The sequence below is a fragment of the Ignavibacteriales bacterium genome (assembly GCA_016709155.1).
Classification (GTDB): Bacteria; Bacteroidota; Ignavibacteria; order Ignavibacteriales; family Ignavibacteriaceae; genus JADJEI01.
Window position 1 is genome coordinate 1,845,484 of record JADJEI010000001.1, and the last position, 115,343, is coordinate 1,960,826.

Sequence of the window (115,343 nt, forward strand, 5' to 3'; positions counted from 1 at the left end):
ATCGAAAGCATTCTTCTTTTCATTCCATTTTTCAAAAATCCACAACAGGCATAACACCCCCGCAAATAACTGCAGCAGTGCAAGCGATAATAAAAAACTTACCACAACTGCAATGATAAGAAAATAAGATATATTGGAATTAAACCTGCTTGTAACTTTCATTTACTTTATTGAAATGTTAAACAAAATTAACAATCTTTACCTCACCCTCAAAAATAGTTTCTGCAAAATATAATTATGATACTACTGTCCGATACTATGTCTACAGCAATAAAAAACTACTACATCACCGCACGAGGCATCCCGGCGGCAAATGTGGTGGGGCTGGATTTTATAATGAACAATTAAAAATGAATAATGAAAAATTGAACTCAGCAATTCAATCACATAGTGACAGGCAATTTAGCAATTTAGTAATTTAACAATTCATCAATTCAACAATCATAAAAAATCATAACAGATCATAAAGATCAGCATACCATTGCGCTTGTTTTTTATTCGTGCAACAGATGAAAATTCTTTTTAATTTACTCAAAGTAAAAACCAGAACTTACTACGAGGTACAAAATGATACTAAAAATATTTCTCCCAATTCTGCTTTCATTGTTAATTTTAATTCTTCATTGTTAATTGCCACCCAAGCTGCCGCCCCCACCTCAGACTATACACAGCAAACCGACACAAATAAAACTAAACCAGTACAAATCCGCCGGGGCATAGAGTTGAAGGAAGGCTATCAGAGCTACGAACAGTTTTACGCGGGCAAAGATATGGCGGAGGAAAAGCGAAGTCACTTTCCACTTTCAGGCACAGGCATGTGGACCGAGCTAAACCCAAAAGTACCAAGAGTAGATTATCTCGGTATTCACTTCGTTAATGCTGATACAGGTTGGGCAGTTGGTGATTTAGGAACTTTGATAAAAACAACCGATGGAGGCAGTAGTTGGACAGTAAGCCAAACAAACACAGCAACACCAATACTGAAAGTACGAAGCTATAATGGACAGATTGTAGTAGCCAGCGGATTTGATGGACTAATACTTCGCTCTACATATGGAGGAGAGACTTTTGAACAGGTAACGAGTAATGTAACAGGAGACTTGTGGGGCCTACAAATGTTGAACGATACACTTGGCTGGGCTTGCGGTAATGCAAACTCACTTGTTAAAACAACCGATGGAGGAATAAGTTGGCAGAGAATATTTACCCCGGGCTACACTTCTGATTACTGGTGGATAGATTTCTTAAATGAGAGTTATGGTTTTATAGCCGCAAACGGAAAAGTACTAAGAACGACTGACGGCGGAGAAAATTGGGAAATAATACAGGCGGGAGATAGCCAGCCATTATTTACGATTGATATAATAGATAGTCTGCATATTGCAGCAGGAGGCTATGGAGGTACCGGCTATCCCGCTAAAAACATATACAGCAGTGATGGCGGATATACGTGGATAAACGGCGGGCAAACAACCACTCACGAAATAAACTGCATAAAATATATAGATACTGATACCGGTTACATTGTGATGAGTGAAATAGGGATATACAAGACAACAAACAAAGGACAAAACTGGCAGTTTATTCCTGGGATAGAAGGAGTAGGTGAATACGAACTCGCACTACTGCCTGAAATGATTGGTTACTCTGCAGGAACAAACTTAAAGATATTTAAAACTGAAAACGGGTATGATTACTGGAAGCGGTTAATAATAAACGATAATTTCTCGGATGTATTTTTTCTGAATGAACAGAAGGGATTTGCAATAAGCAGTTATGGTTTGTCTAATTCAAGCGGCTTATACAAAACGGAAGATGGCGGGATAAATTGGGAAAGAATAGCTGGAGCGCCGGACGGTGTTGATTTATTATTTCTGGATAATCTCAAGGGATTTATTGCCGGAACTCCATTCAGAATATGGAAAACAACAGATTCTGGAAATAGTTGGTATATTACAAACCTAAGTGGACTTACTGATACGTTAGGTATTATAAATAAAATTTTCTTTATAAACACAACGATCGGGTGGGCAGTTTCCGACCGGGGTGGAATATTGAAACCACTGATGCTGGTGAAAACTGGTGTGCTCAATTGAACGCGAGTATTTCTATTGGTTTTTATGGAATTTATTTTGTTGACTCTTTATACGGTTGGACAGCAAATTTAGGTGGAAGACCATATAAAACAACGGATGGGGGCAGCAACTGGATTCAGCAAACAGATTTAGATATTTGGGAGTCTCGAGATGTATTTTTTATAGATTATTTAAACGGATTCTTACTTGAGAGTAATAAACTTTATGAAACAACAGACGGGGGAATTACTTGGGTTCAAAACCAAAACCTCACAGGGTTTAGCATTGCTGAACTAAGTACTTACGAAGACAGTACTATCTTCATAATAGGGTATAAAACTTATCGTTCGTTAAATGGAGGAGAAAGCTGGGATGAGTTTACAGAACTAGATGGTATCAGAATAACGGGACTAAATTTATCGAATTCCGGATCAGGTTATTCTGTGGGAGAATTGGGATTGATGTTGAAATATTATGATTCAACTTACGTCCCCGTTGAATTAATATCATTTCGTGGAGAGGCGAAAAATAATGAGATAATTCTAAACTGGCAGACAGCGAGTGAAATAAATAATCAAGGATTTGAGATTCAGAAATCAGAAGTCAGAAGTAAGAAATCGGATTGGGAAAAGATTGGTTTTGTTGAAGGAAAAGGAACCACAACCGAACAGCAGTTTTATTCTTTCATTGACAAAAATTTGACCAACAGTAGATATCGATATCGTCTTAAGCAAATAGACTTTGACGGAACATTTGAATATTCAGATATAATTGAAATTGAAATAGGAACTCCTTCTGAATTTCATCTTTTACAAAACTATCCAAATCCATTCAACCCCGAAACTAATATTGATTATAGAGTATCAGAAGAAACGTTAGTTAATATTACGCTATATGATATAACAGGAAGAAAAATTATTGAATTGGTGAATGAAAAAAAACAAACGGGGTATTATACCTTAAAATTGAAAGGAGGAGCATTAAGTTCAGGTATTTACTTTTATAGGTTGTTAACAAGTAGCGGATATACCGCCACAAAAAAACTAACAATACTTAAATAATATTAGGAGAAATAAAATGAAAAAATTCCTTTGGATTGCAGTTCTCTTTCTTCAATGCTGTAAGATAGCAGAAGTACAGGCACAAACTTATGCCAATATTCCAGGACCGGAGAATGTCTTAGTTGTTTACAATCTTAATTCAAGCGTATCTGATTCAGTTGCGAACTACTACGTCACCGCTCGAGGCATCCCGGGGACAAATGTGGTGGGGCTGGACTTTATAATGAACAATGGAAAATGAATAATGAAAAATTGAACTCAGCAATTCAACAATTTAACAATTCAGCAATTTAGCAATTCAACAATTCAGCAATTTAACAATTCATCAATTCAACAATCATAAAAAATCATAACAGATCATAAAGATCAGCGTACCATCCTGCAACCAGTTACAGCAATTAAACCTCTAAATCACTCTATTTTAACATTTTTATAAAAATATAGCCCCATCTGGTTAAATATTCTTTCCATTATTTAATAGTAAATTGCTATCTTTTAAAAGTATATTCTCATTTATTAAATGTAAAATGCTATTATTTTAATGTAAGTTTCTATTAAGTTAAAAATTTTTGCTATTATTTAAAATAATTTTGCTATTAAGTTAAATAATTTTACTATTCCATTAAAGTAATTTCCCATCTTGAAAGAGTAAAATTCTATCCGGTTATATATTATTGCCATCCGTTTATATTAACTTGTCTTTGGTTCTTATTCTTTTTAATTTTCGTTAAAAATTTTCCATAAAATTATAGAGGTGCTTATGCTCAAATTCACAATACCGCAAATGCTTAAACTTCGCATCATCAACCACCCCGTCGGCTTTTTAATGAAGAATGGTTTTCCCCGCCAAACTGCTTACAGAATCTGCTCGGGTAAGTTCAAAAACCTCACCGCTAAACAACTCGAAAAACTTTGCCTCGCACTCAAGTGCACACCCAACGACATTATCGAGTGGATCCCCGATGACGAAAAATTACTCGAATCCAACCCACCCCTTGCGAAATTATTCAAAGTCTCCATCCCATACGAATTGCGTGATATGGCTAAAGATATCCCCTACGATAAACTTCACGCCTTCAGTCAAAAACTTGAAGAACTAAAAAAAGAATTCACTTGATTTAAAACGACAGGTAAACTTCCCGGCGAAAACCCGAAGGTTACTTTTTTCACACCTTAGTAATTATCTTTGCAGAAACAATTTGATTATTTGTAAATGAAAACATTCCGGCGCTTCTTTAAATACCTTAGACCGTATATCAAACCACTGATGCTGGCAAACTTTTTTATGCTGCTGTTTGTACTCTTCAGTTTATTTTCCATCGGCTTGATAATGCCGTTCATTGATCTTCTTTTCAATCAGGCGCCGGTGGAGTTTGTACACAAAGATAATATCAGCATTCTCGACCTGCGCGAATTTTTATCTTACAAGCTGAGTGAAATCGTCTCGCAGTACACTAAAAGCGAGCTTGTAATTTATCTCTGTGTTTTGATGGTCATCGTTTTCTTTTTAAAAAATCTTTTTTCTTATCTGCAAACTTATTTTATGTCAATTGCCGAGCAGGGGATTATCCGGGACATTCGTTTGCAGCTTTACACGCACTTTCACAAACTTTCACTCGGATATTTTACCGAAGAGAAAAAAGGAATTTTAATTTCAAGAATCATCAACGATGTCCAAATAATTAAAGATTCGATGATCGCTGTCATCAATAGTATTTTCCGTGACCCCCCGTTGATAATAATATTTTCTATCGTGCTGATGATCTTCAACTGGAAACTGACGTTGCTGATTTTTGCTTTGCTGCCTGTTACCGGTCTGGTACTGGCAAAGATTGGCGATTCACTTAAACGAAAAAGCATTCGCTCACAAGAGCAGATTGCCGACATCACTTCAATCCTTGATGAAACTTTCGGAGCTATGAGAATTGTAAAAGCATTCGGGATGGAAGAATACGAAATAAAAAGATTCCGCGACGGTGAGAGAAATTATTTTTCCATTCTTACAAGCCTTGTTAGAAGGCGTGCCCTTGCAGCACCAATCACTGAATTCATCGGCGTTGTTACAATCACCATCATTCTATATTTCATTGGAAGCGAAATTGTAACCGGGAAAAGCTCAATGACACCGGGAGCGTTCTTCGTTTATCTCGGAATATTCTTTCAGATGATGCCTTCGATAAAATTATTCGGACAAATGTTCAACAGTGTTCAGGAAGGTATCGCAGCATCAGAAAGAGTTTTCAGCATCCTCGATACCAAACCTAAAATATTTGACTCACCCGATGCTGTTGAATTAAAATCATTCGAGAGCCGCATTGAATTTAAAGATGCAAGCTTTCGTTACGAAAAAAGCGATCTCATTCTAAAAAATATTAATCTAAAAATTAATAAGGGGGAGATACTTGCAATTGTCGGTCCAAGCGGCGCAGGAAAATCATCGCTCGTTGATTTAATCCCAAGATTTTACGATACTGAATCCGGCTCTGTACTTATTGATGATACTGACATACGAAAAATAAAAATCACTTCACTTCGATCATTAATGGGAATCGTAACGCAGGAGACAATTCTTTTTAATGATACAATTAGAAATAATATTGCCTATGGAATGAAAGAGATCGGTCTCGAAAAAATTATCGAAGCATCACAGGCAGCGAATGCACACGACTTTATAAATGAAATGGAAAGAGGCTACGATACTATCATCGGTGACCGCGGCGTTAAACTTTCCGGCGGTGAGCGGCAGCGTTTATCAATTGCACGTGCTCTGTTGAAAAATCCCCCCATCCTTATTCTTGATGAAGCAACATCTTCTCTTGATACCCAATCAGAACTGCTTGTTCAGCAGGCGATTGAAAGATTAATGAAAGGAAGAACATCAATCGTAATTGCCCACAGGCTTTCAACAATTAAAAATGCAAATAAAATTATTGTCATCAATAATGGTGAGATAGTCGAGCAAGGCAGCCACGATCAGTTGATTGGCCAGGATGGACTTTATAAAAAACTTTACAATATGCAGTTCAAGCTATAAATGAAAGTCTGCGGCTTCACGCTTGTCCGAAACGGCGTAAAATATTTTTATCCTTTTAAGGAAGCTATCCTTTCTATTCTTCCTCTTTGCGATGAACTAATTGTTAATGTCGGTGATTCTGATGACGGCACTTTGTCTGCTGTTCAATCAATTCAAAATGATAAAATAAAAATCATCAGCCGAAAATGGGATATGTCTTTGCGAGAGGGGGGTAAGCTTTTATCAATCGAAACAAACCAGGCACTAAAGCATTGCACAGGCGATTGGTGTTTCTACATCCAGGCGGACGAAGTACTGCACGAAAAATATATCCCCCCCGTTCTTTCTTCAATGAAAAATTATTTGGATAATAATGAAGTTGAAGGATTAAGATTTCGCTACAAACATTTTTACGGTAGCTATGATTATTATCAGGACAATTATCGGAAGTGGTATATTAAAGAAGTTAGAATAATTAAAAATAGCAGAAACATTGTATCGTGGGGGGACGCAATGAATTTTCGTCACAAAGACACAACACCGGTTAAAGCGGTTGATATTGATGCAGAAATTTATCATTACGGTTGGGTTCGTCCACCCGATACTTTAATGACAAAGAGAATTGATTTTCACAAACTTTACCACACTGATGAGGTTGTTAAGCAGCTTGCCTCCTCCACAATAAATTATGATGACCTTGGTAATTTAAAATTGTTTACAGATTCCCATCCGGAGGTTATGAAGGATAGAATATCCGTGAGTAATTGGAAGTTCGATGCAAAACTAAACGAACAACTTCCTGAATTAATTAGAAAGCTTGCTGTCTTTTTCTATCCATTGACTAAAAGAATAAAAAGTTTTTTTACTTAACTGAAGTTACGCAAAATCACAAAAACGGCATGTCATACCCGCGAAAGCGGGTATCTACCATGCTAAAATAAACTAAAAAATGGATTCCCACTTTCGTGGGAATGACATTTGGAATTTTTCAGAAGTCCCTTTTAATGACAATTCTAACGAAGCAAAATCATTTTTTTAGTTTCGACAAAATTTCCTGCCTTCAGTTGATAATAATATACTCCGCTGCTTAACTTGCTTGCATCAAACTTGACCTCATAATTTCCTTCAGACTGCGGTGAGTTTACAAGAACGGCTACTTCATTTCCTAAAACATCATAAACTTTTAAAGAAACCAATATGTCACCCTGAGCCTGCCTGTGGCTCTGCCATCGAAGGGTGACAAAGGAGATTGTATATTTTATTTCCGTTGTCGGGTTAAACGGATTGGGATAATTTTGTGCAAGGACAAAACCGGATGGCGAGATTATTTCAACATCAATGATATTAGAATATTCAAAACTGCCGTCAAAATCTATTTGTTTTAATCTGTATTGATAATCTCCTGCTGAAAGATTTTCATCAATAAAAGAATAACTCTTTGCTTCCGTAGTGGTGCCGGCGCCTTTCCTGAAGCCAATAACACTCCAATCATACTTATTTGTCTGCCTTCTTTCTATTTCAAATAAATTATTATTCGTTTCTGTTGAAGTCTTCCATTCAAGGTTCACATTGCCCCTATTTACAAAAGCATTAAAAGAAACAAGTTCAACCGGAACTGTGTAGTCAATATCAGCTTCAAACACACCCCTTCCATGAGTAACCGCCCTTATTCTGTGATTTGGAAGTGAGATGCTTAAATCAGTAATCATTGCTGCATCGGGCATTCCACTTTGGTATTCAATCCAATTATTACCCCCATCCAGCGAAATATAAACTCCAAGATCATTGCCAAAAAATATTACATTAGAATTTAGTGGATCAACTACAACTGCTGTTGCAGGAACATCCGGCAAGCCTGCACCGATATCAATCCAACTTTGCCCGGCATTGATAGATTTAAAAAGGTGGGAGGTTCCAAATCCGGAAAACACAACATAAACAATCGCAGCGTTTTGCGGATCAACTGCGATATCATCAATATATCTGTCGGGCAAAGAGCCGGTGATATTCTGAAAAGTAGTTCCCCCATTGAAAGTAACAAACACATTCGCACGACTGTTGATTGGGGCAGTACCTGCGTATAACGTATCAGTTGAGTTGTAAGAAACCGCCATGGATAAAATTTGATTCCCGTCAAGCATCTGATTCCCATTCATCGTTATCCAATTGTTTCCCTGATTGGTGCTCTTGTGAACATTCTTGCTGCCCGCATAAAGTACAACCGGATTGGAAGGACAAACCATAAAGGGGGCGAGAAATCCTGGATCGTTTGCATTTGGTGCAATGTAACTCCATGAATTGCCAAGATTGGTTGACCTCTGCAAACCTAAGTATTGGTAGGTTCCGTAAATAATATTTGTGTTTTGTGAGTTGATTCCTGTCCAGCAGCCATCACCTCCGATCACTCTTCGCCATGCAACTGTGCCTTCATAAATTGCTGTCGCATTATCCTGCATCCCTCCGATTGCAATATTTGGCTGATCGAAGGAAGAAGAAAACCCATTGTAAGATTGAGTTGTTTGATAGCCGCCGTTGCAGCCCTCATAATTCTCCCCGCCATCGAGCGTTCTAAAAACCCCGCCGTCAGTTCCAAAATAAATTATGTTGGGATTAGTCGGATGATAAGTAATTGAATGCTGATCGGCGTGAACATAGTACGGCGGACCTTCGGGGCCGCCGGGAGGGGTTGTTCCGAAATACCACGCTGACCAATCGGTTTTTTTAGTGAGACTGCTTCCGCCGTTACTTGATTTCCAAACATCAATTCCTCCAGTAATCACAAGACTTGAATTTGTCGGATTTACACCCACCCAGTGTGAATACCATCCCTGGTATGTTGAATAATCTGTTGTGTTGACAATCGTCCAGTTATCCCCGCCGTTTGTTGTTTTGCACAGCCAGGTTCCGTTGCCTGTACTTCCATTTCCAATACTTGCAAAAAGAATTTGAGGATCAGATTTATAAATTGTCAGCAAAGCTTTTCCGCCAAATGAAGCTGGAAGCCCGTTGGTAAGTTTTTGCCACGAAGTACCGCCGTCTGTTGTTCTATAAATTCCGTGACCTGCACTGAAAAAATTTCCGTAAGTAACATAGACGATATTACTATTGGTCGGGTTTATTACAATATCGAAAGCCATCAAAATATTATGAACCAGATTCCATGTTTGTCCGGCGTCAGTTGATTTGTACGTTCCTTCGGTTGTTGCAGCCCAAATTATTGAAGGATTGTTCGGATCAATTTCAACTTCTTCCACACCCCTTTGCTGATTGTATGACCAGTCTAAACTTTTCTGCCATGTCAAACCATAATCGGTTGATTTGAGAATACCGATTCCGTAACTCCCCCTTGTTGTGCGAATAATTTCGCCGCCGAGAGCATTTTGATAATCATACACCTCCCCGGTTCCGATATAAATTGTGTTTGAATCGTTCGGCGCAATTGCAATAGAACTTACACCGAGCACAGGAAAACCGGTTTGAACATATTCCCACGCAAGTGCACCAACACCGGCGGAGTAGCTTCTCCACAACCCGCCGCTTGCAGAGCCGGCAAATATTGTATTGGGATTTTGCGGATTGAATTCGACATCAAGTGTTCTTCCGCCGATATTGTGCGGTCCGATTTGCTGCCATTGATAAGATTGGAGTTGATTTGTTGCAGGCTGTAAAAATGTTTTTGAATATTCATAAGCGGAGTAATATTTATCTGCGGGAATATCCGGGAATGGGTAGGCTCTTTTTGCGTCCATAAATCAAGCGCAACTTTAGCGCCCGATTGATGTTCTTCCGTTACTTCATTTTCATTTTGAGGAATAAGAAATAGGATTGAAGCGGATGCGAATGAAAAAAGAAAAAATGCAGCAGCAGTTAGTTTGTTGGCTTTCATAATTCACCTGAAAAGTTTTTGATTTGCTTACTCAACTTTAAGAAAATCTTAATTGAAAATCTAATTAATGATTTACCTTGAGAAGAACGAGGGAAGAAAAATCATAATTTTGTCTAACGTAATTGAAAAAAAATTTGAAAGCAGATGAGGCAGGTAAAATATTACCGGCTGAGGATAAAAATTACCTGTCCAACGGTGTAAAGGTCGGCGCCAACGCTGCTACGGGGGGTGGCAACGCGCCCGGGTTTGTAAGCCCCGATGTATGGTTGACGGCAACCGTGAGATGGGGTAGACCAACCGTCGCACTGTTGCCTTCCCCCGTGTGACGGTTACCTTGCGACAAGACGGCGTTTGAGGCAACCGTGGCATGGGGGGCTTCCCCCGTATGACGGTCGGGGCTCAGTTTCCGACGGTTATCGCCAACCGTCCAAAAGTTAGGGGCAACCGTAGCACAGTTGGTAAAAACCTGTCTTTTTAGAGTATTTTCAAGGGGTATTGGGCGTTAATTGTTGCTGGTGTGTAGGGAATTTGTGGCGGAAATAGAAAGCCCTAGTTTTGATTTTATCAAATCGAATATCATTTTCTGCTGCCGAATTTGAGTAATGGAGATTAAAAACAGTTGTAGTGAGTTCTGATTCGCCTGCAGATATCTAAATGATATTGACTCGTAACCAATATGAATAGATAAACTTTCATCTCACTCATCACTTTACCCCCTGCTTTAAGCGGAGGGGTTGCGGCGGGTTACTTAAGCAAAATAAGTTTTTTGGTCTCAACGAATGAACCGATGTTCAAACGATAGAAATATACTCCGCTGGGTAATTGTTTGTTGTTCGTGGTTTGTTGTGTGTTAAATTCAACTTCATAAGTACCGGCATGCTGCTGTTCATTCACAAGTGTTGCGATTTCATTGCCAAGAACATCATAGATTTTTAAAACAGTAAACCACCCCTGCTTCGCTTCCCCTCCTTGCGATGGAGGGGATTGAGGGGAGGTTGGAATTGTGTATTTTATTTTTGTTGTCGGGTTAAAGGGGTTGGGATAGTTTTGATAAAGAATAAAATTAGCGGGAGAAACTATTCCCCCACTATCGATCTTTATGATTTTATATCTCCATACCTGCCCGCTGTCACCAACTGCAAAGGCTGTGTATTCATCAGTGAATATAAGATCATAAACTAATTTGTTGCTGTCGGCAGAAATTTTTCCCCAGTTAATTCCGCTATCAGAGGTATAAAAGAAATTATAACCGGCGGCATACCAGCCTTCAGATTTATTTCGAAAATCCGAACCGAGCGCAAGTCCGAAAAAATCAAGTGTGGTAAAGCTCCAGGTTTCTCCACCATCAGAAGAAAGGATGCGTCCGACACCGAATAAGCCTTCAGGATCACCGGCTAAGGCAACTATGTTTAATGAATCTAAAACATTTATGCTGAAAACGGGATCGGGACCTACACCGGATGCAGTCCAGTTTAAACCGCTGTCGGTAGTTCTCCAGACAACGCCGGCAACATCAAGAAAACCGCCGCAAGCAAAACCAAGCTGATTATTATAAAATCTAAATTCTTCAACAGGAAGCCCGGAAATAAGATTTGAATCAATGTGCACTTCGTTCCATGTTTCACCTCCATTTGAGGTTCGGACAATCGTAGTACCGCCCATAAAACCAACGAGTGAATCAACAAAGTAAATTGAATTAAAAAAGAAATTATCCTCCGGATAGTTTTGTTTAATCCAATCACTCCCCCCATTAGTAGTTGATAAAATTCTTGTTCCGAAGGGAAAATCATCTTTAAGAGCTGCAGCGAACCCATTGTTTTTGTCTCTAAAAAAATATCAAATATAAAACTTGTCGTACCGGAGTTTTGCAGAACGAAACTTTTGCCGCCATCCGAAGTTTTTATTATTGTTCCAAAATCACCGCAAGCCCAACCTGTTAATGAGTCTATAAAAGAAACAGAACGCAAATTCCAGTCGGTAATGGCAGATAGTTCGGTCCAGTTTTCTTGACTTACACAAATCTTATTTAACGAAAAAAAATATTGAAAAGAAAATTAAATTTTTGGTCATTTAACAAATTGAATGCTTTTAGTTTTATAAAAAAGTGATTTCATCTTCTAAATTTATTGTGCCGGTTGAGTGGCAAATTAAATTCATTCCGAATAGGACTTTATTTTCTTTCTTTCTGTATGAAGCAAGTGTAGCAAGTGGTTCAATTCCCCTCGCCGCAGTCTCCTGATCAATTGTGGTGATCACACAGCGGGCACAAGGTTTTAATGCAGAGAAAACAACCTCGCCGATTTTAAACTTTTTCCAGTTATCTTCTTCATTGGGTTCGCCGCCAGTAAAAACAAAATTTGGTCTGAAACGGTTTATTACTAAAGGCTGGGGTAGTTTTTCATTTAAATCATCGAGAGAAGCCTGACCTATAATAAGGAATGGATAGCCATCAGCAAAGCTTACAAAATTTTCTGCGGGGGAATACTGGCGGTCAACAAGTCTTTTGGTTGATTCCGGCATCTGAACAAGCCGGCACTTAATATTTAATATTTCGGAAAACCAATTGTCTGCTTCCTGACTGACTAATTCTGCGGTACAAGTATCGTCCCAGATTTTTACTTTCAATGTTTTTTTTGATGATGAAAACAGGGGCAGTGATATTTTTTCCCTTTCATTATTCTTTAGTGAAACGATTAAAAATTCTCCTTCGATTTTAACATTAAGTAATGCCATTTGAGGATACTGTCTTTGGGTAAGGAATGAATCATTTTCATCAATAAGCATCCAGCGCCTGTCATGTTTGAGCCCTCGCTCCTCAACAATTGAGGTAGAAAGTAAAATTCCGCCAAGTGATTTAATCGGGTAAATAAATATTTGAGATAGTTTTTTTCTGTTCATTTCTTATAAAATTAATTTATAATGTTGAAATTTAACGCGAAAACAGAGATAAAACACTTCGGTGTAAAATTTTTACTTCAGTGCAATAAAATAGTAGTTGACATGTTAGTTAGTTAAAGATATTTTCCGTTCGACAAAAATTGTTTTATAAGAAATCAATATTATCAAATCATATTAAGGAGACGTTCAAATGAAAAACAAATCAGCCATTCTGCTCTCAATATTTGTTTTCTTTTTTACTTTCGGAATTTCTAATCTCTTTGCTCAAGAAGTAAAGACAACTGAAACTAAAACTGATGCAACTACCGATCAGGTTTTACAGGAAAAAGAAACAAGCAAAGAAAATGTTTCGAGTACTACTCTCGGAACTAAGGAAACTCAAGTTCAAACAACCACAGATGTTAACAGAAAAGAATTGAAAGAATCTAATCCTGAACTGTACAAGCAAATGAAAAAAGAGAGACAGGAAAAGAAGAAGGTTATAACTGAAGAAATGAAACAGAGAAAAGAAAATAAAGAACAGCATCAGATAGAAATGAAACAGAAAAAAGAAGAGCGCCAGAAAATGAAAGACTTAAAAGAAACTAAAGACAGCAATACTGAAGCCCCTCAAATTGATGTTAAAAAAGAAACAACTGACGATTCTACTGAAAAGTAAAAATTATTAGTTTATATTTTTAAGAAAGAGACGGCACTAACCGTCTCTTTTTATTTTAAAGATTATTTTATACGATAAATTCTTCTATAAATGATCAACGCTAATGCGGCTGTCAATCCAATTGCTGCAAAGTAATACCAGACATAATATGCGTGGTCATAAGCATGCAAAAGCTGCTCTTTAGAAAGTCCAACCGGATCGGGAACGTATGCCGTTAATAAATAACCGGAGATTCCGAACCCAAGTATTGAAGAGAAGAAAGAATGAAGGTGACTGAACCCGAGATATAAACCTTCTTCCCCCCTTGGAGCTTGAAGAGAAAAATATTCTAAATATCTCGGCGAGATAAAACACTCTGCTAATCCCTGAACTACAATTCCCGCAATCATCATAACTGTAATCGGATGCGCCGTGAATATTCCCAATATCGGAACAGACTGCCCGGTGATAGATTCAAGAATAGGACTTGAAGCCATTAATAATGCAGATAACGGCATAAGCAGCATTCCAACAAGCATTGACGAAACAGCTTTTACTTTTTTCATGAGATTTGTGATAAACACCACCATTGTCATAACAACAAATGGATTAACGTTTGCAATCCATTCAGGCGAAGCATGCTCTCCAACTGTTCGTAAAACATATTTCGGCATGGTTGCATAAAGCTGCTGCTGAATTATCCAAAATCCAGTAACAATAAAAATCAGTAGGATCAAGCGAGTATTAGTCATTATCTTAACCAACCCGGTCCAAGCCTGTTTCAATGTTTTTCCCTCACCTTCGGTATTAACATTTTTATAAAAAATAGAAACGACAATCAAAGCAATGAAGCACATGAATGCTGAATAATAATTAATTGATTCGAGCCCCCATTCAATCCGAAGAGGGTATGCAAATGTCTTGCCGAGGAATGCCCCCACGTTTACGATTCCATAAAAAATAGAATAGCCGCGCGCGCGCGTTTCTTCGTTTGTTGTTTTAGCAACAGTTCCCGTGATAATTGATTTAATAAAAGAACCGCCAAACATTAATACGACCAGCGAAGGAAGTACAACCGGTTTATATGGAAGAGCACCCAATGAAAAATATCCTATTGAAAGCAAGCTAAAGGCAAGCAGAATAGCTCGTCTAAACCCAATTTTATCAGCTAATGCGCCTGTAAAGGTGGGTAAAAATATAAACCAGCAGAAAAATTCCTCCGATCCATGCGGCTTCTATATCGTCAAAACCAACTACACGCGAAAGATAAAGTGTAATAGCGATAAATACCGCATAGTACGCAGCTCGCTCGAAAAGCTCTACTGCATTTGCAGTCCAAAATGCACGCGGAAAATTCCAACCCTTTTTCTTTTCGTTAGACTGATTGCTCTGATTCAAATTTACTCCATTTTTATTTTCAATATAAAGAAGAAAGAGCAGTTGGGACAAACCAAAATATTTTTTTTATGGGCTTGACTTTGTGATATTGATATGATATCATTGTGATAGCAATTAAAAAGAATTTTAATAATGAAAGGACTTCTAAAAATGAAAGCAGTTACAGAAAAGCCAGCCAATAAGATTAATGGCTTTATTATTTTGTTTTTGTTCATCGCATTATGGGTCTTAAATATTTATTTACTTGTTCAGGGAATTAAGACAGAAGAGACTTCAATTCTCTGGATATTCATTCCGCTAACAGTAATCTTGTTCATTCTTATGGGTGGTTTTTTTATTGTGCAGCCAAATGACTCGAGAGTATTGATCTTCTTTGGAAAATATACCGGCACAATTGATACGTCCGGTTTTTGGTGGGTTAATCCATTCACTATAAAAAAACATATTTCTCTGAGGATCAGAAATTTTAACAGCGAAAAAATAAAAGTGAATGATCTGCACGGTAACCCGATAGAAATTGCGGCTGTAATTGTTTGGCGTGTGGTAGATTCGGCTCGTGCAATTTTTGATGTACAGAATTTCGAAGAATTTGTAGCAATCCAAAGTGAAACAGCAATTCGTGCACTTGCTTCGGAATTTCCTTATGATGTAAACGAGGAAGATAAAGCCTCGCTTCGCGGAAGTCCGCTTGAAATTGCAGATAGTTTGAAAAAGCAAGTTCAGACAAGATTGGAAATTGCGGGTGTTGAAATTCTTGAATCGAGAATAAGTCATCTTGCTTATGCACCCGAAATTGCACAAGCAATGCTGCGCCGCCAGCAGGCTCAAGCAATAATAGCCGCCCGTCAAAAAATTGTTGAAGGCGCTGTGGGCATGGTTCAAATGGCTCTTCAGGCTTTAAGCGAACAAAAAATAGTTCAGCTTGATGAAGATAAAAAAGCAACTATGGTGAATAACCTGATGGTTGCGCTCGTTTCTGAATCTGAAGTTCAGCCTATTATCAACACAGGGACGCTTTATCAATAAAATAATATTATGAAATTATTTTCTGATTACATTGGAATGAACTTCCGGATAGTTCAACCGTCAATATTTAAAAGAATTTTTGAATTAAGAACGGATAATGAATTGCTTCTAAAAATGCACTATCCCAAAACATTCAGCTCCTTAGCGGAGGTGGAGGGTTTTGAGGGAAAGTGGAAGATAAAAAAAGCAAGCGTCTGGAGATCAACTCTTCAGGTTTTTCAAAAAGATAACGACCTGCCGTTTGCGATATATCGCAGCAGCTTTTGGGGAAGGGAAGGAGTGATCGAACTGCCAAAAGGTGAAAAGCTAAATTGCAAATACAATTTGTGGAAATCGCTATTCCAGATTAGCTCATCCTCCGATGGTTTACTTATTTCAATTAAAACAGGAATCTCGGCTAAAATTCGTTTACTGAAAGGAACAAAAGCAGAAGTTGTGATTGAAAAAAAATCCGAACTTCTTGATAAACATCCCTGGGTCGTGATGCTGATATGGTACAAAATTCTCGAATCAAACCGGCGTGCAGTTCATTAATTTTTTTTAAGATCGGATTGTTGAATAAAAAATCAAATGAGTGAAAAGAAAAAATTCTTATTAAGATTAGATGCTAATACCTATGCAGCGCTTGAAAAATGGGCGGCTGATGATTTAAGAAGTATTAATGCGCAAATGGAATTTCTTTTAAAAGAAGCATTGAAAAAAGCATCCCGTTTAAAAGAAAGCCACCCGACTAAATGAAATAAAATCTCATCTAAAAAAGGCAGCCCTGCTTAACCAAGCAAAGCTGCCTTTTCGTTTAATGTAAAACAACCCAATCCCTCTCAGTTCCTTTTACCCCCGTTTATTTATCTCAACAACTTTGTTTTTACTGTAATCCATTACACCCACCATTAAACCGGCTGTAACAACTACTGCCCCGGCGATCTGATATCCTGTAACTTCTTTACCGAAGAGGAGCATAATAAATGGCAGCAGTGCCAGGTAAACATTTGTATAGGGTACCCAAAAATGTGCAGCGAATTTTGAAAGTTTGAAAAATCCAAAGCTGTAAATGTAGCCGGTTAATCCTGCCGCAATAACAAATAAAATGGGAAGCCAGTTGTTTGGAAAAATAGTTCCATCAAACAATGCAAAAAATCTATTATAGCCAACGGAGATAAAAATACTTTTGATTTTTGACTGATCTTTTTCGGAAACATTTTCTTGCATCACATAGAAATTATTTTGTTCAGTATAAAATTGAAGAAGGTAGTTTTTATTATTTTCATCAACTTTATTTAATACTTCAGTGTTAAAGGTTTTGGATTCTATTTTCGCTGGCATATTCACATTTAAGAAATTGCCAAGTACCGGAATAAGAAAAATTGCAGATGAGATGAAAATCATTTTCCATATTTCACGCCAGAAGACGAGTGCATTTGGTCCCACCCCCATCTTAGCTGTCTGCACAGTTTTATTATTTAAAACTTGCTGCGAAAGCAAGCATCCATTTATTATTACTATCCACAAAATAGCTTCAGCATCAAGTGCGTTAGTATTTTCGTTTGCCAAGCCAAGAAGCCAGGGAATATGTGGAACGGCAAGTCCTGAAATAACAAGCCCGATTCCAATCCAGTGTTCCTTTCGTATTGGAGCATTAAAAAGAATCTTTCCCAAAAAGGGAAGGAAAGCAAGATAAACATTTACATAAGGAGCAAAAATATGCGGGGAATAGTAACGGGGGAGGTAGAAGAAGCCGATGTTTTCAATTACTCCGGTGAATGCACAAATAATTATTGTTGATAGAGAAAGAAAGCCGGGCCACAAATATTTCATTTCCTTCCCTCGTATCAGTTCGATGACAACTGCAATAAAAGCCCAGGCAAGTTTAGAAATTTCCCTCCACCATGTCATCACACCGGGAGAAATATCAACTTTACTTCCACCTGTAAATTCGGGTTGATTGCCCATCCAGTTGAGAATATATTGTCCGCCAAGTCCGCCATTAATTATTCCAAGCCAGAGAATTAGTAATATCCATTCCACAATAAAATTCTTTCGTAATATTTCTATGAATGATGAAAAATTTTTCTGTAAAATTAAAGATTTTATTTTGCAATAACGTGATTTTTAATTTTTATATTCAAGTCAGAATGAAATTTTTCTAAACCAAAAGTATCATAATATGAAAAGAAAAGTTGCTTTACTTTCAACGGATAATTTGCAGAGATTTAAATGCTATGATAAACTGCTGATAGCACCAATGAAAAAAAATGGCTGGCTTGCGAGCGAAATTTCCTGGCGCGATAAATCAGTAAATTGGAATTCCTTTGATGCAGTGATTGTTAGATCAACGTGGGACTATCAGTTCGATCCAATGAAGTTTATTGATGTGCTGTCAAAGATAAATGACTCCTCTGCTCATCTAGAGAATGATTTGAAGATGATGAAGTGGAATATGAACAAACATTATTTGTATGATTTGGCTAATAAAAATATTTTAACGGTTGAAACGATTTGGGAAAGGGAATTCAATCTTGAAAAAATCATAAAATATTTTTCATTACTCAACACCAATGAAATCATAATAAAGCCAAACATTAGTGCAAGCGCTGAAAATACTTTTCGACTAAAAGCCGAACAATTAAAAGACCATCGCGTGAAGCTTGAATCTATATTTTCAACCCGCGAATTTATGATTCAGCCTTTCATGTCAAACATAATTTCCGAAGGTGAATACTCGTTGTTTTACTTTAATGGGCAGTACAGTCACGCAATATTAAAAACTCCGAAGTCGAAAGATTTTCGGGTGCAGGAAGAACATGGGGGAAAGATAGTTCCGGTTAATCCGGAGCCATCTCTAAAAAATGAAACAGAAAATATTTTGAGCAAGTTGAGTTCAACTCCTCTGTATGCGCGAGTTGATTTTGTTAGAACAAGCTCTGATGATTTTGCTTTAATGGAACTTGAATTAATAGAACCTTCGCTCTACTTTAATCTCGACGAAAAATCTGCTGAAAGATTTGTTAATGCTTTCATTGAAAGAATGAATTCATTGTAAGAGACTTCTGATAAAATCAATTAATAGGGCTTGTCATGGCAATGCCATCCAGGAAGAAATCAATAGATTCCGTTTTCACGGGAATGACATTTGGAATTTTTCAGAAGTCTCTATAAAATATTTTTTATCAAAGCAGAGCGAATAAAAAGTTAAAATGTAAACGTAACGCCAAACTTAAATTGATTATGAGCCAGTGGCGTTTCGGTTGAAAAAGGCCAATTCATTTTCGTCTGACGTAATTCATAAACCGCATACGAGATTCCATTCTTCAATAAAAAATTTACAACAGGTGCAGCCATCGGGGAAGACTCAATCACTTCATCAACAAATTCATCAACTGCCCATTGACTAATCGCTTCAAGAATTGCACTGCCGGACCATTTCCAGAATAAATGCCTTTGAAAAATTATTGATCGCTCATAACCTGCTTCGAGAGTTAAGTAATCGAAAAGCTTGATTCTTACTCCCCCCTCGCTGCCGGTTCCAAATCTTATTGATTTATTAAATAAATCTAGTTTTGCTTTTTCTAATGGTGAAGCCGGGCTGCTAAGCATTTCTAACCTTGACCAATCCAATGAGTAAGAATAATATGGAATGATTGAAACATTACCAATTTTATAGCCAAAGCCGTTTGACCAGCCGGTGCCGAAGCGCCACATCTGCCAATCAAGTTTTGCAAAATTAATTTCAGCACTATTTAATGAAGTTGAAAGCTTGCTGATGTAAAGGAAGTGATATTTATATTTCACAAGATCCTCACTAAAACCAGAAGCTCTTTCGGTAGTGTGTCCCAATTTCAGTTCTAACATTCCTGCATCATTAAAATTATTCGAGAAATTTTTAATATTTGAATTCACAAAACCGTAATTCAGACTTATGGTTGGTGAATGGTGAAAGTGATTGCCGAAGAATTCAATATCAAAATTGAAATCATCTAATTGTCCCCAATCATCATCTTCCCAAGTCCATTCATTTTTAGCAGTAGAATCTTGCTGAGCATTTACGTTCAGTGAAAAAGAAAACAGCAGAGCAAGTACGAATAGTAATATTTTTAAGTTCATAGTATCTCCTATTTATTTTGATTCAACTTTAATAACAATAGTTATTCCAAAAAATATTCAAGCAGAATTCAATCATTATTTAAAATTTTTACTCAAATTAAATAATCCAGCCTGAACATGTTCGTGAACTTGAACTTAAACCTGAACAAAGCTGTATTTTTTAATTTTACAGTAATTGTCGATTAAAAGAATTTAATCAAAAATAAATTATTGGAACAAAAGACTGAGATTTTATTATTTGGTTGGGAAGATAAAATGAGGAAGTGAAATATTTTGATGAATAGCGGAACATTTAAACAGAATATAAAAATAAAATTATTGCATGGAAATTAGTCCGGTAGAAAATAACGTCGAGCGACATATAAATAGATATTTTGCCGCCGACGAAATTAGAATATTCTTTGATTAAAGTATGAACTTAGTCAAATCTCTGTTTTTTACAATTTTATCAAGTTTATCCTTAACAGATTTAGCATTTATTTTTACTTTCTCCTGTGCAATATTATCGGGTGCGTTAAACAGAATCTCATCAAGGAGAGTCGTAAGAATTGTATGCAGTCTTCGTGCGCCGATGTTTTCAACCTGCTCGTTTACCTCGGAGGCAATGCGTGCAATTTCGCGAATTCCATCTTTTGTAAATTCAATTTGAATGCCATCGGTAGCGAGCAATGCAGCATATTGTTTAAGTAAAGCATTTTCAGGCGTAGTTAATATTTTAACGAAATCTTCTTCAGTCAAACTTTTCAACTCAACTCTGATAGGGAATCTTCCTTGCAGTTCGGGGATAAGATCGCTTGGTTTTGAAACGTGAAAAGCACCAGAGGCAATAAATAAAATATGATCACTTTTAACAACGCCGTATTTTGTGTTAACATTCGAACCTTCAACAATCGGAAGCAAGTCTCTCTGAACACCTTCACGCGAAACATCGGGGCCATGACCTTTACCCCCACCAGCGACTTTATCAATCTCGTCTATAAACACAATGCCCGAATTCTGGACCTTTTCGATTGCTTCTTTCTGCACTGCTTCCATATCAATTAATTTTTGAGCTTCTTCCTGTGCAATTAGAGTGCGTGCCTCAGCTATGGTTGTTTTTCTTTTCTTTCTCTTTTTAGGCATGATCGAACCCATAATTTCCTGTATGTTAATGCCCATATCATCCATGCCAAAAGGACCGAGAATCTGCATACCCACATTTGCAGTAGCAGCAGAAGAATCATACTCGATCATTTTTTTATCAAGCTCCCCCTTCCTTAATTTCTCTCTCATCCATTCGCGTGTTTTTTGATTTTGCAATGCGTCAACATCCTTATCATTATCGTTCGTAGCACCTGCAGGCTGAGTTTTTTTAACCGGAGGAATAAGTAAATCTAAAATTCTTTCTTCCGTTAGTTCATTGGCTTTTGCCTGAACTTCTGTGGTTTTTTCTGATTTTACCATGTTCACTGCAATATCGGTAAGATCGCGTATCATTGATTCGACATCTCTGCCTACATAACCGATTTCAGTAAACTTCGAAGCTTCAACTTTGATGAATGGAGCTTGAGAAAGTTTAGCGATTCTTCTGGCTATTTCAGTTTTGCCCACCCCTGTTGGTCCGATAAGAATAATATTGTTCGGAAGGATTTCTTCACGGAGAAAATCCTGAACCTGCTGACGCCGCCAGCGATTGCGCAGTGCAATTGCCACAGCGCGTTTAGCTTCATTTTGTCCAATTATATATTTATCAAGTTCATTAACAATTTGGGTGGGTGTTAAATGTTTTATATCAAATACTGCCATAATTATTTCTCAATTGTTTCAACGTTTATTTTATCATTTGTATAGATGCAAATTTCACTTGCTATCTGAAGACTTTCGCGGACTATTTCTTTTGCGGAAAGGTTGCTGTATTTTTTCAACATTCGTGCGGCGGCTAATGCGTACATCCCCCCCGAACCTATGGCAACAATTTTATCATCCGGCTCAATAACATCACCATTGCCGGAAATAATTATTGAATTGCCCTCTGCAACTACTGCAAGCATCGCTTCAAGTTTCCGAAGATATTTATCACTTCGCCATTCTTTTGCAAGTTCAACTGCAGCCCGATTTACATTTCCACGGTATTGTTCAAGTTTGTCTTCGAATCTTTCTGCGAGTGTAAATGCATCAGCGGTGGCGCCCGCAAATCCGCAAAGTACTTTCCCATTTGCAATTTTTCTGATTTTCATTGCGTTATGTTTCATTATAGTGTTGCCGAAAGATACTTGCCCATCGCCGCCAAGGGCTGCTTCTCCATTGTGAACAATGCCAATGATAGTGGTTGATTTTATTTTTTCAGTCATTCTTTATCCCTTAATTTTTATTTATAGTATAAGGAGAAAATAATTTGTAAGGTATGATAGCCGGAACATATTTTTGATATTCTGAGTAGTCGCTTCCGAAAATTTCAACCAATTTCTTTTCTTCATAAATTGAACCTACCCAAAAATACAAAATTACACATACAAGAAATGTGATATAAAATAGGTCCATCACCGGTCTAAAGAGCAAAAAGATAATTGAAAAAAAATAGACCGGGTGCCTGCAGTAACGGTATGGTCCCTCGATTCTAAAGGACATTCTTTCATCAAGTTCATCAGCCGAATAATTATTCTGTAAATATCGTTTGATCTGATCTATTCCCAAAAATTCTTTTGTACTAAAATATTTAAATGAAAATAAAGCCCCAATTAAACTGCCAAACTGCGGTATCAGAATTATCAAATCAAATGGACTTTGCAGATCATAAATTATAATATCGGGCCGGGGGGATAGCTCATAAATTATTGCAAGTGAAAATATGGAGAAAAGATTATAGAATATCCTATAAAAAGCAATTTTATTCCCAAGCCAGCCGGCTAATTTTTTCTTTAACCAAAGGGAGGCTAATATGGAATGTGAAAAACCGAAGACAATAAACAAAAATATTATACCCAGGACGGAGGGTATGTATTCAATCATAATTCTTTTCTAAGCCGGGCGACGGGGACTCTAAGCTGCTCTCTGTATTTAGCTATCGTTCTTCTTGCAATATGGATGCCTTCTTCATTCAATAACTCGGCAAGTCTATCGTCACTCAGAGGTTTCTTTTTATTTTCGGTTAAGACCAGTTCTTTGATTCTTTCTTTAATATGTTTATTTGAAACTTCTTCGCCTGAATCAGTTGCCAAGCCTTCGCTAAAAAAATATTTTAGCTCATGAATTCCCATAGGACTTTGAACATACTTACCATTAACAACACGGCTTATGGTAGAAATATCCATTTGAATTTCATCGGCAATGTCTTTGTAGATCATTGGTTTTAGAAGCTTGGGGCCTTTTTCGAAAAATTCAAATTGTCTTTCAAAAATTGCGCGCATAATTTTTAACAGCGTTTCTCTTCTCTGCTGTATGCAGGCTATGAACCATTTTGCAGATTCAAATTTTTCTCTTAAAAATTTATACGTTTCTTTTTCGCGAACAGTTTTTTTCTTTTTCTTATTTGAATCAAACATTTCAAGATATTGCCTGCTAATGGTAACCGAAGGCATACTTTTATCGTTTAATGTGATGATATAATTGTCTTCAATTTTTTCAATTAGAAAATCCGGGGAAATCTGATTCATTCCTAAAATTTCAGCATTACCTTCGCCTGGTTTGGGGTTTAAATTATGGATGATGTTCAGAGTAGCACGAAGGCTTTCTTCAGTCAAATTAAGTTTTTGTTTTATCAAATCATAACGTTTGCGAGTGAAATCAATGTAACAATTGCTCAACAATTCATCAGCTAAATATTTATAGTATGCATCAAAGTTTCCGGCACGAAGCTGGATGAGCAAACATTCCTGCAAATTTCTTGCGGCAATACCAACCGGGTCGAAACGCTGTATTTTTTTTAACAGAGTTTCTGATTCTTCTTTTGAAATATCGAGATGTTCAAACATATTCAGTTCTTCAACAATATCTTCGAGCGCTCTCTTTAAATATCCATCGGCATCGAGGTTGCCTATTATTTCTTCGCCAAGTATATAAAGTTTTTCATTAAGGTTTAGTAAGCGTAATTGTTCGGTTAGTTTTTCACTCAAAGTATCTCTTGAGTGAGCGATAGGATAGTAAACTTCATCATCGGCACTTCGGTTTACCTTATCGTGTTCAAAATCAAGATCATTCATGTAATCTTCAATATCAAATTCTTCCTGCTGAGTCTCGGTTGTTTCATCATAATCTTCTGATTCACTTGATTCTCTATCCTTATCATCCTGCTCCAAAGTTTGATTTATTTCTTCTTCAAGTAAAGGATTCATTTCCAATTCTGTTTTTATTCGCTGCTCTAAAGCCAGTGTATTTAATTGCAGTAATTTTTGATACTGAATTTGCTGCGGCGACAACTTTTGCAGTTGAGAAAGTCTTTGATTTAAACTAAGCATTTTTTATCCGTTAGATTCCTTTAATTTTTTATACCAGTTTTTTCCATATTTCCTTATTAAAGCATCACTGCAGAAATCTGCAATGGTCATATTTTGTTCTTTGCCATTCTCTAATGCAGGGGTGCATTCGCTAAATTTTTCGTAACGCAAAATTTCTCCGCCAAAATCCGAAATCCTGATTGGGAACAAATGACAGGAAATTGGTTTTCTGAATTTTGATTTTCCTTCAAAAAAAATTTTTTCAAGGCTGCATTTTGCAATATCTTTTTCATAATAAACAAATACACAAGCGCGGTTATTTATTGCACGCGTCATTAATTCACCGTCTTTTTTTCATAGAACCCGCTCTGCTGAATCTCTTTCCAATGGTCTTCAGAAAGCAGTGATTTAACTGACGGCAAAACATTTTGTATTTCGGATACTTCTTCTATCAATAATGGTGCCCCAAATTCACTTTCTAAGGTACAGCAAGCTCCTTTACATTTTTTTAGATCGCAAGCAAATGGTGTTTCTTTGATTTCTTTGCGAATTAAAACATTTTCGACAGGTATGAACTTATTATCAAACATTGGAATAATTTTTGTTCTAAATTAACATTTTTGAATGAAAATCAAAATAAGCCTTCTTTGCATGTAATTTTTATCTATTCTTTTTACAATCTGTAAAAAATTCTGCATTATTTTTCTTTATCGTATTACTCAACTCAATTTCGAGGTATAAATGCATCTCAAAAATAAAGTAGTTTTGGTTACCGGCGCTTCAAGTGGAATAGGGAAATATCTGAGCTTATTACTTGCAAAGGAAGATTGTAAATTAATTCTACTTTCAAGAAGAATTAATGAACTTGAAACGTTAAGCGACTCGATTAAATTGAACAAAACTCTGACGATTTATAAGTGTGATGTTTCAGACCTCGAACAGGTTGAATTAATTTATCATCAAATTAAAAACAAATTCGGGAAAATTGATATTGCTGTTTTGAATGCCGGAGTTGGTCATCAAGTAAAAATCCAGGACTTTGATATCAATCAAGCCAAAGAAACTTTTGATACAAATGTTTTTGGTGTATTGAATTTTTTTAAAGTATTGCTTCCGGATTTTATAGCAAGAAGAGGTGGTTATATTATTGGTGTTTCAAGTATGGCTGATGTTCGTGGTTTTGTAAACAGTGGAATTTATTGTGCAAGTAAATCTGCGCTCAGCAAAATTCTTGAAAGTTTTAGGATCGAGTTAAAATCTTTTAATGTTAAAGTGATAACAGTCAGACCGGGATTTGTTCAAACACCGATGACTGCAAAAAATAGATTTCACATGCCGTTCCTACTAAAGCCTGAGGAAGCAGCGGAAATAATTTTAAATGGGATAAAGAATGAGAAGTCAATTATTCAATTTCCATTGCCAATGTATTTTGCATCAGAGCTGATCAGGCATATTCCAAATTCACTTTTTGAATTTCTATCTTCAAAATTTCCAAGAAAACGGCAGTAATTTTTTTGATAAAAATAATTTTTGATTGTAGTTTACTTCTAAAGTTCAAATAATTGACAAATAGTTTCAGAGGGACAGTTGATTAAAAATTTTACTTTTGTATTTATACTTTTCTTTGCGGCATTTATACAATCTCAGTCAGACTCTTTATTAATTCTGAGTGAGGTAATGTTCTATCCAACTTCCGGCAACAATGAGTTTGTCGAAGTTTATAATCTTAGTGCTGCAGAAAGCTTTGATTTAGCCGGTTACAAGTTTAAATATTCTACCTCCTCCCCGGATGTCTTTATCGATGCAGGATTTGGAACAGTACTGCCGCCGCTTTCTTACGCAGTAATTCTGGAGGGTGATTATGATTTTGTTTCCGGAATTTATAATTCAATTATCCCTTCGGATGCGTTAATTCTAAAAATATCCGACAACTCTTTCGGCTCCTCGGGAATGTCAAACACCGAAGATAGAATTATAAAATTGATTAATCCTTCAGATGACACGCTTCAGGTTTATACTTACTCGGCGAACAATTCACAAAGCTTTTCCGATGAAAAAATTTCCTTGAGTCGTGACAACACAATTGAAAATTGGGCGAACGCAATAACAATAAATGGAACACCGGGTTTTGAAAATTCAGTTACGCCTGTAAATTACGATTTGCAGTTAAGTTCAATCACAGTCTCTCCCGATTTACCATTTGAGGGAGATGATGTTCAAATAGATATTACAATAAAAAATATTGGAATACTATCCGCTGGTTTTTATTCGATTGAAGTTTATAATGATTTGAATCTCGACTCAATTCCTGAAGCTAACGAATTATTCTACTCAAATTCATTTTCAAATCTTTTGTCAGATGATTCAATAACTACTTCAACGAACTTAACTGCACTTTCCGCCCGCAATTATCAAATCATCGCACAGGTTGTTTTTGCAGAAGATGAAAACAATTCGAACAATCAAAAAATAAAATTGTTCACAGTGTTTTTACCGGGAGCAAATTTTAATGATGTTGTCATTAATGAAATTATGTATGCGCCCGATTCCGGTGAGCCTGAATGGGTTGAATTATTCAATCGCTCCTTAAACACAATCAACTTAAAGAAATGGAAATTGAGCGACGCACTTACTGCGGTTTCAATTACTCCGAATGATTTTATTTTACAGCCCGATAGTTTCGTAGTGTTGAGTAAAGATTCTTCGATAATCAATTTTTATAATATCCCTTCGAGCTTGATTGTATTTTCTTTGCCCGCTTTAAATAATTCGGGTGATGCTGTAGTGTTAAAAGATTCAATTGGATTTTTAGTTGACAGCCTTTTTTACTTGCCTGATTGGGGAGGGAGTATCGGCGGAAACTCCCTCGAAAGAATTCTTGCCGGCGGTGAAAGTAATTCATCAGAAAATTGGGGGACTTCCGAAAGCATTGATCGTGCGACTCCCGGTAAAATAAATTCTCTCTCACCAAAGGATTATGACCTTTCAATAATAAACTTTTCAACTGAAAAAGATTTTGTGATTTTGGGTGAACAAGCACAATTCGATATTAAGATATTAAATAAAGGTTTGAACTCGTCACAAACTTTTCAGGTTGAAATATTTAAAGATGCAAATGTAGATTCTATTCCACAGCCGTCTGAATTTGCAACGAATTTTTCGGGACAGCAATTATCAAGCGGTGACAGTACTTCATTTGTTTTTACTTCATCGGATTTTTCAGCCGGTAAAAATTATTTTATTACAAAGTTAATAACTTCGATTGATGATGACACAACAAACAATATAGCATTTGAGTCAATAAATGCAGTAAACATCAACGAAATCAGAAATGATATTGTTATAAATGAAATTATGTATGCACCCGATTCTCCCGAACCTGAATGGATTGAACTTTTCAATCAAAGCAACAAAATAATTGACTTAAAAAATTATCAGCTATCCGATAACAGCGACACAACTAAAATCATTTCACAAAGTACAATCCTCAATCCTTCAGAATATTTTGTTATTGCTGACGATAGTTTATTGCTTAACATTTATAACATCACTTCTCAATTAGTAGTTAAAAGTTTTTCAGCATTCAATAACACCGGTGATAAAATTATTCTGCTTGATTCTTTGGACAGGGTGATTGACTCGCTTGAATATTCCGATAATTGGGGCGGAAGCGAAGGTAATTCACTCGAAAGAATAAACGCTGAGTTTAGCTCAACAGATTCATCAAATTGGAAAACTTCTTCCAGCAGGTTAGGTGCCACACCGGGCTTTATCAATTCTGTTACCCGAAAAGATTTTGATATTGAAGCCTCTGATATTTTATTTACACCAGCCTTTCCGCAAATACGGGAGAACGTTACTGCGTCAATTAAAATTAAAAATATCGGAAAAAATCCCGCCGATTTTTCTTTCTTCTTTTACGAAGATACAAATCTTGATTCTATTCCTGATTTGCTGCTTGAAACTAAAAGTGGGTTTAATCTTTCGGCGGGGGATTCGTCAAACATTCCAATAAATTATTCAATTCTTAATTTGGAAAGCAAACGAGCTTTTTTTATTCGGGCAATTTTTATTTTTGATCAGGATACAACTAATAATTTCTTTTATAAAGCAATAGCGCCAGGCTTTCCTCCGCTTACAATTTTAATAAATGAAATTATGTACTCACCTCTTGGCGGCGAACCCGAATGGATAGAAATTTATAACACTTCGGAAGACACAATTAATTTGAACGGCTGGTCGGTTGCAGATGTTTTAACCACTTCAAGTTCAGCTTTAATTAATAACGATTTTTTTGTTGCCGGGAAATCCTACTCAGTAATTACCGAAGATACTTCTATTTTTAATTTTCATAGAGTTATCCCTTCCAAAGTTTATCAATTGAGTCTGCCGTCGTTTAACAATGATGCTGATGGTGTTGTGCTTCGTGATAATCGTGGTGCCGCCATTGATTCCGTATTCTACATCAGTGATTGGGGCGGAACCGGTGGGTATTCACTTGAAAGAATTTCATTTGATGCGCCTTCAAATCTTTTCACAAATTGGAATTCATCAATTGATATTGAAACAAGTACACCCGGTAGAATAAACAGTCTGACTCCGAAACAGTTCGATCTTTCTATAATATCAATGCTTTTCAATCCTAAATATCCAACCGAGGGGGAGGATGTTTTTATCAATGCACAAATCAGAAATAACGGAAGTTCTGCTGCTCAAAATTTCACTCTTCAGTTTTTTATTGACTCCGATTCAAACGAAGTGGCTGATCAACTATTAAGCGAGCATACAATAACAACTCTTGCCGCCGGTGATTCGTTTTTCGTTCAATCTTCTTCACCAATAGTTAACTTAAATAAAAAAATTCTTTGTGCAGTAAAAATTATTTTTTCAACAGATGAAGACACTTTAAACAACTATTTTGAAAAATCAGTACAGCCCGGTTTTGCTGAAAAATCTGTTTTGATCAGCGAAGTAATGTCTGACCCTGCAGATGGCGAACCTGAATGGGTAGAAATTATCAACAATTCAAACGATACAATAAATCTAAAAAATTGGTCAATAAGTGATGTACTTTCAACACCGACAAAAAGTTTTATTTCATTAGACGATTATTTATTTGCGCCCTCAGAATTTTTAGTGATCGCTCCTGATACGTCTTTCAAATCATTTCATCCTGATTTTACAGGAAAATTTATTGCCGTTAATTTCGGCACATTGACCAATTCTGCTGACGGCATTATTATTTATGATTTCAGAGATGGAATAATTGACAGTTTGCTCTATCGTTCGTCATGGGGCGGGGCAAAAGGTGTTTCACTTGAAAGATTTAGTTATTCTGCTTCAACAAATGACAGCATAAATTGGGCGACTTGCCTTAATGCTAACAGCAGCACACCGGAGAAGTTAATTCATTGTTTGACTTACCTGACTATGAAAGAAATTCAATTATTATAAACGAAATAATGTTTGATCCGGATATTGATAACAGCGAGTTTATCGAGTTATTAAATTTAAGTGCTGACTCTATAAATATTGGTGGGTGGAAAATCGAAGACTTAAGCGGAAATTTTTACAAATTGGCAGAGACAAGTTTCTTCCTTCCTAAAGAAAAATATTTTATTCTTGCTGCAGATTCACTGATGTTAAAAAAATATTTACTTACGGACTATCGCTACAAAACACTCTCAGGTGAATCAAGCCTCGGCTTACTGAACTCCGGTGAAGCAGTGATATTAAAAGATGTAAAAAGAAATATTATTGATTCGGTTTTTTATTCGGATAAATGGCACAATAAAAACATTTCGATTCTAAAAAACCGATCTCTCGAAAGAATCAATCCTACACTCAACTCGAATGATCCTCTAAATTGGAGTACTTCAGTTTCCAATTTTGGAGCAACACCTGCCGAACAAAACAGTATCTTCACAGATAATTTGAATAGCACTGCAAATATTTCTGTTTCACCAAATCCCTTTTCACCGGATAACGATGGCTTCGAGGATTTTGCAATTATTAGTTACAATCTTTCACAACCCGTTGCTCAAGTAAGAATAAAAATATTTGATAGTCGTGGGAGATTAGTGCGAACACTTGCAAATAATTTGGCAAGCGGATCAAACGGCTCAATTGTATTTGATGGACTAGAGGATGACGGACAACCAATGAGGATTGGCATCTACATAATCTTTCTCGAAGCATTAAATGATAACTCCGGTGTTGTTGAAACATTAAAAACAGTGGTTGTAGTAGCAAGAAAACTTTAATCCATTGTGAATAATTTAAATTTAAAAAAAGCTGAAATTGAGGATGCAGAACTAATCTATAAATTAATAGATGAGTCACGTGAGAATCTTCGTCAATGGCTTACCTGGGTTGATATTTCTAAATCACCAATCTTTACCGAAAATTATCTTATTGAAAATTTACTTTCTGATTTTTACTCTGGCAGATCGATTTTTGAAATATTTCTTGATGATAATTTTTGTGGAATGATTGATCTTCATAATGGAAACAAAGAATTGAAATCTGTTGATATCGGATATTGGGTCGGAGAAAAATATCAAGGCAGAAACATTGCAACTGATGCTTGTAGATTATTAATCAACTTAGTCTTTAACAATTATGAGATTGACACTATATTTATAAGATGCGCTGAAGAGAACGTAAAAAGCCGCAGCATTCCTCAGAAATTATCTTTTGAATTGGTCGACACGACCTCAGAAATATTGATTCGTGACAAAACCTATAGACTGTTAGTTTATTCATTAAAAAAATCCGCATGGACCGCATTACAGTAAGTAACCAATGCTAATTCCAAATTGTCCTGCCAAAACTTTACATAGTTATTAAGTTCTCAATACTTAGAAAATAATTTAATTTATTCTTTCAATTGAAAATGTATATTCGTTTTTAAGTTAAAAGATGTCAAAAATCTTCAATAACTGCTTCATAACTCTTGGAATATTATTTGTTATTAAAATTTATCTTTATCAAGAATAGTTCGCACTAATTGATATAAATAAAGTAAACAAGCGTAGTCTTATAAACATGATGAGAAAAGGTTAAAATAAATATGATGGAACTTAAGTTTACAGAAGAACAAATCATGCTTCGCGATATGGTTCGTGATTTCACAAATAATGAGATAAAGCCAATTGCTTCAAAAATTGACAAAGAAGGAAAAATCCCTACGGACCTAATCAAGAAAATGGCTGAGCTTGGATTCCTTGGAGTGGCATTCCCCGAAAAATTTGGAGGCGGTGGTTTTGGCGAATTAGGATATTGCTTGATGCAGGAAGAAATTGCACGCGGCTGCATGTCAACCGCAACTTTTATCGGCGCTCATCAATCTATCGGCACAAATGCAATATTCAATGGTGCTTCCGAAGAACAGAAAATGAAATTTATCCCTCCTCTTGCTGCAGGCGAAAAAATCGCTGCTTTCGGATTGACCGAGGCAACTGCTGGCTCCGATTCTTTTCACATAAAAACCAAAGCCGAACTCGTTGGAAATGAGTGGGTGATAAATGGAGAAAAACTATGGATTACAAACGGCGGACTTGCAAATATCATTTCACTTTTTGCACGAACAGGAAAAGGGATTAGTTTATTTGTTGTTGAAACAGAACGCGATGGTTTTAAAGCCGGTCCTCCCGAAAAGAAAATGGGAATCAAAGGCAGCATGACTAACGCATTAAGTTTTGAAAATGTCCGCATTCCGAAAGAAAATCTTATCGGTACTGAAGGAAGGGGTTTCGTTTATGCGATGCGGACTCTTGACGCTGGAAGATTAGGTTTAGGCGCCGCCTGCCTCGGAGCTTCGAAAGAATTACTTGAACTTTCTACTAAATATTCAAAAGAAAGAATTCAGTTCGATCATCCTATCGCACAATTTCAAGCAATACAATTTATGCTTGCTGAAATGGCTGTGATGACTTACAACATGGAATCAATAGTTTACCGCACTGCTGCGGATTATGAATTTGGGAAAGATATTTCACGTCAGTCTGCAATGGTAAAATTATACTGCTCCGAATCGCTTGACAAAATAGCAGATTGCGCAGTACAGATTCATGGCGGGATGGGGTATTCACAGGAATTGTCAATCGAACGTATGTATCGGGATTCTCGCATCAATAGAATTTTTGAAGGAACAAATGAAATCCAAAAAGGAATTATCGCAAGGGAAGTAATCAAGAAGAACGGTAAAGTTTAACCATATTATTAATAAATCAAAGTGAGTTGTTCTATGCCATTAACAAAAGCTAAAGCAGCAGTTAAGTCAAAATCAAAAAGCAAAAAATTTTTCTACTATAGAATTTTTGATGATAATGAAAATAAAAATTATCTAAAAAGTGTTCTCACTCATAAGCAGGTTGAAAAATATTTAAAAGCTTTTGAGAAGACTCATCAAAAATATTTTAATTCTGAATTTGCTGAACATCTTCGAAAGTATGATCGTAAAGTTGAGATAGTAGAAGTACAGGACATTTCGTATTAAAACGGCTCTCAAAAACCTGCAGAACTTTCCGCCTCCTTTTTGTTCTGCAGGATTTTTTTTACTTGAAATACTAAGCTGATAATAAGTGCGTGTTTATCAAAATTCTTAAAAGTAAAATAATTTCTGCTTAAGTTTCATTTATTAAAATTTTGTACTAATATTTTTAAGGATTAATAATGAAATCTTCGATCTCAATTCTCTTTTTCACTTTCTGTTTTAGTCTTTCAATTATTTATGCTCAAGATAAAAACAAAGGCATCTTTACCGAGCCTAAGCCAGGCTATTATGATGAAATTCTGAAAAACATTAATGAATTTCAAAACCCACCCAAAGAAAAAAAGCAGTACTTTAAACTTGATTTTACCGGAATGGATATCCCCAAATCGAAAGAAGAGTTTAAATCTTTCTGGCACAATGATCCGATTTCACAAGGTCAAACAGGCACTTGCTGGTCTTTCTCTACCACCTCCTTCTTCGAATCGGAAGTCTATCGTTTAACCGGAAAAGAAGTTAGTCTTTCTCCAATTTATACTGCTTATTGGGAATATGTTGAAAAAGCAAAAGAGTTTATTCGCACGCGCGGTAAATCTCTTTTTGAAGAAGGCTCCGAAGCAAACGCTGTTTCAAGAATCTATCGTGAATATGGAATTGTTCCTGCAAATGTTTGTTCCGGCTTACTTCCCGGTCAACTTTCTCACGATCACAGCAAATTGATAAATGAAATGAAGACCTATCTTGAATCTGTCAAGACAACCAATTCTTGGAATGAAAAGGAAGTCGTTGAGGTAATAAAATCAATACTTAATCACTATCTTGGCGAAATGCCAACAGAAGTTGTTGCCGATGGAAACAAATATACTCCAAAAGAATATCTAAATAATTATTTAAAATTAAATATGGATGATTATGTAGATGTTTTATCATATATGCAAAAACCGTATTGGCAGCAAGTTGAATATGAAGTACCTGATAACTGGTGGCACAACAAAGATTATTTCAACGTTCCTCTTGATGATTTTATGACAATACTAAAAAATGCAATTAAGAATGGCTACACATTGGCAATTGGCGGAGATGTTAGCGAAGCTGGTTATGATAGCTGGACAAAGTGTGCGGTCGTTCCAACGTTTGATATTCCGTCTGAATATATTGATGAGAACGCAAGGCAATTTAGATTCAGTAATCAAACAACAACTGATGATCACGGAATCCATTTGGTTGGATATAAAGAACTCGATGGCACGACATGGTTCTTGATAAAAGATTCAGGTGCTGGCTCTCGCAACACGGGAGATAAAGGATACTATTTTTATCACGAAGATTACGTTAAACTTAAAATAATGGATTTTATGGTTCATAAAGATATGTTTAAGGATTATTTCTCAAAGTTTAATAAATAGAAATAGAACGCGGATGACACGGATAACTCTGGTTAGCGCGGATTAATCCGTGATGATCCGTTTAATCCGCGTCATCCGTGTTCTATTGTTTTAAAAAATAACAACTGTGGCTCACTTATGTACGATTTTATCTTCAAACCCTTCAATGAAATGACTGAAGACGATTACAAAAAGATCGGATTCAAATCTGGATTAGAAATTCATCAACAACTTTTAACCGAGAAAAAACTTTTCTGCCGCTGTCCAGCAGGAAAATATACCAGGGAATTTGATGCGGAAATTTTACGCCACATGCGTCCCACTCTTTCTGAAATGGGGGTTTATGACGGTACAGCTTTAATGGAATTTAAGACTAAGAAAAACATCATTTATCACATCAAACGCGAAACAGTTTGTACTTACGAAATGGATGACACTCCGCCATTCCTAATAAACGAAGATGCTCTTGAGATAGCAATTGGAATTGGAATCTTATACAACTGTAACATAGTCGATGAGCTTCATATTGCGCGCAAGCAGTATTTAGATGGAAGTATTCCAACAGGTTTTCAGCGAACAGCAATATATGCTCTTGATGGATGGATTCCGTACAAAGATAGAAAAGTAAAAATTGTTCAGATGTCTATTGAAGAAGATTCGTGCAGGGAAGTTTCTGACATCGGACACGAAAGAGTTTATCTTACAGACCGACTCGGTATGCCGTTGATTGAAACTGTAACTGAACCTGCAATGCGAACACCGCAAGAAGTCGTTGAAATTAAAGGCGTTCCTCAGATTACATTAATTCCGCTTCTTACTTATAACGAAGCGATGAGACAATGGAATCTTTTACGATTAAGAGAGGAATTAAAAAAACGCGGCATAACACCCGAAACATTTAAAGCTGAATCTTATGACATAACAAAACTGTTAAAGAAAGTTCATTACGCCCCATTAAAAAGTGCTGCAGATTCTGGAATGAAAATTAGTTGCGTTGTGTTAAAAGGATTTAAAGATTTACTCCATTGGCACACACAAACCGACACTTATTTCTCAAAAGAAATTTCTGATCGCGTTAGAGTTATTGCTTGCTTAACTAACATTCCTAATCTTATACACTCAGATAGCAAGAGCGATACAATTAGTTCAGCTGATTGGTTAAAAATTAAAAAATTTACAAACGCTGCTGATACTGATACAATGGTAATTGTGTGGGGAAGTGACGATGATGTTAAAACAGCAGTAAATGAAATTATAATTCGCGCGAAAGAAGCAACAATAGGAATTCCATCTGAAACGCGACAAGCAATGAGCGATGGAACAAACGGATTTGAACGCATACTTCCGGGGGCGGATAGAATGTATCCTGATACAGATCTTCCGCCGAAAAAGATTACTAAAGAAAAATTAGATAAAATAAAATCCTGGTTACCACAGCAATTCTGGAAAAGAATAGAATGGTATATCAAGCTCGGAATTCCCAAAGACACAATTGAAGAACTGTCCATTTCTCCTTATGCAGATCTTTTTAAGAAAGCTGTAAATGATTGGAAAATAAATCCAACGACGGTGTCAGTATTTCTTATTCAATATCCTAAAAGATTGAAAAAGAAAGGAAGCATGATTGAATGGATGCATGAAGGAATGTTTGAGGGAATATTAAAATCCTTTGCTGTGGGAAAAATTCCACAAGATGCTTTGCTCACAACATTAAAAACAGTTGCCGAGCTTGGAGCTTTCACAGAAGAAGTGATTCAGAATCCTGCAAGTGAAAAAGAAGTTGATGAAATAATTAATTCTGCAAAATCAGATTGTGATAAGATGACCATTTATAATCAAAACAGTAAAAGTATTTTGTTGATGGGAATGATAATGAAAAAACTTCGCGGCAGAATTCCTGCAAAAGATGTTGCTGATAGAATTGGTTTTGTAAATTAATTATCCAGTAATTAGAAAAATTAATTTTTTATAAAACGTTTTAATGTTACTTAAAACTAAATTTCTTATGCAAAATTTTAACAAATGACGGAATCAATCAATGGAAAAAATTAAGACAGCCGTAAAGATATTTGAGCAAAAACGAGTTCGTTCTCTCTGGAATGAACAGGAGGAAAAGTGGTACTTTTCTGTTATTGATGTTATTGCCATATTAACCGAACAAACACATTACCAGAAAGCCAGAAAATATTGGAATAAGTTAAAAGAAAGATTATTATCCGAAGGAAATGAAACGGTGACAAATTGTCACCAGTTGAAATTAGAGGCAGATGATGGTAAAATGCGGTTGACAGACGTTTTGGATACAGAACAGTTTTTTAGATTAGTGCAGTCAATCCCTTCTAAAAAAGCAGAGCCATTTAAACTGTGGCTGGCTAAAGTAGCAAGAGAACGCATTGATGAAATTGAGGATCCTGAAATAGGTATAGATCGATTGATGGAAACATACCTTAAAAAAGGATACAGTAAAGAATGGATTAATCAACGTTTAAAAAGTATTGAGGTACGAAAAGATCTAACTGATGAATGGGATAATCGAGGAGTAAAAAAAGGGCAAGAGTATGCTATACTTACTGATGAAATTACAAAAGCCTGGAGCAGTTTTTCTGTTAAGCAATACAAAAAGCATAAAGGATTAAAAAAAGAAAATCTAAGAGATAACATGAGCAATTTGGAACTTGTTCTAAATATGCTTGCCGAAGCTACCACAACAGAAATTAGCAAAGAAAAGAAACCAAAAACATTTGATGAAAATAAAATCATTGCAAAACAAGGAGGGACAATTGCGGGAAATACTCGAAAAGAAATAGAGAAAAAAACAGGCAAGAAGGTGGTTACAAAACTAAATGCAAAAAATTATTTAAATGACAAAAAGAAATTAAAATAATGGCTGAGATAAATTTAGAAGATTACAAAGGTTATCGTGGGGTTGCATTAAACACTCTGCAAAAATTTAAAACGCCTATCTGGAGCGATGTAGAAATTCTTACTGATGAAGGAAGTTTTAAAGGATTAATTCTTCCGCGCTCAGAAACAGCGGATGAATTTCATATCGTTATAAAAATGCCTATCGGGTATAACATCGGAATTGCTGCTGAAAAAATTAAAGACGTAAAAATATTTGGAAGGAAAGAAGCTCATTATAAAATTCCTGAAAAAGATTTTCCTTACGATCCTAAAAAACCAAAAGTAAAGTTGCTCGGTACCGGCGGAACAATTGCATCACGATTGGATTATAGAACCGGCGCAGTTATTCCAGCATTTTCTCCCGGCGAACTTTACGGATCAGTACCCGAGCTTGCAGATATTTGCAATCTTGATACTGAAAAACTATACGGTGTGTTCAGCGAAAATATGGGACCCGAACAATGGATTGGACTTGCTGAAGCAATAGGTAGAGAAATTGAAAAAGGTGTGCAGGGAATTGTAATCGGACATGGAACAGATACAATGCATCACACCGCGGCAATACTTTCTTTTATGGTGCAGGATTCCCCGGTCCCGATTGTGATGGTTGGCTCACAGCGTTCGAGAGATAGACCATCAGCCGATGCAGCATTGAATTTAATTCATTCGGTGACAACAGCAGCAATAAGTGATATTGCTGAAGTAATGGTTTGTATGTTTGGTCCGACCAGTGATATGTACGGCTTACTTCATCGCGGAACGCGTGTAAGAAAAATGCATTCAAGTTATCGTTCAACTTTCAGAACTATTGGTGATATTCCAATTGCAACTGTAAGTCGTGATAAAGTTACTCCAATCCGTGATGATTATAAACGCAGAAGATTTGATAACGATGTAAAAGTAAATGCAGTGTTTGATGACAGAGTTGCAATAGTTTATTATTACCCGAATATGAAACCAGATATGATTGATTCATTGATTGACAATGGTTACAAAGGAATTGTAATTGCAGGCACAGGGCTTGGACATGTAAACAAACCTCTTTATCCGGCATTAAAGCGAGCAAAAGAAAAAGGTGTTGCGGTTTATATGACGGTCCAAACACTTTGGGGATATGTGCAGATGTATGTTTACGATACCGGCAGAGATATGATGGAACTTGGTGTTATTCCTGCTGCAAATATGTTGCCGGAAGTTGCTTATATGAAACTCGGATGGGCATTTGGACAAACAGATGATTTAGCAAAAAGTAAAAGAGATAATGTTAACCCCAATTGCAGGAGAAATTACAGAGCGTGAACCAAGTAATGGTTATTTAATTTATCAGGGCGGCTTGCCTGAAGTTGAAGAGTTTATAAAGCAGTATAGAAAGTAAGTCGCTGACTGTTGACATTGCAGCGGTGATTGATACCTTATAAGCGCTTATAATATTTGTTTAGTAATCCAGCATTTTAAAAGGGAATAAAATGAACAAGTTTACAATATTCTTTTTACTTGTAATATTTTCAAATACGCACTCCTTTCTACAAGCTATTCATAAGAACAGCGATATATTTTTTCTTGACGATCACAACGGTTTGATGAAATAATTTTCTTTGCCCTATGGTCTCCTTTACTAAAAGTCCCGCTTCGTTGGCGGGGCTTTTTTTAGCAGATATTTTTTAACCTATCAAACAACAATCGAAACAACATCCGACTCCATCCCCACCGTGTCGTTACCAAGAAAATATGCAGCGATATAATCTCTTTGTTCCGGTGCTGAAGTTAGATTAGGGCGATCATCAATAACCGGACTCCTAATAGATTTAGCGAAGAATCTGAATTCCGTTTCAGCGCCGCGCCTGCTTTTAATGATAACACCATCAGCAATATTTTTTTTGAATGAACATCTGATTTTCTTTTCAGGCAGTTTGAGAAGATGAAGAACCGGTTTAATTTTATCCGTGTCAACTTCCTTCTCATCAAGTTCTACCCCTAAATCCTCACCGATATTTAATGTATAGGTGGGGCTATGTTTGATAACCTGAACCAGATTCCTGATGCCGTTAATCCCGGAAACCAAAACTTCCCTTTCTGAACGGGTAAGCTGAGCAGCATTTTTGAAAGTTGCCTCTGCCTCCACCTGTGCGGCATAAGTTGCGCGGAAATTTGTGATTAAATTTGTAATTGCCGTTACAACCGCCGGCGCAACACCTAAAGCTGCGGCGTGAAAAGCAAGTTTTGCTGAAAAATTTTCGAGCCAAGTATCAAATACATCAACCAATTTCGGCAGATAATCTACTTTTGCCATAAGTACCTCCTTGAAATAAATGAATGAAACCTACTAATTAAGAAAATCTATAAAGTGATCTTTACAGCAGAACTACAAACCTTTGTAGGTTTTGAACTACGCTGCATTTTTCACTAAATAATTATTTTTACCTTTGGCGGTAAATATGAAAATTAGAAATAAAAAGCAACTATTCTCCCGAACATTTACATTAGTTCTTGAAATATGTACAGCAGATTATAAATGTGGTAAAGAAGATTTCAATAAATGTACCCAAGATTATAAAAAATGTACATAAGATATCATTTTGAATAAATAAGATAGTAACTTATGTAAATAAGTTATCAACATACATAAATAAGATATAATCTTCTGTAAATAAGATGATATCTCCGGTAAATAAGATGTAATCTTCCGTAAATAAGATAATATCTCCGGTAAATAAGATGGTATCTTACGTAAATAAGATATGAACTTATGTAAATAAGATGGCATCTTACGTAAATAAGTTATCATCATCTGTACAGAAGATGTCATCTTATGTGCGATATTTAACGATTTTCGAAGTTTGGGGTGATTTTGGGGGGAAATGGTTGCGGATTAGGAGGGAATTATCAATTATAAAAACGGGAGTGCAGTAAAAGTAATCACATTGTGCTGGTTACGGCATAAAGATTTATTTTCTAAACGGTGCAGACCAAAGCAGATGTCTATCGAAGAGGTTTACTAATTCGTTTAAATTAAAATTTTTGGTGAGATATGATTTCATAACATCATTCACTTATAACTGTCTTTTCTGTTTTTTATTTCTTTCATCGTAGAGTTAAAAAACTTTCCCCACTTTTTATCCTTCTGCCTCTTTTCAACATAGGACATTTCGTTATATAAAGACTCTTTGTAGATCTTTATGAAGTTATTATAACGCTCTTCAGAAATCTCTCCACGCCCGACCGCTTCCAGAACTGCGCAACCTGCTTCAACTGTGTGAGTGCAATCTTTGTAACGGCATTGATCTGACAGCGCGTCAATTTCGTTGAACGTATCACCAAGACCGGACTCATTCGAGATCACTCCCAGTTCACGCATTCCGGGGTTATCAATTATGATCGCCCCCCTTCCAGAACTATAAGTTCGCGCCGGGTGGTGGTGTGTTTTCCTCTTCCGTCTTTCTCCCTGATCGGCTGTGTTTTATATAGGTCCTGATGAACTAAATTATTCAGCAAAGTGGTTTTGCCGACACCGGAGGAACCAAGCAGGCAATAAGTTTTATTAGCAGTAAAAAAAGTTTTAATGTTTTCAATATCGCTTGCGCTGTTGTTGCTGAAAGCCGTGATACTAATATCAGGTAGAATATTACGGATTTGATTTTTCTTCTCTTCAATTTCATCTCCACTTATAAGATCACTTTTACTTACGAAAAAAGCCGGAGTAATCCTGCCCTCGTTTATCATAACTAGATATCGTTCGAGCCGTCTTAAATTAAAATTGGAATCAAGCGACTGCATAATGATTGCAGTATCAATATTAGCAGCGATGAGCTGGTAATCAACTTTTTTACCGGATGCTTTTCTTTTTAATAATGATTTACGCGGAAGTATATCGTGAATAATTGCAAGCGAATCATCATCAAACAATTGTGCATAAACCCAATCACCAACAGCAGGCAGATCAAGCGAGTCCTCTGAGTTAAATAAAAACTTTCCTGTCAGCTCTGCATAAATATCTTTTACGCCATTGGAAACAACAAAGCTGTTCTTATTTACACTTATTACTCTTACAATTTTAAAATCAGGGGTTTAGATAGATCGATTTTATCTTTAACCCGGTTATCAAATCCAAGCTTTTCAATGTTATCCATAACAAATAATTTATCTAAATTTTATGAGAAGATGGTTTTCTTTTAATGCACTTATTTTAATTACTTTTACTACACGCAAAATTAGCAAAAGCTTTTGAAGTTATCACTTTCAATCTGTATAAATGATGTGCATATAATTATAAAACTTAAACAGGATATTTTTAATGAGTGAAATTAAGCGAGCTGAAATAAAAACGGGAATGCAAGTAAAAATAGTTTTGAAAGAAGACCAACGTACCGGCAATCTTACAGAAGGAATTGTTAAAGATATTCTAACAAAATCTCCAAAGCATCCTCACGGAATAAAAGTACGGCTTGAAACAGGTGAAGTTGGACGGGTTAAGGAAGTTTTGAATTAGAGCAATTATCAAAGCTAAATGATACGCTGGTGTTGGCAATTATTTTAATTAAATTATGCGTTAGTAGTATTATAAACCAATATATTTACAATATAAAATCGTTAATGTTTCAAATCATTAAGGGAATGTAAAATTATGCAGATAATTGACTATGAATATAAAAGCCCAGATTGGGAATTTTGTAAGGTTCAATTTCAAAAAATCAACTTGATTGTTGGCGATTCTGGGACAGGTAAAACTCGACTACTTAACACTATTTTTAATTTGGGAACTTATGTAGCACAGGGCAAACCAGGTGGAGAAGGTGAATGGAATGTTTCACTTAAAATTGAAAACGATATTTATAATTGGAAAGTATCTAACGTAAAAGAGGGAAACAATATAGTAGTAAAAAATGAAAAGTTGATATTGAATGGAAGATCTATTCTTGAAAGAGATGGGGACAAGTTTTACTTTGATAAATTTCAAACTTTGCCGAAGCTCTCAAAAAATGAATTATCAATATATATTCTTAAAGAAGAAGAACTGATCAAGCCAATTTACGACGGTTTCTCGCGAATGCTAAGAAGAAAATTCTTTGATGACGATTTAAAAAAAATTCGCATATTACTTTCACCGGTGAAAAACGACTTAACTCCATTGGTAAAGCTAAAGATTTGTTTGAGATGTATGCACAGGATTATCCTTTAAATATTAGACTTTATGTCTTATCTAAATACTTTCCAAAAATTTTCAAAGACATAGAAATATTCTACGGAGAAACATTTGGATTCATAAGTGAAATGGCAATTCTTGACAGTAAAGAATTTGAATCAATTGAGTTGCCCGGTGGGGCACCTATCTTTTGCATTAAGGAAAGAAATATTAATAAATGGCTTCGATTAGATGAACTTTCTTCAGGAATGCAAAAAGTATTACTTATACTTACCGATATTCTCTCATTTCCCCCTGGAATTATCTATTTATTAGATGAATATGAAAATTCTTTAGGTCCTGGCGCCATTGATTTCCTACCTAATCTCTTAGCATCTAAGGAGATAGATTTGCAGATAATATTCACAAGTCACCATCCGTATATAATTAGTCATATTCCTGTTGATAATTGGTATGTTGCCCATCGCAACGCTTCAAAAGTTCAATTTGAGTATGGGGAAAAATTAGTTGACAGATATAAGGTTTCAAGTCAAGAAAAATATATACAATTATTAAATGATCCTTATTATAGCGAGGGAATAGAGTGAACATTTATGTTGTTGTTGAGGGAGAACGTTCCGCCAGGAAAATCTATAAAACCTGGATCCCAATAGTAAACCCATTATTACAATCCATTGATTACTTAAATCAACTTAGTCAAAATAATTTTTTCATCTTAGCTGGATTTGGACAGTCTCAATTTCTGACTAGTCAAATCGAGAATGCCATTAATGATGTTAATAACCTCCCCTTTGACAGATTAGTCTTGGCTATAGATTCTGAAAATCAGAGTTTTCAAGAAAAGTTTGATGAATTAACAGAACGTGTCAGAGGACTTGGGTGTAAAATTCAAGTTAATTATATAATCCAACATTTTTGTTTCGAAACTTGGCTCTTGGGTAATAAACAAACATTTAGAAGAAAGACTGAAGATAATGAACTTCAGACATTCAGAGCCATATTTGATGTTCGTAATAACGATCCTGAATTATTACCTAAGAATGAAGAGAGGGGGTGGAATAGATCACAATTTGCGCTACAATACTTAAAAGCTGGCCTAAGAGATGTACATCCATCAAATAGAAGTCCTTACACAAAAAGTCACCCAGGTGTCGTTGCAACGGAAGGATACTTCAACCAAGTTAAAAATCGTCATTTGGATGAGCGCCATATAATGAGTTTCCAAGGCTTTCTTGAAGCATTTATTTAAATATTGATTTATCCTTCGGAACTAGAAACAATATATTAAACAAAAAACCGAAGAAGTCTTCTCCTACGATTTGTAATTTCCTAGTTCAGGAGCTGATACAGACGCACCGGGCGGTAAGGGCTTAAACTTCCCAATTCTTTCCAAAGAAAACAACGGGGAGGAATAATTTTTAACCCACGACTTCAGTCGTGGGAAACAAACGTAGAACGAATTCCCACAGAAACCGATTCATCGGTTTTCTACATTTAATCCATACTTCTCGGCAAATCTATTGTATTCGTCTGCAAAGCTCATCTTCTTGTGGTGCTCCTTCTGATTTGCTATATACTTTCGCATTTCATTGATCATCGACTCACTTACAGAAAAAGCCCCATAGCCGGTTTGCCATGCAAATTTAGCTTTCAAAAATTTACTTTGATTTATCCAATGGGAAGAATTTCCTTTTATATTCTTTACAATTTCAGCAAGCGAATAATTTTGATTTTGTAAAAATGAAATGTGAATGTGGTCTGCAGTTCCGTTAATTATATCAACATTACAGTCAAAATCTTTTTCAAGTAGATTTCTGATATGACTGTATAGCTGCTTTTCAAAGGACTGATTTATAAGTGGAAATCTTTCCTTAGTCCCGAAAATAAGATGTATCCAGATTTTGGTTAGTGAGTGTGGCATATTATTATGTAAAACGGTTGTCCATAGGACTCCTGTGGAGAAACCGTTGAAATATAATTTGAATTTTTTTATACCCACGGATAAATCCGTGGGTTACAATTTGTACGTTAAAATAAAGTCCATCCCGGTTTAACAGGAACATCTATCACGATATCAATTTAACTGTTGCAATGACAATAAGAATACTAATCACGCCAAGCACTGTAAAGTAACCAACGGCTTTAAGATTTAGTTTTAAAATAGCAGAGCTTCTCCAAACGATAATGAATAAAATTAACAGCACAATTGCAGCAAAGGTATAAGCGCCTATATTTAACATTGCCGATATGTAAGCTTCGTCCTGCTTGTTAAATCCTCCCAATATAATAGAAAAGAAACGTGCAAATCCGGCAAAGAAAACAACCGGGTAAACATAAATTGATTTTGTTTTTTCTATAACTATCAAAAAAATAATTGCCTGAAGAATTGTAAAAGCCGGACCACCCATACGAACTAATAAGTTGTCAGAGTTGTGAATGTAACTTCCGCTAAGAGGCGTAACATTATTTAAACTATAGAGCATTTTATTTCCTAACAATTCTCCAACAATCCAATGCCCAAACTCGTGAAAAAGATATGTTAGAAATGCGACTGGAATCATTATCAAAACAACTTTCCAGTTTATTCTGCTTTCAGTTAAATCATTCTTTATTTTGTCGGTAAGAAACATATTCTATATAAAATGTGTCTAGCGAAAGTTAAAAAACATTCTTTCTTCACAAACTTCATCATTCTTTCCAAAGAAAACAACGGTTTAAAATAAAAAACCACAAAATTTATTTCCTGCGGTTTACTAACAGCGACAAAGTCACTTTTCTCCCAAGGGGATGCCTTTGGAAGACAAGCTCAATGTAACAGTAGGCGCTTCTGATATAATGATAAGGTCATTTTATCATCAGCCTCTTCTTGAATTCGCTAACAATATTTTGTTTAATTTTGAATTATGAAAGCAAAACTCTACATCGTCGCAACGCCCATCGGCAATTACGAAGACATCACTCTCCGTGCATTGCGAATATTAAAAGAATGTGACTTTATTATCTGTGAAGAATTCAAAGATGCACGAAGATTGCTTGCTCATTTTAAAATTGAGAAGGAATTGTTTTCTTTAAATGAACACAATGAAAATGAAGTTGCTGATGAACTTCTACTAAAACTTGCGGAAGGAAAAACAGCAGCACTTATTTCAGATTGCGGACTCCGCTTTTTTCTGATCCCGGGCATCTGCTTGTTGATCTTGCAATCCAAAATAAAATTGATGTTGTTCCCGTGCCGGGGGCAAGTTCGTTGCTAACAGCTTTAGTCGGCAGCGGATTAGATTTTGAAAAGTTTTATTTCTACGGCTGGCTTTCCCCTAAAAAAGATATTCGCAGAAAACAACTCTTAGATTTGAAAAGAAGAAAAGAGACAATTGTTTTGATGGATACTCCATACAGATTAAAATCCCTTCTTGAAGATATTGTAAAACTTCTTGGCTCAAACATTCCTTGTGTGCTTGCGTTCGAGTTGACAAAAGCAGGAGAAAAATTTTATCGCGGTAATGCACAAAATATTTTTAGTCACGTGATAAAGGAAAACCTGAAGGGGGAGTTTGTGTTGATTATTAAAAACCAATAGAACGCAAATTGCTCAGATTAAGCGGATATACTCTGATTGCAAAAATCTGCGTTAATCTGCTCAATCAGCGTAATCTGAGTTCTATTTTTTTGCTTATTACTTCACAAGCAAAGCAACATTTTCAATGTGAAAGGTGTGGGGGAACATATCAACAGGTCTTATCTTTACAAGGTCATAGCCGAGGTCAACAAACTTTCGAATGTCGCGCACTTGTGTAGTCGGGTTGCAGCTTACATAAATAATTTTGCGGGGATTCATTTCCATCACATCGTAGATAGTGTTTTTATGAAGACCGCTTCTGGGAGGATCAAGAATTACCACATCAGGTTTTGGTAATCTTTTTCTTTTTTAACGCCGGGGCTATAGATTCCAGAAGATTTGCATTAATAAATTTCGTGTTGAAAACATTATTTGCAAGTGTATTTTCTTTTGCATCAAATATTGAAGTTTCAACACTTTCAAACCCAAAAACTTCTTTAACAAATTTTGAAATAAAAATTGCAATGCTTCCTGTTCCGCAGAATAAATCATAAACAATTTCATTGCCGGTAAACTCAGCGAAATCCACAACTGTTTGATAAAGTTTTTCAGCCTGCAAAGTATTTGTCTGAAAAAAAGAATTAGCACTTATCCTAAAATTGTACTTACCGATTGAATCGGTAATAAAACCACTTCCGTGATAAATCCGTTCATAATCTCCAACAGCGATAGAGGCTTTTTTAAGTGAGACATTATTTACAATGGTAGTTATCTCAGGAAATTGTTTTAACAAAGCTGCGGAGTATTCTTTCATTACTAATTCATTATCAGTGCCTGTAACAAGGTTGACCATAATGTCATCGGTATGATGCGAAGTTTTAATAACAAGATTACGCAAATAGCCGGTGTGAGTTTTGGTTGTGTAAACAGGAACGCCGCTGTCTTTAAATAAATCCCGTGTAAAGTTTACAATTTTGAGGCTTAATTCTGATTGCAAAAACATTCATCAATATCAAGCAGCCGATCGAAAAACCCCGGCAGGTGCAAGCCAAGTGCAAAGTTTGTAGTATCTCCTCCATTTGCCTTAAACTCGGCTTCAGGCAGCCATTTACGTTCCGCAAATGAAAACTCCATTTTATTTCTGTAGTAAAAAATTTTATCTGAGGAAAGAATAGTTTCGCAAATATAATCAGTCAGCCCCCCTATCTTTTCAAATATTTCCTTAACCTGCTGCTGTTTAAAATCAACCTGAGTCTGGTAGTTCAAGTCCTGCTGTTTACAGCCGCCGCAGTTACCAAAGTATTTACATTTCGGTTCAACTCTGAATTCGGAGGGCTTTATAATGTTAACTCGCTTTGCTTCGGAGTAGTTATTCTTAATTTTAGTTAAACGAGCAGAGACCTTGTCGCCGGGATAAGAACCGTCAACGAACACAACATAATTTGGTTGTTCACTCTCTGCTGATTTATCAGGAATAATGGAATTACGATTGACCCTTGCAATCCCCTTCCCTTCAAAAGCATATTTATCAATATCAACTTCTATCATATCCCCTATTTTAGTATTCATCATTGAACCTTTCTCAGAACGAGTGAAACAAATCCCATAAATTTATCCCCACCCAAATCCAAATAGACATTAGATTCGTGACTGATTTTTTTCAACAATTTTTTGTAATATTTGTTTTCATCTTCTGCCAATTGCCCAAGAGCTGTTTCGAGCATTCTTTTACTCTCTTTATAAAACTTAGTCAAGGTGAAAGATAAATCTGAAAACGCCATGACTTCAAATTTTCTATCTGTGTAATAATTTTGAATTTCACTTTTAAATAATGGAGAGATGGAAGATCGCTCCCATGCTTCATTCACGAATGCCGGAACATCTTCGGAAAGATTGACTAACTCACCGATTGAGATTATTGCTCTTTCAACAGAAATTCTTTTTAACTCTTTAATTATTTTATTTCTTCGTTTGTTTGAAACGGATGCTTGCGCAAATACAAGATCAAACTTTGGCTGAATAAAATCCAAATTATCAAATTCCATTAATCGGGTTTGTATTTGTTTAAAATCAGTCAATGCAATTCTTGCACGAAGAAGTGAGTCATTATCTTCTACAACGTGGTAAACCTCTGCAGCACCAAGCTGGTGAAATATTTTTGCAAATTCTTCACAGCCGGAACCAACGACGAGGATTTTTTTATTTCGTGGTTCAAAATAATTAAGAAGGTGATTCAGTTGTTTATCAGCGCCGGGGATGAAATATTTATTGCCGTTCAAAACATAACTCTTAAATTTTCTTTACTAAATTATAAAAATATTTTGAATTGAACTTACGCATTCGGCACATATATTTTGCTCGTTGCCTTTAAGCTCATCTTAGACTATTTTTGAAACAACAATAACAAGAGGCACTGATGAAAAAAATCTTTTTGGCAATTTTGCTTTATTCAATTACTATCGTTCCACAGAATAAACACGCTATCACCGTTGATGATCTTTGGGCAATGAAACGTGTCACCTCGTTTGATGTTTCGCCCGATGGAAATTTAATTGCATTTTCAGTATCCACTTACTCCTTCGGTGCAAACAGAGGAAATTCAGATATCTACTTAATCAACAGCGACGGAAGTAATTTAAGAGCCTTTAAAAACTCTGATAAGAATGAACTTGAACCAAAATTTTCTCCTGATGGATTATCGCTTTCTTTCACTCGTGATAGTCAAATTATTGTAGCTGATCTAAGCGGCAGTAATGAAAAACAGGTGACTGATGTTTATTCCGGCGCTTCCGATTTTGAGTGGTCTGCCGATGGTAAAAAGATTTTGTTTATTTCTTCTGTTTATCCCGATTGCCTGACGCAAGATTGCATCAAACAAAAGGATGAGGCAAAAGAAGAAAGCAAAGTGAAAGCTGAAATATTTTCATCCCTTATGTTTCGGCATTGGGATAGTTGGCGCGGCGAGAAACGAAGTCACTTATTTATGCTGGATGTTGAATCAGGAAATTTTTTCTGACTTGAGCGAAGGCAGTAAAGAAGATGTTCCGCCGCTTGCACTTGGTTCGGCAAATGATTTTAATTTCTCTCCCGATGGAAGTGAAATTGCATTTACAATGAATCCGACATTCACGTCTGCCGTTAGCACTAACAATGAAATTTATCTTTTAAGTATGACCTCACTCAAAACACCAAAACTAATTTCAACAAGTGCAGGGAATGATTGTCAACCTGTTTATTCTCCCGATGGGAAATATCTTGCGTGGACTTCAATGGAGCGCGCAGGTTTTGAAGCAGACAAGAGAAATTTAATTTTATTTGATCGAACTTCGGGTGATAAAAAAATATTGACACAAAACATTGATCGTTCAGTTGAAGAATTTATTTGGTCGCCCGATTCAAAATTTATTTACTTCACTTCACAAAATGGAATTTACAGTTCTATCTATAAACTAAATATTGAATCGGAAACAACTGAGCTTTTTTACGAAGAAAATTATAATACGAATATCAAACTTTCTACAGATGGTAAAAATCTTTTCTTCTTAAAACAACGAAGTGATTTACCTTCCGAAATATTTTCAATCAGTACTGACGGGAAAAACACACTTCGTCAAATTACTTTTACAAATAAGGAATCACTTTCTCAGCTTGAAATGAATTCGATAGAAACTTTTTGGTCAGATGGTGCCGAAGGACAAAAAGTTCAATCTATTTTGGTTAAACCTCCGTTTTTCGATCCAAACAAAAAATATCCAATGTTGTTTTTAATTCATGGCGGACCGCAGGGAGCGTGGGAAGATAATTTTCATTACCGATGGAATCTGCAAATGTTTGCCGGCGCCGGTTATGTTGTTATTGCAACCAACCCGCGCGGCTCTACAGGCTATGGACAAAGATTTACTGATGAGATCTCCGGTGATTGGGGGGGGAAGGTTTATACTGATTTGTTAAATGCTTATGATTTTGCAGTAAACAATTTCTCCTTTATTGATAAGAAAAATACTTTTGCCGCAGGCGCATCTTACGGCGGATATATGATAAATTGGATTGCCGGACACACTGACAGGTTTAATGCGCTCGTAAGTCACGATGGTGTTTTCAATCTTGAAAGCATGTGGGGAACAACCGAAGAGCTCTGGTTTCCTGAATGGGAAAACGGGGGTACTCCATGGCAGAATAGAGAGCTTTATAAAAAATGGTCTCCGCATAATTTCATCCAAAATTGTAAAACACCAATGTTAATTGTGCAGGGAGGATATGATTTCAGAGTGCCGGAAGAACAGGCTTTCCAATTATTCAGTTCATTACAGAGGCTTGGGGTTGAAAGTAAACTTTTGTATTTCCCTGATGAAACTCATTTTGTTTCGAAGCCGCAGAATGCAAAATTATGGTGGACAACAATTTTCGATTGGTTAAATCAACATAAAAAATAGGAGCAATTATGAAAGAAAAGGAATTTGATGAGCTAACAAAAGAAGATGAAATCTTTGAGGATTACAACGATCTTGGCGCATTAAACTTTGGCGGCAAAAGTGAAAAAGATGTTGAGAAGGATCAACGTTTTGTAGAAGAAAACCTCTGGAATAAAATTGAAAGAACGGGTAAAAAAATTTCTTTTGCAAAAGATGTTATTGCATTGTTCAATTATATGCGCGACCCTCTTGTTAGCTGGCATCGCAAGTCAATAGTTGTTGCAGCATTAATTTATTTTATTTCACCGATTGATGCTATTCCTGATATTGCCCCGCTGATTGGTTACCTTGATGATCTTGGAGTAATTACAGCATTGCTAAAATTTCTTGGCAGCGAATTAATCCCATATTACGAAGCTAAGTACCGGAGTTGATTTCCTTAGTGAAACTTTGTGTCTTCGAGACTTTGTAACATACTTTATCATACTCCAATGTCGTTTAGACACAATAACTCAATGCAATACTAAGAGAAGAATTTTAATTTATGAACTATAAACTAATAAGCAGTGAAATTGTAATGAGAGGAAAAGTATTCGATTTGCAGGTTGATCAAATTGAGTACGAGAGCGGAAACAAAAGTATTCGCGAAGTTGCAATACATCCCGGCGGCGCTGTTATTGTTGCAATAAAAGATGATGGTAAAATCATTTTGGTGAAACAATTCCGTTATCCTTTTCAAAAATTTTTAATTGAACTTCCGGCAGGCAAATTAAATAAAGATGAAGACCCTCTCCTTTGTGCGCAAAGAGAGCTTGAAGAGGAAACAGGATTTACCTGCGGGAAAATAAATAAACTTGGAAGTATTTTTACAACTCCGGGTTTTTGCACGGAAGTTCTTCATATCTATCTTGCAGAACGATTAAAGGCGGGTGATCATAAAAGGGAAGAGGGCGAGTTAAGCATGCAGATACTTGAATTGTCCTTGGAAGAAATCGAAGACAAAATTAAAGCAGGTGAGATAGCTGATGCAAAAACTATCTGCGGTATTTATTATTATAAAAATAGTTTGAACCAAAATAACTTATGCTGAAAACATTTGAAGTAAAAGATTACGCTTTAATCGAACACATCAAAGTTGAGTTCAACACCGGACTGAACATAATCACTGGGGAAACAGGGGCGGGTAAATCTATTCTCGTTGATGCAATGAGCTTGCTGCTTGGAGAGAGAGCCTCCACCGAAGTTGTAAGGAAAGGCACTAACAAATCTGTGGTTGAGGGAATCTTTGAAGTAACTTTAAATAAAAAAGTAAAAGCAATTCTTGAGGAAAACGAAATTGATTTTCTTCCCGAATTAATCTTGAGAAGAGAAATATCGGTGAAAGGTTCGAACCGCTGTTTTATAAACGACACTCCTGTATCATTAAATCTCATTAAAGAAGTTGGCAATTTGCTTGTTGATATTCACGGGCAGCACGAACATCAATCATTGCTGCGTAAAGAAACGCACATACGTTTTTTAGATGATTTCACTTCTGCTCAATCATTGTTAGAAGATTACCGTAAAATATTTACTTCACTTACAGATTCGATTAATGAGTTAAATCATTTGAAAGAAAAAGAATCACTATTAAAAGAAAAAAAGGAATTATATGAATTCCAGATTAAAGAAATTGATGCTGTCTCTCCGTTAGAAAATGAGGACGAGCAAATTATTTCAGAATTAAAAATTTTAGAAAACTCTGAAAAACTAATGCAATTAACTGCGGATGTTTACTCTGAGATTTATGAAAAAGACAATTCCATCTATGACTCGCTTATAGCTGTTAAAAAAAATCTAAATGAACTTCTTTCAATTGATAATAATTTTGCCGACATACTTAAGGAACTGGAATCAGCATTGGCAATTTTGGATAATGCTTCTTCATTTGTTCGAGACTATAATTCCAGGATTGAAGCCGATCCCGAAAAGCTTGAATCACTGAGGCAACGACTCGGCTCAATAATTTTACTCAAGAAAAATATGGCGGTTCAATTACAAAAGTACTTGAGCATAGAAAAAAATTGGCGAGGAATTTGAACTTGCTCAAAACTTCAGCTCAAAAATTTCCGAGTATCAAAAAGGAATTGATTTGCTCAGAAATCAATGCGGAATAGCTGCCGATAAACTTTCACTAAAAAGGAAAGAGGCTTCAAAAAAAATTAAGAAAGAGGTTGAAAACGTACTTCAGGAGTTGGGAATAGCAAACGCTGTGTTTGAAATTAACATTCAAAATGAAAAACCCGTAAGTGACAATGAAAGCTATCTAATATTCAAAGGAGAAAAAATCAGATGCAGCTACAATGGATTTGATGAAGTCGAATTTTTCATTTCCACAAATCAGGGTGAAGATGTTAAACCGCTTGCAAAGGTAGCCAGTGGCGGGGAAGTATCACGTATAATGCTTTCGCTCAAGTCTGCCCTTGCAAAAAATGATAAACTACCTCTCCTTATTTTTGATGAAATTGATACGGGCATCAGCGGAAGAATTGCACAGAAAGTCGGGCACGCATTAAAGTCACTGTCAACTTACCATCAAATAATTTCGATTACACATCTGCCGCAAATAGCAGGTTTAGCAGACAATCACTTTGCAGTCAGAAAAACCCAAAATTCTACAAGAACAACTAGTGAAATCATAAAACTAAATTTTAACGAAAGAGTAAATGAGGTTGCCAAACTTATCAGCGGAGAGATTGTAACTGAGGCTGCACTTCTAAGTGCACAAGAATTGATGGGTATTAAATGATATTCGGGTGAAAATATTTTAGTAGATTCTTTTAAAAAAAATCAATATCTATACAATAGAAAATTTAATTCTTTTGCGAACAACCAACTTACAATACTTAAGGAGGTATTTTTATGAAGAAGTTTTTCTTCTCTCTTATAATTGCTTTATTCCTTTTCGTTAGTTCCTACGCACAGGTGGAAGATAGGTTCGGATATCTTGACGACACTCAGATTTCTGATTATGTTAAACCACTGGTTACTACTCTCGGAACTGCATTCAATTCGGCGTCCTATCATTCAGCAAGCATTCCGAAACTTTGGGGTTTTGGAATTAGCTTTAACGCAATGATAATTTTAGTTCCTGATGATCAACTAACATATACGCCAAAACTTCCCGATAACTATATTGGAGGCGGAGAGACCGCTACAATATGGGAAATAAGGGCGGGGCGTTCGCCGGTCCCGATGGCTTTGTGGTTTTTCCTGCTGGAATAAATAAAAGCTCTATCCCGATTGGTTATCCTCAAATCTCATTCAGTACCATGGGTACAGAACTACTCGTTCGGTACCTGCCTAAGATTGACCTTGGCGAAACCGATATTGGTTTTTGGGGTTTGGGAATTTCACACAGTATTAGTCAGTATATTCCTTTAGTGCCGGTTGATTTTGCTGTGCAGATATTATACAACAGTTTTTCTATGAAAGACCTTGTTGATGCGAGCAACATTGCATTCAATGTTCACGCGAGCAAATCATTTGGTTTATTTACCGGTTATGCCGGCTTACAGTATGAATCAAGCAGTATGGATCTATCATACACTTACAACGATCCGAATGGAACAGGCCCTGATCAGGATTTTACTGTTAGCATTGATGGCGATAACAGTTTTCGCTTTACACTTGGCGGTACACTTAAACTTGCTGTTGTTTCTTTAAACATTGACTACAGCCTCGGGTCACAGTCCGTTGCTACAGGCGGATTATCATTTGAATTTTAATAATGGAGAAAAAACATGAAAAGACTAATTAAGATTTCACTAACTGCATTTGCTTCTGTACTATTATTTTTTAGCAGCGGCTGTGATGACTTTAACAGCCTTCCGCTCAACATACCGATCACTGTTAATTTTTCTATGGATGGTGGAGCGCTATCCTCAACAAGAAATTTCTGTTTAGATGAGTATGCTTCATATACAGATTTCCAGGACAATATTGAGAACATACAATTGCTTCGGGTAATTTACCGAACATTTACAGTTACTCCTACTGATCTTAAGGGGGATATCCGAATTGTTGTTACACAGGATGATGGAACTGGAACTGTTTTAGTTAATCAGGTAATTTCCGGGGTCACACCTGCCGACTATATCTCACCTAATCAACCATTAGAGTTTATTTTGACTCAGGAAGAGTTGCAGGCATTCAATGCTTATCTATCGCAGTTAAATAATTTATGTTTTTCTGCAACGATTAGTGTAGAAAATATTTCTGCTGGTGATCCTCCTTATCAGTTATCCGGTGCAGTTGATATTTTGTTCGAAGCAGAAACGAGCTTCTGAACAGTCATAAAAACCCCCAAATCCTTGCAGTCATACTCAGGCTGCAGGGATTTTTTATTTCATAAAACAAATGAAAAAAAACTCCGCCCTGTATGTTCACATTCCTTTTTGCGATCATAAATGTATCTATTGTGATTTTTATTCTATTATAACTAAAGACAATTTCAACGCATTTTTAGATTCACTGAAGAAAGAGATATTATTCTATTCAGCGAAATATTCAGCAGGAAGAAAATTTAGTTCAATATTTTTTGGCGGTGGGACTCCCTCCTTAATGAGTGCAGAATATATTGGTGAAATAATCAATTCATTAAAAGAAAATTTTGATGTTAATGATGATGTTGAGATAACTCTCGAGACAAATCCCGGTACGGTTGATAAAAATAAATTTAAAGATTTTTACAAAGAAGGAATAAATCGAATAAGCATTGGCATACAGTCCTTCGATGAACAAGAATTAAAATTTCTCACACGGATACACAGTAAAGAAAAAGCTATCACAACAGTCCATCAGGCTGCTGAAGCCGGTTTTGAAAATATCAGCATTGATTTTATATTTAATCTGCCAGGACAAACAAAAGAAAAATGGATTAATAATTTAAACCAGGCTTTGGTTCAGCCGGTAAAACATATATCAGCATACAGCTTGATTTTAGAGCGTGGGACTATTCTAAAGAAAATGGTGCTCGATGGAAAAGTGAAAATGCAGGATGAAGATTATGATGCTGATCTTTATGAAATAACAATTGATACTCTTACAGAAAGTGGTTTTCATCAATATGAAGTTTCTAATTTTAGCAAACCGGGTTTTGAGTGTGTTCATAATAATGCTTATTGGCAGTACAGAGATTATATAAGTTTTGGCACTGCCGCACATTCTTTTGTGAAAGGAGAAAGGTGGTGGAATTATTCAAGCTTAAAAAAATATATTGCCGAAATTGCATTAAACGGACACGCAAAGGCAGGTGGAGAAATTCTTTCTGCAAATGATTCATTAAATGAATATGTGATGCTTGCGTTAAGAAGCAGCGGGCTTGATACTCAAGAATTTAGATCATTGTTTGGTGAAAGCTGGTTGAAATCTAAAATGAATTATTTCAAAGAGCTTGAAAAATATTCTTTTGTAACAATTGTGAATGAAAACATTTCATTGACGAAGAAGGGATATTTGATTTGCGATGAGATTATAAAAAAATTTTAATGCACAGAATAAAAAAGGCGACTCTTTCAAATCGCCTTAATTATAAATTATAAATTGTACACTATAAATTAAACCAATCCCTGGTCAAGCATTGCGTCCGCAACCTTAAGGAAGCCGGCAATGTTTGCACCGTTAACATAGTTGCCTGGAGTGCCGAATCTTGCAGCCGTTTCAACACAAGTGCTGTGGATTCTGATCATAATTTCATGAAGTCGTCTATCAACTTCTTCTCTTGACCAAGGAAGCCGCATACTGTTTTGTGACATTTCTAATCCTGAAGTTGCAACTCCACCGGCATTTGAAGCTTTACCGGGTGAGAATAATACTCCTGCATCAGTAAAAATTTTATAACCATCAATTGTGGTTGCATGTTTGCTCCTTCGCAAACGCACATACAGCCGTTTTTTACGAGTTCCTTTGCATCCTCAGCATGAATTTCATTTTGAGTTGCACAAGGAAGAGCGACATCAACTTTTAATCCCCAGGGTTTTTTGCCGGCAAAAAATTCAGCTTTAAATTCTTTTGCATAATCTTCAACTGCATCTTTATTACTTGCACGAAGCTTAAGCATATAATCAATCTTTTCGCCTTTGATACCATCTTTATCATAAATAAACCCGTCGGGACCGGAAAGAGTGACAACTTTAGCTTTTTGTACTGCCCCCCATGCAACGTTACCAAAACCGGAAACAGCAACATTCTTTCCATCGAAAGTTGTATTTTTTGTTTTCAACATTTCCTGCGCAAAATACACAACACCAAAACCCGTGGCTTCCGGACGAACTAATGATCCACCCCAGTTTAATCCTTTACCGGTAAGCACTCCGCTGAATTCATTTTTCAGACGTTTGTATTGCCCGAATAAATATCCAATCTCTCTTCCGCCAACTCCAATATCGCCGGCAGGAACATCAGTATCCGGACCAATATGTTTAAACAGTTCAGTCATGAAACTTTGACAGAAGCGCATTACTTCATTGTCACTTTTTCCCTTAGGATCAAAATCAGATCCGCCTTTACCACCACCCATCGGAAGAGTAGTTAAACTGTTTTTAAATACTTGTTCGAATGCTAAAAATTTTAGAATGCTTAATGTAACCGAGGGGTGAAATCTTAATCCGCCTTTGTATGGACCGATAGCACTGTTCATTCCAATTCTGTACCCACGGTTGATGTGAATTTCTCCCTGGTCATCCATCCACGGAACTCTGAACATTATTACTCTTTCAGGCTCGGTCATTCTTTCGAGAATTTTGTGAGCACGATATTCGGGGTGACGCTGTAAAACTAATTCAAGTGAACCAAGAACTTCTTCAACTGCTTGATGGAATTCAGGTTCGTTTGGATTTTTGGCTTTCACAGTAGCCATTATTTGATTTGTGTATTCTGACATAAAGACCTCTGTATGTTTTTACTTTCTCCCTTTAAAAGGGGATTATTCTGAAATTGTTTGAATGGCAAAAAGTTAATTACTTCTCTCCTGCTCTAATTTAAACCATTCAACTAATAAAAATTATCTTAAGCAAAATTAAAGATTAGTGATCGAAAAAGCCTAATAAATTAAGACGCTAATTTCATTTTTATTTCTTTATATTATTTTTAACCTGAATTGGATTGGTAACTATGCATTTATTTTAATAGTTTTGAATTGAAAAACAACACATCAAATTTAGAAAGGTGAAATAATGTCTAATAATATTATAAATGAAAAAATTCATCAGGCAGTGGGAATATTAAAAGAAAAAAATATTGATATGTGGATTACTTTTGTAAGAGAGTCTTCGATTATTACCGACCCAATGATTGACATGATAGTAGGTGGAAACGCAACATGGCAATCTGCTTTTATAATTAATAAAGACGGCGAAACAACTGCTATTGTTGGTTCAATTGAGGAGGATAATTTTAGACGACCCGGCATTTATCAAAATGTTATTACTTATATTAAATCTATTCGAGAACCACTTGTTGAATATATCAAATCAAAAAATCCTAATTCGATTGCAATAAATTATTCTAAAAACTCTGTGCTTGCAGACGGATTGACTTTCGGCATGTATAATATTCTGCTTGAACATTTAAAAGGAACCGGCTTTGAAAATAAATTAGTGAGTTCCGAAGAAATCATCTCCACTCTTAGAGGTAGGAAATCTCAGGCTGAACTTTCAATTATGACCGAAGCAGTTGTTGAAACATTAAAAATATTTGATTCCGTTGGCAAGTTCATCAAACCCGGCAAATCTGAAATTGAAATTGCAGAATTCATGAAAAACATTTGTGTTGAAAAAGACTTCGGATTGGCATGGGACGAAATTGATTGTCCTGCCGTATTTACAGGTCCCGAAGCGGGGGGTGCGCATTCGGGTCCAACTGAAAACAAAGTGCAAAAAGGTCATCTCGTAAATATTGACTTTGGAATAAAGTACAAAGGCTACTGTTCGGATCTTCAAAGAACCTGGTACGTGCTTCGCGATGGGGAAGATAAGGCTCCGGCTGAAGTTCAAAAAGGATTTGAAGTTATTCGAGATGCAATTCAGATGGTTGCTGATAAAATTAAACCTGGAGCAACAGGCTGCTCAATGGATGACATTGCACGTAATTATATTGTTTTGCAAGGTTATGAAGAATATCCTCATGGTCTTGGGCATCAGGTGGGGAGAATTGTTCACGATGGCGGCACAGGCTTGTTTCCGCGCTGGGAACGTTACGGCGATACGCCATTTATGAAAGTTGAAGCTGGTCAAGTTTTTACAATTGAACCAAGATTGACTGTAGAAGGTTATGGAACCTCGACTCTCGAAGAAGAAGTTTATATTACCGAAAATGGATGCAAATTTATTTCCTCTCCACAGAAAGAACTTTATCTAATAAAATAAAATTGTTTGGAAAGAAAGTGATAACTTTTAATAAGTATGAGTAACTAGATCGATGCAAAAAAGCATCATTAAAATTTTAAATGATTATTTCAGTTACGAAGCATTCCGGGGCGAGCAGGAAAATATCATTAAAAGAATTACCGAAGAAAAAAATCATGCGTTTGTGCTAATGCCAACCGGCAGCGGTAAATCTTTGTGTTATCAAATTCCAGCACTCTATTTTGAAAATAGTACAATTGTGATTAGTCCGCTAATAGCACTAATGCAGGATCAAGTTGATGTTCTGCAGAAAAAAAATATTCCAGCAACATTTATAAACTCAACGTTATCAAAACAGGAGCGGGAAAAAAGGCTATCAGATTTTGTTGAGCATAAAATCAAAATGCTTTATGTAACTCCTGAAAGATTCCGCAAACCTGAATTTGTCGAGCAAATAAAAAAAGTTAAAATTGATTTGCTGGCAGTTGATGAAGCACATTGCATATCAGAATGGGGACATGATTTCCGTCCCGATTATTCCCGCATTGGGGAGTTCAGAGAATTTATGGGTAACCCGCTTACAATAGCCTTAACAGCTACTGCAACTCACGATGTTCAACAGGATATTATCAAAAAACTTCATCTTAACAAAGAAGAAATAAAAATATTTCATCAAGGAATTGAGCGCCCCAACCTTAGGCTGGAAACAGTAGATGTTTTCGATGATAAAGAAAAGCTTCGTGAAATATTTTCAGTTCTGGAAAAATTTTCCGATACAGGAATTATTTATTTTGCTTTGATTAAAACGTTAGAACGATTTTCTGAAATTATCAGTGATAAAGGTTTTAAACACGGTGTTTATCACGGTAAACTTGAAGACAATCAGCGAAGGAAAATGCAGAGGGATTTTTTAAACGGCAAACAAAAATTAATTCTTGCTACAAATGCATTCGGGATGGGGATTGATAAAGCTGATATTCGTTTTGTAATTCATGCAGAAGTTCCGTCGTCAATTGAATCATACTATCAGGAAATCGGTCGTGCGGGAAGAGATGGAATGGATTCGCTTTGTCTGCTGCTTTATAATCAGGAAGATCTTTATACTCAGATGCAGTTTATTCAGTGGGCAAATCCAAATGCTGATATTTATTTTGCTCTTTATGATTTATTGAAACGTGATCTTGATTTGGTGAACACAAATGGAATTGAATTTGTTCGTGAGCACATGATTTATAAAAACAAAACTGATTTTAGAATTGAAACAGCTTTTGCAATGTTAGATAGATACGGCGTTACCGAAGGTGATGTTGAAAAAAATAATCTTAAACTGGTTGGTGAGCTTCCGGATATTTTACAGGATGAAGATTATTTGAAAGAAAAACTTTTGAACGATAACAAAAAACTTCTCTCAGTTGTAAATTACTTTCGAAGTGAAAATTGCAGACGAACTTTTATCTCTGACTACTTTGGATTTCCCGGGGAAAAAGCATGCGGTAATTGTGATAACTGTACAGTAAATGGAATTAGCAAATAGGAACCTCAGAAAAATTATTAAGTCACATTACCCATTTTATTATTTGTACATAACCGCGCCATTCATGGTGGGGAGAATATAACAACGAGATCAGGACTTTAGCCCTTTAATCCATTTAATATTTTGTGTAAGGCGACTTATTAATATCAAAACTCAGGTTTTTTACCGTTGATGCTGACACGGTATTGTGCGTTTTCTCTAATATCTTTTTGAAATTCTTTTAGTATGACATCGTAACCGTAAGGTATTTGAAACTCAGCAAGGATCGCCTCAATTACAGGTTTCGGGTCATAATCAGTACCGCTGCAATAGTGCATAAAAAGCTGGCAGCCGATCCCAACCCGGGAATCAATTGTGTTTTGCTGTTCTTTGTCGAATTGATAAGTAGCATAATCTTCATCAACTATTTTTTCAATTTTCGATGGTTGGTTTATCATATCCCCGATAATCGTATGCAAACGAGCATCCCACTGTTTTAGAAAAAGAAAACTAAAGGGAATACCCTCCCCTAATCTGCGAAGCCACAGACTGATTTCTTTTTCAGCCTGCCATTCTCCATTTTTATAAATCGTTGTGAGTGATTCATCTTTATAAAAATTGAATTCAATACCGAACATTAAAAGTTGTATCCACTTTGCAGAGTGCTCTGCGACAGATATTATTTCGCCCCACATTGAATTACTTTTGATCTTGATTATCGCCGGTTGAATATCAAGCACTATCTTTTTACCGCCGGTGTCTTCAATTGCCTGAAAAAAGTTTTTATATTTTTTCATTAGACCTTCCAAATCCGGATGATTCTTAGGTATTAAATAGTTCGTTTTCTCCATAGCCAGACTCCCTTAAATGTCTTTAAAGATTAAATTAATTTTTGATGAGATTCACACCCAAAAATAAAAGATTCAACTTTGTCACACAATAAAAATAATTTTAGCAAAAATTTTGGAGCGGTGATTGAACCTAAAGTCATCCCTCCTGGTTTTAGTATATTTGCAATTATATTTTATAGAAATCATACAAGGAAATTTTATGCAGATAGGAATAGTAGGATTGCCTTTTTCCGGAAAGACGACTTTATTTCAAACTATAACCAAAACATTGATAGATCCAAACACACTTACAAAATCAGAAACTCATCAGGCAGTCATTAAAGTGCCGGACAAAAGATTGGATAAATTTGTTGAGATGTTTAACCCGAAGAAAAAGTGAATGCAACAATTGAAGTTGTTGATGTAATCGGTCTGCAGAAAGGTGACTCCGGATCAACACAGTTTACGGGAAATTTTTTATCTAAAGTAAAAACAAATGATGCGCTTGTCCAGGTGGTGAGGCTTTTTAGTAATGAAATAGTTCCCCATCCTGATGGTTCTGTAAATATGTTGAGAGATATTTCAACTTTTGAAACCGAGTTTATTCTATCGGATATGGCAATTGTTGAAAAGCGAATTGAGAGTATTAGAAAACAGATACTGAAAACGCAGGAGGAACTTCTTAAAAAAGAATTGCCTTTGCTTGAAAAATGTTACGAACATCTTCAAAATGAAAAAGCATTACGCGAAATGCAATTGACGAAAGAAGAGCATTTATTGTTAAAGACTTACCAGCTTCTTTCAATAAAACCGATGCTGATTGCACTTAACCTTGATGAAACTCAAGTTGCCGATTCTGATAAATATTTAAACGAATTACTTAAAACAAAAGTCGGTCTTAACACAAAGGTGCTTTCATTCTTTGGTAAAATAGAAATGGAAATGAGCGAACTTCCCGAGGAGGAGGCAAGAGTTTTTATGAATGAATATGGAATTAAGGAATCGGCGCTTGATAGTTTGATACGAGAGTCTTACGATCTGCTGGGGCTTCAGTCATTTTTTACTGTTGGTGAAGATGAATGCAGGGCGTGGACGATTAGAAAAGGTATGAATGCACAGGAAGCTGCCGGTGAAATTCATTCTGATTTTTTCAATAAGTTTATTCGTGCCGAGGTTGTTTATTACGAGGATTTTTTCAACTGCGGAAGTTTCGCAAAAGCAAAGGAACAGGGTTTATGGAGATTGGAAGGCAAAGAATATATTGTTAAGGATGGGGATATTATTTCAGTGAGACACAGTTAAAAAATTAAGCTTGCGTTTAATCATAGTAATCAATTTTACAGCCGCAGCCGTTCCACATATTTTCATAAATTTTTCTGCGGCTTTCTAATAATTCATTACCTCTCTCGATGTTCTCAATTTTTCTAATCAGAATATTTCCCTTGTTATCAGTCTCCTGAAAAATCAGCGTGCCGCTCAAATCTAAAATTCTGATAATGTCATTTATAATGGTATCAGCCTCCTGTATCAGCAAAGCAGATTTCAATAATACCTGAAGATCAGTTTCTGCTATTTGCAGGACTTTAGTTGGTTCGAGCATATTTAGAATTTTATTTAAGGGCATAATTATTTTTAAATAGTTACTTGTATGATGATGCAAATAAAAAAAAGAATCTCATTTGTTATAAAGAAGTTGAGGTTTGGCTGTTATCAATCAGGTGAATTCTTTTTTTAGTTCATCGAGTTTTTGATTGAAGGCGTGGAGTTTATCAAATGGGATATCTTTAGCCATATCGCGCAATTCGTACGGCACCTGGACTTTGAATAATTTTGCGAGGGGCGGGTTGGACTCTAGTAATTTTTCGTCATCGGGAATCCAATCTATTATATCGTTGGGTGTGCACTTGAGTGCGAGGCAAAGTTTTTCGAGTTGTTTACTTGTAAGGTTTATAAACTTACCGGAACATATTCTGTAAGCTGTTTGTCGGGGGAAGCCATTCTTCATTAAAAAACCAACGGGGTGGTTGATGATGCGAAGTTTAAGCATTTGCGGTATTGTGAATCTGAGCATAAGCGTCTCTATATTTTTACAGAAAATTTATAGCCAAAATTAAAAAGAGTGAGAACTAAAAGCAAGTTAATATAAACGGGCGGCAAAAATCTATAACCGGATAGAATTTTACTCTTTCTTAATGAGAAAATACTTTAACCAGATGATAATAATATTTTACTTGATAGCAATAATATTTTAAATGATAGCAAAATAATTTATCTTAATGGGAAAAAATTATATAATGATAGCATTTAACATTAAACGGATGAGAAAAAACTTTCAGTAAATGATAATTTATTATCAAATAATGGGATAATTATTTAACAAGATGGTGCTTTAATTTTATAGAAAATCCAAAAATGGAAGGTTTTCGAACTTTAATAACTGTATGCTATCAGTTTCCTGATGAAGTATAGCGGGTGATGGGTTCTCATCAAGATTATTAACTCACCTTATACACTGGTGGTTTCTTTGTGCATTAGAGTCTTGTGTGTTAAAAGAAAAGATGAGGAATTATGCCACGAAGTCACGAAGTATCACAAGAGGAATTTTATTTAAACTCAATCTATGAGTAAGGTGAGTTATTAATAAATGACCAAAGTGCATAGAATTCGATAGGTGATATGCTGAAACAAGTTGAGCGTGGCACAAACTCATCCCCCGCCCCCTTCTCTTAAAAAGAGAAGGGGAGATTTGGAGTAGATTTCCATTTGCGTGGGAATGATAATTAAAGCTGGTGGCAATGCAGATGAAGGAGTAATTAGTAAAAAGGCTGTCTTATTTGGACAGCCTTTCTTTTTTAAATTTACATTTAAGGTTTAACTCTCAAATTTATTTCTGCAAAAGCATCTTCTTCACTTCCTTTAGATTTTGTGAGCCATCAGAAGAAACTGCTTCGATGGATCGAAATGAATTTTATAAGCGTTATTGAAATTTAGAAATAAGCCAGGATACCAATTTTTATCATGAGGAGCATTTTTTTAGGACCACTAACATTAAATTCATCAGGGCTTAGTGTGTCATATCCATATTCTCTTTGCAAGGCTTGATGGACAGTTAAGTCAAAAGATAAATTCTCATTAAACTGATATCCTGCACCAAGTAAAATAAAAGTAATTAGTTTGACATCAGAAACATCAACCCAACCGGTACCGTATGCATGATTCATATTTAAGTGCAGATTGACTCCACCAGACAAAAAAATATTTTGAATAGATAATTTTTTTTCTACTAACGCTGCTAATTCAAAACCTGTAAATCCTTCGTCAGAATTAGTAAATAAAATTCCAGGCTTCAAATTTATTGAGAAACTTTCTGTAATTCCTTGATGCAATACAGCATAGATTGATGGAGTTTCGGACAATACAAATTTAGTTGAGTAGGTTTCTTTATCTCTAACTTTTTCATTCACAAGCCCGAACATTTCTAATTTTAGCCCAAAGCGAAATGATTGAGCCTCAAGGTTAATGTTGGTTAATAAAATAAAAGTACAAACGATTAAAAAAGACAACTGTTTCATGATAATCCTCTCCTCATTCTTGATAAAAAACTTCTCGAAGATCATTAAATTCCTATATCTCATATACATACCAACCATCTGATAAAGTTGGATCGCAATCACAAGGATCAGGATATGAGCATCTATATTCGTAAACATATTTTCTATCAAATCTTCTCAGCCAACCGCTTTTCCAAGCATAATAACTGAATTCATCAACATTACCAGCATTTCCATCAGACCCAATAAACAACCATAGAGAATTTATTCCTATATTATTGGCATGTCCGATTAGTTGGTCGAATTCAGAAATCCCATCTCTCTCTGAATGAATCCAATTTGATAAATTTCCGGAACCATAAAAATCTTTGAATTCACTCCATTCATTCCTTTGATCAAAATCAAGAAATCCATCGTCATAAAAATCACACATTATATAAGAATTACTTGTTGAATTAATTACACTTAGATATAAAGTTAAAATCCAACTTGTAGAATATGATCCTAAATAAAGTTTTTTCCCAGGACGATGAGATAAAATATAGTTTGAAATTTCTACAAGTTGATTGGTGGTAAAGGTTCCTCTCTCAAAGGGTTCGTCGATATAATACTGCGCATCAATCGAATTAATCAAGCTTTGATAATTAGAATAATTACTTATTTGTAAAAAAATATTCGAACTCGAATATCCAGCATTAATTGCAGTTGAATATGAGCTTGAATTACCAACTATTACTTGTGAAAAACCCCAAATAGTTCTGCACTCCGACCATAATGATTGTGAAACTGATCCTGGCCAGATACCCAATAATTTCCCAGCTTTTGGTTCATAATGATCAAACAACCACACGGTTACATCTTTAGTCCCGCAAAGTGGTTTATCAGAGTTGATAATTGAAGAATCTGAAGTTAACACAACCTTATTGGTCTGAATAAATTCTTCTTTTTCGACCACAGTATTTATTATTTGGTCAGTACAAGAATAAATTAAAACAAGCATAATAAAAAGGATTAGATTAATAAATTTCATTTTTAACTCCCTTATTAAATTGTAAAATATAAAATGTATTATTGAACAATTTGGAGCTACGTAAAACCGGTGGGGAAAAGTACAATGAATAATGAATAATTAAGAATGAATAATTTAGAATGAAGAATGAATTGAAATGACTGTATGTAAACTGCAGGCAGTTCATACAAACAGAAGTCTAATGTTAAAAAGAATAATTCAATTCCACTCCGCAATTGCAGAGAGAGAGAGCTAAATATCGTGCCAAGAAATCATTCATTTTCTTTTCCTCGAAGAAAACTTAAACAAAATCAAAGTGAATGTAAAGTTATTTTTTAGATGTGAATTGTTGAATTGTTGAATTGTTGAATTGTTGAATTGTTGAATTGTTTTTATCCCGAAATAACTTTTCTTTTTCTTTCACTTTCTCTGCACTCGTCCGAGCAGCAGTAATCATATTTTATTTTACATTCGTGACAGACAACTATAAGTTTATCGCATTCAACATTGTGGCAGTTGATATGATATGAAGCCGGCTTTCCGCAAAAATGGCATTTTGCAATGTATTTTAATTCTTCTTTGGTGTTTGGTTCAACTACTTTTCGTTCATCAAATACGAACATACTTCCCTCCCAATATGTATCGGGATATTGTTGAATGTAATTTAAAATTCCACCATTGATTTGATAGACATTTTTAAATCCTTGCTCACGTAAATATGCAGAGGCTTTTTCGCAGCGTATGCCACCGGTGCAGTAGGTGATAATTGTTTTGTCTTTAAACTGCTCCAATGATTCCACCACCTTAGGCCAATCTCTAAAATGTCTTACCTGGGGAGTGATTGCATTTTTAAATCTGCCAAGTTTACTTTCATAATCGTTCCGTGCATCAACGATGATGAAATCTTTTCCATCTTTATAAAAATTAAATAATTGTTCAGGTGTAAGTTTTGGTGCGGTGTTTTTTAGATCAACATTAAGTTTTGAATTCACAATTTCGTTTTTAACACGTACGTGCATTTTATCGAAGGCAATTATATCAGTAAAGGATTCTTTAAACCAAACATCATCAAAAATTTTATAGCTGGTTAGATGGTTTTTATATTTTCTTGTTAAAGCTTCATCTCCAAAGATCGAACCGTTAATTCCTTCTTTAGCAAGATAAACTTTTCCTCTAATTCCGTTTTGATTGCACCATTCTAAATGGTCTTTTGCAAAATTTTCCGGATCATCAATGTTTACATATTTATAAAATGATATTACTTTGTATTGTTCCAAATATTCTACCTAAAAATTAAATTATGAAGAGAATGAAATTGATACGGTAAAAATACTATTCTCCTTGCGCTTTCGAATAACCTAACTCGCCATCAAACAACTGAAGTTTTTCAACATGCATCCATTTGATTTTTCTTGCAGATAATTCACGGATAAGTTCAAAAATTTCTTCATCGCCAATATTCATTAACTCACCTTTTTCATCCCGCGCAATAAATCTGCAGCGATGATGATCAACTAACCAAATGTCCGGTAATGGACCGGGATATACTTTTGTACCGCGGTTAGAAATCATTTTTAGTTTAAGATTTCCAACTCTTTCCGGCAGGGTTGGAATTCCATTTGGATGTTCTACAAAAACATCAACTCCGTGGCAATCTTCAACAACTTTTTTATAAGTAGGAAGCAGCTCACTCATAATATGCAGAGGCTTTGGTTCTTTTAATTCATCAACCGGCATTGGATCGAGATGATCAATGATAGCTTTAGTAAATTCTTTTGTATTTAATTTGCCTCCGAGGTCGCGAGTTTTTAGCCCATCCTTTAATGTTTCAAGTAATGCGCGTTCAAGTCTGTCTTTTGTTTTATGAAGCCCGATATGCTGCAGCATCTGAAATGAAGAAAGAAGCAGTGCCATTGGGTTAGCAATTCCCTGCCCGGCAATATCCGGTGCAGAGCCGTGTACTGATTCGAAGATCGCAGATTTATCACCAATGTTTCCACCAGGCGCAACACCAAGTCCGCCAACTAATCCAGCACAAAGATCACTAACAATATCACCGTAAAGATTTGGCAATACCATCACATCAAACCGTTCAGGATTTGTAACAAGCTGCATGCAAGTATTATCAACTATCAAATCATTTGATTTAATTTCAGGATAATCTTTTGCAACTTCATAAAAACAATTTAGAAACATACCGTCTGTAAGTTTGTGGATGTTTGCTTTGTGGACTGCAGTAATTTTTTTTCTGCCGTAAAGTTTAGCCATCTCAAAAGCATACTTGGCAATTCTAATTGAACCCGGACGTGTAATTAATTTTAAGCTTTGTGCAACGCTTGCGGTTTGATTGTGTTCTATTCCGCTGTAAGTGTCTTCAATATTTTCACGAACTATAATCAAATCTACATTATCAAATCTTGTACGCACGCCTGGTAATGATTTGGTGGGGCGTACATTAGCATATAATTCTAACGAAGTTCTGATTGTAACATTTACGGATTTATGTCCTTTACCTATGGGTGTTGTTGTAGGACCTTTTAAAGCTACTCCATATTTTTTTATAGCTTTAAGAGTTTCATCAGGAATTCCGGAAGGATGTTTGTCAATCATATTTAAGCCGGCTTGATGTTCTAACCAGGTGATAGGAATTTTTGCGGCTTCAAAAATTTCTACAACTGCATCGGCAATTTCAGGACCAATGCCATCTCCTTTAATTAATACTACTTTAAACATTGCATATCCTCTTTTTAATTTCAATTTTTTAAATGTAAATATAAGAAAAGATAATTTTTAGTAAGTTTTGTATTTAGATGAGCAGACAATTCAATTAAACTTTTTGATATAAGTCCCAATATCAAATTTATTTTTAGCTCCGTTGCGATTCATATACCTGATCTTTCCGAACACTGCTCTTTCAAACCAGGGGCGGTCGTGCACACCACCTATTGACCAGGCTATTCCTGTATATCCATTCGGATCGCGTCCATCAAGTTCATATTTATCATTTAAGCAGATCGCAATCTTTAATGCTTCTTCGGGTGATTTACTCCACTCTAAAATTTTCTTTGCCCAATACATGCGCATATATCCGTGCATCTTTCCCGTCGTTATCATCTCACGCTGTGCGGCATTCCATAAATCTTCGTGTGTTTTTGCTTGTTCAAATTCGTCTAACCTATAAATATATTCTCTTTTATCTTTTCGATGTTCATTTAAGGAAGTCTTTGCCCAATTGTGAAATCCTTCAAACGAATCATACTTTGGATTAAAGTAACAAAAATTATCCGATAGCTCCCGCCGCACAATTAGTTCTTCGAGAAATGATTTTTCAGAATCTTTATTTCCGTTTAATCTTTGAGTTTCCAGTGCAATCCGCTGAGCCGATAAATGACCAAAATGAAGGTAGGGAGAAAGATTTGATTGTCCGTCTTTAGTTGGATCATTTCGTAACTCGTTGTACTGATCAAATTTATTTTGAAGAAAAAACTCAAGTGCTTTTAATCCGGCACTTTGACCGGGGATTATCCAATCAACTTCTTTTACATCACGATTAAGATTTAATGATTTTTCTACTTTGCTCCAATCTATTTTATCCGATGTAAGTTCGTTTTGATTCATTTTTTGAAGCGGAGGAAATTCATCAAGAAATTCTATTAAGGCTTTGTTTATCTTTGGACGAATCATGTATGCAGCAAATTCTTGTTTATCGGAGACAAACAGGCAGGGAATAATATTATGAGCATCAACTTCATAAAATGGAATTGTAATTTTCTTTGCAACATCGCTTTTCCATATTCTTTTAATTTGCAGAGGATCAAAATCCGAAATGAAAATTGATGCATTAAACTCAATCAAGAATTTGGGAATTTCTACTTCAGGTTTCCCATTTAATAAAAAAAACGGGATATTATAATTCGTAAGCTCATCTTCAACCTCTTTTAATCCCTTCAGCATAAATCCAAATTGACGAATTGCCGCCTCAAGAAAATCAGGCACAAGATTAAAAATAACGGCAAGCGGTTTTTTATTTTCAATTGCAATCTGCCGGGCGAAAAGCAATGCCCAATTATCATGAACACGCTGATCGCGGCTCATCCAGTAAACAATTGGACCTTTAGTCTCGATTCCATCTTGAAGTATTCTAATTCTGTTTTTGTTGATCATTTGACTACATAATTAATTAAAAATATTATTAGCATAAAAATCAAAAAGCCCGCTGAACATCAAGCGGGCTTTCAAATCTTTTAAATCAAAAAACATTTACAAATATTATAGACTCAGAAAATCATTATAAATAATAAATGCCATCAGCAGAAGCAGAAGCACCAAGCCTGTGTTTTGAATTGCCATTTTAATTTTAATCGGGATCTCTCTTTTTATTATTCCTTCAATTAAAATTATTACAAGATGTCCACCGTCTAAAACCGGAAAAGGCATAATATTCATTATTGCAAGACTTAGGCTTAACAAAGCAAGAAAATATAAAAAGCTTGAGATGCCTGTCTCCGCAGATTTAGCAGCGAACTGAGCAATCTTAACCGGTCCGCCAAATGCTTTTCCAAATTCAATATCGCCGGCAAAAACTTTTCCGAGCATATTGAATGTTAAGTCGGTCATTCTCTCGATATCAAGCCAGCCGTAATAAAATGATTCAAAGAATCCGTAAGTTTTTAATTCAGTTGGTCCCGAAAAAACTTGCCCCAGCCCAACACCAATCATTCCATTTGCACCGGGAGTAACAGCAAGTGTCAATGTATATTTATCTCTTAAAACAACAACGGGTATTTCAACTTCTTTATTGCTTGATATAATTTCTGTGGCTTGTTTAGAAGCGTAAATTTTTTGGTTGTTCAGTGAAAGAATAATGTCGCCTGTTTTAATTCCCGCTTTACTTGCAGGTGAACCGGCAAGTACTTCACCGATTCCAGTTTGCACTCCATCGGGAATAAGGAACATCTGCGCGTTTTCATCTTCGGGGATTTTACTTCGTGGAATTGATAGGCTAACAATTTCCCCATCCCTTTTTAATCTTACGAAAAGATTTTCGCCAAGCGTATGAATAAATATCTGTGCGCGGAGATCTTCCCAATTATCAACTTTAATATTGTTGACGGAAATTATCTCATCTTTAGCTTTGAATCCAATCTGCTCGGCAGCACTTCCCGATTCAATAAATGCTAAGGTGGTGGTTTTAGTAACGGCTTTACCCTGGAAAAAATTTCCACCCCAAAATATTAACCACGCTAGAAGCAGATTCATTATCACACCGGCGGAAATGACAAATATTTTTTGCCACATCGGTTTCGCCCTGAATTCATATGGCTGCGGCTCTTTGTCTGCAAATGATGTGTCGAAACTTTCATCCACCATTCCGGCAATTTTTACATAGCCGCCAAGAGGTAGTAAACTTAAACGATAATCTGTGTGACCTTCGCCGTCAAAATCTTTTGGCAGTTCGCCAAATGAAAATCCATTTTTTTTATTCCATCCAAAAAGTCTTTTACCAAAACCGATTGCAAAAACATCAGCGCGCATTCTGCAAAGCTTGGCAGCAGCGAAGTGACCAAACTCATGCACGAATACTAAAATTCCAATTGTTATCGCAAAATAAATTACATAATCCATTTAACTGATTTCTCCTTTTAACTCAAGTGTCTTACAAATTCTCTTGTAGTTTCATCGCAATGATGAATGATTTCAAGATCGGGTTTTTTATGATTGTCTATTTTTTCTAAAGCCGCACTTACAAAATAAGGAATCTGTGAGAATTTAATCTGCCCATTTAAAAATCTCTCAACGGCAATTTCATTTGCAGCATTTAAAATGCAAGGTGCGGTTCCTTTCATTTCAAGCGCTTCATAAGCAATTTTTAAGCATTCAAATTTATCTAAATCCGGCTTAAAGAAATTTAAAGTCCCAATGACGGGCAATTGAGTGCGCACAAAATTATTTTCAAATCTCTTTGGAAAAGTAAGCGCATATTGAATCGGCAATTTCATATCGGGCAGACCCATTTGGGCCTTTATTGAGCCATCAATAAACTGCACCATCGAATGAACAATTGACTGAGGATGTATTACAACATCAATTTTTTCTTTTGGAAGATTAAAAAGCCAGTGAGCTTCTATTACCTCAAGCCCTTTATTCATCATTGAAGCTGAATCAATTGTAATTTTGTTCCCCATTTTCCAGTTTGGATGATTGAGCGCTTGTTTAATAGTAGCTTCTTTAAAAAATGATTTGTCCTTATTTAAAAATGGTCCGCCGGAAGCAGTAAGTATTATTTTTTCAACTTCATTATTTTTTTCACCGGTAAGACATTGAAAAATTGCGCTATGTTCGGAATCAATCGGAATAATTTCGGAATTATATTTTTCACAAAGTTCAGTGACTAACTCACCTGCGACAACAAGAGTCTCTTTATTGGCGAGTGCAATACGCTTTCCCCTTTTGATTGCTTCTATTGTTGGCGGCAGCCCCGCAAACCCGACAATTGCTCCAACAAAAATATCGTAATCAGCCTCCTGCGAAATTCTTTTCAGTCCATCTGTACCCGAATAAATTGTGCATTTACATTTTAACCTGCTTCTTAAAGTTTTAGCAAGGATTTCATTTTGAACGACAGCAAAAATTGGTTTGAATTCATTGATCTGCTTTTCGAGCAAGTCAATATTTGAATTTACTGTAAGTCCGGCAACTTTAAAGTGATCGGGAAATTGTCTTATCACATTCAAAGTGTTAACCCCGATTGAGCCGGTTGAACCTAAAATTAAAATCTTCTTCATTTTGTTATTTAAAGCTATTAAACAGCGGCGTCTTAAGCAATGTAAATTTAGTTCTAAATAATGAGTGTTCATTATTTATCTGATTTATTATTGAGCAATAAAAAAATGAATCAGAGTAAATTCACCCGATCTGCGTTATCAAAGTTGTGTTCCTGAAAAAAATAAATTACGATTGTGAAAGCAAAATTCTTTTACTAAGTTTTGACCCATTCATTGCTTAATTAAAATAAAAATAAATTAGGAGAAATATGAGACAAGCGAACTTTTTGATGTTTTTTGTATTTACACTTTTTATAATTGGGGAATCGCAAGCTCTGCCCCGCTTTTCACTTAAAGGGGGAGCTGCCTGCCAGGATTGCCACGTTAACCCAACCGGCGGCGAACTTCGTACAGATCGCGGATGGAACTTCGGGAAAAAATTTCTCCCGATGAATTCGCAGGAGAAAGAAGAATTTTTGATGACCAACAGAATCGGAGAAAATATTTATTTTGGGCTTGATCTAAGGGGGCAGTACCTTGTTCGTACAACAGAAGAAAATACGCGAACCGATTTTCAGAGAATGAATGCCTCCATTTACACTGCGATTGATTTATCTGATAAAATTTCTGTTCAGGCAAGATATGATTTTATTCAGCAGATTTATGAAGGATACGCAGTTGCAAGAATTTTACCTAACGATAGCTACATCAAAGGCGGAACTTTCTCGCCGAATTATGGCGTAAGGATTGACGATCATACTGCATACACACGCGGTGGTGATCTTGGACTTTTATTCGCCACAGGAAACAGGCAGGGGCTAATTTATGAACCGCGATATGTTGAGTCCGGTGCCGAAGTCGGTATCTATTTTGATGAGTACGCTTTCCTGACTGCAAGTGTTGGCAACCCGCGCACACAGCTTTTTCAAACTGATCCAAGTTACACTGCAAACCTGATGATCACCCCACCCACCGGTGAGGATGTTCATCTTTTCTTTGGCGGCTCTTATTCTAATTTTAAGGATCAGCGTTTCACTCCAAGTTTTCAAACTATTTATCCCGAAGTTCAGATGTACGGCGGTTATCTTGGATTTGGCGCTGCCGGCTTTACACTTATCGGCGAATACGATTTGGCAAATGATTTAACCGGCACCGATATAAAATCCGGCGCATTGATGATCGAAGCATCATATAGAATAATCAGAGGTTTAGACGCAGTAGTTCGATATGACAGATTTGATCCTGACTCTGATTTTGAAAAGGATGAAGTGTCGCGGGTAGTTTTTGGCTTTGAATTTTTCCCCTACAGCTTTATAGAAATCAAACCGCAGTTCAGATTGCAAATGGAAGACCCGGATGTAAACAACAATTCTTTTGTAATTCAATCTCATATTTATTATTAAAATAATTTAAAAGAAAAAAGGCAGCCTGGTAAACGACTGCCTTTAAATTTAATTACAACCGTTTCGTTTTACGTCTTTCTTTTAACGCCTGTCCCCTTGGGATTTAGCTTTACTTTAGAAGCATCAGTTTTTTAGAAGCAGTAAAATCATTTGATTTTATTGTGTAGATATAAACTCCGCTTGCAAGCTGGCTTGCATTGAAGTTTATTTCGTACCTGCCTTCATTCTTAAATTCATCAACAAGAGTAGTTACTTCTCTGCCGAGGATGTCGTAAACTTTTAGAGTTACACTTCCGGCATTAGGAATTTGATATTTTATTGTTGTTGATGGATGAACTCTCTAATAAAATATAAATTTTTTCATATTAGTTTTCATTTATAGTGCACTTAATCTGTATAGCGATAAACCCAATTGAATTCCAAAAACATTCTTTTCAGTTGTGAATGTGGAATAACCGGAAATAAAAATTCCAAGACCTTTTGTTAGGAAAAATCCTAACTCGATTTCTGTCAATGCTGATACGCTATTATACTTTATTGTTTCATATTCTTCCGCAACTAAGAAATGGCTTTCTATTAATTGACCTCTTTTTTGCCCCGCAGCATAACCGACTCCGACACCGATAAAAATGACTGCTTTTGTCCAGACAAAAGGGGTGTATCTAACATTGGCATCTATATCCCATAAATTTTCTTCAGGATGTCTAAATAATTCGAGTTCAATGTTCCCATTAGCTCTAAGTCCAGCTAAGAATTTTTCTGAAACAGGAAAGAAAATTCCCCCACCAACATTGAAGTAATTATTTAGCCTTCCTATCCCTAACCTTAAATAATTCCTTAAATGAAGGTTGCTTTCAGTACCAAGTGAATCGGTTTCGTAATCTTGTGAATAGACATTGAAAGTGATTATAAAAAAAACAATAATGATATTAAAATATTTCATTTTTATTTCACTAATTTTTTCCAATTGTAATAAAAGCTTTACTATTTCCATATCCAACAGCAACAATAATATTTCCTTTTATGTCTGTATTTAGAAACTCTACATCATAAAATCCGGATGTGCTTCTAAAGGTTTTCCAGCTCGCGCCGTTAAAATGAAGCGACTCACCAAATGATCCGCAGAGGAAAATGTTATTGAAAGATGAACCGCGAATTGCATATATATAGTATGGTGTTAAATCAGGGTGCAGCGCAATCCACTCATTCGAATTTTCAACAGCCTGTTTCGTGTAGATACCATTTCCTACAACAAAATATTTTCTACCGGATTTGAACCATATCCCATTTAAGCTGCCATCGGGTATATTCTCAGTGCTAAGTTCTTCTATGACGCTATTTAACAATTTTAATATTTTTCTTCTTGGTCCTCGATATTGTTCTGCAGCAACAATAAGAATTTCATTTTCACTAGCTTTGGAATTATACTCTCCCCAGATGTCATATATGTCCAAGTCTGTTCCACTTTCTATTTTCTGCCAGCCGCTCGGTCCGGAGTAATGAGCTATAAATCCATTACTACTAACAACGTAAAAATCATTTTTAGATATGCCCCATATTTTGTTCGCTGAGCCGTTTAATTGTGTAATTAATGAACAATCATTTATAAATTCTGTTCCATCGTAGTGTGTAATACTACCATCAATATGAGCCAAAAGTAAATCATCTGCTGAAAAAGAAAAAATTGCTACAATGGGGGGGAACTCCACTCCACCGCAAGCGTTTGTCTTTATCCTCTTCAATTCCCACTGACTTCCATCCCAGTGAGCAGCATTATAAGCGTTAGGGTCCGGGTTGCCAAGCGAGTCATTCATATATATCTCTCCAACTGCCCAGATGCTATTCTCATCTATTATGGCTACATCATAAAGTACACTGGTGCTGTGCTCGCCAAACTCCCAACTCTGCCACGTAAAGTTGTGACTTGTTGTGTCCATCGTGGCTGCGGTTAGTTCGTTGGAGGCTTGTAGTTGGTAGTTGGTCGCTTCGGCTTTAAACTTATAGGTTTGTTTTGGCAGCAGAGAGTCAATATACAGTAAAGTGTCGTTACAGCACAGACTGATAGTCCGTGCTACGGAATTGTTTTGTGAATCAGTTTGATTTAACGAAATAGAAATTGGTAAAGGAATATTTGAGGAAGTAAGTCTCAGCCAGAGTTCAGTACTGGAGGAGTCCTCCAAAGCAAGAGTAAGATTAGCTCCACTATTAACCAATGGCTCACTACTGTCGCAGGAGAGTGAAGTAATGAGAAGAAATAGAGCAAAAGTTAAATAACTGAGCAACCGAACCATATAAGCACCTCCATCAAAAAACACATTTAAGAAAAATAAGGAGTGAAAATTAAACGGCGGGAATTACCCATAACCAAAATTGCACTCCATAATTTCAAGATAACGAATTAGTTAGAGCAACAATAATATCGTTGCTCCACAAAAAATTTTTATTACAACAAAGATGAATTTTGTTTTAAAAAATCAATCAGTAATAATGTACGAAAGAGGTTTTAAAAAATTGCAGAATTGAAATAAAATATGCGGGTAAAAAATAAGCGCTGAATCTATCGCGACAATAAAAAAGGCAGCCCCATTAGCTAACGGTAAAGCTGCCTTAGTTATTAACTCGCCTTTGGCAGTTGTTGTGTTGGGGGTCCCCCCCCCCAAAAAAAAAAAAAAAAAAAAAAAGGGGAAGTCGGGGGGGCACGGGGGGGGGAAATAAAGCCTAATTCTGCGTAAGGTGAGTTATTAACTAAAATAATTGTTGTGTTACCGTGTTAAAAGGTAGTCCGCAATTTTCCCTAAATCTTTTACGTTTTTATTCCCGAAGGAAGGCATCATCTGGTTTGTATATTGTTTGCGGTACTCTTTAAATCTATCGGAACTCATAAATGAATTCGGGTTACGCAAATAATTTATAAGGTTATCCCTCCCCCAAAATTGTGTTAAGTTTTTTAAAGGAGGACCTAATTTCGTCCCTGCAAGTTCGGCGCCATGACAATTAACACAGCCAAATGAGGAGAATAATTCTTCTCCGGAAAGTTCTTTAGAAGAGGTAGTTTGCTGCTGCTGCATCATCGGACCCATTCCGGGATTAGTTACCGGTTCATCTTTTTTTACTGCACGTTGAAGAACAAATAAAAGCAAAAACAATCCTAAAAAAGCAGCGACCCAAATCTGGGGTTTAGTCATATAAATATTTCCTTGTGATTAAATTATTTTATTTCAAATGACGCATTAACCACAGCCGTTATTTCTTTCTCGATAGAACTGAGATCATTAACACCATAGTCTGAAACTTCGTTAGAAAGTCTCGGGGTTATCTGAAGCACCCCCATCCTCGCATTTCGCATAGGTCCGAGATCGCGATCTGTAGCTTCGGCTATTTTTTGAGCACGTATCATTGCGTCTTTGGCAGCGGCGGCTTGAATTTCAATTTTAAGTTCGGCAATTTTTGTGAAGTGATATTCAGGCATTTCAACCGTAAAGCTTACCCCTTGTTCGACAAGTGAAGTAATATCAAGTGAAATTTCTTTTATCTTATTCACATCGGTTGATTGGATTTCAATTCTCTGATTGTAAACATAGCCAATCACATTTCCGGTTTGATAACCATTAGAATTCAATTCATAAACAGGGTAACTGTTGATTGTGAAAAATTCAATTTTATCTTTTGGAAATCCTTTACGATTGAGATATGAAATCAAAATTGGCTTCTGGCGATTTAATTCCTTGTAAGCTGCATCTGCCGAAAATGACTGTACAGAAATTGTTCCCCGCAAAACTCCAAGATCGGAAGTGATATATTTTTTTGCAGAACCAGTTACAGTAATTGTTTGATTTGCTGTTTGATTCGAACGCCATGCGGTGGTAAAGATAATTACACCAATAATAAAACAGATTCCTATTATTCCAAAAGGGATCAGAAGATGATTTTTTATTTTCCATAATTTTACTCTAAATATTAAATTGAATTTCAATTGAAACTTATCAAAATGCAGATGTTTTAACAAACATTTTGAAGCCGCCATTTCAATAAAGATTTTGATAATCTAAATAATTCGATATAATATTTCCTATATTCACCTATAAAATGATTTGAAAATTTGAAATGAAAAAAAAACATAACAAACTTATAAACGAAAAGAGCCTTTATTTACTCCAGCATGCTTACAATCCCGTAAACTGGTATCCGTGGGGCGATGAAGCATTTGAAAAAGCTAAGCGTGAAGACAAACCTATTTTCCTTTCGATTGGTTATTCGACATGTCATTGGTGCCACGTTATGGAAAAAGAATCATTTGAAGATGAAGAAGTTGCAGCTTTGATGAACGAAAATTTTATTTCAATAAAAGTTGATAGAGAAGAACGACCCGACATTGACGGAATTTATATGTCCGTTACTCAAATGATGACAGGCGGGGGCGGCTGGCCAATGACCGTGATTATGACTCCGGATAAAAAACCTTTCTTTGCAGGGACATATTTCCCGAAACATCAGAAATATAATCGTATAGGATTGATGGAATTGATTCCCCGTTTGGATGATGCTTGGAAAAATAAAAGAGATGAAATACTAAAAGCCTCAGATGATATATCACTTTCGCTGCAAACTCCCCTCCAGCAAAATCAAACTAATCAACTTGGTTTAGAAACACTTGATAAAGCTTATAACGAATTACGGAAAAGATTTGACAACACATATGGCGGTTTTGGAAATCAACCAAAATTTCCTTCCCCCCATAATTTTCTTTTTGCTTCGGTACTGGAAACGAAAGAACGAACCTGAAGCTTTGTTAATGGTTGAAAAAACTTTGAACGAAATGAGGAAGGGGGGAATTTACGATCAGATTGGTTATGGGTTTGCACGGTATTCAACAGATGAAAAATGGTTTGTTCCCCACTTTGAAAAAATGCTTTATGATCAAGCACTGCTTGCAATTGCTTATACCGAAACTTATCTGGCGACAAAAAATGATTTCTACAAACAAACTGCTGAAGAAATTCTTGAATACGTTTTAAGAGATATGACTCATCCCGATGGAGGATTTTATTCCGCCGAAGATGCAGACAGTGAGGGCGAAGAAGGGAAATTCTATTTATGGTCTGAAAAAGAAATTGAAAATCTTTTTAATAAAGAAGATGCGGCTTTCGCTAAAAGATTATTCAACACAAGTTCCGACGGAAATTGGATTGACCAAACAGGTGGTTCTGCCGATGGAACAAACATTCTTCACCTGTTCAGGACTTTCGATGAGCTTGCTTCAGAACTTCACTTACCTGTATCTGAATTTCAGGCACGATTTAATTTAATTAGAAAAACACTATTTGACTTTCGTGAACAGAGAATTCATCCGCACAAAGATGATAAAATTTTGACAGATTGGAATGCATTAATGATTTCTGCATTTGTAAAAACTTATCAGATTACTTCCGACAAAAAATTTCTTATTGCCGCCGAGAATGCAGCAAAGTTTATAGAAAAAATTCTTACCGACAAGAAGGGCTTTTTGCTTCATCGCTACCGGGACGGCGAAGCAGCAATACCTGCTTTTCTTGATGATTATGCTTTTCTAATTCAGGCATATTTGGACTTGTACGAAGCCAGCTTCAATTCGGAATATATTTTGCAAGCAGTAAAACTTAATCAGGAAATGCTTAAACATTTTGAAGATGAAACTAACGGGGGGTTTTATTTTACTTCTTATCTAAATGAGAAACTTCCCGTCAGGCAAAAAGAAATTTATGATGGTGCAGTTCCATCTGGGAATTCAATTGCATTATTGAACTTACTTAGGCTGCATAAAATCACAAATGAATCATCACTTGAATTGAAGGTACAGAAGTTAGTTGATTATTTCTCTAATCTGATTTATCAGCATCCTTCAGCCTATACTCAATTTTTATGCGGATTCGATTTTGCGTTTGGTCCCTCACAGGAGATAATAATTACAACCGAGTCAGTACGCTCTGCAAATGATTTTATTGACGTGATAAGAAATTCATTCAACCCGAATAAGATTGTTCTGCTGATTGACGAAAAGGAAAATATTCTTTCGAGTATTTCTCCCTACCTTCAAAATTATAAAATAATAAAGAAAAATACGGCAGTTTATATTTGTCAAAATTTAACCTGTCTTGAACCGGTACTTACAACAGCCGAATTAAAACAGATTTACAAATAATTCCTATGGACATTGTTGAGTAATCACATTAACTTTCTTAAGTAATTAAACCGAAATTTAATTTAGATCATGGAAAAAGATAATAAGTTAGTCCGATCATTACTCTTTGATGCCAGGCAAGGGAATAACTCCGCCTTCGAACAGTTGTTCAATATGAACTCGGATCATATCTACACGCTGGTGCTTCGATTAACTTCTTCTCTAACACTTGCAGAAAAAATCACTAAAGATGTTTTCCTGGAAACCTGGCTGCATATAAGTTCAGTTCGAGTGGATACCTCATTCAATGGCTGGTTAATTGGAATATCCGTATTCAAAATACTTGAATTATTTAGAAACGGGGAGTTAGAAAATATTCAAAAGGTCAAACCCGGTGAGATTATTCCAGCAATAGAAAAGCTTTCAGAATCGCATAAGAATATTGAATATGCAATTCTTACATCAATAAATGAAGAAGAGCGTATCGCATTTGTGCTTCGTTATCTTGAAAAATACTCTTTTCAAGAGAGTTCTGATCTATTCGGTGTTACCCATGATAAATTTCAACCACTATTGAACTCCGCTGTATTAAAAATTATTCAGGCAACTAATTTTGAAAAAGGAGGTGAGGCTTTTCTGGAGCTAATAAGTAAAATTAATTACAAGCTTCACCCAGCAACAGAAATATGGAAGCAAGTCTCGGATGAAATGGTTCATTATAAGTCTGTTAGGCAAGGAACCCTGGAAGAGAAAATAGAAGCACAGCGTTTAGTCCGTGCAGAAGAGTATGAAAAAGATAAACAATCGCTTCGTGAAGAACTTGAGAAAGAGGAAAAGAGATTATTAGAACGAAAGAAAAAACAATCGAAAAGAGTTCGGAAACCAAAAAAAATCCACCCTTTATTAAGTGCAGCAGTCTTATTTTTTTTAATTGCAATTGCATATTATTTTTTATCCATGCAAGTCAAATGGTCAATTTCAAATGTCAGCGGCACACCCAAATTAAATTCTACTTCGTTAAATGGGACTGAATCTTTCGACGAAGGAGATTTGTTAGTAAATAATTCGGTGAGTGAGGCGAGTTTATATATTTCAGACGTTGGTTCAATATTTATTAAATCAGATACAAAAATTAAAAGAATTGAAAACGACGAGTTGTATTTGCTGCACGGCACAATTTCAGTTATGCGGACCGATGCAGAGAGGTTTTTAACTGTAAAAACTTCTTCGATGCTTATAAAAGATTTTTATCTCAACGGAGATTATGAATTAAATGCAGACGAAATCGGCGGCGGTTCAATTGAATGTGATTATAGTTGGGTGATTCTTGTAAAAGACAAATCTGAAGTGATTGTGCCTTCAAAATATAAATGTGAATGGCAAAAAAACGGGAGAATTGGTCTGCCTTATTCAGTTTCAGCTTCTGATGATTTTAAAAAAACAATTGCAGGTTTCGATGCCGATAAAAATGATGAAAAGTTGTTTGATAAAATTATAAATCTCAGCCAAAAAAGTGATGCCCCAACCTTATGGAATTTATTGAAATTAATTAATTCTGAAGAGAGGATAATAGTTATAAACAAGTTGAATGAGCTTATTCCATTCCCCGCCGGCGTAAATCAAAATGGATTGATTGATTTAGAACCTAAGATGATGCAGCTTTATTTAAACGAAATAGAATTTCGTTATTAATTACTTATCTCTTCGGTTTATAAAAATGCGAGCTTTGTCCAAAGAAAACTTCCGCGGCATCCATAATTGTTTCTGATAATGTTGGATGTGGATGAATTGTTAATTTCAAATCCGTAACGTTAGCACCCATTTCAATTGCAAGAACACCTTCTGCAATTAACTCGCCTGCGCCAGGACCACAAATTCCAACTCCAAGCAGTCTTTGTGTATCGGGTTCAACAATTAATTTTGTTACTCCATCATTTCTATCGAGTGTTACAGCTCTACCGCTTGCTGCCCAGGGGAATTTTGCAGCTTCATATTTTACTCCATCTTTCTTTGCCTGCTCTTCTGTAATTCCTGCCCACGCAATTTCCGGATCAGTAAATACAACAGCAGGAATTGCAAGTGGTTCAAAGTATGCTTTGTGTCCAGCTATAACTTCAACAGCAACTCGTCCTTCGTGTGAAGCCTTGTGTGCAAGCATCGGCTCGCCGGCAATATCACCAATAGCAAAAATATTTGGATCAGTTGTGCGAAGCTGTTTATCAACTTTTATCCAGCCGCGATCTGTAAGTGTTACTTTTGTATTTTCTAATCCAAGACCACGTGTTACTGGTTTTCTTCCGATAGACATTAAAACATAATCGTAAACTTTATTTGTAACCTCACCTTTATCATCCTCAATCTTAACACTAATTCCATTTTCAACTTCGTGCATTTCAAGTACTTTGCTTTTAGTCATAACTTCAGCAAAGGATTTTTTAATTCGCATTGAAAGATAATTTACAAGATCCCGATCAGCGCCGGGTAAAATTCCGGGCATCATTTCAACAACAGAAACTTTTGTCCCGAGTGCCTGATAAACTGAACCAAGCTCAAGTCCAATGTATCCACCGCCAATAACTAAAAGTGATTTGGGAATTTCAGGTAAATCAAGTGCTGATGTTGAGTTGAGTAATCTTTTGGATTGAATATTTAATGATGGAATTGTCGTGATTACAGAACCGGTTGCAATTATAGCTTTTTCAAAAGTATGTTCAATTGTTTGTCCATCAACTTTTTCAATCTTTAGTGTTGATGAGTTTATAAAGCTTGCCCTGCCCTGAATGAAATTTATTTTTCTTTGCTTTGATATTTGTCCGAGTCCGTTTGTAAGTTTTTCTACAACTTTATTTTTAAAATCACGAAGTTTGTTTATATCAATCTTTGGAGTACCAAATTCTATTCCCCAATTTTTTGCTTCTTCAGCTTCGTGAATAAGTTTTGCAACATGAAGTAAAGCTTTTGATGGAATACATCCGCGGTAAAGACAAACACCGCCTGGATTTTTATCAAGATCAATCAGCGTTACATCCATTTCAAGATCTGCCGCAAGAAATGCAGCCGCATAACCACCTGGTCCACCGCCAATAACTGTTAGTTTTAGTTTTTCATTCATATAATTTCCTTAAAAAAGAATAGCACACAGATGACGCAGATTGTCCTGATCAGCGCAGATCAGTTTAATCAGTGTCATCAGTGTGCCATTGTGTTATAGTAATCTTAAAGGTTGTTCTAACGCTTCAACAACAAATCTTAAAAATCTAATTGCATCTGCACCATCAATAATTCTATGATCATAGGACAATGATAACGGCATCAATAATCTTGGTTCAAAAACTCCATAGCCATTCCAAACAGGTTCTAAAGAACCACGAGAAACTCCGAGTATCGCAACTTCAGGAGAGTTTACAATTGGAGTAAAATATGTTCCGCCAATTCCGCCAAGATTTGATATTGTAATACTTCCCCCTTGCAAATCATCCAACCCGATTTTTTTGTTGCGGGCTTTCTCTGCAAGCGCATTCATTTCAATAGAAATTTCTGTCAATAACTTTTTATCCGAGTTTTTAATAACAGGGACAATGAGCCCAAACTCCGTATCAACAGCAACACCAATGTTAAAATAGTTTTTATAAATGATTTCCTTCTTCTCCATATCAATACTGGAATTGAATTGAGGAAACTTCTTTAATGCTTCAACTATTATCTTAACAAGAATTGCAGTAACTGTTAACTTAACTTCTGAGTTTTTATTTAATTCTTTACGCGTTTTCTCGAGTAAAGTAATATCAGCTTTATCAAACTGAGTAACGTGTGGAATTGTAGCCCACGCATAACCAAGATGATCTGCAGTTTTTTTGCGGATGTTTGTCATCTCAACTTTGTTGATCGAACCAAACTTTGTGAAATCAGGAAGTAATTCTGATTTAATATTTAATCCCGCACCACCGCCTTGTGAATAAGACTCGTGAAGTTTCTTTGAGAATGCTTTCACATCATCCATAGAAATTCTGCCGTTTGGTCCTGTGCCTGGAACTTTATTAATATCAACACCAATTTCTCTTGCAATTCTTCTTACAGATGGAGCTGCAGGTGCAGCACCTTTTAATATTGGCGGCTGATTAGCTGTTTCCATTAATTGAATTGATGGGAGTTCACCGGTTGGGGTTGGAACAGATTCTTTCTTTACTTCGATCGCAGTTGATTCGGGGATTTCTTTTTTAATCGGAACAAGTTTTGATTCCTCAGCGGGGGGGAGGCTTGTTTCAATTTTAATAACAACATCACCGACTTTTGCTTTGCTTCCAGCCTTAATTAAAACTTCAACAACTTTTCCCGCAATCGTAGTTGGAACTTCTATTGTAGCTTTGTCTGTTTCAATTTCAAGAATTGCCTGATCAACTTCAATAACATCACCAACTTTTACCAACACATTTAGAACATCTGCCGCCTCTATATTTTCTCCAAGATCGGGTAAATAAAAATCTACAATTTCATTTTTGCCAGATGATTTTTTTGAGGGTGCTGCTTTGTATTCAACTTCAGGTTCAGTTTTTACTTCGGTAGGTTTGCTTTCATTTTTAGCTTCAACCTTATTCTCTACCTTAATCTCAGATGTTCCGCTTTCATCAACAATCATTACTACCGAACCAACTTTTACTTTATCGCCGGACTTGACTAACAATTTGGTAATTGTTCCTTCAATAGTTGATGGAACTTCAATTGTAGCTTTGTCAGTTTCAATTTCAATTATTGCCTGATCTATTTTTACTTGATCACCTTCTTTAACAAGAACATTTGCTACATCAGCAGCCTCTATGTTCTCGCCAAGTTCCGGTAATTTAAATTCTGTTGCCATTATAAAACCTTAAATTTCAATTTTTCCTATTTAGCGTTAATTTGTGGCTTTGTGTCTTGATGGTAAAAAAATGAATTGCCACGAAAGCACAAAGACACCAAGAAAATTATTATGAAGACATCGGGTTACGTTTGTTTGGATTTATGCCGAGTTCCTTTACGGCTTTATCCAGAGTTTTATCCTGTATCTTTCCTTCTTTAAACAATGCAGTTAGAGTTGCAAACACAATGTGCTTTGCATCCACTTCAAAGAAATCACGCAGCGCCTCGCGCGATTCACTTCTACCAAATCCATCTGTGCCGAGCGAGTACAACCTGCGAGGGAACCACTTTGCCACTGAGTCAGGAAGGGCTTTAACATAATCAGAAGAGGCAACAAAAACTCCATCCTCTTTATTCAACATCTTTTCGATGTAGGAAAGTTTTGGTTTTCCTGTTGGGTTTAACAAATTAAATCGTTCAGCTTCGAGAGCATCGCGGCGCAGTTCTTTGTAACTTGTGACACTCCAAACATCGCAAGCAACACGATAATCATCTTCAAGGATTTTTGCTGCTTTTATAACTTCATTAAGAATTGTTCCGCTGCCGAATAGGTTTGCTTTCAGTTTAAGATTCTTCTTATCTGAAGTATGAAACTTGTACATACCTTTCAGTATTCCTTTTTCCACACCCTTTGGCATTTCGGGCATTGCGTAGTTTTCGTTCATCAAAGTGATGTAGTAAAAAATCTTTTCCTGATCTTCATACATTCTCTTTATACCATCACGAATGATAACCGCCAACTCGTATGCGAAAGCAGGATCGTAAGTAACAAGGTTTGGAACAGGATACGCAAGCAAATGGCTGTTTCCATCCTGATGCTGTAAACCTTCGCCGTTAAGAGTTGTTCTGCCGGCAGTACCGCCGAGCATAAATCCTTTTGCGCCTATATCACCGGCAGCCCAAACAAGATCGCCCACTCTTTGCATTCCAAACATTGAATAATAAATGAAGAATGGAATCATATTTATTCCGTGTGTGTTGTAAGCGGTTCCAGCCGCAATGAATGACGACATTGAACCGGCTTCATTAATTCCCTCTTCAAGGATTTGTCCATCTTTGGCTTCTTTGTAGTAAAGGAGGGAGTCTTTATCAACCGGATCATAAAGCTGACCGGGGTGGGAGTAAATACCAACTTGTCTAAAGAGTGCTTCCATACCAAATGTGCGGGCTTCATCGGGAACGATAGGAACAATAAGCTTTCCCAATTCTTTATCCTTCAAAAGCTTTGCAAGAATTCTTACGAACACCATTGTTGATGAGACTTCTCTTCCTTCGGTTCCTTTATAAAATTCTTCAAACAAAGATTCAGGTGGGGTTTTTATTGGTCGCACATCTGTTTTGCGCGACGGAATATATCCGCCAAGTTCTGCTCTGCGTTTTTTAAGATATTGAATTTCGTGACTGTCCTCATCGGGTTTAAAGAATGGTTCGCTTGTAATGTCGTCATCAGAAATTGCAATACCAAAACGACTTCTGAACTCTTTCATCTCATCTTCGTTTAATTTTTTCTGCTGATGTGTAATGTTCTTTCCTTCGCCGCTTTCGCCGAGTCCATAACCTTTGATTGTCTTTGCAATGATTACCGTCGGCTGTCCGGTATTTTCAGTTGCAGCTTTATAAGCCGCATAAACTTTTTCAGGATCGTGACCGCCGCGCCTCATTTTATGTAACTGTTCATCGCTCATCTTTTCAACCATCTTTAAGAGGTCGGGGTCTTTACCAAAGAAATTCTTTCTGATATAGTCTCCCCCCTCAACAGAATATTTTTGATATTCGCCGTCAACAACTTCACCCATACGTTTAACGAGTTTGCCATCAACATCTTTTTCTAAGAGTGAATCCCAATCATCACCCCAGATAACTTTTATAACATTCCATCCTGCACCTCGGAAAGCTGCTTCAAGTTCTTGAATGATTTTTCCGTTGCCGCGGACAGGTCCATCCAATCTTTGCAGGTTTGCATTGATAACAAAAATTAAGTTATCAAGTTTCTCACGTGAAGCAAGAGTAATGGCACCTAATGCTTCCGGCTCATCAGTTTCGCCGTCACCAAGAAAAGCCCAAACGTGTCCGCCCGGTTTTTTCAATCCGCGATCTTCTAAGTATCTGTTAAATCTTGCTTGATAAATTGCCATAATCGGACCGAGCCCCATTGATACAGTCGGGAACTCCCAGAAGTTCGGCATTAAGAAGGGATGGGGGTAAGAAGTAAGTCCGCCGTTAGGATTTAAATCTCTTCTAAAATTTTCTAATTGTTCTTTGGTAATTCTTCCTTCGAGATAAGCGCGGGCGTATATGCCGGGAGAAGCGTGTCCCTGAAAATAAATTTGATCGCCGTCGTAACCCTCACCTTTGCCATGGAAAAAATGGTTGAAACCAATTTCGTATAAAGTTGCAGCAGAAGCGTAAGTAGAAATATGTCCGCCGATTCCACTTTCAAGTTTATTAGCTTTTACTACCATCGCCATTGCGTTCCAGCGAATTAAACTTTTAATTCTTCTCTCGATTTCGCGATCACCGGGGAAGGGGGGCTGCTTTTCTCTTGGTATTGTGTTTATGTAAGGTGTGTTTGCGCTGAAGGGAATATGAACTCCGGCTTTATGCGCCCGAACCTGAAGCTGCTGAAGCAGTTCAACAACACGTTCGGGCCCGCTATGCTGCAAAACATAATCGAGCGAATAAAGCCACTCGCTTGTTTCTATATCTTCAACTTTAGTTTCTTTTTTAATATCATCACTCATAAAAATTTCCTTTGTGGAAAAAATGCAATTTTCTAATCAAGAATGATTTTTAAGCAGCTTCCGCATTAAATAATTTTTGCAGAAAATTTTTGTGCTTAAAATCGGTGTGAAAAAATACAGGTTTTGGGAGATAGAAACAAGGAAGCCTTTGTAAGATGTGAGTCAGATTAAGAGAAATGTTTGGAGAATAATTTTATTTATACAGTTTCCTACTCCGTTTTTTTCTTCTGATGCTTTCTGTGGATGAAGCTCTGATCAAAATAATTGCTGGCAAGATCGACATTGCCCGGAAAAGTATATGCGATGAAGTGTAAGTTTTTCATCAGTTGAAGTTCCAATGCGGTGCGGGCTGTTCGGCTCTTACTTTTTTTATCTTTTACTTCCCCCTTCTTCTTTAATTGCGATTCCCTTTTAGTTTTGAAATCATTCAGAAGAACCTGTGCCCCATCCCTGATAGTTGTTCCAAGCTGTGCGCTGTAAAAGTCAGCATTAGTTTTGAACCTCTCCAAAAGCAGTTCGGCGTTGGAAAGATTTGCCTGCCAGTATTCATCCATCTTCTGCGGGAAGAATGCCTGGTACTCGGCAGATTTTTTTCCGAAAGTTCCCCTGATCGTACCTTCGCTTTTGCTTATAAATTCCTTCGTCTGTTGTAAAAGATTTTTAACCGTGATTGTTAATCCCTGTTGAACCGCAAAGTGTGTGTCCTCGTCGGAAATTGCATTCACAAAATCCGCATAGGTGGGGGCACTGTCGCTAATAATTTGCGTAAAAACTCCGCCGGGATTATTGGCGATCAATCTTTGCAGATGAATCCCGGCAAACTTTTGCAGATTATTATCGCTTATAAATATGTTGTCAAAGTGATTTTCAAATAGCGTTTCAAGATTTATCATTTGCCAAACTCCCGTTTATTAGTGTAGTGAATATTCAGTTTTTATAGAATTCTGAAAAAAATATTCCGCTGTCATCCTGTGCCTGTCGAAGGATGCAAGGGATACTGTAAATTCACACTTCTCCCAGGGGGATACCTTTGGCAGACAAGCTCAGTGTGACAGCATCAAATACATTAGAATAATTTTTCAGTGACTTCATCAAGTTGTTTTTCAGCACTTCAAATTCCCAATTGGACTGTTATTAGACATTTTTAGGGCTAATCAATTCTGGTTTAGGTCATTTGGAGCTTCAATTAATCATTATTTTATTACTCTAATTCATAAATATTTTCTTCTTAATATATATAATAATAAATACACATAAAAAAAATTCTATATAATAAATAATAATATTTAGAATTATATTAAATTTTTATTAATTATATATTTTATTTAGTATAATAAAGATTAAGAATCCATTTCTATAATTTATGATTAACATAACTATAAAATAATATAATTTATATTATTTATAATAATCATATAATATAGAAAAGAATAATTTATATATAATAAGTATATTTATTATATAGAATAAGCAAATATTGAACAGGCAGCTAATATTAGCTTCGGGATTTGCCGCAATCGGCATCAACTTGCCGGGATCAGAAATACAGTCTGTACGAACCATAATATCAAAGCAAAAATATCCTTAAAGAATACAGCTTGACATTGGGCTAAAAAATATGTTGGTTTACATACGTGATTAGAAAAAATAAGGAGCGATGAAAATGAAAAAGGTATTCAAAGTCATTTTAGTTCGCGGATTGTTTGTTTTATTTTTTACTCAATGTCTGTTCCCACAAAATCAAAGCATATTTATATTTGATCCCCTACCCCAGAATTACGAGGAATTAGTTTATAACCTATCATTCCTTTTTAACGGAGATATTGAAATTGCTGATTCTATTACACCTGCAATAAATAATTATGATGTTGCCTTTGTCAATTTGCCATACGACTACCCATTCTCTGATGAAGAAAGTACTGTATTAATAAACTTCCTACAGTCGAAGGGAAATCTTTGTGTACTTACCTATTTTTTCCCTGGTCTATATGAAAGAGATTTTTGGAACATAATGAATATTACAAATGCTATGTATTTCCAAGCAATTACTGAGGTTGATTCATTGGTAGGTGTTGATAGTACATTCGCACAAAATATAATAATTAATGAAAGCTTCATTAATCCTGATCTTCCATACGTTGAAGGTGATATATTCCTGTATTATGGGCGTACCGCAGGGATTACCCTGAGTTTCCCGCAATCTATGAAGTAAATAACAGACCTTTTAAAGCAGTAATAGATTTACTTAACTTTTGTTCCAACTTTGAATTATTAAAACAATTACTTATTTATTTTGGATTGACGGTTATTCCTGTTGAATTAACTTCATTCACTGCTTCTGATTCCGAGAATGAATCAAAATTAGAATGGACAACAGCCACCGAAATAAACAATCAGGGATTTGAGGTTCAGAGAAAAACATCTGTTGGAGATTTTGCAGCAGTCGGATTTATTGAAGGAAAAGGGACAACTACCGAACAGCACAATTATTCTTTTATTGATAAAAGTCTTTCTGAAGGAAAATATTCTTACAGACTAAAACAAATTGATTTTGACGGTAGCTTTGAATATTCAAAAACAATTGAAGTTGAAATTCATAACCCATTAAAATTTTCCCTCTCCCAAAACTACCCCAACCCGTTTAATCCAAGTACAAAGATAAGTTGGCAGTCGCCTGTAGCTGGTTGGCAAACACTGAAAATATATGATGTGCTTGGGAATCTTGTAACGACTTTAGTAGATGAATATAAACCGGCGGGAAGTTATGAAGTTGAATTCAAGTCCACAGTCGGCAGTCATCAGTTGGCAAATGGTGTTTATTTCTACCAACTTAGAACAGGTGATTTTGTTGAAACTAAGAAGATGATTCTTTTAAAATAATTTTATGTTTGATGGAGCTTTTTTTAAGTTAAGTCAGTTGAAGTAAAAATAGTTTAAGAATAATATCAAAGGTCAAACAAAATGAAGGCAAAACAAATACTCCTATTAATGCTTGCTGCAATATTTCTGATCATCATACTTCAAAATACGGAAGACATACTGGTTACATTTTTCTTCTGGTCAGTCACACTTCCTAAGATTGTCGTTTTAATTATAGCCGCATTGATAGGATTTGTTTCGGGCATTCTTATTTTTAGCATCACCACGAAAAGAAAATTAAAAGCAAAAGAACTTGAACAAAAAGAAGTTGGATGATTTTATTTGTTACAGTATAGAAGGACTTTTAGAATAGTGGAATAATTAATTAACGCTTCCTTTCTTGCTTATTCATTAAAAAAGTACTAAGTTTGTACTTAAAGTTCGCCCTAATTAGGGCGATTTTTGTTTCTATGGATTTATTAAAACAAAAGATAGCTCGGATTGCAAAAGATACTTCGGAGCGAAACAATTTATTCCTTATAGATTTAATTCTACGTGGAAATGAAAGCAAGCGCATCATCGAAGTTTACATTGACGGAGAAGTAATTGTTACAGCCGATACTCTTGCTGCTATCAGCCGCGAAATAGATGACCGAATTTATAAGGAAGAGTTAATCTCCGGCAGTTACAGGCTGGACGTTTCAACTCCCGGAGTTGAACGACCGCTAAAATATCTTCAGCAATATGTGAAACACATTGGCAGAAAAATGCAGATGAAAGTAAATCTTAATGGCGGAGAAAAAGAATTCACAGGCAAACTTTTGCGAATTGAAGAGAGCAACCTTTTTTTTGAAATTGAAAATGTAGAATCATTAATTAAATTTGAACAAATAATTTCAGCTAAAGTAATAATTAGTTTTAGATAGAGGAGAACGATAAAATGAATTACGATATTGTCGAATCCTTTTCTCAGATGGTTCGAGAAAAAGGTATTGATAAAGACGTATTAGGCGGAATTCTGGAAGAGATCTTCGGATTGCTTGTAAGAAAAAAATACGGTGAAGAAGCACGCTACGATGTAGTAGTTAATATGGATAAAGGCGACATAGAAATATTTCTCGAACGTGAAATAGTCGAATCTGTCACCGATCCTAACACGCAAATAAGCATAGGTGAAATAAATCAGCGTGGAAATGATGATGGTCTTGAACCCGGCGAAGACTTTGTAGAGAAAATCGAGCTGTCAACTTTAGGCAGAAGATTAATTGTACTTGCAAAGCAATCGCTCAATCAAAAAATACGCGACCTTGAAAAAGAAATTATATACAATGAATATAACGAACTGCTTAATGAAATAGTCGTCGGTGATATTTATCAAATAAGAAGAAACGATGTACTTGTTAATCACAATAAAAATGAGTTACTTCTTCCAAGAAGCGAACAAATACCTTTTGAAAGATATAAAAAAGGTGAAACCATCCGTGCAGTTGTTAAGGAAGTTCGAAAAGGACCCAATGGACCTCAAATAATAATCTCGCGTACTGATAATTTATTTTTAAGAAGATTATTCGAAATTGAAGTGCCTGAAATTTATGACGGAATTATTGAGATAAAATCAATTGCCCGCGAGCCGGGTGAAAGAGCAAAAGTTGCAGTAGAATCACGCGACGCACGAATAGATGCCGTCGGTGCTTGTGTTGGTATGAAGGGGGTAAGGATCCACGCAATAGTAAGAGAACTTAACAATGAAAATATTGATGTTGTAAACTATGCAGAAGATCCTGCTGTTTATATTCAACGCGCCCTCTCTCCATCAAAAATTAAAAAAGTAGAAATTGATGAAGCAAATAAAAAAGCAATCGTATCGGCAGACAGCGATCAGGTTTCACTAATAGTTGGCAGAAATGGTGTTAATATCAGATTGGCAATAAAGTTGACAGGATATGAAATAGACATTCTTCGTGAACAAAAACCCTACGATGAATATGATGAAGATATCGAACTTATTGATCTCAAAGAAGAACTCGGCAATGATGTTTATGAATTATTAATTAATAATCGTTATGATACCGCTCTCGAAGTCTTAACTGCAGGTCCTGAAAAACTTAAAGAAATTGAAGGACTTGAAGAAGATAAGATCAAAGAAATTATCGAGATAATTAAATCACAATTTGAAGAAGAAGAATAGTACAAGACTGGCTTTCTAATTATGACCGAACCAAAAAGTAAAAAAATAAGAATCTATAAACTTGCATCTGAGTATAATCTCTCGGCAGAAGCTATTGTTGAATTTCTTCAAAAGAAAGACTATGAAGTAAAAAATCATATGTCCCTTCTTACTGAAGAAATGATTACGGAAGTAAGTAACCATTTTAAAAAAGATATTGAGAAAGCAGAAAAGCACTATCAAAAGTTAGCTGAATTCAATAAGAAACGTAAAGACAAAACTGAAGAAGAAGCTGAAAAGGAAAAAGCAAAAACATCAAAAGTTTCTTCCGAACCTGTGATTGAAAAAGTTGAAAAGGAAACAGCATCAACAATAACCGCTCCGTCTCCTGAAATCAAGACCGAAGTCGAAATAAAAATTCCCGTTGTCGAGCAGCTTATTGAAGAAGTTTTAACTGATGAAATAGAAATCAAAAAACCAGAAGTTGAGACACCTATTCAATCGGAGGTTGAAGAAACTGTTTCAATCCCCAAAGAAGCGGGACCTAAAAAGAAAGCGTTTGTTTCCCCAAAAGATATAGAAGGTTTAAAAAGAAAAGGATTGAAAGTAGTTGGCAAGATGGACCTCAAATCCGGGAAATTAAAGAAGCCGGAAGTTGATGAAGTTGCACCTGAGCCTAAAATTGTAAAAGAGGAAATAAAATTAGACGAACAGGAAACTTTAAAGAAAAAGAAAAAGCCAAGAACGAAGAAAAAAGCAGACGAAGTTCCGAAAGTTGAGGAAACTCCCGCTACAAAGAAAAAGAAAAGAATTAAGCGATTTGAAGTAGATCAAAAAGAAGTTACAGATGCAATCCGAAAAACTCTTATCAGTATGGATGAAACAGGTTTGTCGCAAAGAGCATTATCAAGAAAACGAAAAAGAAAAGAAAGAGAAGAACAGGAAGATATAAAAGAAGAGAAAAGAATACACGATAAAAGCATTCTTAGAGTAACTGAATATATTGCGGTTAATGAGCTTGCTAATCTAATGGAAGTAAACGTAAGTGACGTTATAGCCAAGTGCATCGAACTCGGATTAATGGTTTCTATAAATCAAAGACTGGATGTTGATACAATCACGCTTGTAGCCGATGAATTCGGTTTTCAAATTGAATTTCAGGAAGAATATACTTCAGAAGAATTGGAAGATGAAGTTGATAAACCTGAAACTCTTAAATTCCGTTCGCCGGTTGTAACTGTTATGGGGCATGTTGATCATGGAAAGACTTCACTGCTTGATTATATAAGAAGAGCTAACGTAGTTGCCGGAGAATCAGGCGGGATAACACAGCACATTGGAGCATATCGCGTTGATGTTGGCAATGGAAAATTTATCACATTTCTCGATACTCCCGGTCACGAAGCATTTACTGCTATGCGTGCAAGGGGTGCACAATTGACTGATATAGTAGTTTTAGTAATAGCTGCTGATGATGCAGTGATGCCGCAAACTATCGAAGCCATTAATCATGCGCAGGCAGCTTCCGTTCCAATTGTAATTGCTATAAATAAAATAGATAAACCCGGGGCTAACCCGGATAGGATCAGGCAGCAGCTTGCTGACAGAAATATTCTTGTTGAAGATTGGGGCGGTAAATATCAATGTATTGAATTATCTGCCAAAAGCGGATTAAAAGTTGACGTACTGCTTGAAAAAATTCTTCTTGAATCTGAACTCCTCGATTTAAAAGCAAACCCGGATAGGCACGCCCGGGGTGTAGTTGTTGAATCCGAACTTGACAAAGGCAGGGGTATAACTTCAACAATATTGATTCAGAAAGGTACTTTAAGAATTGGCGATCCGTTTGTAGCGGGGATTCATTTTGGAAAAGTACGTGCAATGTTCGATGAAAGAGGCAATAAAGTTACAGAGGCTCCTCCTTCAACTCCTGTGCAAACACTGGGCTTCGAAGGTCCTCCTCAAGCCGGTGATTCTTTCATCGTAGTTGATTCAGAAAGAACTGCGCGTGCAATCAGCAATCGCAGACAGCAGCTAAAACGTGAGATTGACCAAAAGCAGGTTCACCACATCACACTTGATGAAATCTCAGATCAAATCAGCATAGGGGGAGTTAAAGAACTCGCCCTTATTGTTAAAGGTGATGTTGATGGTTCGGTTGAAGCGTTATCTGATTCTCTGATGAAACTTTCTACCCAGGAAGTAATTGTTCGGGTTATTCATAAAGGCGTCGGCGGTATTTCCGAAAACGATGTTCTGCTTGCATCAGCTTCAAATGCTATCATTATTGGCTTCCATGTTAGACCAAACTTGAATGCCCGAAGATTAGCTGAAAATCAAAAAGTGGATATCAGACTTTACAGCGTAATCTATAATGCAATCAATGAGGTTAAATCGGCTCTCGAAGGGTTGCTATCTCCAATACTTTCTGAAGAGGTTACTTCTACAGTAGAAGTGAGAGAAACTTTCAAAGTTCCCAAAGTTGGAACTGTTGCGGGTTGTTATGTGCAGGAAGGGAAGCTTCAAAGATCAAATAAAATCAGACTGCTGCGCGAAGGTATCGTTATCTTTGAAGGTGAAATAGATAACCTGAAAAGATTTAAAGATGATGTGCGTGAAGTAGAAGCTGGTTATGAATGCGGCTTAAATATCAGAAATTATAATGATCTGAAAATTGGTGACATAATTGAATCATTCAAGATTATTGAGACAAAGAAAAAGCTAAGCTGAGCAGGAATAATAGCAGTAACTTTAAACGAATTATATTTTTTAAAATGGGCACTTCGCATAGAATTGATAGAGTTGAAAGTTTAATTAAAGAAGAATTAAGTACTATCTTTTTTCAAAAACTTGCACTTGAAAATCTTGGATTTCTTACTATCACAAAAGTCAAAGTCAGTCCCGATTTGAAAATTGCAAAAGTTTACATTTCAATTTTTGAGAAAGAAAAAAGAGAACAGTCACTAAAAAAAATAATAGCTAAATCCGGATTCATTCGTTTTGAATTAGCTTCACAAATAAAAATAAAATTTATTCCCGAACTGAAATTTTTCCTTGATGATTCGTTGGATTACGTTGAAAAGATAGATGGAATATTCAAACAGATACACGAAAATGATAACAAAGGCAACGACTGATTATTCAGCACTTGATTTTAACTCCGGCGAGATTCTTCTGATTGATAAACCTTTCGGCTGGTCATCTTTCAAAGTTATTTATAAGATCAGAAAATCAATTCCCGAAAAAAAGGTTGGACATGCTGGAACATTAGACCCGGCTGCGACCGGTTTATTAATTATTTGTACTGGGAAAAAAACCAAAGCAATCAGCTCGTTTCAAGAATTAAAGAAGACTTACACCGGCACAATCAGGCTTGGGGTTTCTTCTGCTTCAATGGATTTGGAAACTGAACAAATTATGATAGATGACTTGAAAAATATTACTGAAGAAAGGATTTTATCTGCTGTAAAAAACTTTTTAGGAAATATTATTCAAATGCCGCCAATGTTTTCGGCAGTAAAGGTGGGTGGAAAATCGCTCTATCACTTGGCTCGTAAAGGAAAAACTATTGAACGGGCTTCCCGTGAAGTTACTGTTTATGATTTTACTATCACCAAAATAGAACTTCCCGAAGTTCATTTTGAAATTACCTGTTCAAAAGGAACTTATATCAGAGCCATTGCCGATGATTTGGGAAAGATGCTCGGCTGCGGTGGAATTATTTCTTCACTTCGACGAACAAAAATTGGAGATTATTCGGTTGATGATGCGTTGTCTGTGGACGAATTTGTCGCTAATTCTAAAAATTCAATTCCCATTTTTGCTGATAGTCTAAGCTGAGATTGATATTTCGAGTACAATGAAAATATTTTCAGATTTATCGCAGATTACTAAAGATAAAAATACTTTTGTAACTATCGGAACCTTTGATGGGGTACATTTAGGACATCAAAAAATTATTGAGAGAATAGAAGCTTCAGCTAATCAAAAAAATTGCAGAAGTTTTTTAATAACATTTGAACCTCATCCGCGTAAGATTGTTTCGAAAGATTCTGTTATAAAACTTCTTACAACAACGGACGAAAAACTTTTAATTCTTAAGAAACTTAAAGTTCAGAACGTCTTTCTTGTTAATTTTACAATGGAATTTTCTCAACTCTCTGCTGATGAGTTTGTTAAAAAATATATAATTGATGGAATGGGTGTAAAAGAAATTATTATTGGTTATGACCATCATTTCGGCAAAGACAGAAGCGGTGATCTGAAAAAATTAACACAACTTGGTAAAGAATTTGATTTTAGTTTAAGCATGGTTGAAGAAGTAAAAATTAACGAGCAGGTTGTCAGCAGTACAAAAATCAGGAACGCACTAGCTGAAGGAAACCTTCTTATTGCAAATTCTTTCCTTGGAAGATATTATTCTTTCAGCGGCAAAGTTATTCACGGTGACAAGCGCGGAAGAACACTTGGTTATCCGACTGCCAATCTTCAAATTGATGAAGATAAACTTCTGCCGGCTTTAGGAATTTACCTTTGTGAAGTGATAGTAAAAAATGAAAAATATCACGGACTTTTGAGCATCGGAAGAAGACCAACTTTTTATTCTGAAGGAGAAATAATTCCTGAAGTTTTTATCTTAAATTTCGATGAAGATATTTATGATGCAAATATCACTTTGAACTTAATTGAAAGAATACGAAGCGAAAAAAAATTCGATTCGGTTGAGGCTCTTATTAAACAAATGGGCGAAGATAGAAAGTTAGCACTAAAAATTTTAGAAAAAATAAATAATTAATCCCGGTTTATTCTGGGCTTACATTAAATCATAAATCAAAGGATCAATAAAATGACAAAAGAAGAAAAACTTGAGCTAATCAAGAAATACGGTACTAACGAAAAAGACTCCGGCAAATCTGAAGTACAGATCGCATTGTTAACTAAAAGAATTAATGATCTGACCGGGCATTTCGGCGTACACAAAAAAGATCATCACTCTCGCCGCGGCTTACTGATGATGGTTGGAAAACGCAGAAGACTTTTGGATTATCTCATGAAAAAAGACATCGAGAGATACAGAGCAATAATTAAAGAATTGAATATTAGAAAGTAAAAAAGGTTTATTAAATGATAGTTAAAAAAGAAATTGAAATTGGCGGAAAAGTATTTTCGATCGAAACCGGGCGCTTTGCAAAACAAGCAAACGGTGCGGTTATGGTCAGATATAACGATACGATGGTGCTTGTTACTGCCGTTGCCTCTCCCGAAGCAAAAGAAGATATGGATTATTTTCCTCTTCAGGTTGAATACCGTGAGAAAACTTCGGCAGCCGGTAAATTCCCCGGTGGATATATTAAACGGGAAGGTCGCCCGAGTGAAAAAGAAATCCTCAGTGCAAGGTTGGTGGATAGACCAATTAGACCGCTGTTTCCTGAAAATTTTACAAATGAAACGCAGATAGTTGCTACAGTTTTTTCTTTCGACGGTGAAAATGACCCGGATGTTTTGGCAGCCGTTGGTGCTTCGGCGGCTCTTTGCATTTCGGAAATACCATTCGACGGACCGATTGCAGAGATACGTATTGGAAGACTTGATGGTAATTTCATTGTTAATCCGACACATGCCCAAACTGAAAAAAGTGATATTGAACTTGTGGTTGCAGGAACAGCCGATTCAATAATGATGGTTGAAGGTGAATCTAAAGAGATTAGTGAAAATGATTTACTTGATGCCTTAAAATTTGCCCAGGGCGAGATTAAAAAAATTGTCCAGCTTCAAAATGAATTAGTTGCAGAAGTTGGAAAAGCAAAATGGGCAGTCGCAGAAAAAGTGATTGATCCGGCTTTGAAAGCAGAAGTTTATTCATTGGCACAGGATAAACTTAAAGAGATAGTTTATTCCGTCCTTTCAAAAGACGAAAGATCTAATAAGAATAAAGAGCTTGCCGAAATTGTTAAAACAACTCTTGCCGAAAAATTTCCCGAGCAGGAAAAAGTGATAAAGTTAATTCTTCATGATATGGAAAAAGAATTAATGCGAAACAGAATTCTTGAAGATGGAATTCGTTTGGATGGAAGAAATACTACTCAGGTTCGTCCGATTAGTATTGAATTGGGAATACTTCCACGCGCTCATGGTTCCGCATTATTTACACGCGGCGAAACGCAAAGTTTGACCACAGTAACGCTCGGAACAAAAAATGACGAGCAAACAATTGATGGTTTGAGAGAAGAGTACACTAAAAAGTTTATGCTGCATTACAATTTCCCCCCTTATTCTGTTGGTGAAGTTGGCAGAATGACAGGTGTTGGCAGAAGAGAAATCGGACATGGAAATCTTGCCGAACGTTCGCTTAAAGGAATGCTTCCGGCAGAAGATAAATTTCCTTATACGGTTCGTGTTATTTCGGATATCCTTGAATCCAATGGATCTTCTTCAATGGCTACTGTTTGTGCCGGTTCACTTTCACTTATGGATGCAGGTGTACCTTTTCGTAAAGCTGTTTCCGGAATCGCAATGGGGCTTGTAAAGGAAGGGGATAAATATGCAATCCTTACAGATATTCTTGGTAATGAAGATCATCTTGGCGATATGGATTTTAAAGTTGCCGGAACTACAGAAGGCATTACAGGTTTCCAGATGGATATTAAAATTCAGGGTATCTCTTTTGAAATTATGGAGAAAGCTGTTAACCAAGCCCGTGAAGGACGCATGCATATTCTTGGAATTATGAATGAAGCTCTTTCACAAGCAAGAGATTATCTATCACCATTTGCTCCAAGATTACTAACTATGAAAGTTGAAACAGATCAGATTGGTTTGATAATTGGACCAGGTGGTAAGACTATTCAAGGCATGCAGAGGCTCTTTGGCGTTGATATTAATATAGATGATGATGGAACAATTAATATTGCTTCACCTAATAAAGAGAACGCTGCAAGATGTAAAGATCACATCAAGAAAATGACAGCTACTCCTGAAGTTGGTGAAATTTATGACGGCGTTGTTACAAAGATCATGGACTTTGGTGCATTTGTCGAAATTCTTCCGGGGAAAGAAGGTTTACTTCATATTTCCCAGATAGATAGTAAGCGAGTTGAAAAGGTTAGTGATTATCTCAAACAAGGTGACAAAGTAACCGTTAAAGTGATTAAGATTGAAAACGGAAAGTATTCTCTGAGCAGAAAAGAACTGCTTAAAGAGCAATCTGCATCTTCAACTAATCAATAAACAAAATGACTTTCCAATTCTTTTCGGATCCTTGTTGATCCGAAAGGAATTTGAGTTTAAAGTCTGGATATTTTTTAATAATCTATTGCAAAGCGATAGAAAAAATTTTTCAATTAAATAATTTTAATTTCGGATTATGCAATCAATATTAAACCAGTTTCAATTTGATTCTTACTTGCTTGTTGCTTCGACATGCTGCTTTTATTTAATCGCAGTCTGCAGCTTCTCCGAAATATTCTTTAATAAGTTTTCTATGAAATTAAATATTTCATTAAAAGAGTTTTTCCTTTATGACAAAAGAAATAATAATCAATTCCTCCACCAGCCAGACACGTGTGGCGATTACGGAGGATGGAAATTTAGCCGACTTTTTTGTTGACTATCCTGAAAACAGGCGCATGGTGGGGGATATTTACCTTGGCAAAATAGCCAGGGTATTGCCGGGTATTCGTGCAGCCTTTGTTGATATTGGTATGCAGCACGATGCTTTCCTTCACTTTTCGGACATTGGGGACAGAACAAAGCAATTTCAGGAAATGCTTGGCGACGATGCTGATGTTGATGAAGAGGAGGATGAGTCAAGCGCTCCAGCAAACAATTCCCCGCAAAAACAATTTAATAGACAACCCTCTCAGGTTGTTCCCCACCTTGCAAAGGGACAGGATATAATCGTTCAGATAACTAAAGAACCTGTCAATAATAAGGGTGTGCGTGTTACTTCTTCAGTTTCCCTTCCGGGAAGGTTTTGTGTTCTCCTTCCTTTTGATAACAAAGTAGGAATCTCAAAAAGGATTTCAGACTACCGTGAAAGGCGAAGACTTCGATCGCTTGCAAGAAGTTTTCTTCCGGAAAATTATGGACTTATAATCAGAACTGTAGCAAAAAATCAATCTGAAGAAGCCCTTCATGATGATTTAAATACTCTGATGAAAACATGGAACGAAATTGAATCTACAGTGAAAACTGAAAAACCACCCGCCTTGATTTATCAAGATGTTACTACCACTTCCAGCGTTATTCGTGATTTGTTGACCGCAGATGTCAGCAAAGTATTTATTGATTCTAAGAAACTTTATAAACAAATTAAAAATTATGTCGAGATCGTTCAACCTGGAATAGCAGACAAAATTGAACTCTTTCGATCAAGTGGCGCTATCTTCGATTCATTTAGGATTGAAGAACAAGTAAAAACACTAATGGGTAGAAAAGTTTCTTTGCCAAGCGGAGGGTATTTAATCATCGAACAAACTGAAGCAATGTTTGTTGTTGATGTGAACAGCGGCAGGTACGCAAAAAATAAAGAGCAGGAATTGAACTCTCTTAAAACTGATCTTGAAGCTGCAAGAGAAATTGCAAGACAGCTTCGGCTTCGCGATATTGGCGGAATTATTGTTATTGATTTTATTGATCTTGAAGATGATAAGAATCGTAAAAAAGTTTATGATGAAATAAAAAAAGAAATGCGAAGAGACAGAGCCAAATCCTCTGTTCTTCCAATGTCAGATTTTGGTTTAATGCAAATTACCAGGCAAAGAGTTCGTCAAAATATAAATCAAGCAATGTTCGAAGTTTGTCCCTATTGCCTCGGGAGCGGAAGGTTGACGAAATACTCCCACCTTGTTTATGATATTGAAGAGTGGGTGCGCAAGTTTATTAAAGAGTCGAAGGAGAGATCCATTATATTAAAATGTCATCCTGTACTTGCATCTAAATTCCGGGAGAATAAATATAAAACTCTGTGGAAACTTCGTCTTAAATATTTTGTACGGCTTAAAATTCAGGAAGATGAAACAATGCCCTTAGGTCGAGTAAAATTAGTGGGCAAAAATAATCAACAGGAATTTAGCGAGTAAAGATCATTCAATATTAGATAAAAATATTTTGTTCAAATAAATTCACAATTATCAAAAAAATTTTCTGGAAAAGATTATAATGAAAAAAACAAAATTGTATAATATTCATCAAAAACTTGGGGCAAAAATAGTTGAGTTTGCCGGATATCAAATGCCGGTTCAGTACACTTCAATTATATCAGAACATCAAACGGTAAGAAATTCCGTTGGTGTGTTCGATGTTTCTCACATGGGTGAATTCTTTGTTAAAGGGGAAAATGCCTTGGAGTTTGTAAATTATGTTACTATAAACGACGCTTCCAAATTATTTTCAGGGCGCGTGCAGTATTCAGCACTGTGTTACGAAGATGGCGGTATTGTTGATGATCTGCTTGTCTATAAATTATCTGATAAAGAATTTATGCTTGTGGTTAATGCTTCAAACATCGAAAAAGATTTTGACTGGCTAAGCCAGAACAATAAGTTTAATGTTGAACTAACTAATAAAAGTGATGATTATTCTTTACTTGCAGTTCAAGGACCGAAATCAAAAGATGTAATTCAGAAAGTGTGTGATAAAAATCTTAATCTTGAATATTATCATTTCTTTAATGCAAAAATTGCCGGAGTGGATGCAATTGTTTCGCGTACCGGCTACACAGGTGAATTAGGTTATGAAATTTATTTTCAAGGTGATACAGCAACTGCCGAATTTATTTGGGATAGAATTTTTGATGCCGGAAAAGAATTCAACATTCAGCCAATAGGACTTGGTGCAAGAGATAGTTTGCGATTGGAAATGGGCTACTGCTTGTATGGAAATGATATTGATAAAACGACCAACCCCCTTGAAGCTGGTTTAGCCTGGATTACTAAATTAAACAAAGAAAGTTTTCTTGGTAAACAAGCATTGGTAAAATCTAAATCCGACGGGTTAAAAAGAAAATTGGTTGCAATGACTTCTGAAGAAAAAGTTTTCCCCCGCCATGGCTATGATTTAACATTTGATGGAAAAAAGATCGGAACAATTACCAGCGGTACTGTAAGCCCCGTACTTGAAAAACCAATTGCTCTCGGGTATGTAAATTCAGAATATTCAGTTATCGGATCAACGGTTAATTTTTTAATTCGCGGGAAAGAGTATTCTGCAAAAGTGGTAAAACTTCCGTTCGTAAATAAGTAATTTTGAATATGAAAATTGATGTCATTTTTTGTCCTGTTACTGTTGACGAATTATATTTTACAAATAGAACCACTGTTGTTATTGATGTTCTGCGTGCTTCATCGGTAATAACAACAGCACTTCAAAATGGTGCAAAAGAAATTATCCCTGTTGCAAATGTTGAGTTTGCTGTAAAACTTTCAGGTGGAATGTTTGGCGGACAAACATTACTTGGCGGTGAGAGAAACACAAAAAAAATAGAAGGTTTTGCTCTGGGCAATTCGCCCTTAGAATACACACCTGAAATTGTAAGCGGTAAATCAATTGTTCTTTATACTACGAACGGGACCAAGGCAATCGCAAAAGCAAAATTTTCCGAAAATCTTTTTATTTGCTCGTTCTTAAATTTATCTGCAGTAGCAAAATATCTTGTTGAACTAAGAAAAGATTTTGTGATAATTTGTTCGGGCAGAGCAAATCATTTTTCGCTTGAAGATACAATCTGTGCAGGTAAATTAATTTCGGAAATAAATGAAGCCTTCGCTGATAATGAACTTTCTGATTCTGCAAAAGCAAGTTTGATTTTATGCCAATCTTTTTCAGGCGATATACTTGAGATGTTTAAAAGCACCGAACACGGAAAAATTTTAATGAATAATGGTTTTGAAGATGATCTTATTTTCTGCAGCAAAATAAATTCTTCTGATTCGCTTCCGATATTATCCGGCAGCGCTGTAAAACTTTTCAATAAATAAATCTGAACATTTTTCGGATCAAGCATGGCTAAAAAGAAAAATAAAAGCAGCGAGAATCATTCCAATGATTCATCGTCCTATTATGCCATGTCCTCTGAAAAGTTTAGAAAAATACTTGGTCTATTTGTTTTCTTTTTATCAATCTTTTTATTTCTGAGCATTATTTCATACAGCAGAAGTGACGAAGACAGCCTCACAGGATTATTCGATAATTTATTTTCTTCGGGTTCAGATAATATCTCAAATTGGATGGGCATAGTCGGAGCTTACTTCTCCGATTTTTTTGTTCATCGCATCTTCGGTTATTTCTCGCTCATAATACCTATTTTACTTTTCGCCTGGGGGATTCACCTATTCAACAAATTTGATTTAAGAATCCTTCTTCACAGTACAAATTTTTCTTTGCTTGCTGTGACAATCATTACTTCGATTTTCGGACTGCTTGCAAATAATTTGGATATTTTATCCGAAACACATGAACTCTCCGGCAAGTTAGGAGCAGTAATCGGAAGCTACCTCGGTAATCAGCTTGGAAGCATCGGAGGTCTTATTTTATTGCTTGCACTTGCTGCAACGCTTTTAATAATTGCATTTGATATTAACATCGAAAAACTTTTGCTAAGTATTGTTTCAATATTTAGAATGAAAGATGATGCTGAAATTGATGAGGGAACTCAACCCGATAAAGAAGGAAAGTCTGCCGGTAATATCGAAAAAATTAAAAAACTTGCAGACGAAAAGCCAAAAAAGGGAAAATTATCTAAAGCTGAACTAACTGCCGAACAATTAATGGAAGCAGAAGCAGAAGAGCAAACTCGAATAAGAATTATTCGCAAAGACGATCAGCTAACTTCTCAAGAGACAAATGAAGTTCTGAGGGATGAGGTAAAAAAAGTTAACCTTGAAAAGGTTGGGGAACTGCCAGACAAAAAAACTCTTGATGAAAATATTGATGAAAAACTTCCCGATCCGTGGGAAGAAATACCGGAATACAAAAATCCTTCGCTTGATTTGCTTGAACCGGTTCCTGAAGAAGATTTTAAAGTTGCAGAAGAGGAATTAAAAAAGAATGCTGAACTATTAAAAGAAAAACTAAAACTATTTGATATCGAGATAAAAGATATCTCCGTAACGCCTGGTCCCGTTGTAACACTTTACGAAATAGTTCCATCACCAGGAGTCAAGATCAGCAAGATAGTTGGGTTGGAAAATGACATAGCATTAGCTTTGGCAGCAAGGGGAATTAGAATTATCGCCCCCATCCCCGGTAAAGGAGCCATCGGAGTTGAAATTCCTAACGCAGAATCAGCAATTGTAAAAGCACGTTCTGTTCTTGCGAAGATAAACGAATCAACAATGGAACTTCCGATGTCACTTGGCAAAACAATCAGCGGCGATGTTTACTTAACAGATTTGTCTAAAATGCCCCATCTGCTGATTGCCGGCTCTACAGGATCAGGGAAAAGCGTTGGAATAAATATGATTATTACAAGTTTGCTTTTTGCTAAGAAGCCAAGCGAAGTAAAACTGATAATGATTGATCCGAAAAAAATTGAACTTTCTTTATATAATAAATTAAGAAAACACTATCTCGCAGTCTCGCCTGATCTTGATGAAGAAATAATTACGGTGCCGCAAAATGCTGTAATTCTTTTAAAATCAGTTGAAATGGAAATGGAGCAGCGATATGACAAACTTGCAAAACTTGGTGTAAGAAATATCGTGGATTACAATAAAAAGGTTGCTTCACTTCCTAAGAAACCCGCTGACAGTACAGGGATGAAACATCATCACCTCCCCTACCTTGTAGTTATAGTTGATGAGCTTGCAGATTTGATGATCACCGCCGGCAAGGAAGTTGAAGAACCAATTACCAGGCTTGCGCAATTAGCCCGTGCAGTTGGTGTACAGCTTGTGCTTGCTACACAGCGTCCTTCGGTAAATGTAATTACTGGCGTTATCAAGGCTAATTTTAGTGCTCGTATTGCTTATCAAGTTGCGACCAAAATTGATTCACGAACAATTCTCGATATGAATGGTGCAGAGCAGTTACTTGGAAAAGGCGATATGTTGTTCCTGCCGACAGGATCGCCAAAGCCGAACAGAATTCAAAATGCATTTATTTCCACCGAGGAGGTGGAAAAGATAACAAACTTTATTAATCAGCAGTCGGGATATTCACGCCCATATTTTCTGCCAAGTATTTATGAAAAGAAAAGAGGTTCAGGAAGGGGGTTCCTTGCTGATCTTGATCCAATGTTTGAAGATGCCGCACGTGTTATCGTTCGTTATCAGCAAGGCTCTGTTTCACTTCTTCAAAGAAAATTAAAACTTGGTTACTCACGTGCTGCAAGAATTGTTGATCAGCTTGAAGAAGCCGGCGTTGTTGGTCCAAACGATGGCAGTAAAGCAAGAACCGTGCTCATCGAAAACGATGAACAACTCGAAACAGTGCTCAGGTCGCTGTAATTATTTTATCCTTTTTAATTTCGACACAATAGTTTTAGATTGGAAGAAGAAAATTTATGACAAGAAAATTATTATTAATATTTATTTTATTACTCAGTAATTGCTCGATGCTTTTATCGCAGGATGATGCTAACCATAAATTGAAGGTATTGCAGGAAAAATTTAATTCACTCAAGGATTTCAGTGTTGACTTTTCACGCACATCGAATTCGAAGAAAGATCTATCCGGCAAAATGTTTTATAAATCTAAAAATAAAATAAGATTAGAAATGCAAAACACAATTGTAGTCTCGGATTCCAAAAGCATCTGGAACTTCAATAAAAAGGATAAAAAAGTCTTCATCACAAATGCAGACGACGACAGCCAGTCATTTTTATCTTTAGATAAACTGGTAAACCAATATCCATCTGAATGTAAAATAAATATAATAAAGGTAGATGCACGCGAAGTAATTGAATTAACACCCGGCAACTCAAATTTACAATTCATAAAAATATTAATGTGGACAAACAGCGATAATCTTTTATCAAAAGTTATCATAGAAGATCAGGCAATTGGGAAAATGGAACTTAATTTTGCCGGGTACAAACTAAACTCGAATATCGCTGATTCTAAATTTTCATTCACCCCCCCGGAAGGAAGTACAGTTATTGACCTCAGATAGTCAGCTACGTCGTTCACCGATTAGAAAGTATATTAATTATGTTTTAACATTATTACTAACAGTAGTATTTGTTTTAATCGCTTTCAGAGATGTTGATTTCGGGGAAGTACTCGAAATAACTTCTCACGCATCAATCTTATGGGTCATTATTTTAATTCTTTCACTTTATTTATCACATTTCTTGCGTGCTGTAAGATGGAAGGTGATTATCCGGTCAGTGAAGCCTGAAGCGAAATTAAAATATCTTTTCGGTGCACTGATGGTTGGCTACGGAGTCAATTGCGTGGTTCCGCGTCTCGGTGAAGTGTCACGCTCGGTACTGCTTGGCAAGTGGGAGGGGTTATCCCGTTCGTCTATGTTTGGAACGGTTATCCTTGAAAGAATGATAGATATTTTTTTCTTCGGATTATCTTTGATTATTGCAGGGCTGCTTTATAACGGAAATGTTTATGTCGAATTTCCCTGGTTGAAAACGACTCTCTTCGTTTTACTTTTAACAGTTACATCAGGTGCAATCCTGTTGGTTGTTTCAGTTAAATTTAAAGCGACTTTTTACAAACTTATAAAATTTATTCTGCAAAAATTTTCTGTAAAAGCATCAGAAAAATTAATCCATATTTTTGATATGCTGGTTGAGGGATTTTCAAGTTTAAAAGGAAGCAATAATTATTTTATTTCGATTTTACTAAGCGTAGCAATTATGCTTCTCTACGGATTTAACTCTTACGTTGGATTCTTTGCTTTAGGAATGGAGGGGCTCCAACCTATAAATTTTGGAATGGCGTGGATCGTCATGAGTATTAGCTCGATCGGGGTAATGATTCCAACTCCTGGCGGAACAGGATCATATCACACAATCGCTAAATCAGTTCTCGTATTGTTATTTGGATTTGCCGATACTATTAGTCTTGCTTACGCTTTTCTGATGCACATAGTTTCTTATCTTTTATTTATTTTCACCGCACTAATTGTATTTTTCTTACTCAACAAACAACACGATAATCTTATTAAAGTCGTAGAAACAGAACTGGGCGATTTATGAAAAAATATTTTTTACTTACCACAATTATCCTTGCATCATTTCCGATGTATGCTCAATATCAAGCAAGAGCAAGTATGGGGATTGATTTTGTAAGCACCCCATCCTTGACAGATTATATAAATATTTACATCCAGCCAGCTACCGAATTAGGCAGCTTTAACTCGGCGGTTGTATTTTCAGGTGAACTGGGATACAATGTTGAGAGCAACTTTCAGTTAGGAATTGAATTGGCATACTCCTTAAATTCCTACACATCAAGTTTGCTTAATGGACAGTATGATCTTTCTTATGGAATAATTATGCCCTCGCTGACTGCATATTATTTAATCTCCGGCGAAGGATATAATTTTAAGTTTGGCGCAGGTGGGGGGATAAGATTAGTTAGCGCCGATGAATCTCTTCCCGGTTTAGGTGCGGCAATTAATTATTCATCAACAGGAGTTGGATTTATTTTGAGAGCCGAAGGCAATACTTTGCTCGGCGGAAATTTTTATGCTAGCATCGGCGGTGATCTAAGATATGATATAAATGGTAAGCCTTCGAACGGTGATAATTTTCTTGGCGGAAGATCCGACATTTCTACAAACTTTAATTCATTCTCGGCTGGTATAAAGCTGGGAATATCATATTTATTTTAGGAGTTAATTTGAATTTATTTGAAGCAATAATTCTTGGTATTATTCAAGGTGTAACCGAATTTTTACCGATTAGCAGCACGGGTCATCTTACACTTGCCGGGCAATTTATGAATCTTATTTCAGTTGATCACCCTGAAAGATGGACGTCATTCATTGCAGTAATTCAACTTGGAACTTTGATTTCAATATTAATTTATTTTAGAACTGAGATCATACAAATAACCGCAAGTTTTCTGAAAGAAAATATTTTTCATCGGATTAAATACCAAAATCAATCTTCAAATTCAAAACTTGGATGGCTTATATTTTTAGGAACTCTCCCTATCGTAATCATAGGATTACTATTCAAAGATGAAATTGAAGGAGCGCTGACAAAAAACCTATACGTTATAGCCTTTAGTCTTATCGGGCTTGCAATCATTCTTGCCATTGCTGAAAAAATATCTAAGCAAAATAAAAATATTGAAAACGCCGGGGTAATGGAAGCAATCATAATCGGACTTGCTCAAGCAATGGCACTTATTCCGGGTTCATCTCGTTCGGGCACAACAATAACAGGAGGTCTTTTTGTGGGACTGGATAGAGAAAGCGCAGCACGATTTTCATTTCTACTAAGCATACCCGCAGTATTCGCGAGCGGTATGCTGCAGTTTATCGAATCGCTTGAATATCTTGATGCATCCGCCTTTCTGAATTTGACTGCTGCAACTTTAGCATCTGCTATAAGCGGTTACATTGCAATAGATTTTTTATTAAAATATTTAAAGAAGCATAGCACATTCATTTTTATTTACTATAGAATTATTATCGGTGTACTGATTCTAATTCTATTATCTATGAATATCATTCAACCACAATAGGAGATACAATGTTAAGATTTTTTATTCTGAATTTATTATTTCTGTTACTCGTCAGTTGCAACAATAAAGTTGAAACTGAAGAGAAAGAAAATTCTGAACCAACTTCAGACCTTAATCAATCAATTATCCAAACAAAAGAAAGTGATTCAATGACCGTTGCAATAATAAAAACAAATATGGGCACTATCGAACTTGAACTATTTGCTGACCTTGTACCTAAAACCGTAGAAAATTTCGTTGGGCTTGCAAATAAAGGCTATTACAACGGAGTAATATTTCATCGAGTAATTGATAAATTTATGATTCAAGGCGGTGATCCGACCGGCACAGGACGGGGCGGAGAAAGCTTTTTTGGCGGAAAATTTAATGATGAATTTGTAACCACTCTTCGTCATGATTCAGCCGGCATTTTGTCAATGGCAAACGCAGGACCAAATACAAATGGCAGCCAGTTTTTTATTACTCTTGCACCTACCCCCTGGCTTAATGGCAAACATACTATTTTTGGTAAAGTGATTAATGGAATGGATGTGGTTTCAGCAATTGGCAAAGTTGCTAAAGGTCCGAACGATCGCCCGTTAAAGGATGTGGTAATAGAAAAAGTCGAAATTGAAAAAAGAGAAAACACGGAAGTTAATTCCAAATAATTAATGAAGCAGGAAGAATATTTCTCGTCAAGATGGACTCTAATAATTTCTACTATCGGCATTGCTGTTGGGACAGGAAACATTTGGAGGTTTTCTAGAATTGTTGCACAAAATGGCGGCGGTTCTTTTTTAATACCCTGGGTGATATTTCTTCTTATCTGGTCTGTTCCATTAATCATTGCAGAATTTGCACTTGGTAAACATACAAGGTTTGGGCCGGTTGGGGCGATAGCTAAAACTGCCGGTAAAAATTTTGGGTGGATGGGCGCTTACATCGTTCTCGTATCAACTGCAATAATGTTTTATTACTCGGTTGTTACGGGATGGTGTCTGCGATATTTTATTTCCGCAATTTCGGGAAATTTATTTGAAACTACGGACTACCTTTCTTACTGGAATAATTTTTCATCGAGCGTAGAGCCAATGATATTCCATCTCATCTCAATGCTGATAGTTGCATTTGTAGTTATTCGCGGCATCACTAATGGAATTGAGAAAGTCAGCAAAATATTAATCCCCGCTTTGCTTGGAATTCTATTAATTTTATTTGTTCGTGCCGCTTCTCTTCCGAATGCTATGGAAGGTATTAAATATTTTTTCACTCCCGATTTAAATACGATCTTTGATTACAAAGTCTGGTTGAATGCACTTACGCAAAACGCCTGGGATACTGGTGCCGGGTGGGGATTAATCCTGGCTTACGGTATTTACATGCGGAAAAAAGAAGACATAGCATTAAATGCAGCGTTAATCGGGTTTGGAAATAATTCCGTTTCGTTGCTTGCAGGGATTACAATATTCTCAACTGTTTTTGCGCTTAGCTCAGTTGATGCAATGACTCAGGTTTCTCAATCGGGGCCTGCTAATACGGGCTTAACATTTATTTACCTGCCACTGCTATTCTCCAAAATAACTTCAAGCAATTTGCTGAATATTTTTTTCGCATCAATATTTTTTCTCGCATTATTTTTTGCTGCGGTGACTTCGCTTATTTCCATGGTTGAACTTGCCACAAGAACATTGATTGATCTCGGACTTTCACGAAAGAGAGGATTAATAATTGTTGCTTCAGTTGCTGCTGTGATGGGTGTCCCTTCTGCAATGAATACGGATTTACTTATAAATCAGGATTGGGTTTGGGGTGTGGGATTAATTTTAAGCGGAGCCTTTATTTCTTTTTCAATTATTAAATATGGTGTGGATAAATTCAGAACTGAAATTATAAATGGAACAGGTTGTGATGTAAAGATTGGGAGGTGGTTCAATTTTGTTATCTCAATATTAATTCCATTTCAAGTTGTAGTTCTCATTAGCTGGTGGCTGATATCATCAACAAGTTGGGATCCGCAGTGGTACAATCCATTTCATATTGAAAATGCAGGCACTGTAATTTTCCAATGGGCTATTGTTATTTCAATTCTAATTCTATTAAACAAAAAATTAGTTAAACAAACGTTCAGGGATTAGAGAATGAGTTTAGCATCAATAATAACTTCAATTGTTGTAGTTGGAATAGTTTGGGGAGGGTTAACGTATTTCCTTTTTAAAGCGATAAAATATGAAAAGAAAAAACTAAACGATGGCGAAGAGTAAATTTACAGCACCTTCTGTGCTTGAAGCTATCCGACAAATTAAAAAGGGGACTTTGCTCCCCCTTTATTATTTCTTTGGAGTTGATGGATTTATTATCAATGAAGCATATCACTTGCTCGAAAAAAAAATATCACCTTTGATCTCCACCGAGTTTGACAAGCAAGTAATTTATGCAAACGATAATTCATTAGTCGAAATTTTAGATGCGGCTTCGGCTTTCCCTTTTGGCTCGGATAAAAAATTTATTGTTGTGAAAGAGGCTGATAAATTAAAAGATAAAAAAGGATTAGTTTTTTATTGTAAACAACCCCCTTCGTTTACAACGCTTCTTTTTTTGCACAGCGGTGAAATTCCAAACCTGGATAGCGAACCATTCCCTTCTTTATATAGTTTTGGTTATTTATTTGAAGGAAAAGAATTAAAAAGAACTAATCTCATCGATTGGTTACTTGACTTTGCGGAATCCAAAAACCTCAAACTGTCTAAAGAGAATGCTCAAATGCTCGTAGATATTGTCGGCGAAAACAGGTCAATGCTCGAACATCAATTTGAAAAATTCACTACTTTTCTCGGAGATAAAAAAGAAATATCTATTGAAACAATTACTGCGCTTTCAACCGAACTTAAAGAATTCAATATCTTTGATTTATTAAATGCAATCGGCAAACGAGAGAAAGCAAAAGCCTTAAAAATTGTAATGAACCTGTATGAAAAAGAAAATGAACTTATCTCAATCGTAGCGATGTTGAATAAATATTTTACCGGTTTGTTAAGATTAAATGAAATGAATGAAAAAAAAATAGACCCGGTTATTCAAGCCAGAATCATAGGTACAAATAAATATTACCTTAAAGATTATGAAAATGCCAGAAAAAATTTTTCTGATTTTCAATTGTATAATGCAATAGAAGCAATTTTAAAGGCTGATATTCAAAAGAAATCTTCTTTTACTGACGATAGAACTTTGCTGACTGCCCTGATTTCGGAAATTTTAGCTGAGAAGTGATAATATCCAACTTTAGTAGTATCGCTTCATAAATAATTTACAACGGCATTTCTATAATGAATTTGATTTTAATAAGTTCTGCTTGTAAATGAAACAAATAGTAGAATGGAAAGTATAAACTCAGTTGATTGAAAAACCGTTAAATGAAAAAACTGACGAAGAATTGATTCTGGAATTTCAGTCCGACAATAATATTAAGGCATTTGAAATTCTTGTAGCGAGATATAAAAATCCATTAATGAATTATGTGTTCAGATTTCTTGGAAATTATGAATCTTGTGCTGATGTAGTTCAGGAAACAATGATTAAAGTTTACAGATATAAAGATTCATACAGCGCCGTAGCAAAGTTCTCAACCTGGATTTACACCATAGCCGGTAACCTTGCGAGAACTGAATACCAGCGGCAGCGAAGAAGGAATCTTTTTTCTATTAGCGATTATGGCGAAGAGCATGAAAATTTTGATATCCCTGATAATAGCTATAGACCGGATGTTGCAACAGATTCCGGAATTAAAAACAAAATTATTCAAGATGCTCTCTTAAAAGTTTCCGCTGCATATCGTGAAGTTGTTATTCTCAGAGATATTCAAGAATTATCATATGAAGAAATTGCCGAGATTAAAAAAATCTCTGTTGGAACGGTCAAATCAAAAATTAATCGTGGCAGGGCGCAGCTTCAAAAGCTGTTAAAGGGTATTTATAAGGAATGATGATGGAAAATGATGACCTAAAATATAAAGGAGTTATAAATTTGCTTAGGAATTTAAGAAAGATGCAAGCTACAAATAATTTCGAAGCTGATCTGATGAGAAAAATTAACGGCCCTCAAGCAGAGAAGCAAAAATCATTATTTGATTTAATCTTTTCACCAGTGAAACTCATTCCGTCAGCAGCTTTAATAGCAACTGCTGTAATATTAATCTTTGTCGTAAATAATCATTCAACTGAAATAGAAGACCCCTTTTCGATTGAACCAAGGATGAGGGAGGATTTACTAATAAGCAAAGTGCCTATAACTCTTTCTTCTGAATCAATTGACGATTTGAAAAAAGAGATAGAAGATATATCTGTAACAGATAAAAAGTCTTTGCCAGAGTCCAAACCGTTTGAAAAAACAAATACTCCCTCAACATCAATTAAAACAGAGGACTCACGGGTTCTGATTGAAAAAAATGAGGAAGAATATTCTCAGGATAAAGATAAGTTAGTCACTTCAACCATTCCAAGTGATGATATTAAAAGTTCCTCAATTCCAAAATCCAATTTAAATTTCAAACAAATTAAATTAACAGACTCAAGCCGGATGGAAGTTGCAAAATTGAAGGAAAACGTAGATAAATATCTTAAAATTGAAAAAAAAGTTGAACGAAAAACTGATTGATTAGATTGGAATTAAATGCGGAGTTTCATATATTTTGCTTCAATTTTTAAGTAAACTTAATAGGTATAGCAAAGATGAAAAAAGGGATTCACCCCGATTATAAACCGGTTGTATTTCAAGATGTATCTTGCGATTTTTCAATTTTAACACGCTCAACTATTAAAACATCAGACACAATAGTTTGGAAAGACGGCAAAACTTATCCATTAGTGAAGCTTGAAATTTCGAGCGGCTCTCATCCATTTTTTACCGGTAAACAAAAACTACTGGATTCTGCTGGAAGAGTTGAAAAGTTCAAAAGGAAATATTCCAAAAAAGAAGCTTAAGTTTTTAACATCTTGGATTTAAGAAGCCAGTTTATTCTGGCTTTTTTATTTTGTGACCAATAATTTTTTCGCCATTTCATTAAGAGGAAAATTTTATTAAAATGTCGTAAATTATTCATACTAATTATTGATTAAATAAAAGCCCATGCAGATCTGCCTTTTTGAAGACATAAACGTTTATAAACTGAACCCTCTTGTTTATGCAAGACCGGTTTATGACCTCTTTGCCGGGACATCCTTACTAAAAGAGAAAATCTTATCAGCATACCCCAGCTCTAGTTTCACTCTTCATTGCAGACCATATTTAGAGGGTGTGGTAAAACAAAATAATCCTAACGCATCGGTCAATTCTATCGAATCAGATGAATGCTTATTCATAAACGGGAGGATAATCGCTCCTCCAAATCTTAATGAAATAATTCCCCTCATTTCCGGCGTAGATAAGGTTTATGTAAATGGCGAGACAGTGATCGCAGCACGGGTAAGTGGAAAAAAATTATCCTACCTCAAGAATTTCAAAAGAGATTTATTTGAACTTTCGCATTTTGAAGGTTTACCAATTGAGCTTGTAAACATAAAGACTGTTCAATACCCATGGGAACTAATAACTACAAATGGGAAATTAATTAATGAGGAATTTGAAAAAATAAAATTTTCCCGAAAAGAAAATTATTCTGCATACAAACTTTACGATGGTGCCCATCTAATTGAAAATGAAAATATTGTTATTGGTGCAGGCAGCACTATAAAACCCGGCGCAGTGCTTGATGCTTCCAACGGATCTATCATTATTCAAGAGGAAGTTGAAATTTCTCCGAACGCTGTTATTGAGGGACCGGTTTTTATTGGAAAAAAATCCAAAGTGAAATGCGGCGCATATATTTATGAAAATGTATCTATCGGTCACACTTGTAAAGTCGGCGGTGAAATTGAAGAATCCATTTTCATGCCATATTCAAATAAACAACATGCAGGATTTATCGGACACTCCTACCTTGGAAGCTGGGTCAACTTAGGTGCAGATACTAACTGCAGTGATCTCAAAAACAATTACAGTAAAATTACT

General features: G+C 36.0%; 94 protein-coding genes and 12 pseudogenes (2 of these 106 only partly in view). 67 read left to right on the forward strand and 39 right to left on the reverse strand.

Annotated elements, in window-relative coordinates; translation table 11 throughout:
- Positions 1–162 carry the 5' end (the start) of a hypothetical protein gene (locus IPH11_08795; protein ID MBK6913751.1) on the reverse strand. The gene continues 771 nt to the left of window position 1, outside the view, so the window shows 162 of its 933 coding nt (coding positions 1–162); its start codon is at positions 160–162; the stop codon falls past the left edge of the window.
- A gap of 347 nt (positions 163–509) precedes the next feature.
- Between IPH11_08795 and IPH11_08800 the strand changes: the two genes are divergently transcribed.
- From IPH11_08800 to IPH11_08825, 6 genes are all read left to right on the forward strand, one after another.
- Positions 510–2,096, forward strand: a complete 1,587-nt coding sequence (locus IPH11_08800; protein MBK6913752.1) for a hypothetical protein — start codon at positions 510–512, stop codon at positions 2,094–2,096.
- Complete coding sequence (locus IPH11_08805; GenBank protein ID MBK6913753.1) at positions 2,093–3,136, forward strand: T9SS type A sorting domain-containing protein; 1,044 nt, start codon at positions 2,093–2,095, stop codon at positions 3,134–3,136. Before IPH11_08800 ends, IPH11_08805 begins: the two co-directional genes overlap by 4 nt.
- Positions 3,137–3,152: 16 nt before the next feature.
- Complete coding sequence (locus tag IPH11_08810) at positions 3,153–3,377, forward strand: hypothetical protein (protein ID MBK6913754.1); 225 nt, start codon at positions 3,153–3,155, stop codon at positions 3,375–3,377.
- A 585-nt stretch (positions 3,378–3,962) separates the two neighbouring features.
- Positions 3,963–4,253 carry a helix-turn-helix transcriptional regulator gene (locus tag IPH11_08815; protein MBK6913755.1) on the forward strand — a complete coding sequence of 97 codons (291 nt, stop codon included), beginning with the start codon at positions 3,963–3,965 and terminating at the stop codon, positions 4,251–4,253.
- A 96-nt stretch (positions 4,254–4,349) separates the two neighbouring features.
- Positions 4,350–6,170, forward strand: coding sequence for an ABC transporter ATP-binding protein (locus IPH11_08820; protein MBK6913756.1), 1,821 nt, complete (start codon positions 4,350–4,352; stop codon positions 6,168–6,170).
- Entirely contained in the window at positions 6,171–7,019 is an 849-nt protein-coding gene (locus tag IPH11_08825) for a glycosyltransferase (GenBank protein ID MBK6913757.1), read from the forward strand. It begins immediately after the preceding gene.
- Between the two features lie 143 nt (positions 7,020–7,162).
- Here the strand turns inward: IPH11_08825 and IPH11_08830 are convergent, their stop codons facing one another.
- The 4 genes and pseudogenes from IPH11_08830 to IPH11_08845 all read right to left on the reverse strand — a co-directional run bounded on the left by IPH11_08830 (position 7,163) and on the right by IPH11_08845 (position 12,933).
- Positions 7,163–9,898: a T9SS type A sorting domain-containing protein gene (locus tag IPH11_08830; protein ID MBK6913758.1), complete on the reverse strand. Its 2,736-nt coding sequence runs from the start codon at positions 9,896–9,898 to the stop codon at positions 7,163–7,165.
- An 881-nt stretch (positions 9,899–10,779) separates the two neighbouring features.
- On the reverse strand, positions 10,780–11,466 hold the full coding sequence (locus tag IPH11_08835) for a T9SS type A sorting domain-containing protein (GenBank protein MBK6913759.1): 687 nt from the start codon (positions 11,464–11,466) through the stop codon (positions 10,780–10,782).
- Between the two features lie 27 nt (positions 11,467–11,493).
- A pseudogene (locus IPH11_08840) lies at positions 11,494–11,802 on the reverse strand (hypothetical protein).
- Between the two features lie 327 nt (positions 11,803–12,129).
- Complete coding sequence (locus tag IPH11_08845; GenBank protein ID MBK6913760.1) at positions 12,130–12,933, reverse strand: MOSC domain-containing protein; 804 nt, start codon at positions 12,931–12,933, stop codon at positions 12,130–12,132.
- 190 nt (positions 12,934–13,123) lie between these two features.
- On the opposite strand from IPH11_08845, the gene IPH11_08850 reads away from it, so the two are divergent.
- The gene (locus tag IPH11_08850; GenBank protein MBK6913761.1) at positions 13,124–13,591 is read left to right on the forward strand and encodes a hypothetical protein; all 468 of its coding nucleotides are present in this window, start codon (positions 13,124–13,126) and stop codon (positions 13,589–13,591) included.
- Positions 13,592–13,653: 62 nt separating this feature from the next.
- Here the strand turns inward: IPH11_08850 and IPH11_08855 are convergent.
- Positions 13,654–14,968: pseudogene (locus IPH11_08855) on the reverse strand (MFS transporter).
- 150 nt (positions 14,969–15,118) lie between these two features.
- On the opposite strand from IPH11_08855, the gene IPH11_08860 reads away from it, so the two are divergent.
- From IPH11_08860 to IPH11_08870, 3 genes are read left to right on the forward strand one after another with little or no spacing between them, the layout of a single operon-like run.
- Entirely contained in the window at positions 15,119–15,994 is an 876-nt protein-coding gene (locus IPH11_08860; protein ID MBK6913762.1) for an SPFH domain-containing protein, read from the forward strand.
- A gap of 9 nt (positions 15,995–16,003) precedes the next feature.
- The gene (locus IPH11_08865; protein ID MBK6913763.1) at positions 16,004–16,528 is read left to right on the forward strand and encodes a hypothetical protein; all 525 of its coding nucleotides are present in this window, start codon (positions 16,004–16,006) and stop codon (positions 16,526–16,528) included.
- Between the two features lie 36 nt (positions 16,529–16,564).
- Entirely contained in the window at positions 16,565–16,732 is a 168-nt protein-coding gene (locus IPH11_08870) for a hypothetical protein (GenBank protein ID MBK6913764.1), read from the forward strand.
- 93 nt (positions 16,733–16,825) lie between these two features.
- On the opposite strand, the gene IPH11_08875 is transcribed toward IPH11_08870, so the two are convergent.
- Positions 16,826–18,019 (reverse strand): hypothetical protein, encoded by a 1,194-nt coding sequence (locus IPH11_08875; GenBank protein ID MBK6913765.1) that lies wholly within the window; start codon positions 18,017–18,019, stop codon positions 16,826–16,828.
- Between the two features lie 139 nt (positions 18,020–18,158).
- Between IPH11_08875 and IPH11_08880 the strand changes: the two genes are divergently transcribed.
- Positions 18,159–19,034 carry a hypothetical protein gene (locus IPH11_08880; protein MBK6913766.1) on the forward strand — a complete coding sequence of 292 codons (876 nt, stop codon included), beginning with the start codon at positions 18,159–18,161 and terminating at the stop codon, positions 19,032–19,034.
- A 149-nt stretch (positions 19,035–19,183) separates the two neighbouring features.
- Here the strand turns inward: IPH11_08880 and IPH11_08885 are convergent, their stop codons facing one another.
- The 6 genes and pseudogenes from IPH11_08885 to IPH11_08910 all read right to left on the reverse strand — a co-directional run bounded on the left by IPH11_08885 (position 19,184) and on the right by IPH11_08910 (position 25,097).
- Positions 19,184–20,095, reverse strand: a complete 912-nt coding sequence (locus tag IPH11_08885) for a hypothetical protein (GenBank protein MBK6913767.1) — start codon at positions 20,093–20,095, stop codon at positions 19,184–19,186.
- 405 nt (positions 20,096–20,500) lie between these two features.
- Positions 20,501–21,880 (reverse strand): ATP-dependent protease ATPase subunit HslU, encoded by a 1,380-nt coding sequence (hslU, locus tag IPH11_08890; GenBank protein MBK6913768.1) that lies wholly within the window; start codon positions 21,878–21,880, stop codon positions 20,501–20,503.
- Positions 21,881–21,882: 2 nt separating this feature from the next.
- Positions 21,883–22,425 (reverse strand): ATP-dependent protease subunit HslV, encoded by a 543-nt coding sequence (hslV, locus tag IPH11_08895; GenBank protein MBK6913769.1) that lies wholly within the window; start codon positions 22,423–22,425, stop codon positions 21,883–21,885.
- Positions 22,426–22,435: 10 nt separating this feature from the next.
- Positions 22,436–23,083, reverse strand: coding sequence for a hypothetical protein (locus IPH11_08900; protein MBK6913770.1), 648 nt, complete (start codon positions 23,081–23,083; stop codon positions 22,436–22,438).
- On the reverse strand, positions 23,080–24,528 hold the full coding sequence (rpoN, locus tag IPH11_08905; GenBank protein ID MBK6913771.1) for an RNA polymerase factor sigma-54: 1,449 nt from the start codon (positions 24,526–24,528) through the stop codon (positions 23,080–23,082). Before rpoN ends, IPH11_08900 begins: the two co-directional genes overlap by 4 nt.
- Positions 24,529–24,531: 3 nt before the next feature.
- Positions 24,532–25,097, reverse strand: a pseudogene (locus tag IPH11_08910) (DUF3109 family protein).
- 151 nt (positions 25,098–25,248) lie between these two features.
- On the opposite strand from IPH11_08910, the gene IPH11_08915 reads away from it, so the two are divergent.
- From IPH11_08915 to gatD, 10 genes and pseudogenes are all read left to right on the forward strand, one after another.
- A complete protein-coding gene (locus IPH11_08915; protein MBK6913772.1) occupies positions 25,249–26,016 on the forward strand; it encodes an SDR family NAD(P)-dependent oxidoreductase in 768 nt (255 codons plus the stop codon).
- A gap of 78 nt (positions 26,017–26,094) precedes the next feature.
- The gene (locus IPH11_08920; GenBank protein MBK6913773.1) at positions 26,095–29,961 is read left to right on the forward strand and encodes a lamin tail domain-containing protein; all 3,867 of its coding nucleotides are present in this window, start codon (positions 26,095–26,097) and stop codon (positions 29,959–29,961) included.
- Positions 29,919–30,770 (forward strand): lamin tail domain-containing protein, encoded by an 852-nt coding sequence (locus IPH11_08925; GenBank protein ID MBK6913774.1) that lies wholly within the window; start codon positions 29,919–29,921, stop codon positions 30,768–30,770. Before IPH11_08920 ends, IPH11_08925 begins: the two co-directional genes overlap by 43 nt.
- 6 nt (positions 30,771–30,776) lie before the next feature.
- Positions 30,777–31,304: a GNAT family N-acetyltransferase gene (locus tag IPH11_08930; GenBank protein MBK6913775.1), complete on the forward strand. Its 528-nt coding sequence runs from the start codon at positions 30,777–30,779 to the stop codon at positions 31,302–31,304.
- A 275-nt stretch (positions 31,305–31,579) separates the two neighbouring features.
- Positions 31,580–32,722, forward strand: coding sequence for an acyl-CoA dehydrogenase family protein (locus IPH11_08935; GenBank protein ID MBK6913776.1), 1,143 nt, complete (start codon positions 31,580–31,582; stop codon positions 32,720–32,722).
- A 33-nt stretch (positions 32,723–32,755) separates the two neighbouring features.
- Positions 32,756–33,007, forward strand: coding sequence for a hypothetical protein (locus tag IPH11_08940; GenBank protein MBK6913777.1), 252 nt, complete (start codon positions 32,756–32,758; stop codon positions 33,005–33,007).
- A gap of 176 nt (positions 33,008–33,183) precedes the next feature.
- Positions 33,184–34,407, forward strand: a complete 1,224-nt coding sequence (locus tag IPH11_08945) for a peptidase C1 (protein ID MBK6913778.1) — start codon at positions 33,184–33,186, stop codon at positions 34,405–34,407.
- 117 nt (positions 34,408–34,524) lie between these two features.
- Complete coding sequence (locus IPH11_08950) at positions 34,525–36,324, forward strand: Glu-tRNA(Gln) amidotransferase GatDE subunit E (protein ID MBK6913779.1); 1,800 nt, start codon at positions 34,525–34,527, stop codon at positions 36,322–36,324.
- Positions 36,325–36,424: 100 nt separating this feature from the next.
- On the forward strand, positions 36,425–37,270 hold the full coding sequence (locus IPH11_08955) for a Bro-N domain-containing protein (protein MBK6913780.1): 846 nt from the start codon (positions 36,425–36,427) through the stop codon (positions 37,268–37,270).
- Positions 37,270–38,665 (forward strand): annotated as a pseudogene (gene gatD, locus IPH11_08960) (Glu-tRNA(Gln) amidotransferase subunit GatD). The gene IPH11_08955 and the pseudogene gatD overlap by 1 nt, the downstream one beginning before the upstream one ends.
- 294 nt (positions 38,666–38,959) lie before the next feature.
- Here gatD and IPH11_08965 read toward each other — a convergent pair.
- Positions 38,960–39,580, reverse strand: a complete 621-nt coding sequence (locus IPH11_08965) for a hypothetical protein (protein ID MBK6913781.1) — start codon at positions 39,578–39,580, stop codon at positions 38,960–38,962.
- Between the two features lie 756 nt (positions 39,581–40,336).
- Positions 40,337–41,417 (reverse strand): annotated as a pseudogene (gene rsgA / locus IPH11_08970) (ribosome small subunit-dependent GTPase A).
- Positions 41,418–41,581: 164 nt separating this feature from the next.
- Between rsgA and IPH11_08975 the strand changes: the two are divergent.
- The 4 genes from IPH11_08975 (at position 41,582) to IPH11_08990 (ending at position 43,679) form a co-directional block, all read left to right on the forward strand.
- Positions 41,582–41,776 (forward strand): YwbE family protein, encoded by a 195-nt coding sequence (locus tag IPH11_08975; GenBank protein MBK6913782.1) that lies wholly within the window; start codon positions 41,582–41,584, stop codon positions 41,774–41,776.
- A 135-nt stretch (positions 41,777–41,911) separates the two neighbouring features.
- Positions 41,912–42,466, forward strand: coding sequence for a hypothetical protein (locus tag IPH11_08980; GenBank protein ID MBK6913783.1), 555 nt, complete (start codon positions 41,912–41,914; stop codon positions 42,464–42,466).
- On the forward strand, positions 42,433–43,017 hold the full coding sequence (locus tag IPH11_08985) for an ATP-binding protein (GenBank protein ID MBK6913784.1): 585 nt from the start codon (positions 42,433–42,435) through the stop codon (positions 43,015–43,017). Before IPH11_08980 ends, IPH11_08985 begins: the two co-directional genes overlap by 34 nt.
- Positions 43,014–43,679, forward strand: coding sequence for a DUF4276 family protein (locus tag IPH11_08990; protein ID MBK6913785.1), 666 nt, complete (start codon positions 43,014–43,016; stop codon positions 43,677–43,679). The genes IPH11_08985 and IPH11_08990 overlap by 4 nt, the downstream gene beginning before the upstream one ends.
- A gap of 228 nt (positions 43,680–43,907) precedes the next feature.
- On the opposite strand, the gene tnpA is transcribed toward IPH11_08990, so the two are convergent.
- Both tnpA and IPH11_09000 read right to left on the reverse strand, forming a co-directional pair.
- On the reverse strand, positions 43,908–44,351 hold the full coding sequence (gene tnpA, locus IPH11_08995) for an IS200/IS605 family transposase (protein ID MBK6913786.1): 444 nt from the start codon (positions 44,349–44,351) through the stop codon (positions 43,908–43,910).
- A 145-nt stretch (positions 44,352–44,496) separates the two neighbouring features.
- The gene (locus IPH11_09000; GenBank protein MBK6913787.1) at positions 44,497–45,060 is read right to left on the reverse strand and encodes a hypothetical protein; all 564 of its coding nucleotides are present in this window, start codon (positions 45,058–45,060) and stop codon (positions 44,497–44,499) included.
- Positions 45,061–45,333: 273 nt separating this feature from the next.
- On the opposite strand from IPH11_09000, the pseudogene rsmI reads away from it, so the two are divergent.
- Positions 45,334–46,007: pseudogene (gene rsmI, locus IPH11_09005) on the forward strand (16S rRNA (cytidine(1402)-2'-O)-methyltransferase).
- A gap of 96 nt (positions 46,008–46,103) precedes the next feature.
- On the opposite strand, the pseudogene rlmD reads toward rsmI, so the two are convergent.
- Both rlmD and IPH11_09015 read right to left on the reverse strand, forming a co-directional pair.
- Positions 46,104–47,555: pseudogene (gene rlmD, locus IPH11_09010) on the reverse strand (23S rRNA (uracil(1939)-C(5))-methyltransferase RlmD).
- Positions 47,555–48,265 (reverse strand): hypothetical protein, encoded by a 711-nt coding sequence (locus IPH11_09015; GenBank protein ID MBK6913788.1) that lies wholly within the window; start codon positions 48,263–48,265, stop codon positions 47,555–47,557. The pseudogene rlmD and the gene IPH11_09015 overlap by 1 nt, the downstream one beginning before the upstream one ends.
- Positions 48,266–48,402: 137 nt before the next feature.
- Between IPH11_09015 and IPH11_09020 the strand changes: the two are divergent.
- From IPH11_09020 to hemW, 8 genes and pseudogenes are all read left to right on the forward strand, one after another.
- Positions 48,403–50,419: pseudogene (locus tag IPH11_09020) on the forward strand (S9 family peptidase).
- Between the two features lie 8 nt (positions 50,420–50,427).
- The gene (locus IPH11_09025; protein ID MBK6913789.1) at positions 50,428–50,832 is read left to right on the forward strand and encodes a DUF1232 domain-containing protein; all 405 of its coding nucleotides are present in this window, start codon (positions 50,428–50,430) and stop codon (positions 50,830–50,832) included.
- Between the two features lie 110 nt (positions 50,833–50,942).
- The gene (locus IPH11_09030) at positions 50,943–51,488 is read left to right on the forward strand and encodes an NUDIX hydrolase (GenBank protein ID MBK6913790.1); all 546 of its coding nucleotides are present in this window, start codon (positions 50,943–50,945) and stop codon (positions 51,486–51,488) included.
- Positions 51,482–53,186, forward strand: a pseudogene (gene recN, locus IPH11_09035) (DNA repair protein RecN). The gene IPH11_09030 and the pseudogene recN overlap by 7 nt, the downstream one beginning before the upstream one ends.
- 113 nt (positions 53,187–53,299) lie before the next feature.
- Positions 53,300–53,662 (forward strand): hypothetical protein, encoded by a 363-nt coding sequence (locus IPH11_09040; GenBank protein MBK6913791.1) that lies wholly within the window; start codon positions 53,300–53,302, stop codon positions 53,660–53,662.
- Positions 53,599–54,165, forward strand: coding sequence for a hypothetical protein (locus IPH11_09045; protein ID MBK6913792.1), 567 nt, complete (start codon positions 53,599–53,601; stop codon positions 54,163–54,165). The genes IPH11_09040 and IPH11_09045 overlap by 64 nt, the downstream gene beginning before the upstream one ends.
- A gap of 15 nt (positions 54,166–54,180) precedes the next feature.
- The gene (locus tag IPH11_09050; protein MBK6913793.1) at positions 54,181–54,726 is read left to right on the forward strand and encodes a hypothetical protein; all 546 of its coding nucleotides are present in this window, start codon (positions 54,181–54,183) and stop codon (positions 54,724–54,726) included.
- A 70-nt stretch (positions 54,727–54,796) separates the two neighbouring features.
- Complete coding sequence (gene hemW / locus IPH11_09055; GenBank protein MBK6913794.1) at positions 54,797–55,927, forward strand: radical SAM family heme chaperone HemW; 1,131 nt, start codon at positions 54,797–54,799, stop codon at positions 55,925–55,927.
- Positions 55,928–55,995: 68 nt separating this feature from the next.
- Here the strand turns inward: hemW and gdhA are convergent.
- Positions 55,996–57,320, reverse strand: a pseudogene (gene gdhA, locus IPH11_09060) (NADP-specific glutamate dehydrogenase).
- Between the two features lie 292 nt (positions 57,321–57,612).
- Here gdhA and IPH11_09065 point away from each other — a divergent pair.
- Positions 57,613–58,803, forward strand: a complete 1,191-nt coding sequence (locus IPH11_09065; GenBank protein MBK6913795.1) for an aminopeptidase P family protein — start codon at positions 57,613–57,615, stop codon at positions 58,801–58,803.
- A gap of 52 nt (positions 58,804–58,855) precedes the next feature.
- Positions 58,856–60,316, forward strand: a complete 1,461-nt coding sequence (locus IPH11_09070; protein MBK6913796.1) for an ATP-dependent DNA helicase RecQ — start codon at positions 58,856–58,858, stop codon at positions 60,314–60,316.
- Positions 60,317–60,462: 146 nt separating this feature from the next.
- On the opposite strand, the gene IPH11_09075 is transcribed toward IPH11_09070, so the two are convergent.
- Positions 60,463–61,092: a hypothetical protein gene (locus tag IPH11_09075; protein MBK6913797.1), complete on the reverse strand. Its 630-nt coding sequence runs from the start codon at positions 61,090–61,092 to the stop codon at positions 60,463–60,465.
- 253 nt (positions 61,093–61,345) lie between these two features.
- On the opposite strand from IPH11_09075, the pseudogene ychF reads away from it, so the two are divergent.
- Positions 61,346–62,427, forward strand: a pseudogene (gene ychF / locus IPH11_09080) (redox-regulated ATPase YchF).
- A 16-nt stretch (positions 62,428–62,443) separates the two neighbouring features.
- Here ychF and IPH11_09085 read toward each other — a convergent pair.
- The 9 genes from IPH11_09085 to IPH11_09125 all read right to left on the reverse strand — a co-directional run bounded on the left by IPH11_09085 (position 62,444) and on the right by IPH11_09125 (position 72,470).
- Positions 62,444–62,749 carry a hypothetical protein gene (locus IPH11_09085; GenBank protein ID MBK6913798.1) on the reverse strand — a complete coding sequence of 102 codons (306 nt, stop codon included), beginning with the start codon at positions 62,747–62,749 and terminating at the stop codon, positions 62,444–62,446.
- A 90-nt stretch (positions 62,750–62,839) separates the two neighbouring features.
- The gene (locus tag IPH11_09090; GenBank protein MBK6913799.1) at positions 62,840–63,196 is read right to left on the reverse strand and encodes a helix-turn-helix transcriptional regulator; all 357 of its coding nucleotides are present in this window, start codon (positions 63,194–63,196) and stop codon (positions 62,840–62,842) included.
- Positions 63,197–64,112: 916 nt separating this feature from the next.
- Positions 64,113–64,697, reverse strand: a complete 585-nt coding sequence (locus IPH11_09095) for a hypothetical protein (protein MBK6913800.1) — start codon at positions 64,695–64,697, stop codon at positions 64,113–64,115.
- 52 nt (positions 64,698–64,749) lie between these two features.
- Positions 64,750–65,706: a hypothetical protein gene (locus tag IPH11_09100; GenBank protein MBK6913801.1), complete on the reverse strand. Its 957-nt coding sequence runs from the start codon at positions 65,704–65,706 to the stop codon at positions 64,750–64,752.
- Between the two features lie 371 nt (positions 65,707–66,077).
- Complete coding sequence (locus IPH11_09105; protein MBK6913802.1) at positions 66,078–66,962, reverse strand: rhodanese-related sulfurtransferase; 885 nt, start codon at positions 66,960–66,962, stop codon at positions 66,078–66,080.
- A 55-nt stretch (positions 66,963–67,017) separates the two neighbouring features.
- Positions 67,018–68,418, reverse strand: coding sequence for an NADP-dependent isocitrate dehydrogenase (locus IPH11_09110; protein ID MBK6913803.1), 1,401 nt, complete (start codon positions 68,416–68,418; stop codon positions 67,018–67,020).
- A 90-nt stretch (positions 68,419–68,508) separates the two neighbouring features.
- The gene (locus IPH11_09115) at positions 68,509–69,849 is read right to left on the reverse strand and encodes a deoxyribodipyrimidine photo-lyase (protein MBK6913804.1); all 1,341 of its coding nucleotides are present in this window, start codon (positions 69,847–69,849) and stop codon (positions 68,509–68,511) included.
- 105 nt (positions 69,850–69,954) lie between these two features.
- Positions 69,955–71,310: an RIP metalloprotease RseP gene (rseP, locus tag IPH11_09120; GenBank protein MBK6913805.1), complete on the reverse strand. Its 1,356-nt coding sequence runs from the start codon at positions 71,308–71,310 to the stop codon at positions 69,955–69,957.
- Between the two features lie 17 nt (positions 71,311–71,327).
- Positions 71,328–72,470 carry a 1-deoxy-D-xylulose-5-phosphate reductoisomerase gene (locus IPH11_09125; protein ID MBK6913806.1) on the reverse strand — a complete coding sequence of 381 codons (1,143 nt, stop codon included), beginning with the start codon at positions 72,468–72,470 and terminating at the stop codon, positions 71,328–71,330.
- Positions 72,471–72,718: 248 nt separating this feature from the next.
- Between IPH11_09125 and IPH11_09130 the strand changes: the two genes are divergently transcribed.
- A complete protein-coding gene (locus IPH11_09130) occupies positions 72,719–73,852 on the forward strand; it encodes a hypothetical protein (GenBank protein ID MBK6913807.1) in 1,134 nt (377 codons plus the stop codon).
- 109 nt (positions 73,853–73,961) lie between these two features.
- Here the strand turns inward: IPH11_09130 and IPH11_09135 are convergent, their stop codons facing one another.
- From IPH11_09135 to IPH11_09155, 5 genes are all read right to left on the reverse strand, one after another.
- The gene (locus tag IPH11_09135) at positions 73,962–74,171 is read right to left on the reverse strand and encodes a T9SS type A sorting domain-containing protein (GenBank protein MBK6913808.1); all 210 of its coding nucleotides are present in this window, start codon (positions 74,169–74,171) and stop codon (positions 73,962–73,964) included.
- 57 nt (positions 74,172–74,228) lie between these two features.
- Positions 74,229–74,795: a hypothetical protein gene (locus tag IPH11_09140; protein ID MBK6913809.1), complete on the reverse strand. Its 567-nt coding sequence runs from the start codon at positions 74,793–74,795 to the stop codon at positions 74,229–74,231.
- A 10-nt stretch (positions 74,796–74,805) separates the two neighbouring features.
- Positions 74,806–76,143, reverse strand: a complete 1,338-nt coding sequence (locus tag IPH11_09145) for a glucosyl transferase (GenBank protein ID MBK6913810.1) — start codon at positions 76,141–76,143, stop codon at positions 74,806–74,808.
- Positions 76,144–76,614: 471 nt separating this feature from the next.
- Positions 76,615–77,037 (reverse strand): cytochrome c, encoded by a 423-nt coding sequence (locus IPH11_09150; GenBank protein MBK6913811.1) that lies wholly within the window; start codon positions 77,035–77,037, stop codon positions 76,615–76,617.
- 23 nt (positions 77,038–77,060) lie between these two features.
- Positions 77,061–77,876 (reverse strand): SIMPL domain-containing protein, encoded by an 816-nt coding sequence (locus IPH11_09155; protein MBK6913812.1) that lies wholly within the window; start codon positions 77,874–77,876, stop codon positions 77,061–77,063.
- An 80-nt stretch (positions 77,877–77,956) separates the two neighbouring features.
- Between IPH11_09155 and IPH11_09160 the strand changes: the two are divergent.
- Together IPH11_09160 and IPH11_09165 are read left to right on the forward strand one after the other, a co-directional pair.
- Positions 77,957–80,030: pseudogene (locus IPH11_09160) on the forward strand (thioredoxin domain-containing protein).
- Between the two features lie 69 nt (positions 80,031–80,099).
- A complete protein-coding gene (locus tag IPH11_09165; protein MBK6913813.1) occupies positions 80,100–81,701 on the forward strand; it encodes a sigma-70 family RNA polymerase sigma factor in 1,602 nt (533 codons plus the stop codon).
- A 4-nt stretch (positions 81,702–81,705) separates the two neighbouring features.
- Here IPH11_09165 and lpdA read toward each other — a convergent pair whose 3' ends face one another.
- From lpdA to IPH11_09185, 4 genes are all read right to left on the reverse strand, one after another.
- Positions 81,706–83,121 carry a dihydrolipoyl dehydrogenase gene (gene lpdA / locus IPH11_09170; protein ID MBK6913814.1) on the reverse strand — a complete coding sequence of 472 codons (1,416 nt, stop codon included), beginning with the start codon at positions 83,119–83,121 and terminating at the stop codon, positions 81,706–81,708.
- 93 nt (positions 83,122–83,214) lie between these two features.
- A complete protein-coding gene (locus IPH11_09175; protein MBK6913815.1) occupies positions 83,215–84,864 on the reverse strand; it encodes a dihydrolipoyllysine-residue acetyltransferase in 1,650 nt (549 codons plus the stop codon).
- Positions 84,865–84,973: 109 nt separating this feature from the next.
- A complete protein-coding gene (gene aceE / locus IPH11_09180) occupies positions 84,974–87,646 on the reverse strand; it encodes a pyruvate dehydrogenase (acetyl-transferring), homodimeric type (GenBank protein ID MBK6913816.1) in 2,673 nt (890 codons plus the stop codon).
- Positions 87,647–87,855: 209 nt separating this feature from the next.
- Positions 87,856–88,539, reverse strand: a complete 684-nt coding sequence (locus IPH11_09185; protein MBK6913817.1) for a hypothetical protein — start codon at positions 88,537–88,539, stop codon at positions 87,856–87,858.
- Positions 88,540–89,309: 770 nt separating this feature from the next.
- Between IPH11_09185 and IPH11_09190 the strand changes: the two genes are divergently transcribed.
- The 27 genes from IPH11_09190 to IPH11_09320 all read left to right on the forward strand — a co-directional run.
- On the forward strand, positions 89,310–89,858 hold the full coding sequence (locus tag IPH11_09190) for a hypothetical protein (protein ID MBK6913818.1): 549 nt from the start codon (positions 89,310–89,312) through the stop codon (positions 89,856–89,858).
- 86 nt (positions 89,859–89,944) lie between these two features.
- On the forward strand, positions 89,945–90,526 hold the full coding sequence (locus IPH11_09195; GenBank protein ID MBK6913819.1) for a T9SS type A sorting domain-containing protein: 582 nt from the start codon (positions 89,945–89,947) through the stop codon (positions 90,524–90,526).
- A gap of 81 nt (positions 90,527–90,607) precedes the next feature.
- Positions 90,608–90,841: a LapA family protein gene (locus IPH11_09200; GenBank protein MBK6913820.1), complete on the forward strand. Its 234-nt coding sequence runs from the start codon at positions 90,608–90,610 to the stop codon at positions 90,839–90,841.
- A 134-nt stretch (positions 90,842–90,975) separates the two neighbouring features.
- The gene (locus tag IPH11_09205) at positions 90,976–91,431 is read left to right on the forward strand and encodes a hypothetical protein (GenBank protein MBK6913821.1); all 456 of its coding nucleotides are present in this window, start codon (positions 90,976–90,978) and stop codon (positions 91,429–91,431) included.
- Positions 91,432–91,445: 14 nt separating this feature from the next.
- Positions 91,446–92,693, forward strand: coding sequence for a transcription termination factor NusA (gene nusA, locus IPH11_09210; GenBank protein MBK6913822.1), 1,248 nt, complete (start codon positions 91,446–91,448; stop codon positions 92,691–92,693).
- Between the two features lie 21 nt (positions 92,694–92,714).
- Positions 92,715–95,402: a translation initiation factor IF-2 gene (infB, locus tag IPH11_09215; GenBank protein ID MBK6913823.1), complete on the forward strand. Its 2,688-nt coding sequence runs from the start codon at positions 92,715–92,717 to the stop codon at positions 95,400–95,402.
- 44 nt (positions 95,403–95,446) lie between these two features.
- On the forward strand, positions 95,447–95,809 hold the full coding sequence (gene rbfA, locus IPH11_09220) for a 30S ribosome-binding factor RbfA (GenBank protein MBK6913824.1): 363 nt from the start codon (positions 95,447–95,449) through the stop codon (positions 95,807–95,809).
- Entirely contained in the window at positions 95,787–96,512 is a 726-nt protein-coding gene (gene truB / locus IPH11_09225) for a tRNA pseudouridine(55) synthase TruB (protein MBK6913825.1), read from the forward strand. Before rbfA ends, truB begins: the two co-directional genes overlap by 23 nt.
- Positions 96,513–96,531: 19 nt before the next feature.
- Positions 96,532–97,467, forward strand: a complete 936-nt coding sequence (locus IPH11_09230; GenBank protein ID MBK6913826.1) for a bifunctional riboflavin kinase/FAD synthetase — start codon at positions 96,532–96,534, stop codon at positions 97,465–97,467.
- 51 nt (positions 97,468–97,518) lie between these two features.
- The gene (rpsO, locus tag IPH11_09235; GenBank protein ID MBK6913827.1) at positions 97,519–97,782 is read left to right on the forward strand and encodes a 30S ribosomal protein S15; all 264 of its coding nucleotides are present in this window, start codon (positions 97,519–97,521) and stop codon (positions 97,780–97,782) included.
- Between the two features lie 14 nt (positions 97,783–97,796).
- A complete protein-coding gene (pnp, locus tag IPH11_09240) occupies positions 97,797–99,899 on the forward strand; it encodes a polyribonucleotide nucleotidyltransferase (protein ID MBK6913828.1) in 2,103 nt (700 codons plus the stop codon).
- A 290-nt stretch (positions 99,900–100,189) separates the two neighbouring features.
- Positions 100,190–101,752, forward strand: a complete 1,563-nt coding sequence (locus IPH11_09245) for an Rne/Rng family ribonuclease (protein MBK6913829.1) — start codon at positions 100,190–100,192, stop codon at positions 101,750–101,752.
- Positions 101,753–101,831: 79 nt separating this feature from the next.
- Positions 101,832–102,914 carry a glycine cleavage system aminomethyltransferase GcvT gene (gene gcvT / locus IPH11_09250; GenBank protein ID MBK6913830.1) on the forward strand — a complete coding sequence of 361 codons (1,083 nt, stop codon included), beginning with the start codon at positions 101,832–101,834 and terminating at the stop codon, positions 102,912–102,914.
- 8 nt (positions 102,915–102,922) lie between these two features.
- On the forward strand, positions 102,923–103,648 hold the full coding sequence (locus IPH11_09255; protein ID MBK6913831.1) for a 2-phosphosulfolactate phosphatase: 726 nt from the start codon (positions 102,923–102,925) through the stop codon (positions 103,646–103,648).
- 24 nt (positions 103,649–103,672) lie between these two features.
- A complete protein-coding gene (locus IPH11_09260) occupies positions 103,673–106,117 on the forward strand; it encodes a DNA translocase FtsK 4TM domain-containing protein (GenBank protein MBK6913832.1) in 2,445 nt (814 codons plus the stop codon).
- A 56-nt stretch (positions 106,118–106,173) separates the two neighbouring features.
- Positions 106,174–106,782 (forward strand): outer membrane lipoprotein carrier protein LolA, encoded by a 609-nt coding sequence (locus IPH11_09265; protein ID MBK6913833.1) that lies wholly within the window; start codon positions 106,174–106,176, stop codon positions 106,780–106,782.
- A complete protein-coding gene (locus IPH11_09270; GenBank protein MBK6913834.1) occupies positions 106,769–107,824 on the forward strand; it encodes a flippase-like domain-containing protein in 1,056 nt (351 codons plus the stop codon). The genes IPH11_09265 and IPH11_09270 overlap by 14 nt, the downstream gene beginning before the upstream one ends.
- Entirely contained in the window at positions 107,821–108,462 is a 642-nt protein-coding gene (locus IPH11_09275) for a hypothetical protein (GenBank protein ID MBK6913835.1), read from the forward strand. Before IPH11_09270 ends, IPH11_09275 begins: the two co-directional genes overlap by 4 nt.
- A gap of 8 nt (positions 108,463–108,470) precedes the next feature.
- Positions 108,471–109,322: an undecaprenyl-diphosphatase UppP gene (uppP, locus tag IPH11_09280; GenBank protein ID MBK6913836.1), complete on the forward strand. Its 852-nt coding sequence runs from the start codon at positions 108,471–108,473 to the stop codon at positions 109,320–109,322.
- A 149-nt stretch (positions 109,323–109,471) separates the two neighbouring features.
- On the forward strand, positions 109,472–109,969 hold the full coding sequence (locus IPH11_09285; protein ID MBK6913837.1) for a peptidylprolyl isomerase: 498 nt from the start codon (positions 109,472–109,474) through the stop codon (positions 109,967–109,969).
- Between the two features lie 3 nt (positions 109,970–109,972).
- Positions 109,973–111,436 (forward strand): sodium-dependent transporter, encoded by a 1,464-nt coding sequence (locus tag IPH11_09290; GenBank protein ID MBK6913838.1) that lies wholly within the window; start codon positions 109,973–109,975, stop codon positions 111,434–111,436.
- Positions 111,437–111,439: 3 nt separating this feature from the next.
- Complete coding sequence (locus tag IPH11_09295; GenBank protein ID MBK6913839.1) at positions 111,440–111,562, forward strand: MetS family NSS transporter small subunit; 123 nt, start codon at positions 111,440–111,442, stop codon at positions 111,560–111,562.
- Complete coding sequence (gene holA, locus IPH11_09300) at positions 111,549–112,568, forward strand: DNA polymerase III subunit delta (GenBank protein ID MBK6913840.1); 1,020 nt, start codon at positions 111,549–111,551, stop codon at positions 112,566–112,568. The genes IPH11_09295 and holA overlap by 14 nt, the downstream gene beginning before the upstream one ends.
- Before the next feature lie 124 nt (positions 112,569–112,692).
- The gene (locus tag IPH11_09305; protein ID MBK6913841.1) at positions 112,693–113,280 is read left to right on the forward strand and encodes a sigma-70 family RNA polymerase sigma factor; all 588 of its coding nucleotides are present in this window, start codon (positions 112,693–112,695) and stop codon (positions 113,278–113,280) included.
- 2 nt (positions 113,281–113,282) lie between these two features.
- Positions 113,283–113,951: a hypothetical protein gene (locus tag IPH11_09310; protein ID MBK6913842.1), complete on the forward strand. Its 669-nt coding sequence runs from the start codon at positions 113,283–113,285 to the stop codon at positions 113,949–113,951.
- A 74-nt stretch (positions 113,952–114,025) separates the two neighbouring features.
- A complete protein-coding gene (locus tag IPH11_09315; protein ID MBK6913843.1) occupies positions 114,026–114,277 on the forward strand; it encodes a type B 50S ribosomal protein L31 in 252 nt (83 codons plus the stop codon).
- 145 nt (positions 114,278–114,422) lie between these two features.
- Positions 114,423–115,343 carry the 5' portion of a transferase gene (locus IPH11_09320; GenBank protein ID MBK6913844.1) on the forward strand. The gene runs 342 nt beyond the window's last position, so only the first 921 of its 1,263 coding nucleotides appear in the window; the start codon lies at positions 114,423–114,425; its stop codon lies beyond the right edge, outside the window.

What these genes read in the sequence shown, in the direction of transcription:
- IPH11_09245 (MBK6913829.1), top strand. Translation starts at nt 100,190, where the DNA reads ATGACAAAAGAAATAATAATCAATTCCTCCACCAGCCAGACACGTGTG.
- IPH11_09200 (MBK6913820.1), top strand. Translation starts at nt 90,608, where the DNA reads ATGAAGGCAAAACAAATACTCCTATTAATGCTTGCTGCAATATTTCTG.
- rbfA (MBK6913824.1), top strand. Translation starts at nt 95,447, where the DNA reads ATGGGCACTTCGCATAGAATTGATAGAGTTGAAAGTTTAATTAAAGAA.
- rpsO (MBK6913827.1), top strand. Translation starts at nt 97,519, where the DNA reads ATGACAAAAGAAGAAAAACTTGAGCTAATCAAGAAATACGGTACTAAC.
- truB (MBK6913825.1), top strand. Translation starts at nt 95,787, where the DNA reads ATGATAACAAAGGCAACGACTGATTATTCAGCACTTGATTTTAACTCC.
- IPH11_09085 (MBK6913798.1), bottom strand. Translation starts at nt 62,749, where the DNA reads ATGCCCTTAAATAAAATTCTAAATATGCTCGAACCAACTAAAGTCCTG.
- pnp (MBK6913828.1), top strand. Translation starts at nt 97,797, where the DNA reads ATGATAGTTAAAAAAGAAATTGAAATTGGCGGAAAAGTATTTTCGATC.
- hslV (MBK6913769.1), bottom strand. Translation starts at nt 22,425, where the DNA reads ATGACTGAAAAAATAAAATCAACCACTATCATTGGCATTGTTCACAAT.
- IPH11_09285 (MBK6913837.1), top strand. Translation starts at nt 109,472, where the DNA reads ATGACCGTTGCAATAATAAAAACAAATATGGGCACTATCGAACTTGAA.
- IPH11_08820 (MBK6913756.1), top strand. Translation starts at nt 4,350, where the DNA reads ATGAAAACATTCCGGCGCTTCTTTAAATACCTTAGACCGTATATCAAA.
- IPH11_09175 (MBK6913815.1), bottom strand. Translation starts at nt 84,864, where the DNA reads ATGGCAACAGAATTTAAATTACCGGAACTTGGCGAGAACATAGAGGCT.
- IPH11_08900 (MBK6913770.1), bottom strand. Translation starts at nt 23,083, where the DNA reads ATGATTGAATACATACCCTCCGTCCTGGGTATAATATTTTTGTTTATT.
- IPH11_09255 (MBK6913831.1), top strand. Translation starts at nt 102,923, where the DNA reads ATGAAAATTGATGTCATTTTTTGTCCTGTTACTGTTGACGAATTATAT.
- IPH11_09205 (MBK6913821.1), top strand. Translation starts at nt 90,976, where the DNA reads ATGGATTTATTAAAACAAAAGATAGCTCGGATTGCAAAAGATACTTCG.
- IPH11_08825 (MBK6913757.1), top strand. Translation starts at nt 6,171, where the DNA reads ATGAAAGTCTGCGGCTTCACGCTTGTCCGAAACGGCGTAAAATATTTT.
- IPH11_08965 (MBK6913781.1), bottom strand. Translation starts at nt 39,580, where the DNA reads ATGGCAAAAGTAGATTATCTGCCGAAATTGGTTGATGTATTTGATACT.
- IPH11_09030 (MBK6913790.1), top strand. Translation starts at nt 50,943, where the DNA reads ATGAACTATAAACTAATAAGCAGTGAAATTGTAATGAGAGGAAAAGTA.
- IPH11_09315 (MBK6913843.1), top strand. Translation starts at nt 114,026, where the DNA reads ATGAAAAAAGGGATTCACCCCGATTATAAACCGGTTGTATTTCAAGAT.
- IPH11_09040 (MBK6913791.1), top strand. Translation starts at nt 53,300, where the DNA reads ATGAAGAAGTTTTTCTTCTCTCTTATAATTGCTTTATTCCTTTTCGTT.
- IPH11_08815 (MBK6913755.1), top strand. Translation starts at nt 3,963, where the DNA reads ATGAAGAATGGTTTTCCCCGCCAAACTGCTTACAGAATCTGCTCGGGT.
- IPH11_08830 (MBK6913758.1), bottom strand. Translation starts at nt 9,898, where the DNA reads ATGGACGCAAAAAGAGCCTACCCATTCCCGGATATTCCCGCAGATAAA.
- rpoN (MBK6913771.1), bottom strand. Translation starts at nt 24,528, where the DNA reads ATGCTTAGTTTAAATCAAAGACTTTCTCAACTGCAAAAGTTGTCGCCG.
- IPH11_09155 (MBK6913812.1), bottom strand. Translation starts at nt 77,876, where the DNA reads ATGGCGGCTTCAAAATGTTTGTTAAAACATCTGCATTTTGATAAGTTT.
- IPH11_09265 (MBK6913833.1), top strand. Translation starts at nt 106,174, where the DNA reads ATGACAAGAAAATTATTATTAATATTTATTTTATTACTCAGTAATTGC.
- IPH11_09295 (MBK6913839.1), top strand. Translation starts at nt 111,440, where the DNA reads ATGAGTTTAGCATCAATAATAACTTCAATTGTTGTAGTTGGAATAGTT.
- IPH11_09185 (MBK6913817.1), bottom strand. Translation starts at nt 88,539, where the DNA reads ATGATAAATCTTGAAACGCTATTTGAAAATCACTTTGACAACATATTT.
- IPH11_09290 (MBK6913838.1), top strand. Translation starts at nt 109,973, where the DNA reads ATGAAGCAGGAAGAATATTTCTCGTCAAGATGGACTCTAATAATTTCT.
- lpdA (MBK6913814.1), bottom strand. Translation starts at nt 83,121, where the DNA reads ATGAATGAAAAACTAAAACTAACAGTTATTGGCGGTGGACCAGGTGGT.
- hemW (MBK6913794.1), top strand. Translation starts at nt 54,797, where the DNA reads ATGAAAAAAAACTCCGCCCTGTATGTTCACATTCCTTTTTGCGATCAT.
- IPH11_09090 (MBK6913799.1), bottom strand. Translation starts at nt 63,196, where the DNA reads ATGCTCAGATTCACAATACCGCAAATGCTTAAACTTCGCATCATCAAC.
- IPH11_08870 (MBK6913764.1), top strand. Translation starts at nt 16,565, where the DNA reads ATGAGTGAAAAGAAAAAATTCTTATTAAGATTAGATGCTAATACCTAT.
- IPH11_09165 (MBK6913813.1), top strand. Translation starts at nt 80,100, where the DNA reads ATGGAAAAAGATAATAAGTTAGTCCGATCATTACTCTTTGATGCCAGG.
- IPH11_09260 (MBK6913832.1), top strand. Translation starts at nt 103,673, where the DNA reads ATGGCTAAAAAGAAAAATAAAAGCAGCGAGAATCATTCCAATGATTCA.
- hslU (MBK6913768.1), bottom strand. Translation starts at nt 21,880, where the DNA reads ATGGCAGTATTTGATATAAAACATTTAACACCCACCCAAATTGTTAAT.
- IPH11_09125 (MBK6913806.1), bottom strand. Translation starts at nt 72,470, where the DNA reads ATGAAGAAGATTTTAATTTTAGGTTCAACCGGCTCAATCGGGGTTAAC.
- IPH11_08800 (MBK6913752.1), top strand. Translation starts at nt 510, where the DNA reads ATGAAAATTCTTTTTAATTTACTCAAAGTAAAAACCAGAACTTACTAC.
- IPH11_08845 (MBK6913760.1), bottom strand. Translation starts at nt 12,933, where the DNA reads ATGAACAGAAAAAAACTATCTCAAATATTTATTTACCCGATTAAATCA.
- IPH11_09075 (MBK6913797.1), bottom strand. Translation starts at nt 61,092, where the DNA reads ATGAAAAAATATAAAAACTTTTTTCAGGCAATTGAAGACACCGGCGGT.
- IPH11_08915 (MBK6913772.1), top strand. Translation starts at nt 25,249, where the DNA reads ATGCATCTCAAAAATAAAGTAGTTTTGGTTACCGGCGCTTCAAGTGGA.
- IPH11_09190 (MBK6913818.1), top strand. Translation starts at nt 89,310, where the DNA reads ATGAAAAAGGTATTCAAAGTCATTTTAGTTCGCGGATTGTTTGTTTTA.
- IPH11_08880 (MBK6913766.1), top strand. Translation starts at nt 18,159, where the DNA reads ATGAAAAGAAAAGTTGCTTTACTTTCAACGGATAATTTGCAGAGATTT.
- IPH11_09110 (MBK6913803.1), bottom strand. Translation starts at nt 68,418, where the DNA reads ATGTTTAAAGTAGTATTAATTAAAGGAGATGGCATTGGTCCTGAAATT.
- IPH11_08980 (MBK6913783.1), top strand. Translation starts at nt 41,912, where the DNA reads ATGCAGATAATTGACTATGAATATAAAAGCCCAGATTGGGAATTTTGT.
- IPH11_09130 (MBK6913807.1), top strand. Translation starts at nt 72,719, where the DNA reads ATGAGACAAGCGAACTTTTTGATGTTTTTTGTATTTACACTTTTTATA.
- gcvT (MBK6913830.1), top strand. Translation starts at nt 101,832, where the DNA reads ATGAAAAAAACAAAATTGTATAATATTCATCAAAAACTTGGGGCAAAA.
- IPH11_08955 (MBK6913780.1), top strand. Translation starts at nt 36,425, where the DNA reads ATGGAAAAAATTAAGACAGCCGTAAAGATATTTGAGCAAAAACGAGTT.
- IPH11_09150 (MBK6913811.1), bottom strand. Translation starts at nt 77,037, where the DNA reads ATGACTAAACCCCAGATTTGGGTCGCTGCTTTTTTAGGATTGTTTTTG.
- IPH11_09230 (MBK6913826.1), top strand. Translation starts at nt 96,532, where the DNA reads ATGAAAATATTTTCAGATTTATCGCAGATTACTAAAGATAAAAATACT.
- IPH11_09050 (MBK6913793.1), top strand. Translation starts at nt 54,181, where the DNA reads ATGAAAAGACTAATTAAGATTTCACTAACTGCATTTGCTTCTGTACTA.
- IPH11_09100 (MBK6913801.1), bottom strand. Translation starts at nt 65,706, where the DNA reads ATGAAATTTATTAATCTAATCCTTTTTATTATGCTTGTTTTAATTTAT.
- infB (MBK6913823.1), top strand. Translation starts at nt 92,715, where the DNA reads ATGACCGAACCAAAAAGTAAAAAAATAAGAATCTATAAACTTGCATCT.
- IPH11_08935 (MBK6913776.1), top strand. Translation starts at nt 31,580, where the DNA reads ATGATGGAACTTAAGTTTACAGAAGAACAAATCATGCTTCGCGATATG.
- tnpA (MBK6913786.1), bottom strand. Translation starts at nt 44,351, where the DNA reads ATGCCACACTCACTAACCAAAATCTGGATACATCTTATTTTCGGGACT.
- IPH11_08945 (MBK6913778.1), top strand. Translation starts at nt 33,184, where the DNA reads ATGAAATCTTCGATCTCAATTCTCTTTTTCACTTTCTGTTTTAGTCTT.
- rseP (MBK6913805.1), bottom strand. Translation starts at nt 71,310, where the DNA reads ATGGATTATGTAATTTATTTTGCGATAACAATTGGAATTTTAGTATTC.
- IPH11_08865 (MBK6913763.1), top strand. Translation starts at nt 16,004, where the DNA reads ATGAAATTATTTTCTGATTACATTGGAATGAACTTCCGGATAGTTCAA.
- IPH11_09140 (MBK6913809.1), bottom strand. Translation starts at nt 74,795, where the DNA reads ATGAAATATTTTAATATCATTATTGTTTTTTTTATAATCACTTTCAAT.
- IPH11_09025 (MBK6913789.1), top strand. Translation starts at nt 50,428, where the DNA reads ATGAAAGAAAAGGAATTTGATGAGCTAACAAAAGAAGATGAAATCTTT.
- IPH11_08810 (MBK6913754.1), top strand. Translation starts at nt 3,153, where the DNA reads ATGAAAAAATTCCTTTGGATTGCAGTTCTCTTTCTTCAATGCTGTAAG.
- IPH11_08975 (MBK6913782.1), top strand. Translation starts at nt 41,582, where the DNA reads ATGAGTGAAATTAAGCGAGCTGAAATAAAAACGGGAATGCAAGTAAAA.
- IPH11_09070 (MBK6913796.1), top strand. Translation starts at nt 58,856, where the DNA reads ATGCAAAAAAGCATCATTAAAATTTTAAATGATTATTTCAGTTACGAA.
- nusA (MBK6913822.1), top strand. Translation starts at nt 91,446, where the DNA reads ATGAATTACGATATTGTCGAATCCTTTTCTCAGATGGTTCGAGAAAAA.
- holA (MBK6913840.1), top strand. Translation starts at nt 111,549, where the DNA reads ATGGCGAAGAGTAAATTTACAGCACCTTCTGTGCTTGAAGCTATCCGA.
- IPH11_09310 (MBK6913842.1), top strand. Translation starts at nt 113,283, where the DNA reads ATGGAAAATGATGACCTAAAATATAAAGGAGTTATAAATTTGCTTAGG.
- IPH11_09145 (MBK6913810.1), bottom strand. Translation starts at nt 76,143, where the DNA reads ATGGTTCGGTTGCTCAGTTATTTAACTTTTGCTCTATTTCTTCTCATT.
- IPH11_09275 (MBK6913835.1), top strand. Translation starts at nt 107,821, where the DNA reads ATGAAAAAATATTTTTTACTTACCACAATTATCCTTGCATCATTTCCG.
- IPH11_08885 (MBK6913767.1), bottom strand. Translation starts at nt 20,095, where the DNA reads ATGAACTTAAAAATATTACTATTCGTACTTGCTCTGCTGTTTTCTTTT.
- IPH11_09065 (MBK6913795.1), top strand. Translation starts at nt 57,613, where the DNA reads ATGTCTAATAATATTATAAATGAAAAAATTCATCAGGCAGTGGGAATA.
- IPH11_09045 (MBK6913792.1), top strand. Translation starts at nt 53,599, where the DNA reads ATGGGAAATAAGGGCGGGGCGTTCGCCGGTCCCGATGGCTTTGTGGTT.
- IPH11_09115 (MBK6913804.1), bottom strand. Translation starts at nt 69,849, where the DNA reads ATGATCAACAAAAACAGAATTAGAATACTTCAAGATGGAATCGAGACT.
- IPH11_08860 (MBK6913762.1), top strand. Translation starts at nt 15,119, where the DNA reads ATGAAAGCAGTTACAGAAAAGCCAGCCAATAAGATTAATGGCTTTATT.
- IPH11_08940 (MBK6913777.1), top strand. Translation starts at nt 32,756, where the DNA reads ATGCCATTAACAAAAGCTAAAGCAGCAGTTAAGTCAAAATCAAAAAGC.
- IPH11_08850 (MBK6913761.1), top strand. Translation starts at nt 13,124, where the DNA reads ATGAAAAACAAATCAGCCATTCTGCTCTCAATATTTGTTTTCTTTTTT.
- IPH11_08950 (MBK6913779.1), top strand. Translation starts at nt 34,525, where the DNA reads ATGTACGATTTTATCTTCAAACCCTTCAATGAAATGACTGAAGACGAT.
- aceE (MBK6913816.1), bottom strand. Translation starts at nt 87,646, where the DNA reads ATGAGTGATGATATTAAAAAAGAAACTAAAGTTGAAGATATAGAAACA.
- IPH11_09095 (MBK6913800.1), bottom strand. Translation starts at nt 64,697, where the DNA reads ATGAAACAGTTGTCTTTTTTAATCGTTTGTACTTTTATTTTATTAACC.
- IPH11_09000 (MBK6913787.1), bottom strand. Translation starts at nt 45,060, where the DNA reads ATGTTTCTTACCGACAAAATAAAGAATGATTTAACTGAAAGCAGAATA.